Here is a 111,245-nt window from a genome sequence, read left to right as displayed (position 1 = left end):
GTGCCCAGCACGTGACCCCCGACGAATATGACGCCGCCCGCCGGGCCTCGCGGCGTGCGCGCCATGCGCTGGCCGATGCCGCGGCCGGGTTCGATGCCATCCTCACCTTCTCCGCCACCGGCGAGGCCCCGGCGGGACATGCCACGACCGGCTCACCCGTCTTCAACCGGCTGTGGACCCTGACCGGCGCGCCCTGCGTGAACGTGGCCGGCCTCACCGGCGCCAGCGGCCTGCCGATCGGCGTGCAGGTGGTGGGACGGTTCGGACGTGACAGGGCTACGCTCGGCGCCGCCCGCTTCCTGGAACGGGCGATCCATGACGGCCATTGACGCAAGGACCGCGGGCGCACCGGCTGTCTATGCGCCGGCGCGAATCTTGGGTTTCGCCTAAATACATTTAGTCAAAAAACGCAAGGGACCGTTACAGTTTATTAAGTCTAGAAATCTATGGTCAGCTCATCCTTCGGGGGAGCGTAATTCATGAGTATCAAAGCATTTCTTCTCGGCAGCGCGGCCGTCGTCGCGCTTGCAGTTCCGTCCTTCGCCGCCGACCTCGCCTATCCGGTGAAGGCAGCGCCGATGGTGTATGCTCCGGTCTTCACCTGGACCGGCTTCTATCTCGGTGGCAATTTCGGCTATGGCTGGGGCGAAAGCTCCGCGCCGTGGCGCGATTATCTCAACTACAAGTATCTGGGCTGGGACCAGAACGGCTATGGCGGGGCGGCTGATCCCGAGGGCTGGTTCGGCGGCTTCCAGTTCGGCTATAACTACCAGTTCGCCAACAATGTCGTGCTGGGCGCGGAAGCCGACTTCCAGTTCGGCTCGGTCAAGGGCAACCTTGATTACTTCGGCGTCCGCACCAGCCCGGGCAATTTCGACCAGCAGTTCGGCAGCATCCAGACCGAGATCGAGTCCTTCGGCACGGTCCGGGCGCGCATGGGCTATTCCATGGATCGCTTCCTTCCCTATGTCACCGGCGGTCTCGCCTGGGGCAACGTGAAGGTTTCCGAGGGCTGGAACAGCTATCTCAACGGCAACCTGCAGCCGCTCCTGGGCGGCAGCAACTCGGCCAGCGAGACGCTGTGGGGCTGGACCCTGGGCGGCGGTCTCGAATACGCCATCACCGACAACTGGACCGTCAAGGGCGAGTATCTCTACACGGATCTCGGCGATATCAGCTGGAACGGGTCTACCAATACCCGCGCCGACGTGAGCCTGCAGACGCTGAAGATGGGCGTGAACTACAAGTTCTGATCCGGCCTCCAGCGCCCGTCAGGACCGGATCGGCAAGCCCCGGACCCGCGCGTCCGGGGCTTCGTCGTTTTCAGGGATCGAGACTTCAGCCGGCCTTGCCGTCCCCGCGAACGCCATCCCCGGCTGCACACCGACGTCGCTAGTGCGGGCCGACCAGCCCGGCTACCGTGCTCCACACCGCATCCTTGATGCCGACCGCGGCCGGCGGGGCAATGACGGTGGGTGGATCGGGGTTCTTCTGTCCGTCCGGCATCAGATCGGCGAACCAGATCTCGCCATCGGTATAATAGGGATCGCCCCCGCCATTGCGCCCGAACAGGGTGGGGCCAAGCCCCGTCACCTGATAGACCTCGCGCACGACGCCCGCCTTCTTGAGATCGTCGACCAGCAGATCACGCACCGCGTCGACATCCGGGCCGATATGGTGGGTGACGGCGCCGGTATAATGGCTGAGGCCGACGCCGCGATCATAGGTCGCCGAGCCGAGCCACACCGCCCGTCCCTCCGTGCCGCGATCCAGCACCTTCCATAGCCGCACATGGTCGCGACGATCGGCGCTCTTGCCGACCTCCTTCTCGAAGGCGAGATCCTCGACGCGCCCGTCATAATAGAGCGGGCTGACCGGCGCCTGCGGGTCCGGGCGGTCCAGCAGCACCGAGCCGATGATGTCGACGCTCGACTTCAGCGTCACCGGGTCCGCCGCCGTCCAGCCCGCCGCGTAAAGGGCGCGGATCACGTCCTCGCGGGCGCCGACGAGACCCACATCGATCGGGTCGCCGGGAATGCCTTGGCTAGTCTGCGTGACCATCGGCATGTGCCGGATACCGGGCTGGTGCTCGTGATGCGTCCACAGCCGCGGCAGCAGGATATAGGCCAGCGCCGCCCAGACCAGCACACCGAGCAGCGCCCAATGCCACACCCGCCGTACATCCTTTTTCAGCGCCGCCATGGGTTCACTCGGCCGCGACGGACTTGTAGCTGACCGGATCGTAATTGAGCACCGGCGCCAGCCAGCGCTCGGCCTCCTCCACGCTCATGCCCTTGCGCGCTGCATAATCCTCGACCTGATCACGCTCGATCCGGCCGACGCCGAAATAGGCGGCCTCGGGATGAGCGAAATACAGGCCCGACACCGCCGCGCCCGGCCACATGGCGAAACTCTCCGTCAGTTCGACGCCAATGCGGGGCGTGACGTCGAGCAGACTGAACAGGGTGGCCTTCTCCGTGTGGTCGGGCTGGGCGGGATAGCCCGGCGCCGGACGGATGCCGCGATAGGCCTCCTGGATGAGCCCCTCATTCTCCAGCGCCTCGTCCGGCGCATAGGCCCAGAATTCGCGGCGCACCCGCTCATGCATGCGTTCGGCAAACGCCTCGGCGAGGCGGTCGGCCAGCGACTTCAGCAGGATCGACGAATAGTCGTCATTGGCGGCCTTAAACGCCTCGGAGCGCTCATGTTCGCCGAAGCCGGTGGAGACGCAGAAGCCGCCGACATAATCGGTCACGCCCGTCGTCGCCGGGGCGATGAAATCGGCCAGCGCGATATTGTGCCGGCCCTCGCGCTTACCCATCTGCTGGCGCAGCGTGTGGAGCCGCGCCAGCTCCGCCGCGCGGGTCTCGTCGGTATAGAGCACGATGTCGTCGCCCACCGTGCCAGCCGGCCAGAAGCCGACCACCGCGCGGGCGGTGAGCCATTTCTCGGTCACGATCCGCTCCAGCATCCGGCGCGCGTCGTCATAGAGCGCGCGCGCGGCGATGCCGACCTTCGGGTCGTCGAGAATGGCTGGGAACTGTCCGGCCAGTTCCCAGGACTGGAAGAAGGGCGACCAGTCGATATAGGGCACCAGTTCGCCCAGATCGTAGCTCTCGAACACCCGCGTGCCGATGAAGCCCGGCACCGGCGGCTGGTAGGCGTCGAAGTCGAGGACGAGGCGGTTGGCGCGCGCATCCCCCAGCTTCACCCGCACCTTGTTGCGGTCGGACTTGGCATGCGCGTCGGCCAGCTTGGCATATTCGGCGCGCACATTGGCGACATAGTCGGCGCGCGAATTGTCGTTCAGCAGGGCCGAGACAACGCCCACCGCGCGGCTGGCATCGGTGACATAGACCGCCTGCCCGCGCACATATTGCGGGGCGATCTTCACCGCCGTATGCACGCGCGAGGTCGTCGCCCCGCCGATCAGCAGCGGCAGGCTGAACCCCTCGCGCTCCATCTCGGAGGCGACATGCACCATCTCGTCGAGCGAAGGCGTGATGAGGCCGGACAGGCCGATGATATCGACCTTCTCCGCCCGCGCGACCTCCAGGATCTTCGCGGTCGGCACCATGACGCCGAGGTCGATCACCTCGTAATTGTTGCACTGCAGCACGACGCCGACGATGTTCTTGCCGATATCGTGCACATCGCCCTTCACGGTGGCCATCAGCACCTTTCCGGCCGAGGAATCCTCGGTGATGCCGTTATCCAGCTTCTCCTGCTCCATGAAGGGCATGAGATAGGCCACCGCCTGCTTCATCACGCGGGCGGACTTCACCACTTGCGGCAGAAACATCTTGCCGGCGCCGAACAGGTCGCCGACCACGTTCATGCCGGCCATCAGCGGGCCTTCGATGACATGCAGCGGACGCGCGACGCCCTGGCGCGCCTCTTCGGTATCGACCTCGACGAAATCGGTGATGCCGTTGATCAGCGCATGCGCGATGCGCTTCTCCACGGCCCATGTGCGCCAGGTGAGATCGGCCTCCCGCTTCTCCTTGCCGGGCCCGCCTTTGAAGTTCTCCGCCAGCGCCAGCAGGCGCTCGGTCGCGTCGTCGCGGCGGTTGAGCACCACGTCCTCGCAGGCCTCGCGCAGCGCCGGCTCGATCTCGGAATAGGGCGCGAGCTGGCCGGCATTGACGATGCCCATGTCCATGCCCGCCGCGATGGCGTGATACAGGAACACCGCGTGCATCGCCTCGCGCACCGGCTCGTTGCCGCGGAACGAGAAGGAGAGGTTGGACACGCCGCCGGAGATGTGGGCATGCGGCAATTGCTGGCGGATCGCCCGCACCGCCTCGATGAAAGCGACGCCATAGCCGGCGTGCTCCTCGATGCCGGTCGCCACCGCGAAGATGTTGGGATCGAAGATGATGTCCTCGGGCGGGAAGCCCACCTCGTCGACCAGGATGCGGTAGGCCCGCGCGCAGATCTCGACCTTGCGCTCATAGGTGTCGGCCTGGCCCTGCTCGTCGAACGCCATGACGACCACGGCGGCGCCATAGGCCCGCACCAGCCGGGCGTAATGACGGAAGGCGTCCTCGCCCTCCTTCATCGAGATGGAATTGACGATGCCCTTGCCCTGGATGCACTTCAGGCCCGCCTCGATCACGCTCCACTTGGAACTGTCGACCATGATCGGCACGCGGGCGATGTCCGGCTCCGCCGCCAGCAGGTTGAGAAACGTGACCATCGCCTGCTGCGAATCGAGCAGGCCCTCGTCCATGTTGATGTCGATGACCTGCGCGCCGTTCTCCACCTGGTCGCGCGCCACGGCCAGCGCGGCGGTGTAGTCGCCATTGGTGATCAGCTTGCGGAAGCGCGCCGAGCCGGTGACATTGGTGCGCTCGCCCACATTCACGAACGGAATGATGGGAGTCAGCTCGAACGGCTCAAGGCCCGAGAGCCGCAGCCGCGGCTCGATCTGCGGCACCACGCGGGGGGCATGCGGGGCCACCGCCTGCGCCAGCGCGCGGATATGGTCCGGCGTCGTGCCGCAGCAGCCGCCGACGATGTTCACGAGGCCGGAAGCGGCAAATTCGCCGACCAGCTTCGCCATCGCCTCCGGACTCTCGTCATAGAGGCCGAACTCGTTGGGCAGGCCGGCATTGGGATAGGCACAGACGAAGGTGTCGGCGAGGCGCGACAATTCGTCGATATGCGCGCGCATCTCCTTGGCGCCGAGCGCGCAGTTGAAGCCGATGGAAAACGGCTGGGCATGGCGCAGCGAATACCAGAACGCCGCCGCCGTCTGGCCCGACAGCGTGCGGCCGGACAGATCGGTGATGGTGCCGGAGATCATCACCGGCAGGCGGATGTCGCGTGCCTCGAACAGCCGCTCGATGGCGAAGACGGCGGCCTTGGCGTTCAGCGTGTCGAAGATGGTCTCGATCAGCAGCAGGTCCGCCCCGCCGTCGATCAGCGCCCCGGCCTGCTCGCCATAGGCGGTGGCCAGTTCGTCGAAGGAGGTCGCGCGGTAGCCGGGATCGTTCACGTCGGGCGAAATGGACGCGGTGCGGTTGGTCGGCCCGATGGCTCCGGCCACGAAGCGGCGGCGCCCATCCTTCGCCTGCGCGAGCTTGGCGGCTTCCTTGGCGAGCCTGGCGCCCTCGAAATTGATCTCGTAGACGAGGCTCTCCATGCCGTAATCGGCCATGGCGATGGTGGTGCCGGAGAACGTGTTGGTCTCGACGATATCCGCGCCGGCCAGGAAATAGGCAAGGTGGATGTCGCGCACCGCCTCCGGGGCGGTGAGGTTGAGCAGGTCGTTATTGCCCTTGAGGTCGCGGTTCCAGCCCTTGAACCGCTCGCCGCGATAGCCGGCCTCGTCCAGCCTGAGCTGCTGGATCATGGTGCCCATGGCGCCGTCGAGCACGAGGATGCGCTGCGCGGCAGCCTCGCGGAGGGCGGAGAAGGTGTCGGACGGCTCAACGGTCATGGTGCGGCTCCTGCTCCCTTTCCCCGTCGGGGAGAGGGTCGGGGTGAGGGGCATTCGCGCGCAGGGCGTCCTGGATCCGCACGAGTACTCCCGCGATATTATTGTTCACGTCGTTATTCCAGAACCGGATGATGAAATAGCCAAAGGCCTCGATCATCCGTGTTCTTTCGGCGTCCAGCTCGGCGGTGTGCTGGCCGCCGTCCAGTTCGATCACGAGCTTGGCGTCGGCGCAGAGGAAATCGACCGTAAAGCGATCGATCGGCTCCTGCCGCCGGAACTTCCAACCATCGAGCTGCCGGTCGCGAAGGCGGGACCAGAGGAGCTTTTCGACGTCCGCCCGGTTCTGGCGTAGCTGGCGTGCTCGAAATACCCTGCCGTCCATCCCCCTCGCCCGCCGCTTCGCGGCGACCTCTCCCCCTCGGGGAGAGGTAAAGATGCCGCTCTCTCTGTCTTGTATCAGGCCTTCTCCGTCAGATGGACCTGCCCCCTCTCCCCGACGTGACGAGGGGTGGGGTGAGGTTTTCGACGCCCCGCCCCTACGCCGCCGCCTGCCCGTTGCCCTGCCCCGCCGCGACCTCCTGCGGCGGACGAATGCCCAGCAGGTGACACACGGCATAGACGAGGTCGGCGCGGTTGAGCGTGTAGAAGTGGAATTCGGTCACGCCGCGATCGACGAGATCGAACACCTGCTCGGCCGCCACGGCGGCGGCGATCAGCTTGCGGGTCTCGAGGTCGGCGTCGAGCCCCTCGAAACGCCCGCTCAGCCAGTCCGGCACATGGGTGCCGGTCTTTTCGGCGAAGTTGCGCGCCTGCTTGAAATTCGACACCGGCAGGATGCCCGGCACGATAGGCACATCGATGCCGCGCGCGCGCACCTTGTCGAGGTAGCGGAAATACAGGTCGTTGTCGAAGAAGCACTGGGTGATGGCGCGGGTCGCCCCGGCATCCACCTTGGCGGCGAGAATGTCGAGATCGGTGTCGAACGAGGCACTCTCGGGATGCCTCTCCGGATAGGCCGAGACCGACACCTCGAAATTGGCGATGCGACGAATGCCGGCGACCAGTTCGGCGGTCGTCCGGTAGCCCTGCGGGTGCGGCTCATAGGCCTGTCCGACCCCGCCCGGCGGATCGCCGCGCAGCGCCACGATATGGCGCACGCCGGCATCCCAATAGCCCCGCACCACCTCATCCACCTCCGCCCGCGTGGCGGACACGCAGGTCAGGTGCGCCGCCGGCGCGAGGCGGGTTTCCTTGATGATGCGCTCGACCGTGGCGTGGGTGCGCTCGCGGGTGGAGCCACCGGCCCCGTATGTCACCGAGACGAATTTCGGCGCCAGCGGCGCGAGGCGCTGCACCGAGTTCCACAGCGTCGCCTCCATCTCCGCGCTCTTGGGCGGGAAGAATTCGAACGACACGGCAATGGGCCGCCCGCCGGAACGCCGGCTGCGGCGCTCGATATCCGACGACATCAGGCGACCTCCTGTTTTTCTGGAGCGGCATCGGCCAGCAGCATCCGCGGATCGCGCGCCAGCCAGAGAGAGACGGTGAGCCCGCCCGCGCCAGACCCTGCGCGGCTCTTCGGGGCGAGCAGACGATGGGATTGCGGGGTGAGCCCGGCCTGGGCGAGCCAGCTTTCCATAATCTCGGGCGCGAAGCCGAGACGGCGGTGGGCGTGCTGCTCGCGCAGGAATTCGAGATCGTGCGGATCGAAATCCACCACCAGCAGCCGCCCGCCGGGGCGCAGCACCCGCGCCGCCTCCTTGAGCGCGCGCGGCGCGTCCTCCAGGAAGTGCAGCACCTGGTGCACGATCACCACGTCGAATGCGTCGCGCGGCAAAGCGAGATTGTAGATGTCGCCCTGGCGGACGGTGGCGTTGCGCACGCCCACCCGCTCCAGATTGGCGCGGGCGACGCTCAGCATCTCGGCCGAGAGGTCGATGCCCACCCCGCGCTCCATGTCGCCGGCGAACAGTTCGAGAATGCGCCCCGTGCCGGTGCCGAGATCGAGCAGGCTGCCGATCCGCCCGCCGGCCAGCGCCGCGCGGATGGCGGCCTCCACCTCTTCCTCCGGCACGTGCAGGCGGCGGATGGCGTCCCATTCGTGGGCATGGGCGCGGAAATAATCCTGCGCATGGGCGGCGCGGGCGGCGCGCACCGCCTCCAGCCGCTCGCGGTCACGCAGCAGAACCGCGTCATCCGGAGCCATCAGGTCGAGCAGCGCATCGGTCAGCGCGGCGGCCGGCGCCTCTGTAGCCCGGCGGTAGAACACCCAGCTGGCCTCGCGGAACCGCTCCACCAGCCCGGCCTCCGCCAGTAGCTTGAGATGGCGCGAAATGCGCGGCTGCGACTGGCCGAGAATGTCGGTAAGCTCCGACACGGTCAGCTCTCCCTCGCCGATCAGCGCCAGAAGGCGCAGGCGCGTATCCTCGCCGGCCGCCTTGAGGCCGTCGAGCAGGAGCGCGAAATTCAGCGAGGAACCGGTCACGAGACCTCCAGGAAAGATATAAAGATATGTTTATGTCTTATTCCATCGATGCGCAAGAGGCGCGCGACCTTCAGGAGGCGCGCGACCTTTCCGGAGAGAGCGGGACATGAGCCACGAGACAAGCGGGCACCTGCCGCAGGCGGGCGAAGACGCGGTACAGGAGCGCGGGGCACCGCAAGGGACGGCGCAAGGGGTGGCGCAAGGGGCGGCGCCCGAGTTCGGCATCCGGCCCGGCGAGGTCGCGATCGACCTGCCGCCCAGCGCCGATGCCGGGGTGTATTTCATCGGCCGCATCCGAACGCCGTGGAAGAACCGTGCCGACTGCCCGAAGAACGGACGCGAATCGCAGGCGGTCTGCTCCGTGGAAATCGACCCCGCCTTCCGCCCCGCGCTCGAGGGGTTGGAAGGCACCACGCATCTGTGGCTGCTCTATTTCATGGACCGCGCGCCGCGAAACCTCGTCGTGCAGGTGCCCCGGCATTATGGGCGCGGCCGCGGCACCTTCGCGCTGCGGAGCCCCGCGCGGCCGAACCCGATCGCGCTGAGCGCGGTGCAACTGCTGGACATCCAGCACGGCACGCTGTCGGTGATCGGGCTGGACTGCCTTGACGGCACGCCGCTGATCGACATCAAACCCTATTTCGTCTCCACGGACTGCTTTCCCGAGGCGGTCGTGGGCTGGCATCGTGAACGCGAGCGGGAACGCTAGGCGGAAAGATCCGTCGGGGTCGTCGGAAAGAGTCTGCTAACCAAGATGTGGCATCCATGCATCGGGGATGCGTTATGCGCATGGCTCGGGGTCAAAGGGGCCTTCCAGGCTCTGGTCTGGTCTTGAACCTGCCTTGATCGTACGTCATTTCCTCACGGCAACGTATGAAGATGCATTCCGGCAGATCCAGTTAAGGCATGATGATGGTCGCTCGCCTTGGTTTCGTTCCCGCTGTCGCCTTTACCGTCCTGGCATCGGTAGGCAGCGCCGCAGCGCAATACAATTCAGCAGCCCCGCAGGCTGGTTCGGCCTATGAAGCCGCGACGGGCAATCCGGTGAACGAGGACGTGCAGGTTCCGGCCGCGTACGATCCCTATGCTGGCGCTAACGCGGCGGTCGCCCCGCAGGCGGCGCCCGGCACGCCCGCGCCCTATTACGCCCAGCCGGCTGCCGGTGTCGCTGCGCAGCCGCCCGGTGCTGTCCCCGGCGCTCCGGCCGATGCCCGCTATGCGAGCCCCGCGAGCCAGCCGGCCGGCTATCCGCCGGGCGCCTATTCCGGCCAGCAGCCGGTCGGCGCGCCTTCGCCCTATGGCGCCTCCGCTGCTGCGGCTCCCGTCAACAGCGCACCGCCGGCCTATGGCCAGTCGGCGGCGGCGCCGGCGTCGCGTCAGGACCTGAACAACAATTATGGCGCCAACGGCTCCAGCGTGGCCATGCTGCCGGCGGAAGACCAGCCCGAGCAGGGCCCGGCAAAGGAACTGCCGGCCAACCTCAAGCGCCAGGTGGTGGACTACCCGACCACTCAGGCACCCGGCACCATCATCATCGATACGTCCAACACCTATCTCTATCTGGTGATGGGCGGCGGCAAGGCCGAGCGCTACGGCATCGGCGTCGGCCGCGACGGCTTCACCTGGGCCGGCACCGAAAAGATCTCCCGCAAGGCCGAATGGGCCGACTGGCGTCCGCCGGCGGAAATGATCGAGCGCCAGCCCTACCTGCCGCGCTTCATGGCCGGGGGCCCGGGTAACCCGCTCGGCGCGCGCACCATGTATCTCGGCGGCACCATCTACCGCATCCACGGCACGAACCAGCCCTCCACCATCGGCCAGTTCATGTCCTCGGGCTGCATCCGCATGCTAAACGAGGATGTCGAGGCGCTCTACGACAAGGTGAAGGTCGGCACCAAGGTGGTGGTCCTGCCGGGCAGCTCGCCCAAGACCGCCGCCGCCGATGGCACGATGGCGCCGATGCCGGTCAGCGCTGCCGTCAGCGCCTCGAACGGGCTCGCCGTTCACTGATCCCTCGGTGTCGTCCCCTTAGCGCGTCCATGGCCGCTGGGCCGGGACGCGCACCTCGATCTCGGTGCCGGCGGCGAGTTCGCCGGCACGTTCGACCCAGGCCACCAGCCCGCGCAGTCCTTTCGCCCGCTGCACGAAGGCAAGGTCCAGCCCCGCGCTGCCGGGATGGAAAGCCGCGACCGCCGCCCCCGCGTGCCGGCAGGGCGCATTCTCCCCCTCCACCGCAAGCGTTGCCCCTCCCGCCGCGAAAAGTCGCGTGCCCGGTGGCAGCCGGGTGAGTTGCGCGATCCCCTCGATCACCAGATTGGCGCCGAGCCATTCCGGCTGCACGTCAACGATGCCGAGACGACGGGCAATCTCCGCCAGCTCGTCCATGGCGACGATCGAGACCTGCCGCGAATTGCGAATCGGCGTACCGCGCGGAAACCACGGCACGCGCGAATCAGCCGGGCGTGCCATGCCCATGTGCCGATCCCCCGGCACCCCCTCCAGCGTCACGCCGAGCGATGCCACCTCGCGAGTGGCGAATCCCGCGCCATCGGCAATCAGCGTGCGGGCAACCCGCGCGGTGAAGCGCTGGGCGGGAACCACCGTGGGGCCAAACAGATCGCCGTTTTCGTTCATGCACCGGTTTCCTAAAGACATCTCGGACATATAGGGCAAATGCGACTGCGCGCGTCGCCGGACGGCGTTAAAGTACCATGCTCCACGGCGCGGGCAGGAACCCCAGCGGGGCATGAGCGTTGTGCTCTGCCGGCCTGGCGCCAAGTCAGATCGAGGTCGAACCGATGTCCACTCCCAGCAACAGCCTTCCCCACTCCCCCACCGGCTCGCTTGCGGGCCATCTGAAGGAGCTGCGGGCCAAATGGGGGTGGTTTGTCGCCCTCGGCATCGTGATGATCCTCGCCGGGCTGATCGCCCTCGGCAGCTCCTACACGCTGGTGATCGGCACCCTGATCTCGGTCTACTACATCGGCGCGATGATGATCGTGGGCGGCGTCGCCCAGATCTTCCACGCGTTCGGCATGAAGGGCTGGGGCGGCTTCTTCTTCTGGCTGCTGGACGGCATCCTCTACCTCGCCGCGGGCGTGCTCGCCTTCACCCAGCCGGACCTCGCCGCCACGGTGCTGACCCTGCTGCTGGGCATCGCCCTGATCATCGGCGGCCTCTTCCGGGCGATCGCCGCCTTCCAGATGCGCCCGGCGCCGGGCTGGGGCTGGATCCTGTTTTCGGCCATCATCGCCATCATCCTCGGCGTCGAGATCACCGTGCAGTGGCCGATCAATTCGCTGTGGATCCTCGGACTGTTCCTCGGCATCGACCTTCTTTTCAACGGCTTCACCGTGCTCATGTTCGGCCTTGGACTGAAAAAATGAGCGAGGCGACGTGAGGCAGAGCGCCTTGGCCCGACCGATCGAGCGTGATGAGCCGGCGCGCCCTGCCCAGGCGGAGGCACCGCCGGCTCCTTCAGCGGATCGGGCCGGCAAGCCGCCTGCCTCCGGCCGGGATCTGCGGCTCGATCTGTTTCGCGGCCTGGCGCTGTGGTTCATCTTCCTCAACCACATTCCCAACAATGTCGCGAACTGGATCACCAACCGCAATTTCGGCTTCTCCGACGCCACGGAGATCTTCGTCTTCATCTCCGGCTATACCGGCGCGATGGTCTATGGCCGGCAGATGGCGGCCGATGGGATGATCGTCACGTCCGCCCGCATCCTGCGGCGGGCGTGGCAGCTCTACATCGCGTTCATCTTTCTGTTCGTCATCTACCTCGCCGAAATCTCCTATGTCGTCGGCAGCTTCTCCAACCCGCTCTACGTGGAGGAGATGGGCGCGCTGCAATTCCTCTCCGAGCCCGACGTCGCGCTGGTTCAGGCGCTGCTGCTGAAATTCCGCCCGGCCAACATGGATGTGCTGCCGCTCTATATCGTGCTGCTGGCGACCTTCCCGCCCGTGCTCTGGGCGCTGCGCCGCAAGCCCGATCTCACGCTCGCGGCCTCGGCGCTGATGTGGCTGGTGGCGACCAGCACGGGCTGGAACCTGCCCGCCTATCCCGACGACCGGACGTGGTTCTTCAATCCTTTCGCCTGGCAGTTGCTGTTCGTGTTCGGCGGCTGGTGCGGGCTGGGCGGCAGCGACCGGTTGTCGCGGGTGGTCCAGTCGCCGGCGGTGGTGGCCGCCTGCCTCGCCTATCTCCTCGTCTCGCTGCTGGTGGTGATCAGCTGGTGGTGGCCGCCGCTGGAAGGGCTGGTGCCGCCGGCCATCGGCGACGTCATCTATCCCATCAGCAAGACCGACCTGTCGCCGTTGCGGCTGGTCCATTTCCTGGCGCTGGCCATCGTCGTGGTACGCGCGGTGCCGGTGGACCTGCCGGTGCTCCGCTCGCCGCTGCTGGCGCCGATGATCCTGTGCGGGCAGAACTCGCTGCAGGTGTTCTGCCTCGGCGTGTTTCTTTCTTTTGCCGCACATTTCGTGCTGAATGAGATTTCGGGCACGCTTTTCATGCAGGTTGCGCTGAGCATGGTCGGCATCGTCCTGATGGTGGGTCTCTCTGCCTTGCTGTCGTGGTATGGTCGCGTCGAGCGCGAGATTGCCGCGCGAAAACATGGCTGATCGACGCGGTTCGCTGTGAAAAATTGGGTCTTGAGTTTTGTCGCCTCGGCTCTCGTCTTGGCGAGCGGGTTTTCCGCTCAGGCCGAGGGCACTCCCGTATGCGCCGCGCCCTCGGAGCTGACGCGCGCCGGCTTCACGCTGCCGCGGCTGGCAAAGTCGCTGGCCGCGAAGAAACCCACCACCGTTCTGGTGCTCAACAGTTCGTCGCTCGCCAAGAAGAGCGCGCTGAAGGGCGGGGCGGAAAAGGACGCGCCGCGCACCTTCCCGAGCTTTCTGGAGGAGACGCTGCGTACCCGCTATCCAGATGGCGGGGTGGTGGTGACAACCCATAACGAGCCGCGCGCCACGGCGGAGGCGATCCTTGCCGACCTGCCCGGCGTGCTGGCGCAGGCCCGGCCGGCTCTGGTCATCTGGCAGACCGGCACCTATGACGCCATCCTCGGCGCCGATACCTCTGCCTTCTCGGACGCGGTGAATACCGGCATCGGCTTCATTCACGACGCGGGTGCCGACGCGATCGTGGTGAGCCCGCAATTCAGCCCGCGCACCGCCATCGCCATCGATGTCGCGCCCTATGCCAACGCCCTCGCCTGGGCCGCACGCTCCAGCGGCATCCCGTTCTTTGACCGCTACGACATCATGCAATTCTGGGCGAGCGAAGGCATTTTCGATTTCGACACCGCCCGCCCCTCCCCGTCACAATTCGAGGACGTGCATCGCTGCATCGGTCGGCTTCTGGTCGGCATGATCGTGGATGGCGTCGATACACGCGCCCTGGGTTCACGCTGACATGCGCCTTCTCGCCCTCGCCATCGCCGCGACGCTCGTGCTTGCGCCGCTGACCGCTCGGCCTGCCACCGCCCAGAGTTCGTCCACCACGGCCGCGCCCATCCCGCAGGCGGCGCAGATCCTGCCGCCCAGCTGCCCGGCAACCAAGACCTCCACCCGCCTCAGCGCGCCCCTCGCCCGCACGGCGGCGCGGCTGCGCGCGGGACAGCCCGTCACCATTGTTGCGATCGGTTCCTCCTCCACCGCGGGCGCGGGCGCCACCTCGGCGGCGGCGAGCTATCCCAGCCGGCTGCAGGCGGCACTGCGCGAGCGTTTCCCGGGCGCCGACATCACGGTGATCAACCGCGGCGTCAACGGACAGGACGCCCCGGAAATGCTGGCGCGCTTCGACGCCGACGTGGCGGCGGCCAAGCCCACGCTGGTGATCTGGCAGGCCGGCGTGAACGCGCTGTTCCGCGCCAATGGCCTCGCCACCGCCGGGCCGGAACTGCGCGAGGCGATCGCGCGCATCCGCGCGCTCGACGCCGATCTGGTGCTGGTCGACCCGCAATATTCGCCGCGCGTCATCGCCGATGCCGATACCGGCGCGATGATCCGGCTGATCGACGCCGTGGCCAGCGAGGAGGGCGTCGACGTCTATCATCGCTACGCGCTGATGCGCGACTGGCACGAGGCCGGCCGCATGCCGTTCGAGTCCTTCCTCGCCAAGGACGGCTTCCACATGAACGACTGGGGCTATGACTGCTTCGCGCGCGACCTCGGCCGGTCGATGGCAGCCAATATCGATGCCCAGCAGCGCGCGGCCGACATCACGCCGTCCGCGTCCCGATCGTCCGCCAAGCCGTCCGCCTCCCCCGCGAAGAGCCTGTCCGCGCCTGTCTCCATCACACCCTGAGGCGCGTCGGCGACGGGGCGCAGAGCGGCGGGAGCGAGGCTGCGCCCTTTGTCATGTTGCGCGTCGCCGGCCAATGCGTTCACAACAGTCCGGTTCTCTCAACGATGGGCTGTGGGCTGATGCTGGATCCGGCTTCAAAGGCGCGCGAGCGCTCGATGCTGCTGGGCGCGATCTCCGATTTCGCGCTCGGGCTGCTCTTCCTCGCCGCTGCGCTATGGGCGAACTCGCTCATGATGATGGCGGAGGTGATCCGCGGCTACATCCTGCTGGCGCTGGAACTCGTGCTGCTCGTGCTGCTGCGGCGCATCCAGCGTGGCGCGTTCCATGATTTCGACTATGGCGCGGGCAAGCTGGAGCAGTTTGCCAATGCCGGGCTCGGCACGGCGATGGGGCTTGCCGGCGCCTCGGTGGCGGTGGCGGCGAGCTACCGCTGGTGGCATCCGCCCGAGCAGGTGGAACTCGGCCTGATCGCCGCGGTGGTCCTCAGCCTCGTCAACCTCGTGCAGAACGGGCTCGTGCTGCGCGCGCTGTGGAAGGCGGGAAGCGACGGCTCCTCCGTCATCATCACCGGGCAGGTGCGCACCCGGCTGGCCAAGCTGATTTCGTCCGGCATCGTGCTTCTGGCGCTGCTGGCCAACGCGCTGTTCGCCGGCTCACCCATCGGCCTGTTCGCGGAAGTTGCGGGCTCGGTCTTCGTGGCCGTGGTGATGGTGCAACTCGCGGTTTCCATGTGGAAGCAGGCCCTGCCCTCGCTGCTCGACCGCGCGCTGGAAGAGCGCCAGCAGGTGCAGATCAACCGCGCGCTCATCGCCCAGTTCGATGCCTATGACAGCCTCGGCGCGGTGCGCTCGCGCCTGTCCGGCAACACGGCCTATGTCGAGATCGAGCTCGGCTTCCTGCCGGAGCGGACCATGGCCGACATCCAGGCCGCCATGGACCGCATCACCACCGAGCTCGCCACCCTGCTGCCGGGCGCCAGCGTCACCGTGATCCCGCGGCTCGCCGCACCGGCCCATGCGGGGCCGGGCGCGAACGCATGGCGTGAGGACTGAGACGGCGCTCGCCCGGACCTCAGTCGTCCTTGTCGGAAAAGGCGCCGCCGAAGCGCTTCATCACTGCCTCCCGGGCGGCAATCACCCGACGCTCGTAATCCTCGGCCATCGGCTCGGTGAGCACGCTCTCCAGCCCGGCGAGCAGCGCCCAGAGAGCGGGAATCTCGGCCTCGTCCTCGATGAAATCCGTCAGCGCCTCGCCATCCGCGTCGTCCACGGTGCGCGAGAGAAACTCGAACAGCACCACCGCGACGGAGCGGTCGATGACAAGGGTGATTTCGTCGTCATTCGCCGGCTGGGCCATGCCTGATCCTCGCTGTTGAGCCGCCTCCATCCTATCGATCCATGACGCGCCGATTACAAGCGCCGGCCGTCCCGCCGGCCATCGCGCTCGGCCATCCCGCCCGGCAGCGCGGGCGGACGCTTGCTTTCCCGCGCGCGGCGTGCTGACCCTCAGGACCAGCAGGGAGGGACGACATGTCGGCAGCTGACGAACTCAGGACGGTGCGGGACTTCGTGCGCTACGCCGTGAGCCGGTTCAACGCGGCGCAGCTCGAATTCGGCCACGGCACGACCAGCGCGCTCGACGAGGCCGCCTTCATCGTGCTGGAGGCGCTGCAGCTGCCGGTCGACGACCTCTCCCCCTGGCTCGACGCCCGGCTGACCAGCGGCGAGCGGGTTCGCCTCGCCGAACTGATCGAACGGCGCTGTCTCACGCGCGAGCCGGCCGCCTACCTGCTGGGCCGCACCTATATTCGCGGCGTGCCGTTCCGCAGCGATTCGCGCGCCATCGTGCCGCGCTCCTTCATCGGCGAGCTGATGGCCGGCGACCTGTTCAGCGGTCAGGGCTTCTCGCTGATCGAGGATCCCGCCTCGGTCGGCCGGGCGCTGGACCTGTGCACCGGCTCGGGCTGCCTTGCTGTGCTGGCGGCGATGATGTTCCCCAACGCGCAGGTCGATGCGGTCGACATTTCGCCCGACGCGCTCGCGCTGGCGGCGGAAAATGTCCACGAGCACAATCTGGACGACCGGGTGAACCTGATTCAGGGCGACCTGTTCGATCCGCTCAAGGGCCGGCTCTACGATCTCATCATCACCAACCCGCCCTATGTCGACGCCGAGGCCATGGCACGCCTGCCGGCCGAATACCGCCACGAGCCGGCGCTGGCCTTCGACGGCGGGCCGGACGGGCTCAGCCTCGTGCGGCGCATCCTGGCGCAGGCGCCCGCCCAATTGACCGCGCGCGGCGGCATCATCTGCGAGATCGGCACCGGCAAGGACCTGCTGGAATTCGAATATCCCGAACTGCCTTTCCTGTGGCTCGACACCGAGGACAGCGAGGGCGAGGTGTTCTGGCTCTCCGCCCGCGACCTCGGCGCCGGCAAGGACCTGCGCGTGATCAGCCGCATGCCGCGGTGAGAGCGAGGCGGGGAGGCTCCACCCCTCACCCGCCGCGCTTCATGTGCTCCAGCACCTGCGCGTCCGGCCAGCAGTCCAGCGGCAGGCCGTTCGCCTTCTGGTAGGCGCCGAGCGCGGCGCGCGTCTTCATGCCGGCCTTGCCGTCGATCTTCTCGGCATAGAAGCCCTTGCGGGTGAGCACCTGCTGCATGAATTCGAGGTCGCGCGTCTTCACCAGCGCGATATCGGACCAGCCCTTCGCGAAGGGGCGGTCGTCCTCGATGCGGTCGGCGAGGTGGCCAACATAGAGCACGTAGAGATCGGCGAAGTTATAGTCCTTCAGCACGAAGTAGTTGGCCGGCGTCAGGAAGGCCGGGCCATAGGGGCCGGCCGGCAGTATGATGGAAGCCGGATCCTTCAGCGCCGCCGGGGGCAGGCGGCGGCCATCGGCAATTCTCACGCCGCGCTTCAGCCACTCACTGATGGGAAGCGTCGTTCCCGGCTCGGCCTGCGTGCAGTCGAAGCCGGCCGGCACGGTGATCTCATAGGCCCAGCGCTTGCCGGGTTGCCAGCCTTCTTCGCGCAGCAGGCTGGCCGTGGCGGCCAGCGCCTCCGGCACCGAGGTCCAGATATTGGCGGTGCCGTCGCCATCGAGATCGACACCATATTTCAGATAGCCGGTGGGCATGAACTGGGTGAGGCCGAGCGCGCCGGCCCAGGAGCTCTTCATCTGCGCGCGTGTGACATGGCCCTCGTCGAGGATCTTCAGCGCGGCGAGGAATTCGGCCTCGAACGTCTCCTTGCGGCGGCCGACATAGGCCTGCGTCGCCAGCACGCGCAGCGCGTCATAATTCAGCTTGGCGCCGCCAAAGGAGGTCTCGCGCGCCCAGATGGCGAGCAGGATGGAGGGCGGCACGCCGAACTGCCGCTCGATGGCGGCAAGCTCCCCGCGATACTGCCCGGCCAGCGTGCGCCCGCGCGCGGCATAGGTGCCGATCGCCTTGTCGGAGAGATAGGCGGCCGGCGTCTGCACGAACTCCGCCTGCACGCCGGGCTTCTGCGGCTTGCCGGGAATGGCCAGTTCGGGCAGCGAATAATCCGGCTCCAGCCCCTTCGTCTCGCGCTCGAACGTGGCGCGGGAAATTCCCATGGCCTGCGCCGCCGGCCATTGCGCCGCCAGCCAGCGGTCGAAGGCTGCATCGGCGCGGGCGGGCGTACCGGCACCGAACAGGGCCAGGGCGAGAGGGATCAAGGCGACGAGAAACGGAAACCGGAAGCGCATCTGTCCGACATAGCCGAAACGCGCCGCACCGTGAACCGCAGCCGGTTCCGCTGCGCAAGAGTTGACCGTCCGGCGCCCATCGGGTCTCGACGCGCCGCTTCCACGCGAACCGGCCTCCAAGAGAACCGGCTTCCACACCGCGCGAAACGCTCTACCGCACCGCGACGATGAACAGTCGCGGGAAGCGCAGCAGGACCTTGCCGTCGACGCGCATGGGATAGGCCTGGGCGAGCCGGGCGGTGTAGTCGGCGAGGAAGGCGGCGCGCTCCTCTGCGTCCAGCGGGGCGAGATAGGGGCGCAGGCCCGTCGAGGCGAACCACTCCGTGATGGCCGCCGGCCCGTCCAGCACGTGGTTGTAATAGATGTGCCAGATGTCGACGCGGCGGGCGAGCGGCTTGAGCCGGTCGTAATAGGCGCCGACGGAGGGCAGCACCTCGCGGCCGACGCTGGCATTCTTTGCCGCCCACGGCCCCTGCGCGGCGGTCTCCGCCATCAGCGCGTGCGAGGGTTCGGTGACATTGTCCGGCAATTGCACGGCGAGTACGCCGCCCTCGGGCAGCGCACCGAGCAGGCGCGCCAGCACGGCGGGATGCTCCGGCACCCACTGGAACACGGCATTGCCGAAGATGAGATCCGTACCCGGCGCCGGGTTCCAGGTGGCGACATCGGCAACCTCGAAGCGGGCGCCCGGCAGGTTTTCCGAGGCCTGCGCCACCATGGCGGGCGAGGAATCCAGGCCGAGAATCTCCGCCTCCGGCCAGCGCTCCGCCAGCAACTGCGTGGAATTGCCCGGCCCGCAGCCGATATCGACGACATGGCGCGCCGCCTCAAGCGGCACCTGCGCCAGCAGGTCGCGCGCCGCGCGGGTGCGCTCGTCACCGAATTTCAGGTAGAGGCCGGGATTCCAGTCTTCCGCTGTCCTGCGCATGACGCCCCCTGCCCCTGTCCCCTGCCCCTGCCCTCAGCGCGTGAGCTTCTTGTGCTTCATGCGGTGCGGGATGATGCTGTCGACGCCGAGCCGGCGCTTCTTGTCTTCCTCGTAGTCGTGGAAATTGCCCTCGAACCACTCGACATGACTGTTGTCCTCGAAAGCCAGCATGTGGGTGGCGATGCGATCGAGGAAGAAGCGGTCATGCGAGATGATGACCGCGCAGCCCGCGAAGTCTTCCAGCGCTTCCTCAAGCGCGCGCAGGGTCTCGACGTCGAGATCGTTGGTGGGTTCGTCGAGCAGCAGGACATTGGCGCCCTGTTGCAGGATGCGGGCGAGATGCACGCGGTTGCGCTCGCCGCCCGAGAGCATGCCGACCTTCTTCTGCTGGTCGCCGCCCTTGAAGTTGAAGGCGCCGCAATAGGCGCGCGAATTGATCTCGCGCTTGCCGAGATAGAGGATCTCGTTGCCGCCGGAGATTTCCTCCCACACGGTCTTCTTGTCGTCCAGCGCGTCGCGGTTCTGGTCGACATAGCCGAGCTGCACGCTGTCGCCGATGGTGATGGTGCCGGCATCGGGCTTCTCCAGCCCGTTGATCATGCGGAACAGCGTGGTCTTGCCCGCGCCGTTCGGCCCGATGACGCCGACGATGCCGCCCGGCGGCAGCTTGAAAGACAGGTTGTCGATCAAGAGCTTGTCGCCGAACGACTTCGACAGGCCATCAAAGGCGATGACGTTGTTGCCGAGCCGCTCCGACACCGGAATGACGATCTGCGCGGTGGTCGGCGCCTTCTCGGAGGCCTTCTTCACCAGTTCGTCATAGCGCTGGATACGCGCCTTGTTCTTGGCCTGACGGGCCTTGGGGGAGGCCGCCATCCACTCCTGCTCGGAGGCAAGGGCGCGCTGGCGGGCCTCGTCCTCGCGATTCTCCTGCTGCATGCGCTTGGTCTTCTGCGTCAGCCAGGAGGAATAGTTGCCCTCATAGGGGATGCCGCGGCCGCGATCGAGTTCGAGGATCCAGCCGGTCACGTTGTCGAGGAAGTAGCGGTCATGGGTGACGATCAGGATCGCGCCCGGATAATTGCGCAGATGGCCTTCGAGCCAGTTGGTGGTCTCGGCATCGAGATGGTTGGTCGGTTCGTCGAGCAGCAGCAGTTCCGGCTGCGAGAGGAGGAGCTGGCACAGCGCGACGCGGCGACGCTCGCCGCCCGAGAGCCGGGCGACATCCGACCCCTCCTCGGGGCAGCCGAGCGCATCCATCGCCTGGTCGATCTTGCTGTCGAGGTCCCACAGGCCCTGCGCCTCGATCTCGTCCTGGAGCGCGGTCATCTCGTCCGCGGTCTCGTCGGAATAGTTCATGGCGAGTTCGTTGTAGCGCTCGAGAATCGCCTGCTGCTTGGCGACGCCGAGCATGACGTTCCCGCGCACCGAGAGGGTGGGGTCGAGCAGCGGCTCCTGCGGCAGGTAGCCGACGCGCGCACCTTCCGCCACCCAGGCCTCGCCGGAATAATCCGTGTCGATGCCGGCCATGATCTTCAGCAGCGTCGACTTGCCCGAGCCGTTGGGGCCGAGAATGCCGATCTTGGCCGTCGGGTAGAAGGAGAGGTGCACGTTGTCGAGCACCTTCTTGCCACCCGGATAGGCCTTGGACATTCCGTGCATGTGGTAGACGTACTGATAGGAAGCCATGTGCCAGATCCTGAAGGAGCGCGTCGTCCGGGCGTTCGCGGCCGTGCCGACGAACCCTCGATGCCGGTGAAAAGGATTGCGCGCTATGTAAACCGCGCGCCCGCGAGCGGCAAGGGTTGAGCGGGCCCGCGAGCGCGCGGGCGTGACGCGGTACGACATCCAGAAACCTCTCGCACGCTCCGTTACGCCCCCCCCGCTCGCGGCAGCCGGGAGAAAAAGCCGCGCGGTAATGGAACGCCGGCGGTGCTGGCGGGTTATCCGGGGCGGACGACGGGTGTCGTGTTTCCGGTGCCCTCCTCCGTATTCAGCGCCACACCCGCACCGGCGGGAGACGTGACGGAAACAGGACACGGCATGCAACCTCTTCCACGCGCCGACTGGGCACTCTTCCTCGATATTGACGGTACCCTGATCGAGCACGCGGACCATCCGGAAGGAATCACCATCCCCGCGGACCTTCCGGATCTCCTCACGCGGCTGCAGCAGGTCTTGAACGGCGCGGTGGCGCTGGTGTCCGGGCGAACCATCGACTGGATGGACCAGCGCTTCGCGCCCGTGCGCCTGTCCGCCTCCGGCCAGCACGGCGCCGAAATCCGCCTCGCGCCCGATGCCCCGGCCGTGCCCATTCCCATCCCGAAATGGCGGCAACCGCTGGAAGAGGCCCTCGCGCGTGAGATGGAGCCGTGGCCGGGCGTGTTCATCGAGCACAAGCCGCTGTCGCTGGCGGTCCATTTCCGTGCGGTGTCCGACCATGGCGACGCCATCATGGCGCGGGTCATCGAACTCGGGCGCGGGCTGGACGGCAGCGTCGAGTTCCTCAAGGGCCGGTTCGTGATCGAGGTGCGTCAGGGCGGCCACCACAAGGGCACGGCGGTCAACACCTTCATGAACAGCGCCCTGTTCGCCGGACGACAGCCGGTCTTCGTCGGCGACGACGTGACCGACGAGGATGGCTTCCGCGCCGTGCGCGCCATGGGCGGGCTGGCGGTCGCCATCGGGCCGCGGGCGACCGAACAGGCCGATTTCCGCATCGATACGCCGGCCGAGGTGCGTCGCTGGCTCGCCAACATTCCTCCCATGCTGGAGCGCCTCGCCTCGTGAGCAGCAACCTCAATCTCGCCACCATCGGCAATGGAACCATCGCCGCGATGGTCGATCCGCGCGGCCGGATCAACTGGTGCTGCTGGCCGCGCATCGACGGCGACCCGATCTTCTCCGCCCTGCTGGGCGGCGAGGAGCCGCAGGCCGGCTTCTTCGACGTCGTGCTCGACGGTGAGGTGAAAGCCACGCGCCGCTACCAGACCAACACCGCCATCATCGAGACGATCCTCGAAAATGCGGACGGCGCCCGGCTGCGCATCACCGACTTCGCGCCGCGCTTCAAGCTCTATGACCGCATCTACCGGCCGGCCATGCTGGTGCGGCGGATCGAGCCGCTAGCCGGCACGTGCCGCGTCAGCATCCGGCTGCGCCCGCACTTCAAGTGGGGTGAGCAGCACCCTGCCCCGGTGCGCGGCAGCAACCACCTGCGCTTTGCCGGCGACGATTTCGCCCTGCGCGCCACCACCGACCTGCCCATTGTCTATGTCATGGAGGAGCGCCCCTTCGTCCTCGACAAGACGGCGACGATCGTGCTCGGTCCGGACGAGCCCTTCGCCGCCAGCCTCGCCGAGACTGCCCGCGCCTTCGAGGAGAAGACGCGCGACTACTGGTGGGAATGGGTGCGCTACCTCTCGATTCCCTTCGAGTGGCAGGATGCGGTGATCCGCGCCGCCATCTCGCTGAAGCTCTGCGCCTTCGAGGAGACCGGCGGCATCGTCGCCGCGCTCACCACCTCGATCCCCGAAGCGCCGCATTCCATCCGCAACTGGGACTACCGGCACTGCTGGCTGCGCGACAGCTATTTCACCGTGCGCGCGCTGAACCAGCTGGGCGCCACCCGGACGATGGAAGACTTCATCCGCTATCTCACCACGGTGATCGCCTCCGATCCCTCCGGGCGGCTGGCGCCGGTCTATTCCATCGTGCCCGGCACGCCGCTGGAGGAGCGTTTCGCCCCGGCGCTGGCCGGCTTTCACGGCATGGGGCCGGTGCGCGTGGGCAACCAGGCGGCCGAGCAGGTGCAGAATGACGGCTATGGCCATGTCGTGCTGGCGGCGGCGCAGATGTTCTTCGACCAGCGCCTGCCGAACCGGGGCGACCGGGCGCTGTTCGAGTTGCTCGAAGGCGTCGGCGCCAAGGCGGCGGAATTCGCCTTCGAGCCGGATGCCGGCCTGTGGGAACTGCGCGGCAAGCGCCGGGTGCACACCTTCTCGGCGGTGATGAGCTGGGCCGCCTGCTCGCGGCTCGCCAGAATCGCCCGCGTGCTGGAACTGCCGGAACGCGCGACCTACTGGAAGGAGCAGGCGGCCACGATCCGCACCCGCATCCTCTCCTTCGCGTGGAACGAGGAGATGAACAGTTTCGTGGATGCGGAGGAGGATGGGCAGATCGATGCCAGCCTGCTTCTGCTCGCCGATCTCGGCTTCGTGCGGCCCGACGATCCGCGCTTCATCGCCACCGTCGAACGGGTGGGGCGCGACCTGAAGCGCAACGGCTACCTCATGCGCTATGCCGGCGAGGATGATTTCGGCCTGCCGGAGACGTCCTTCACCATCTGCTCGTTCTGGTACGTGTGCGCGCTGGACATGATCGGGCGCCGCGACGAGGCGCGCGAGATGTTCGCCAGCCTGCTGGACCGGCGCAACGAGGCGGGGCTGCTGTCGGAGGACATCGACAACCAGACCCTCGAACTCTGGGGCAACATTCCCCAGACTTATTCGATGGTCGGCCTGATCGACACGGCCATGCGCCTGTCGAAGACATGGGAGGAAGCGTTCTGGCGAGGCTCGTAATCGTATCGAACCGGGTGGCCTCACCCAAGGAGCGCGCGGCCAAGGCGGGGGGGCTCGCCGTCGCGCTGCGCGAGGCCCTCGGCAAGCGCGGCGGGCTGTGGTTCGGCTGGAGCGGAGAAACCCGGCCCAACGCCCCGGCGGAACCCAAGGTCGTGCGCTCCGGCAAGGTCATGTACGCGCTGCAGGATCTCGATCCCGAAGACCAGCGCGCCCATTATGCCGGCTACGCCAATGGCACGCTGTGGCCGCTCTGCCATTACCGGCTCGGCGCGCTCTCCTTCCGCCGCACGGACTGGGAAGGCTACCGGCGGGTGAACGCGCATTTTGCCCGCGCGCTGCTGCCCCTGCTCAAGCCCGACGATATCGTGTGGGTGCACGACTATCACTTCATCCTGCTGGCGGCGGAACTGCGCAAGCTCGGCTTCGAGGGGCGTATCGGCTATTTCCACCATATCCCGTGGCCGACGCCCGAGGTCTTCCTCAGCCTGCCCTCGCACGCGGCGCTGGTGCGCGATCTCGCGCAGTACGACCTCGTCGGCCTGCAGACCGAGAACGACGTGCGTGCGCTGCTCACCTACCTCTCCACCGAGGCGCGCGCCTGGATCGCGCCGGGCGGCGTGGTCGGGCTCAACGAGCGGCGTTTCCGCGTCGCCGCCTATCCCATCGGCATCGATGCCGACGCCTTCGTGAAGGATGCCGCCGCCTCGGTCGGCAGCGAGGAGGAGGAGCGCCTGCAATCGAGCCTCGCGGGCCGTGTGCTGGCGGTCGGCGTGGACCGGCTGGACTATTCCAAGGGGCTGCCCAACAAGTTCGCCGCCTTTGGGGAGCTGCTGAACCACTATCCCCAGCACCGCTCCCGCGTGACCATGATGCAGATCGCCCCGCTGTCGCGCGGCGAGGTCGCCGAGTATCGCGCGCTGCGGCGGGAGCTGGAGGAGCTGGGCGGGGCCATCAACGGCGAATATGCCGAATTCGACTGGGTGCCGCTGCGCTACCTCAACCGCCCCTTCCCGCGCGCCACGCTCGCCGCCATCTACCGCGCTTCCAAACTCGGCCTGGTGACGCCACTGCGTGACGGCATGAATCTGGTGGCGAAGGAATATGTCGCCGCGCAGGACCCCGATGACCCCGGCGTGCTCATCCTTTCCCGCTTCGCCGGGGCGGCGGATGAGCTGACCGGCGCACTGCTGGTCAACCCCTATGACGTCGAGGGCATGGCGGAAACCTTCGATGCCGGGCTCACCATGTCGCGGGAGGAGCGCCGGGAGCGCTGGGGCGCCAACATGATCAAAGTTCAAACGAATACAATTCATAATTGGTGCGAACGGTTCATTGCGGACCTCTCGCAGATCGCCGATCATTTCGCGGAGGCGCCCGAACCCGGCCGCTGAATCAACCGGAACGTCGGCGCGGCGCGGAAAGGGCATGGATGTGGCAGATCCCCGAGCTACCGGCCAATGAGCCGGAGCGCCTCGCTGCTCTTTTCGCCTGCGATATCATGGATACCCCGCGCGAGGAGCGCTTCGATCGGCTGACCTGGCTGGCGCAGCGGTTCTATTGCGCGGATGTCGCGTTCCTGAGCTTCGTCGATGCGCAGATGCAGTGGATGAAGTCGGTGACATCCAGCGCCATCGGCAGCGCCGTCGAGCGCCGGCGCAGCGTCTGCCAGGTGATCATCTCCGATGGACGTCCGCTCGTCGTCGGCGACCTGCACAGCGACGCCCGCTTCGACGGACATCCCGTGGCACCGCAGCTCGCGCTGCGCTTCTATGCCGGCGTTCCCCTGCTGGTGCAGGACAGCCTGCCCATTGGCAGCCTGTGCATCCTGCGGGAAAAGCCGGGGATTCCCGAGGGCTTCGACATTGCCGCGCTGGAGAAGCTGGCCTCCATCGCCGCGGACGAACTGTCGCTGCGCAACCTCAACCGCGACCTGACCCGCCTCAGCCGCCGCGATGCGCTGACCGGTCTCGGCAACCGGCGCTGCTTTGACGAAGAACTGGAGCGCGCCCGGCTGCGCTGCCAGCGCCTGAACGTGCCGCTGACGCTGCTGATGATCGATATCGACCGCTTCAAGGACCTCAACGACCATGCCGGCCACCGCGCCGGCGACGAGGTGCTGCGCCGGCTGGGCGTCATCCTCTCGCAAGTGCCGCTGCGTGCCGACGATGTCGTCGCCCGCTATGGCGGCGAGGAATTCGCGCTCATTCTCAGCGGCGGCGGAAGCGCGGAGGCGCTGCCGCTGGCCGAGCGCATCCGCCACAGCGTGCGGCAGGCGCGGATGAGCCACCCGACGGCCGGCACGGTGACGCTGTCGATCGGCATCGCCTCCCAGCCCGCCGACGCCATCGACACGGACCGGCTGATCGTCGCGGCCGACCGCGCGCTCTACGCCGCCAAGCGCGCCGGGCGCGATGCGGTCATGAGCGCGCCCGCCGACGACCGGCCCGCGTCGCACGCGGCAGACCCCCGCGTGACCGTGCCGGGATGAGGATCGCCCCGGCACGCGCGTTTGCGCTGTGGCTCCCGCCAGCGCGGGCGTGCGTCAGCGCCCGGGCGCCGGCCCGATCTCGTCGCCCGAATCCGGCAGCCAGCGAACCGACATGCCAAAGCTGCGGCTCGTGCCCGGCGCGATGAGGGAGAGCCCCGGCTTGTCCGTGAACTCGGCCGACCCATCCGGCGGCGAAGCATAGCCGGACCACGGTTCGATGCACAGGAACGGCGCGCCCGGCTTCGACCAGAGGCCGAGCTGCGGCATGCCGGGAAACGCGACCTCCAGTCCCGGCTGGCGCGGCACACCGAAGCGGACATGGCGCGAGCGGGCATTGAGGAAGATCAGCGCGTCGCGCGCGAACATCTCGTCGGTCGGCGTCATGAGCGCATCGACCGCCGGGTTCGGCTCGGTACCGGCCGAGAGCAGCCCGCCTTCGGGACGGTGAACCGGCTCCACCTCGGCCTTCTCGAATACCAGCCGATGATCCGCCCGCGCGCCTTCATAGGGCAGCGGCCAGCGGAACGCGGGATGAAAGCCGAAGCTCGCCGGGAGCGGCTCGGCGCCCGGATTGCTCACCACCGCCTCGATGGTCAGTGTCGCATCGATGAGCGTGTAGGTGACGGCCAGAGCGAACTCGAACGGATACTGCTTGCGCGTCTCCTCGTCCGGCAGCAGCACGAAGCGCGCCGAGGACGGGCTCGACGCCTCCAGCGTGAAGACCCGCCGGCGCGCGAAGCCATGCTGCGCCATGGGATAGGCCACGCCCTTGTGCACCAGTTGGTCGCCCGGCAGCCGGCCGACAATGGGAAACAGCAGCGGCGCGCGCCCGCTCCAGAAGGCGGGATCGCCGTTCCACAAGAGGTCGTGGCCCTCGCGATCGACCAGACGCACCAGCTCCGCGCCCAGCGGCGCGACCTCTGCGCTGAGAAAATCCGACTTCAGCTTCACCGGCAGATCGCTCATGCCCTACCCCGTCTCGACATCGCCAAAGATCGCGGGTACCGGAACAACTATGATTCGGGCGGGCGCCCGAATCGGGATCCCACCATCGCTCCGTCCACCGCTGGTTCCATAATGGCCCAGACTCTCGGCCCTGTCGCCGCACTGCTGCTCGGCGTCTTCTTCCTCGTCACCGGTAGCGGCCTGCAGAACACGCTGCTGCCGCTGCGCGGCGCGTTCGAGGGCTTCAGCGCCATCAATCTCGGCATTTTGGGATCGAGCTACTATCTCGGCTTCGTCACCGGCTGCCTCGCCGTGCCGCATCTGGTGCGGCGCTCGGGCCATATCCGCGCTTTCGCCGCCCTCACCGCCGGCGTGGTGGCGACCATGCTGGCGCACCCGATTTTCGTCGAGCCGTATTTCTGGTTCGTGATGCGTGCCATCACCGGCTTCTGCTTCGCCGGGCTCTACCTGGTGATCGAGAGCTGGCTCAACGACCGCGCCACCAATCAGACGCGCGGCTTCGTCATGAGCGCCTATGTCATGGTGGACTACGCCGCGCTCACCGCCGGCCAGATGATGATCACGCTCTATCCGGTGCGCAGCTTCGAATTATTCGCGCTGGCCGCCATCCTGTTCTCGCTGGCGACGCTGCCGGTGGTGATCTCCAGCAGCGGGCAGCCGGCACCGATCGAGACCGCGCGCATCCGCCTGCCCCGGCTGTTCCGCGCCGCGCCAGTGGCGATGGTCGGCTGTTTCGTGATCGGCCTCACCAACGGCTCGCTATGGAGCCTTGGTCCCATTTTCGGCATCGGCAGCGGCCTGACCTCGGACGGCGCCGCCACCTTCATGAGCGCCATCGTGGTGGCCGGCGCAATCGCGCAATGGCCGATCGGCTTCTTCTCGGACCGCATGGACCGCCGGCGCATCCTCGGCGCGCTGATGGTGGGGGCGATGCTCGCCAGCCTCGCGCTGGGCGCGCTGCAATTCGGCCTCGTCGGCCTCAGCGTGCTCGGCCTGGTGTTCGGCGCTCTGGCCATGCCGGCCTATTCGCTGGCCGCCGCCCATGCTTATGACCTGACGCCGGCCAGCGATGCGGTGGAAACCGCCGCCGGCCTGCTGCTGCTCTATGGCATCGGCTCGGTGGTCGGCCCGGCCGCCGCCTCGTTCGGCATGCAGCATTACGGACCCGGCGCGCTCTTCTTCTTCATGGCCGGGTGCTACGCACTGCTGCTGCTGTTCGTCGTCTGGCGCATGTGCCTCACGGACCGGCGGCCCGCCCTCAAGCCGCCCGCCATGGTCATGGAGGAAGGTGCCGCCTGCGTGCCCACCGGCACCGTGCCCGCACCCGATGGCGAGGCGGAGGACGCCGCCCGTCAGCCCCCGCCGGTCAAGCTTTCCTCCCGCCTTTTCAAGGCCTCTGCCCGGCCGCGTGGCCCCGGCGAGCCGCCCTTTCCCGGCGATCAGGACGGACGCTCGGACGGAGCCTAGGATCGGCTCCGTCGGCGCTCCACCCGGCACCGGCGCCCTCGCCCGCCCGCACCACCGGAAGCCATTCATGCTGCGCTATGCCGTGATCTGCCTCGTCATCTCGCTGCTGGCCGGCGCGGTGGGCCTCACCAATGTCTCGGCACTGGCGCGCCGGATATCGATGGTGCTGTTCGCCCTGCTCTTCCTCGGCTTCCTCGTGCTGATCGGCATCGCCATGCTCGTCGACCACGCGATGTCGGTCCCCTGAACGCGCGCCGGCTTGATGTCCGGCGCGCGGCTGCCCCGCCTCGGTTTGACCTGGCGCAAGGCGCGCTTCTCCAGCGGATCTAGGCTTGGCGCACAAGAAAGGCCAAGGAGGACGCCATGCCCATCGAATCCGTGCTTTTTCTCGCCTTCACGATCATCGCCTTCGGCGGTTTCGCCGGCACGCTGGCCTATGTCGATTGCACCACGCGGGATGTGCGCCGCCGCAACCACCCCCTGCCGGGCGAGTGAACGCCCCGCGGGGTCACCGTTCGGTGAGGGCGAGCTTGGCACCGAGGGCGACGAAGGCCACCGCAAAGCTGCGCCGCAGCCACGCCATCGCCGCTGGCCGCCCGATCAGCCGGTCCCGCACCGCCGCCGCGAACAGGCCATAGAGCGCGAAGACCACGAAGGTCATCGCCATGAACACGCCGGACAGTTCCAGCATGCGCTGGAGCGGGTGCGCCTCATTCACCGCGATGAACTGCGGCAGGAAGGCCACGAAGAAGACCGACAGCTTCGGGTTCAACAGGTTGAGCAGGATGCCGTCGCCGATCACCCGCAGCGGTGCCCGGCGGCGGCTCACCGCGCCGACCTTCAGCGGGCCGTCCGCTTTCAGCGTCTGCCAGGCCATGAAGAGGAGGTAGGCGACGCCCGCATATTTCACGCTCTCATAGGCGAGGGCACTCGCATGGAGCAGCGCCGCGAGGCCGCACAGCGCCGCCGCGAGATGGGGCACGATACCCAGCGTGCAGGCAAAGGCCGCGAGCACGCTCGCCCGTGGGCCCTGCCCGAGGCCCGCCGCCAGCGTATAAAGCGCGCCGGTGCCGGGCGAGGCAACGACAAGCAGGGTGACGAGCAGGAATTCGAGCGACATGGCCGGCACTCTCATGAGGGAACACCGCGACGCTAGCGCGCGGCCCAGGGGCGGCCCACCCGGAAAGGACAAGACAGGACTGGCGCGGAACACGCGGCTCGGCTATGAATGCCGCGCCGGTGCGCGTCGCGCATCCGGCCGTAAGCGTCCGACGTCAGGCAACGCATCCAACCCGGTTCCGGCCGGCGGATGCACTTGCCATCCGGATTGCCGGGACCATCCAAACGAGGATGGCCCATGCCGTCTCCTTCGATGCCCTCTCCTTCTTCGCCTTCCCGCGCGTCCTTCAAGCTGCCGGCCCGCTATGCCGGCATCGTGCTGCCCTTCGTGCTCTCGGTGCTGATGACCTTCGTCGTCTCCGCCATCGCCACGCTGCGCAGCCTCGGGCCCGGCCCGGATTTCCTCACGACCTGGCCCACCGCCTGGGGATTGTCCTGGCTGGTGGCCTTCCCGACCCTGCTCCTGGTGCTGCCCCTGGTGCGGCGGATCGTCGGCCTGCTGGTGCACGCACCCACGCGTTGAGGCGTCATCCGATCAGGTGGCGACACCTGATCGGTCGCCCTCTAGCTCTTGCCGTCATCGTCCATGACATGGAAGACGTGCAGCACGTGATGGATGATCGGCGCCAGCACGACGCCGGTCGCCAGCACGATGACGAGGCCGGAAAAAATCGCGTAGGTGCCGGCGAAAGCCTTGCCGGCACGGCTGTGCAATTCGCCCACCGGCCCCATGCCGGACAGGATCATCGCGGCGTTGAGATAGGCGTCGATGAGGCTCATGCCTTCGAAATACATGTAGCCGGCGATGCCGACGGCGAGGCCGAACAGCATGATGGCGAGCCAGACGACGACCGACCACGCCATCCGCACGATGAAGACGCGACGGGTCGCCAGCGGCTGGCCGAGATGCTCGAACCAGAAGCGCCGCGCGGAATCATCCGGCTGAGACGGCCGCGCCGGCCCCCCGGTCGCGGCCCCGCGGGTGGGAGCCTTGCCGGGCGTCACCTTGCCGGTCATGGCCTTGCGCGCCATGACCTTGCGCGCCATGACCGCCCGATCCTCAATTGTCGAGGAAGGACCGCAGCTTGCGGCTGCGCGAGGGATGCTTGAGCTTGCGCAGCGCCTTCGCCTCGATCTGCCGGATACGCTCGCGCGTCACCGAGAACTGCTGGCCGACTTCCTCCAGCGTGTGATCGGTGTTCATGCCGATGCCGAAGCGCATGCGCAGCACGCGCTCCTCGCGCGGGGTGAGCGAGGCGAGCACGCGCGTGGTGGTCTCGCGCAGGTTCGACTGGATCGCCGCGTCGATCGGCAGGATGGCGTTCTTGTCCTCGATGAAGTCGCCGAGATGTGAATCTTCCTCGTCGCCGATCGGGGTCTCGAGCGAGATCGGCTCCTTGGCGATCTTCAGGACCTTGCGCACCTTCTCCAGCGGCATGCCGAGCTTCTCGGCCAGCTCTTCCGGGGTCGGCTCGCGGCCGATCTCGTGCAGCATCTGGCGCGAGGTGCGCACGATCTTGTTGATCGTCTCGATCATGTGCACCGGGATGCGGATGGTGCGGGCCTGATCGGCGATCGAACGGGTGATGGCCTGCCGGATCCACCACGTCGCATAGGTCGAGAACTTGTAGCCGCGGCGGTACTCGAACTTGTCGACCGCCTTCATCAGGCCGATATTGCCTTCCTGGATGAGATCGAGGAACTGCAGGCCGCGATTGGTGTATTTCTTGGCGATGGAGATGACGAGGCGCAGGTTGGCCTCCACCATTTCCTTCTTCGCCTGGCGTGCCTCGCGCTCGCCCTTCTGCACCATCTGGACGATCTTGCGGAATTCCTGGATCTCGAGCCCGGTCTCGGTGGCGAGGGCGTGGATCTCGGAACGCAGGTCCTTGATCGCCTCCAGCTCCTGGCCGACGAAGCCCTTCCAGCCGCGCGAGGTCAGGTTTTTCACGCGGGCGATCCACTTGGGATCGAGCTCGGAGCCCTGGTACTGCTTGAGGAAGTCCTCGCGCGACACGCCGAAGCTCTCGCCGAGGCGCATCAGGCGGCCCTCCAGCGAGACGAGGCGCTTGTTGATGTCGTAGAGCTGCTCGACGAGGTTGTCGATGCGCGCCTGGTTGAGCGACAGCGACTTCACGTCGAGGATCAGGTCGTCCTTGAGCTTCTTGTACTTGCGGTCCTGCGAGGGCGACAGGCTCTCGTTCTTGAGCTTGGACTCGACGTTCTGGTCCTGCAGGCGGCGCAGCTTCTTGTAGGCGTCGGCGATGTTGTCGAAGGTCTCCAGCACCTTCGGCTTGATCTCCGCCTCCATCGCGGCGAGCGACAGGGAATTCTCCATGTCCTCGTCGTCGTCGGCGGCGATGCTCTCGCCAATGGTCTGCTCGCGCTCCTCGTCGCCTTCCGGCGCCAGCGAGCCGCCCTCGACGATGGGGCCATTCTTCGCCTCGGGACCGGCATAGGTCGCCTCGAGGTCGATGATGTCGCGCAGCAGCACCTTGCCGTCGACGAGTTCGTCGCGCCAGATGATGATGGCCTGGAAGGTCAGCGGACTCTCGCACAGGCCGGCGATCATCGCCTCGCGGCCGGCCTCGATGCGCTTGGCGATGGCGATTTCGCCCTCGCGCGACAGCAATTCGACCGAGCCCATCTCGCGCAGATACATGCGCACCGGATCGTCCGTGCGCTCGCCCGGCTCGGACTTGGTCTCCGAGCGGATGACCGCGCGGGGCGCCGATTCGGCAATCTCGCCGCCGGACTCTTCCTCGTCGTCCGCCGCCTCGGCCTGCTCCTCGCCCTCGGCTTCCGCCTCGGCCTCTTCCGCCTCGACCACGTTGATGCCCATCTCGTTGAGCATCGCGTAGATGTCCTCGATCTGGTCCGAGGTGTTCTGCTCGGATGGCAGAACCTCGTTCAGCTCGTCATAAGTGACATAGCCACGCTTCTTGGCGAGCTTGATCATCTTCCGGACGGCGGCATCCGAAAGGTCCAGCAACGGGCTATCCGGGGTGTCGCCATCCTTCTCGGGGGCTTCCGTCGCGTCCGCTGCCTGCTTCGCCATGCGTGTGCTCCTCATCCGCCGAACGCAAAACCGCTCCGGCGTCCCACGACGACCGGACGACCCGGCACGCCGCTTCTCCGACCCTCGACCCCGACCCGCACCCGCGCAAGCGAATGCGACGCAATCCCAAACCGCATCCGCGAGGGCGAATGCGACGCAAACGGGGCCACACGCTCCACGGCGTTTGCAGCGCACGCGGGCGGGCGACCCATGGATCCACCTACATCGACCGCGCCGGGCGGCCAGACGCGGCGCCGAACCCCTCTACCAAAGCTTCGGTTCCGTCAAGTGCCGCCAACTGTCTTTGTATATCGAGAAAGCGTGCCCAATTCATATCCGTGGGCTCCTCCGCGAGGCGTTTTTCCGCTTCCTTCAAGTCCTTAGATAGGGCGTGCGTGCGCCGGTGCAAGACCAGCCGCTGGCCCCACCAAAGTTCGACATCCGCGCGCGCCGCGTCGGCGAAGGCCGGCCAGTCATGCCGGGCCACCGCCAATTGCCGCAGCCGCGCCGCCAGCGCGCCCAAGCCCGCCGTCTCCAGCCGGGCAACCAGCGCCTGCGCATCCTCGCCCTCGCCTTCCATGTGGATGTCGAGCAGCGCCCGGCGCAGTTGCGCGGCCTCCCGGTTCTGCAACGGCATGTCGGCCAGCTCCTCGGCGAACTGGTCGAGCAGCCAGGGATGGTTCATCACCGCGAAAAGCAGCAGCGCCTCGTTGCGCGGCAGTTCCGCCGCCGCGCCGCGCACAAGCGCCGAGCGACGCATGCCCTCCCCCGCCGCGCCCGGCGCCGGACGACCCGAGCCGCGACCGAAGGGCTGCCGCCGGCCACCGCGCGAGTCGAAGCGCCCATTGCCGCCCCCCGAATCGCGACGCGACTGCACGCCCTGCTGCGGGGCGGAGATGAACAGCCGGCGGAAGCGCTCCATCAGTTCCACCCGATAATGCTTGCGCACCGTCTCGTCACCGATCACCCGCACGATCTCGCCGATGCGGGCCTCCAGCGCCGCGCGGCGCTCGGGGGTGTCGACGCTGGCGCTCTCCAGCTCGCGCGCCCACAGCACGTCGGCCAGCGGCTGCGCCTGCGCCAGCACGGATTCCACCGCCTCGCGCCCGCCGGCGCGCACCAGGTCGTCCGGGTCCTGTCCCTCGGGCAGCATGCCGAAGGAAAGGCTCACGCCGGGCTTGAGATGCGGCAGGGCGAGATCGAGCGCGCGCCAGGCGGCGCGCCGTCCCGCCTTGTCGCCGTCGAACAGCAGCAGCGGCTCGGGCGCCATCTTCCACAGGAGCGCCAGCTGCTCCTCGGTGAGCGCGGTGCCGAGCGGGGCCACCGCGCCGGGAAATCCCGCCTCGACCAGCGCGATGACGTCGACATAGCCTTCGACCGCGATGACCGGCGCGCCCTTGTGGGCGCTCGCGCGGGCGTTGAAGCCGTTATAGAGCAGCGAACCCTTGTGAAAGAGTGAGGTCTCCGGCGAGTTGAGGTATTTGGCCGAGACGTCCTTTTCCAGCGCCCGCCCGCCAAACGCCACCACGCGCCCGCGCAGGTCGGTGATGGGAAACATCACGCGGTCGCGGAAACGGTCATAGGGGATGGATATGTCCTCGGCCGAGACCAGCAGGCCGGTCTCCACCATGTCCTCGATCGAGACGCCGCGCGCGCCGAGCGCCTCCTTCAGCGCGAAGCGCTCCGGCAGCGCGTAGCCCAGCCGGAAACGCTGCTGCGTCGCCGCGCCGAGGCCCCGGTCGGCCAGGTAGCCGCGCCCCTTGGCGCCGCCACGGCTCTGCAGCATCGCCTCGAAATATTTCGTCGCCAGGTCCATCACCTCGTAGAGCGACTTGCGCCGGCTCTCGCGCACCTCCTCCTCGCGCGACTGCACCGGCATGGGCAGGCCGGCCATCGAGGCCAGCCGCTCCACCGCCTCGGGGAAGGGCAGGCCCTCCGCCTCCATCAGGAAATCGAACTGGTCGCCGTGCTTGCCGGAGGAGAAGCAGTGATAGAAGCCCTTCTGGTCGTTGACATAGAAGGAGGGCGTCTTCTCGGGATTGAAGGGCGAGAGGCCGCGCCATTCGCGCCCCTGCTTCTTCAGCTGCACACGCTTGCCCACCACCTCCGACACGGGGAGGCGGGCACGGATCTCGTCGAGGAACGAGGGCGGGAAGCGCATGATGATTCGGGAGCCTTCCACGGGGAAATCGAACGTCTCACGTCCCAAGCATAGCCCCGAGCCGGAGCGTCGCTTATCCCCGTTGTTCACATGCCAGTATAGCGACGATAGAGCGCCGCCGCGAGCACGCCGATCGCCATGGCGAGAAGCGCGCGGCGCAGCAGCACCACCGACACGAGCGTGGCGCCGACCGCGACGAAAGCAGCGCCCTCGCCCCGCACCGTCGCCGGCACCACCAGCGCCACCAGAACCGAACCGGCGAGATAGCGCAGGAACGCCTCGAGCCGGGGCGACATCGGCATGAAGCCCACGACCCAGAGGCCCCCGGCACGGGTCGCATAGGTGACGAGCGCCATCGCGAAGATGACCAGCAGGGTATCGCTCGTGTTCACGTCCGCCGCCCATGCTGGACAAGGCCGGCCAGACCGCCGGCGAGACCGCCAACCAGCACATGCCAGTTGGTCGGCAGCCACCACACCGCGGCCAGCGCGGCGAGCCCCGCCACCAGCCACGGCAGATCGTCGATCCGCTTGCGGTACAGTCCCACCAGGGTGGTGGTGAAGAACACGACCAGAACCAGATCGAGGCCATAGCGCTGCAGGTCGGTCAGCGTGACGTCGCCCGCCTCCGCGCCGATCACGGTCGCCACCAGCCACACGACCCACATGGCCAGCCCGCCGCCGACCATATAGCCGAGATCGCGCTCGCCGCGCGCCTCGGCGGCGATCAGCGCGGCCCAGTTGAGATCGCTGAGCACGATCATCGCCGCGTAGCGCTTCCAGGCGGATAGTCCATGCGTCAGCATGCGCAGCGACGCCCCGAGCAGGAGGTGCCGCGCATTGATGGCGAAGGTGGCGAGAAGCAGCGGCACCCACGGCACCGGCGCATGCCACAGGTCCAGCGCCGCGAATTGCGAGGCGCCCGCGAAGACGAGCGCGCTCATCAGCGAGGCCGCCCATCCCTCCAGCCCGGCCCCGCGCGCGGCAATGCCGAAGGCGGCGCCGAACACGAAGACCGGAATGAGAACCGGCAGCATCGCCCGCGCGCCGCGCCACACGCCAGCCAGTGTCAGCGTGGCGCGTCCGCCGCCGGGATGAAAGGGGGTAGCCATGGCGCGAAGTGCTTCAGCCGGCCGTCAGCAATGTCTTGACCGTGCCGCTCGCCTTGCCGAAATCCATCACGCCGGTATAGCGCTCCTTCAGCGCGGCCATGGTGCGACCCATGTCCTTCAGCCCATGCGCCTCGATCTCGTCGATCACGGCGGCGATGGCGGCCTGCGCCTCCGCCTCGGTCATCTGCGTGGGCAGGAAGTGCTGGATGACGACGATTTCCTCGCGCTCCTGGGTGGCGAGATCGGCCCGGCCGGCCTCCTCGTACACCTTGGCCGATTCCTCGCGCTGCTTGATCATCTTGGCCAGCAGGCCGAGCAGCTCGTCATCGGACAGCGGGTCCTTGCCGTGGCCGCGCGCCTCGATGTCGCGATCCTTGATCGCGGCGTTGACCAGACGCAGCGTGCCGAGGCGCCGCTTGTCCTGCGCCTTGAGGGATTCTTTGAGGGCGGTATTGATAGCGTCGCGCAGCACGTTCGTTGAGCCTTCCTGCAAAATCACGATGGCGCGCGGCGGAACCTGCATTCCGCGCTGCAACGCACGTCGCGAGACGATGGATGATCCGCCCCGCCCCCCCGGGTGGGTCGCCGTTCCCCGTTGCGCCAGCCGGCGCCAGCCGCGGGTGACCCGCCCGGCGACACAGCCATCCGCTCATCGAGGACCAGATGCGCAGCAAGGAGGCTGGCATCCGGCGCGGCAACGGACTAATTAGGGCACACAACGACAGGGAACAAGATCAGATGAGCGGTAGCGCTGAACAGCTCTCGGGAGACGACGTGTGGGCCGAGCCCCGTCCGACCGCCCTCCTCGTGCTCGCCGACGGCACCGTGCTCGAAGGCTTCGGCCTCGGGGCGACCGGCCAGGCGGTGGGCGAAGTCTGCTTCAACACGGCCATGACCGGTTATCAGGAAGTGCTGACCGATCCGTCCTATGCCGGGCAGATCATCACCTTCACCTTCCCCCATATCGGCAATGTCGGTACCAATGAGGAAGACATCGAGACCATCTCGATGGCCGGCGCCTCCGGCGTGCGCGGCGTGGTGCTGCACTCGCCCATCACCGACCCATCGAACTACCGCGCCACCCGCCATTTCGACCTCTGGCTGAAGGCGCGCGGCATCATCGCCATCTCGGGCATCGACACCCGCGCCCTTACCGCGCGGATCCGCGACGGCGGCATGCCCAACGCGGTGATCGCCCATGCGCCGGACGGCAATTTCGACCTTCCCGCCCTGAAGCAGGAAGCCGCGGGCTGGCCCGGCCTTGTCGGCATGGACCTGGTGCCCATGGTCACCTCCGCCCAGCGCTTCAGCTGGGACGAGACGCCGTGGCAGTGGCCGGAAGGCTACGGCCAGCAGACCGCGCCCGCGCACCATGTCGTGGCGGTGGATTACGGCATCAAGCGCAACATCCTGCGCCTGCTCGCGCGGGCGGGTTGCAAGGTCACGGTGGTGCCCGCCACCACCTCGGCCGAGGAGATCCTCGCGCTGCAGCCGGACGGTGTGTTCCTCTCCAACGGCCCGGGCGACCCGGCGGCGACCGGCGAATATGCCGTGCCGGTGATCCGCGAGATCATCGAGGCCGGCGTGCCTACCTTCGGCATCTGCCTCGGCCACCAGATGATCGGCCTCGCGGTCGGCGGGCGCACGATGAAGATGCACCAGGGCCATCACGGCGCGAACCATCCGGTGAAGGACGTCACCACCGGCAAGGTCGAGATCACCTCGATGAATCACGGCTTCGCGGTCGATCGCGACAGCCTGCCGGCCACCGCGCAGGAGACGCATGTCTCGCTGTTCGACGGCTCCAATGCCGGTATCCAGCTGACCGACAAGCCGGTCTTCTCGGTGCAGTATCACCCGGAAGCCAGCCCCGGCCCGCAGGACAGCCACTATCTCTTCGACCGCTTCATCGAGTTGATCGAGAAGACCAGGAAGGCGGCCTGAGCGCCGTCTCTCGCCTGCGGGGCGGGCGCTCGTGACGGGTGCCCTTCCCCCGCGAGGGAATCTGGTTTAAGGGAAGCCCCCAATTGCGGGGTAGCCCTCGCCCAGAAAGTTCAATCCGGGTCCGCCCAAGGACGCGTTGCACAGCGCGTCCTTTTTCGTGCGCCCGGACAATTGCGCGAGCCGCACGGGATCCGATGCCGAAACGCACAGATATTTCCACCATCCTCATCATCGGCGCCGGGCCGATCGTCATCGGCCAGGCCTGCGAGTTCGATTACTCCGGCACCCAGGCGTGCAAGACCCTCAAGGCCGAGGGCTACCGCGTGGTGCTGGTGAATTCGAATCCGGCGACCATCATGACGGATCCGGATCTCGCCGACGCCACCTATATCGAGCCGATCACCCCGGAGATCGTCGCCAAGATCATCGCCAGGGAGCGCTACGCGGTGCCCGGCGGCTTCGCGCTGCTGCCCACCATGGGCGGCCAGACCGCGCTCAATTGCGCGCTGTCGCTGCGCAAGATGGGCGTGCTCGACGAATTCAATGTCGAGATGATCGGCGCCACGGCGGAAGCGATCGACAAGGCCGAGGACCGCGAGCTGTTCCGCGACGCGATGACCAAGATCGGTCTCGACACGCCGCGCTCGCGCCAGATCAAGACCCTGCCGCAGGCGCTGGAAGCGCTGGACGAGATCGGCCTGCCGGCCATCATCCGGCCGTCCTTCACCATGGGCGGCCAGGGCGGCGGCATCGCCTACAACAAGTCGGAATATATCGAGATCATCGAGCGCGGCATCGATGCCTCCCCCACCAATGAGGTTCTGGTCGAGGAGAGCGTGCTCGGCTGGAAGGAATACGAGATGGAGGTCGTCCGCGACAAGGCGGACAACTGCATCATCGTCTGCTCCATCGAGAACATCGACCCGATGGGCGTGCATACCGGCGATTCGATCACCGTGGCGCCGGCGCTGACGCTGACCGACAAGGAATACCAGATCATGCGCGACGCCTCGCTGGCGGTGCTGCGCGAGATCGGGGTGGAGACCGGCGGCTCCAACGTGCAGTTCGCCATCGACCCGGAAACGGGCCGGATGATCGTCATCGAGATGAACCCGCGCGTGTCGCGCTCCTCGGCGCTGGCCTCCAAGGCGACGGGCTTTCCCATCGCCAAGGTCGCCGCGCGCCTTGCCGTCGGCTACACGCTGGACGAGATCGCCAACGACATTACCGGCGGCGCTACCCCGGCCTCGTTCGAGCCGACCATCGACTATGTCGTCACCAAGATCCCCCGCTTCGCCTTCGAGAAGTTCCCCGGCGCCGACCCGGTGCTGACGACGTCAATGAAGTCGGTCGGCGAGGCCATGGCGATCGGCCGCACCTTCCAGGAAAGCCTGCAGAAGGCGCTGCGCTCGCTGGAAACCGGGCTCACCGGCCTCGACGAGATCGAGATCGAGGGTCTGGGCCTCGGCGACGACAAGAACGCCATTCGCGCCGCCATCGGCACGCCGACGCCGAACCGCCTGCTGCAGGTGGCGCAGGCCATGCGGCTCGGGCTGAGCAACGAGACCATTCACGCCGGCTGCAAGATCGACCCGTGGTTCCTCGACCAGATCCGCGAGATTGTCGACACCGAGGCCAAGGTACGCGCGCACGGCCTGCCCAGGACCGCCGGCGCCTTCCGCCGGCTGAAGGCCATGGGCTTTTCCGACCAGCGCCTCGCCGGCCTCGCCCGCCTCACCGAGGAAGACGTCTCGTCCCGCCGCCGCGCGCTCGACGTGCGCCCGGTCTACAAGCGCATCGACACCTGCGCCGCCGAGTTCGCCGCGCCGACCGCCTATATGTACTCGTCCTACGAGACGCCCTTCGCCGGCGTGCCCGCGGACGAATCGCGCCCCACCGATGCGAAGAAGATCGTCATCCTCGGCGGCGGGCCGAACCGCATCGGCCAGGGCATCGAGTTCGATTATTGCTGCTGCCATGCCGCCTTCGCGCTGAAGGATGCCGGGTACGAGACCATCATGGTCAACTGCAACCCGGAAACGGTGTCGACCGACTACGACACCTCGGACCGGCTCTATTTCGAGCCGCTGACCGCCGAGGACGTGCTGGAGATCCTGGAGCGCGAGAAGACCGCCGGCACTCTGCACGGCGTCATCGTGCAGTTCGGCGGCCAGACCCCGCTGAAGCTCGCCCGGGCGCTGGAAGAGGCCGAGATCCCGATCCTCGGCACCTCGCCCGATGCCATCGACCTCGCCGAGGACCGCGACCGCTTCAAGACGCTGCTCGACAAGCTGAAGCTGCGCCAGCCGGCCAACGGCATCGCCTATTCGGTGGAGCAGGCACGGCTCATCACCGCCGATCTCGGCTACCCCATGGTGGTGCGCCCCTCCTATGTGCTGGGCGGCCGCGCGATGCAGATCATCCGCGAGGAAAGCCAGCTCGGCGACTACCTGCTCGGCACTTTGCCCGAGCTGGTGCCGAACGACATCAAGGCGCGCTACCCCAACGACAAGACCGGCCAGATCAACACGCTGCTCGGCAAGAACCCGCTGCTGTTCGACCGCTATCTCTCGGACGCCATCGAGGTGGATGTCGACTGTCTCGCCGATGGCACGGACACGTTCGTCTGCGGCATCATGGAGCACATCGAGGAGGCCGGCATCCATTCGGGTGACAGCGCCTGCTCGCTGCCGCCCTATTCGCTGAGCCCGCAGATGATCGGCGAACTGGAGGCGCAGACCCGCAAGCTCGCGCTGGCGCTGCAGGTCGGCGGCCTGATGAACGTGCAATACGCCATCAAGGACGGCCGCATCTACGTGCTGGAGGTGAACCCCCGCGCGTCGCGCACCGTGCCCTTCGTCGCCAAGGTGGTCGGCCAGCCGATCGCCAAGATCGCCGCCCGAATCATGGCCGGCGAGAAGCTCGCGAGCTTCGGCCTCACCCCCTTCACCGGCGACCATGTGGCGGTGAAGGAGGCGGTGTTCCCCTTCGCCCGCTTCCCCGGCGTCGACACCGTGCTCGGCCCGGAAATGCGCTCCACCGGAGAGGTGATGGGCCTCGACAAGTCCTTCGCGGTCGCCTTCGCCAAGAGCCAGCTGGGCGGGGGCACCAAGGTGCCGACCTCGGGCACGGTGTTCATCTCGGTGCGCGACGAGGACAAGGCGCGCATTCTCGACACCGCGCGGCTGCTGGTCTCGCTGGGCTTCAAGGTGATGGCGACCTCGGGCACGCAGCGCTATCTCGCGGAGAACGGCGTCACGGCCGAGAAGATCAACAAGGTGCTGGAAGGCCGCCCGCATATCGTCGACGCGATCAAGAATGGCGGCGTGCAGCTGGTGTTCAACACCACGGAAGGCGCGCAGGCGCTCGCGGATTCGCGTTCGCTCCGCCGTGCCGCCCTCTTGCACAAAGTGCCGTATTACACCACGCTGTCCGGAGCCATCGCAGCGGCTCGGGGGATCAAGGCCTATATTGGCGGCGATCTGGAAGTGCGCGCGCTGCAGGACTACTTCAGCTCCGATCACCATTGATCGCGCCCACGGCGCGCTCCGGCGATCGGGAACGACAGAAAAATCAGCCTGTCGCGGACGGTTCTTCGAGGCTTAAAGGCCCGGAGCACCCCCGCGGGGGCTTCATTTGCTTTTGGGAGGTCAGATAAAGACCGATGGAAAAAGTTCCGATGACGGCCGGCGGCCATGCTGCGCTGGAGAGCGAGCTCAAGCAGCGCCAGCAAGTCGAGCGTCCGCGTATCATCGAGGCCATTTCAGAAGCCCGTGCGCATGGCGACCTCTCCGAGAACGCCGAATATCACGCGGCCAAGGAACAGCAGGCGCTCAATGAGGGGCGCATCGCCGAGCTTGAGGACAAGCTCTCGCGCGCCGAGATCATCGATGTGGGCAAGCTCACCGGCGATGTCGTCAAGTTCGGCGCCACGGTGACGCTGATCGACGAGGACACCGAGGAAGAGCGCGTGTGGCAGATCGTCGGCGACATGGAAGCCGACGCCAAGGCCGGCCGCATCTCCATCTCCTCGCCGCTGGCGCGCGCGCTGATCGGCAAGAAGAGCGGCACCTCGGTGGAAGTGGTCACGCCCAAGGGCGCCCGCTCCTATGAGATTGCCGGCGTCCGCTTCGCCTGAAATCCCGCCGCCCGCGCCGCCTGGAGCGGGCGGCGCTCTGCCCGCCCCCCTGTCCCTGCCCCCTCATCCGCCGAGCCGCCATGCACCCGGATAAAGGCCCTGCCTGGCCGGAAGGCATCGAGGCGGTGGCGCCCAGCTTCAAGCGGCGCTTTTCCGGCGTGGTCGCAACCGTGATCGGCGTCGTCCCGGCGCAGGCGAAGCACCTTGCCATTCGCGCGCTCGGCCCCCTGCCCGATCAGGTGCCGCAACTGGGCTGGCGCCAGTTCCGGCTGGGCAGCTGGCGGCGGCCGAACGGGCGGCGCTGGCGCATCTGGCACGCGCGGCGCGACACCGAAATGATGTTCGGCATCCTGCTGCGCGATGTGCTGCGCCAGCCGTGGAAGCTCATCTTCACCTCCGCCGCGCAGAAGCGCCATGGCCCGTTCCTGCGCTTTCTCATCGCCCGGATGGACCGGATCATCGCGACCTCGCCACAGGCGGCCTCCTATCTCGACGTGCCCGCCACCGTGGTCATGCACGGCGTCGACACGCAGCGCTACCACCCCGCGCCTGACCGCGCGCTGGCCTGGAAGGCCACGGGGCTGCCCGGCCGCTACGGCATCGGCGTGTTCGGCCGGGTGCGGCACCAGAAGGGGCAGGACCTGTTCGTCGAGGCCATGGCCGAATTGCTGCCGCGCTATCCCGACTGGACCGCGGTGGTCATCGGCCTGTCGACGCCGACGGAACAGCCCTTCCTCGCCGGCCTCAAGGCGCGCATCGCGCAGGCCGGGCTCTCCGAGCGCATCCTCATCCTCGGCGAACAGCCAATCGCCAAGATGCCGGACTGGTTTCGCTGCCTGTCCATCGGCGTCATTCCCGCGCGCTGGGAAGGCTTCGGGCTGGTGCCCATCGAGGCCATGGCCAGCGGCACGCCGGTGGTCGCCGCCCGCTCGGGCGCCGCGCCAGATCTGGTGAGGGAGGGCGTCACCGGCCATCTCGTGCCGGTCGACGATCAGGCCGCGCTCACCCGTGCGATCGATCGCCTGATGGGGCTGGATGAGGAGGCCCGCGAGGCGGTGGGTCGCGAGGCGCGCGCGCATGTGCTCGCCGAGTTCTCCATCGAGCGCGAGGCCGAGAAGATCAACGCGGTCTATGAGGAGATCTGGCGCGGCTGAGGCGGCTCGTCCTCGCTCCGCCCCCGTTCCTGCCGCGACAGCGCCGCCCGCGCGCCGTCCCGCCCGCGCTTCCAGTAATCGCGCACCCAGTCCACCGGTCCGAAGCCGGGCCGCATGCGCGTGCCCCAGGCGCCCGCCCCGTCCTCGGCCACTTCCAGCGGCTTGGGCGCGCCGTGGAACACCACCACGGCCGCTCGCGCCGGCTTGCGGATCCGCTTGAACAGCAGGTTGAGCGGGTAATGCGGCACGAGGTGGCGGCGGAACGAGACCGCGAAACCGGGCGGGAAATAATGCCGATCGCGCGCCTTGATGCCGATATAGAGCTGGTCGTTCTTCACCAGCGCATAGGCGGCGTCCGGGTTCGCCATGACATCGAGATACAGGTGATCCTGCTCGCCCGGCCGCCACGCGACCATGGAACTCTGCGCCCCGCGATCCGGCCGCATGGAGACGGGTAGCAGTTCCCACACATTGGGGTTCCATTCGCGCAGCACATGCAGGCCGGGGCGCGCGCGCACATGGGCGATGATCGGATCGAGCGAGCGCAGGATCACGATATCGAGGTCGAGATAGACGGCGAGGTCGACGCCCCGGAGGATACCCGGCGCGAACATGCCCAGCTTCGGCCAGCAGCCGCGCCAGCGCAGCGCGAGCGCGCCGGTGGCGGGCAGGTCCGCGACCTCCACCTCGGGGCGCAGCCCGTCCGGCCGGTCGGTCAGGCAGATGAAGCGGAACGGTTCGCTCACATGGTCGGCGACACCCTGGTAGAGGATGTTCACATCCTCCGCCGGGTAGGCCTCGCCCCATTTGATGCAGACGAAGGCGAGCGTCATGACGCGGTTTCCGGAAAGGTGAGGCCAAGCATCGGGGCAATGGCACGGGCAATCACGTCGCGCGCATTCTCGGGCGGCGGAACGAGCCGCGTGAGCGTCGCGGCGAAGAGATCGGGCGTGACGGTGGCCATCGGCAGAATGGCGAGGTGCGGACCGGCCATGCCGGCGATGACCTCATTGGCGTAGTGCTTGTGCACGACCCGCGACTTGAGGGCAATGACCGGCCGGCCGGCGGCCAGCCCCTCGGCCAGCATGCTCATGGAATCCTCGGTCACGACCACCGCGTCCGCCCCGAACAGATCCCGCACCGAGCCCGCGCCGGCATCGCGATAGTCGAGGAACTCCAGCGCACCCGCCAGCGCCAGCGCCTTCAAGCGATCGGAGACCGCGTCGGGCGTGCGGCGGGAATTGGCGATGCGCCAGCGCACGCCGTAGCGCGCCGCCAGCGCCGGCACGAAGGCCAGCAGCGCCTCCCACTCGTCCGCCGGGAATTCGCGCCGATAGGCCGAGCCGCCGATCAGCAGCGCGAGCGCGGCCCCCTTGAGGTCCTCCGGCCGGCGCAGCAGGCGCGGGGCACCATAGGCGTCGCGATCGATGGTGGAAGGGATCGGCGCATAGGCGGCGCCGGGATCACCCGCCTGCCGCGGCGAGGCGACGAGACTGAGTGTGAGCGGACCGGGCTCGTAGCCGTCGAGAGGCCCGGCAAAGATGAACGGCACGCGGAAATGGCGCGACAGCAGCAGGCCGGCGGCGATGGTGGGCCAGCCCGAGGCGACGATGACATCCGGCCGCGCCAGCGCGTCGAGATCGATGCCGTACATCCACCTCAGCCAGAAGCGCGCATCGCGGCCGAAACGGCGCATGACCAGCTTGCGCATGTCGCTGCTGGCGAAGCGCGCCGGGCGCACCTCAAGCCGCGCGACCTCGACCGGAGTGAGCCGGGCAATGGCGAGCGCCAGCCCCTCGGCCTGATGGAAATGGCCGGGCTTGGCATCGCGCAGGACCAAAACGCGTTTCATGTGGCGCCGCCCGGAATCCCTCAGGCCGCGGCAGGCGAAAACAGCCGGCGCACGCGCGCCACCAGCCGCTTGATCTTGCGCACCCGCTTCTCGATCTTGCGATCGAGCTTGCCCTTCATGGTCGCGCCGGCATAGGCCGTGTTCGTGCGGTGCGCGAGGAAGATGTCGCGCGCGGGGTGCAGCGAATCGGCGTGGTTCGGCTTGATCTGGCCGATATAGTGGATGATGCCCGCGCCCGCCCAATCGACCGGCGGGCCCTTGTAGTGCCCCTTCTCCAGCCGGCGGTGGAGGTTCCAGCGCTCGTCCAGCACCAGCCACTGGCCGCTCAGCGCGCCGTTCAGCGCATCCTGGTCCAGCACCGGCAGGTTCGGGTGCTCGGCGGCGAATTGCGAGGCCCGTTCGGTAAGCTTCTCCTCGCGCCATCTCACGAGGTCGATGAGAAGGATGCCGGCGTTGAAATAATTGGTGTCCGGCGGCAGGCCGATGGCGAGGTTGCGCTCGAAATGGCGGTTCTCGCGGCGGCGGGCATCGTCGTGAACGGCCCCGACGGCAAGGCCCTGCATGTCGATGTCGCGCAGCGGCCTGAGGCTGTCGTTCACGATGGCGTCGCAATCGATATAGAGCAGCCGCGTTTCGCCCGGATCGACCTTGAACGGCATGAGGAAGCGGGCATAGGTGGTGCGCGACACATGCAGGGAGATCGGCATGCCGGCGAGGTAGCGCATGTCCTCCTCCGTCAGGTCGATCATCACCAGATTGTCGAGAGGATAGCTCGCCCGCAGCGCCGCCTTCTCCGCCGCGGTGAGGCGGTCGCCGAAGACATAGACCTTCGTGTAGTCGTCCCGCGCATTCGCCGCGAGCGAAGCCAACATGACGGCCGTCAGCTCGACGTAGCCGGAATCGGTCGCGGTGGCCACGATCATGGGGAAACGCCCTCCATCGGCACCACGGCCGCATCCTTGGTCTGCTGGAGCGTGAGGGCGGTCTTCACGTTGCGCACGTTCGGCGCGCCTGTCAGTTCCAGCACGAAGTTCTGAAAGGTCCGCAGGTCCGGCGCAACACAGAGCAGGATGAAATCGGTTTCGCCCGACAGCATCCAGCAGGAGCGCACCAGCGGCCAGCGTCCGACCTGCGCGGCGAAGGCGTTGAGGTCGCCCTCGGCCTGGCTGACCAGATGCACCATGGCGAAGGCCATCAGGTCGAAGCCGAGCTTCTTCTCATCCAGCAGGCCGCGATAGCTCTTGATGATGCCTTCCTCTTCCAGCGAGCGCACGCGGCGCAGGCAGGGAGGCGCGGAAATGCCGACGCGCTGGGACAGCTCGACATTGGTGATACGCCCGTCATCCTGAAGCTCGCGAAGAATGTTCCAGTCGATCGCGTCAATTCGGCGGGGCACGCGACATCTCCGTTTGCGGCGGCCGAGACGGCGCGCCCTTCGCAGCTGCAAAATAGACGAGAAGCCGCGCAGAGCAATTATCTTGCGCGCGGCTCCTGCGCAATCTTCCCTCTGGAAAACTGGTCGGTCGAAACGTCATCTTCAGCAGTGCCCTTGCAGTGCAGCGTGGCAGCTCCTACATTTTCGCATGGCTGCCTTGGGCCCGCCTTGCGACGGGCGCATGAGTCACCATGTCGCGTTATCCCATCCGGGTCGCGTTATCCCATTCGGGCAACGGCCGCGCGCCGCTGCCGCCTTTAGAGCGAGAGCAGCATGTCGTCGGCCACCCGTCCGGCTTCCACCCCGGGCACCAACCATGTGAAGGTGTTGATCATCGGCTCCGGGCCCGCCGGCTACACGGCGGCGGTCTATGCCGCGCGCGCCATGCTGGAGCCGGTGCTGATCCAGGGCATCCAGCCGGGCGGCCAGCTCACCATCACCACCGATGTTGAGAACTATCCCGGCTTCGCCGATCCGATCCAGGGCCCGTGGCTGATGGAGCAGATGCAGGCCCAGGCGGAAAAGATGGGCACGCGCATCGTCTCCGACATCGTGACCAAGGCCGATTTCTCGCGCCGCCCCTTCCGTCTGGAGACCGATTCCGGGCAGGTGTGGATTGCCGAGACGGTCATTCTTTCCACCGGCGCGCAGGCCCGCTGGCTGGACCTGCCCTCCGAGCAGGCCTATCGCGGCCACGGCGTCTCCGCCTGCGCCACCTGCGACGGTTTCTTCTACCGCGGCCGGCAGGTGATCGTGGTCGGCGGCGGCAACACCGCCGTCGAGGAGGCGCTGTTCCTCACCAATTTCGCCTCCAAGGTCACGGTGGTGCACCGCCGCGACAGTTTCCGCGCCGAGCGCATCCTGCAGGAGCGGCTCTTCGCCCATCCCAAGGTGGAGGTGGTGTGGAACGCCGCTCTGCACGAGGTGAAGGGCGAGGACGAGCCGCCGCATGTGACCGGCGTGGTGCTGAAGGACGTCGTCACCGGCGCGCTGCACGAGCGGGCCGCGGACGGCGTGTTCATCGCCATCGGCCACGCCCCGGCCACCGACCTGGTGGCGGGCCAGCTCAAGCTCAAGCCGTCGGGCTATGTGTGGACGGCGCCCGATTCGACGCAGACCTCGGTCGAGGGCGTGTTCGCCGCCGGCGACGTGGCGGACGATGTGTTCCGACAGGCGGTGACGGCGGCGGGCATGGGCTGCATGGCGGCCCTCGAAGTCGAACGATTTCTCGCGGCGCGTGAGCCGCTGGCCGAAGCAGCCGAGTGAAGCGGGAACCCGGGCGGATGGAAAACAAGGCGAACCGGGCACGCGACATGGATTGGGACAAGCTCAAGGTTTTCCACGTGGCGGCGGAAGCCGGCTCCTTCACCCATGCGGGTGAAGCGCTCGGCCTCTCGCAATCGGCGGTGAGCCGGCAGGTTTCGGCGCTGGAGCAGGAACTCAACATCCCGCTATTCCACCGCCACGCGCGCGGGCTGATCCTGACCGAGCAGGGCGACCTGCTCTACCGCACCGCGCACGAAGTCTTCATGAAGCTGGAGGCCGCGCGCGCCAAGCTCACCGACTCGCGCGAGAAGCCGAATGGCGAGCTGCGCGTCACCACCACGATGGGCCTCGGCACCCACTGGCTGACGGCGCGCATCGGCGAGTTCCTCGAACTCTACCCCGATATCCGCATCACGCTGATCCTGACCGACGACGAACTGGACCTTGCCATGCGCGAGGCGGACGTCGCCATCCGCCTACGCCAGCCGGTGCAGCCGGACCTGATCCAGCGCAAGCTGTTCACCGTGCATTTCCACGCCTTCGCCTCGGCCGAATATCTCAAGCGCAACGGCCATCCGCGCACGCTGGACGAATTGGAAAAGCACCGCATCATCCTGCTCGGCGGCCCCATCCCCTCCTATTTCCAGGCGCTGAACTGGCTGGAGCGGGCGGGCATCGAGGACGGGCAGGAAGGCCGCATCCCGGCCCTGTCGGTCAACAACGTGCTCGGCCTCAAGCGCGCGGTGGAGCGCGGCGTCGGCATCGGCATCGTGCCGGACTATCTGCTGGAGGATTCCGCCACGCTGGTGCAACTCTTCGCCGAGCGCACCACGCCGACGCTGGAAGCCTATTTCGTCTATCCGCAGGAAATGCGCTCGGTGGCGCGCATCCAGGTATTCCGCGACTTCCTCGTCGCCAAGGCGCAGCGCTGGAATTTCTGAGCGCCCGCCCCTCCCCGCCGCCGACCGACCAAACCGCGAACGATCGATCCGACCCGAGCCGCGTCCCTCTTGGGATGCGGCCGGCGGCGCTTACGTCAGGCGCCGCGCGCTCGTGCCGACAGAGCGGAGCATGAATTTTAGGCATTCATCCGAATGCCCAAAGCCTGTTCCAGACACATGAAGCTTTGGATTCACGCTACATGCAAGCCGTATTGCAGCGGTCGCAGGATGGAAGCACGACATTTTAATTCTATTATTCTTTCCAGAACGACCGTTTCGGTCCGTATTGCGCGCCACTAGCCACTTCAATTGCGCATGCCTGGTATGCAGGCATAAATTATTGCAAGTTGCCCGCGCATTGAGCATATTCAGGACGACACCGATGCATCTGCTTCGGCTGTTCCCCTCTGGAAGGTTCGCCGCTCAGGCGGCGATACTTAGCCGGGCTCTTTCGAGCCCGGCTTTTTTTTGCCTTCTCCCCATTTTTCCCCCGCCGTCACCGCAAGCCGCCGACGCAGGCCGCCGACGCTCGCCGCATTCCGCCATTGGCATTGCATCCCATTGGCCTCACACTGCGCGGGGGATGGGCCATGCCGCTCGCAGAGTGGCAGGTCGGGGGGCTGGCATGATGCGGGCCGTGCACGACAAATACGCCGTCGCCCTGCTCATGGTGCTGTTCTGGGCCGGAGCGCTGTGGCAGGCGGATCTGCCCGGCCTCTACATGGACGGCATCAACCCGGATTATCTCGCCGCCCGATTCTTCAATCGCGCCCTGCCCAACGCCGTCTGGATCCTGCCGGCAAAGGGCCCGATCCTGCTCGGCTCGCTCTATCACGGGGTGCAGAACTATTATGTCGACCTGCCGGTATTCTGGCTGCTCGGCATTTCGCTCCTCTCGATCCGCATCGCCCAGTCACTGTTCGGCGCGGCGATCGTTCTGCTGTTATACTTCCTTGCCGTCCGGGTGACGCAGAACCGCCTTGTCGCGCTCCTCGCGGCGGCGCTGCTGGCCACCGACATCGCCTTCCTCGCCTCGTTCCGCACCCAGTTCTACATCGTGCTCGGCGGCGAAGCCTGGCTGTTCGCGAGCCTGCTGGCGCTCTGGTCGCGCCATCGGGCCGGGCCGCTGCTTTCCGGCCTGTTCTTCGGGCTGGCGCTCTACGGCTATTTCGTCCTCGCCTTCTTCCTGCCGGCGATGATCGTTCTGGTGCTGGCGCAGCCGCGGCGTCCTGTCCGGCTTTGGGCGGGCGGAGTGGCGCTCGGCCTCCTGCCCTATGTGCTGGGCTATGTCTTCCTGTTCCGCGCCATCGGCGGCGTCTCGTCGGGCATGCGGGACCTCACCAGCCGATTTAGCGGCGCCGCCCCGCTTTCCGCCCCGGAATCGCTTTGGGAGCGGATCGAGGGCGCGTTCGCCCTGACGCGCCTTGCCATCACCAATGGCGGCAACGAAGCGATGATCTTCAGCGAGGCCCTCGGCAGCCCATGGGGAGAGCTCAAATTCGCGCTCTTCGCGGGGATTCTCGTCCTCGCCCTGCTCCGCCTGCGCTGGACGCCGCCGCATCGGCTCATCGTGCTGCTGCCGGTCTCCTACCTCATCTGCGCCACCCTGCTCGGCAGCCGCCTGTGGGTGCACCATTACAGCGTGCTGGTGCCCCTGGGCTACCTGCTGCTGGCGGTCACGGTGGGCGACCTCGCCCGCGACCGGCGGTTCCTGGCGGTATCGGCCATGGCCGCGCTCGCGCTGCTTGCGGTGAATGTCGGCCAGTCCGTCGGCTTTCACCGGGAACTGGCGGAAACCGGCGGCGTGCGGAAACAGTCCGACGCGCTGACCCGGCTGGCACAGAATGCGCGCGAGCGGCCACCCACCCTCTATGTGTTTCCCGAATGGGGGTTCTTCATGTCGTTCGCGCTGCTCACCGAGAACCGCGTGCGCTATGTGCTCGACCCCGCGGAGATCACGCGCGAGGCCTGCGCCTGCGATCAGGTGGCGCTCGCCTATTGGAACGACGCCGATACTGCGGGCTACCGCTCGCTGCTGGAGGCGAAGAACCTCCGCAACATCGAGACGACCGCCTACGCGCAGCGCGACGGTCGCCCGGCCTTCCACCTCATGACGGGCACATTCTGAGGTGCCCGCCGCGCAGCGCAGCGCCGCGCCGGCGTTCACATGAACAGTTTCTCGTTGCCGAGGCCGGCATAGAGCCCGGCCACCTGCTCGCCATAGCCATTATAGATGAGCGTGGGCCGCCGCTCGCCGGTGCCGATGTCGCGCTCGGTGGCCTGGCTCCAACGGGGGTGCGGCACGGCCGGGTTCACATTGGCCCAGAAGCCGTATTCACGCCCCTGCACCTGTTCCCACAACCCGACGGGGCGCTCCGCCACGAAGGAGATGCGCACGATCGACTTCACCGACTTGAAGCCGTATTTCCACGGAACGGCGAGGCGCAGCGGCGCGCCGAACTGGTTCAGCGCCGGCTGGCCATAGGCGCCGGTGACGAAGAAGGCGAGATCGTTGGTCGCCTCCGCCATGGTCAACCCGTCCACATAGGGCCAGGGGTAGATGAAGCGGTTCTGAGCCGGCGCAACCTTCGGATTCACGAAGGTTTCCATGCGGATATATTTGGCGCCAGACAGAGGCTTGGCCCAGGCGACCAGTTCGCGCACCGGGAAGCCGGTCCACGGAATCACCATCGACCACGCCTCGACGCAGCGATGGCGATAGACGCGCTCTTCCAGCGGCATGGCGCGGATGATGTCGTCGATCCCGACCTCGCGCGGCTGCTCGACCAGCCCATCGATCTTCACCGTCCACGGCCGGCGCGGCATGCGGGAGGCGGCTTCCGCGCACTGGTAGTTGGTGCGGTCGGAGCCGAATTCGTAGAAATTATTGTAGTTCGCGGTGATGTCTTCCGGCGTGACCGGCCGGCCGCCGGAGGCGAAGGCGGGGTTGGCCTTGGCGGGATAGAGATCCCGGGTCGGGTCGTTCGCCGGATCGCCGGGCGCGGTGGCGGCTTGCGCGGGCGCAAGGGCACCGGCAGCACCAAGACCGGCCGCGGCCAGCAGGCCCACGCCCGCCCCCATCAGATGGCGACGGGACAGATAGACGGATTCGGGAGTTGCGGCGGATTCCGGCAACTCCCAGGACTGCCGGCGACGGATATGCATCGGGATCTCCCTCGGATGATCGATAGAGAGAATACGCGACGTCGCGCCGGATTATTTCATCGCCCGCGATCAACTGAGCGTGCGCGATGCAAAAAGGCCCGGCGCGAGGCCGGGCCTTTCGATGCCGTGGAGCCGCGTGCGGGCCGGGAAAACCGGCCGCGCCCGCTGCCTTGTCTGCACGCGCTCAGAAGCGCGAGCTCACTTGCACCCGCTCACTTGGAGGTGAGGCGCAGATCGCCCACGCCGACGGCGAGGTTCACGCCGGTCTGGCCTTCGACGCTGACGGGCTGCAGGGCGATGGTCTTGTTGGAACCGCCGACGAGCACGTTGCCCGCCACGCCCACGCCGAGGGCGACGCTGCCGGCCACGCCGACATAGGTGCCATCGAGGTCACGCCCGACCACGCCGCGCGACGGCGCCAGAACGCTCCACACCAGCGTGTTGCGGCCGGTCACGCCGATATCGAGGCCCCAGCGGCGGATGCTGCCCTCATAGCTGAACTTCTTGCCCTTGGGGGCACGGAAGGTGCATTCCAGCGTGCGCTTGGAACCGATGATGAAGCTCACCGACTTCGAGCCGTTGCACTCGAGCACGCCGACCTGAACGCGGCTCGGGCTCTGGGCCGAGGCCGGAGCCGCGACGAGACCGGTGAAGCCGGCAGCGAGGGAGGCCGCGAGAAGGCCGCGCGACAGAACAGTACGGATCATTGGTCAATCTCCACAATGCGCATGAACCGGCTCTCGGGAACCGGCGCCCCACCGCCATGCAGCGGCACCGACCGGGGCGCGCCGCCCGGTCGGCTGTCTCAGGTAAACTCAGCGCAGCGAGCCGCAGAAGCGTTGGATGCGCAGGCACGCCTCCTCCAGGTCCTTGGTGGCGGTCGCATAGGAAATGCGGAACGCCGGGCCAAGCCCGAAAGCGGAACCATGCACCACTGCAACGCCTTCCGCTTCCAGAAGTTCGCTGGCAAATGTCTCGTCGTTGTCGATCACCTTGCCCGAAGATGTCTTCTTTCCGATGACGCCGGCGCAGGAGGGGTACACATAGAACGCCCCTTCCGGCTTCGGGCAGGTCAGCCCGTTGGCCTGGTTGAGCATGGAGACCACGAGGTCGCGGCGCTCCTTGAACACCTTGTTGTTCGCGGCAATGAAGTCCTGCGGACCGTTCAGCGCCTCGACCGCCGCCCACTGGGCGATGGAGTTGGGGTTCGACGTCGACTGCGACTGCAGCGTGCCGATGGCCTTGATCAGCTCTTCCGGGCCCGCCGCATAGCCGATGCGCCAGCCGGTCATGCAATAGGCCTTGGAAACGCCGTTCATGGTCAGCGTGCGATCATACAAGGAGGGCTCGACCTGCGCCGGAGTGACGAACTCGAAATCGTCATAGACGAGATGCTCGTACATGTCGTCGGTGAGAATCCATACATGCGGATACTTCACCAGAACATCGGTGAGCGCCTTCATCTCCGTCCGGTTATAGGCCGAGCCGGTCGGGTTCGACGGCGAGTTGAAGATCAGCCACTTGGTCTTCGGGGTGATCGCCGCTTCCAGCGCTTCCGGCTTCAGCTTGAAATTGTCCTCGAGCCGGGTCTCGATCGCCACCGGGGTGCCGCCGGCGAACTGCACGATATCCGGGTAGGACACCCAGTAGGGCGCGGGGATGATGACCTCGTCGCCGGCGTCCAGGGTGGCGACCAGCGCGTTGAACAGCACCTGCTTGCCGCCCGTGCCGACCGTGATCTGGCTGGGCTTGTAGGTGAGGCCGTTCTCGCGCTTGAACTTGGCGACGATGGCCGCCTTCAGCTCGGGGATTCCATCCACCGCGGTATAGCGGGTCTGGCCATCGCGGATCGCCTTGATCGCGGCTTCCTTGATGTTGTCCGGGGTCTCGAAGTCGGGTTCGCCGGCCGCCAGCGCGATGACGTCACGCCCAGCCGCTTTCAGCTCCCGCGCCTTGTTGGAAATGGCGATGGTCTGCGACGGGTTGATGCGCTTCAGGGCGGCGGATATCAGGCTCATGGCCGAACTCCCTTGAGGTGTTTTGCGCGCGACAACTAGTCGAGCCCTTGCGTGCCGGCAAGCGTTTCCCCACCTGCGGGGTGGCAGAGCGACACGATAGGCTGCCGCCGATACTTCTTTTTGCGATTCTGCCGGGAATTTGCGCGTGCTGAAACTCCACTCCATGCAGAGTTCCGGCAATAGCTACAAGGTCCGGCTGCTGCTGGCGAAGCTGGGGCGCCCGTTCCAGCTTGTCGATGTCGACGTGCTGCGCGGGGAGAATCGCACCCCCGATTTCCTGATGAAGAATCCCGAAGGCCGCGTTCCCCTGCTGGAACTGCCGGGCGGGCGCTTCCTCGCCGAATCCAATGCCATCCTGTTCCATCTGGCGGAAGGCACGCCTCTCCTGCCGGCCGAGGCGTTCTCGCGCGCGGAAGTGCTGCGCTGGATGTTCTTCGAGCAGCACAGCCACGAGCCCGCCATCGCCGCCGCGCGATTCTGGCTGAAGCTGGTGCGCGGGGGTCGCGAATTGCGCACGCACGATGTCGACCGCTGGATGGAGGAAGGCTATGGCGCCCTGCGCATCATGGAGCGACACCTCGCGCGCCGGCCCTTCTTCGTCGACGATCGGCTGAGCATTGCCGACATCGCGCTGTACGCCCATACCCATGTGGCGGGCGAAGGCGAGTTCGATCTCGCCACCTTCCCCGCGCTCAACGCCTGGCTCGCCCGGGTCGCCGCCGCGCCGGGCCATGTCGATATCGGATGGCGACCCGCGACAGCCCGGCAAATGGTTAGCAACATTTAACTATTTGCCCCGAAATGGCCCCGAAATGATACCGGGACCAGCAAAGTCGCGCCGGAGCCGGGCCGGGTTCCGCGGCGAAGTTGGGTCCTGTCGGATGCACCACGCAGATACCGACGGGAAAGGGGTTCGCCATGACGCGCCGGATGACGACAGACATCGCCGCGACAACCGTCTCGGCTTCCGCCACCTCTGCCTTTGCCGCCCATCCGGGCAGCAAGCCGCGCCACACGGCCGGCCGCCGCGTCAGCCGCGCGCTGATGGAGGCGGGCGTGGTTCTCTCCCTCACCTTCGCCATTGTCGCTGTGCTGTGCATGTTCGGCCTGCAACGGGCCTCGGCGCTGGAGCTTTCCGGCCTGCCGAGCGATGATGGCCGCATCGCCATGGGCGCGGTTTTGCTCGCGCTGTTCGTGGGCCTGTGCGGCCTGACCAGCTTCATGCTGCGCAGCACGCTCAACGCCGCGGATGGGCCGCGCAGCCGTCAGGGGTGAGCGCGACGCCGGGCGCCGCTGTTGGTCAGCGCGCCGATCTGCTCTAACCATGCGCCCCGACATGATGAGCACGGAGCGCCACCGACGATGACGTTCAAGCCTCGCCTCGCCGACAGGTCCTTCGCCGCCCACAGGTCCTTCGCCGCCGACACGTCTTTCATCGCCGGGTGCATGATCGCGCTATGTCTGGTAGCGGAGCCGGCCGACGCCCAGGACGCGCTGAGTGTCCCTTCCTCCGCCGGCGCGCTTGCCGTGGAAACCGTCGCCACGGGACTTGAAAACCCCTGGAGCCTCGCCTTCCTGCCGGACGGGCGGATGCTGGTGAGCGAGCGGCCGGGCCGGTTGCGCATCGTCAGCCGCAACGGCACCGTCTCGGCACCGGTGGATGGCCTGCCGCCGGTCTTCGCGCGCGGCCAGGGCGGGCTGCTCGACATTGCGCTCGCGCCGGATTTCGAGAGCAGCCGCCTCGTCTTCTTCGCCTATGCCGAGCCGCGCGAAGGCATATCCGGCACCAATGTGGCGCGTGCGCGGCTGGTCGAGGAGGCTGGCACCGCGCGGCTCGACAAGGTCGACATCATCTTCCGCCAGCAGCCCTCGGCCGGCGGTGCGAGCCATTACGGCGCGCGCCTCGTGTTCGACCGCGACGGTGCACTGTTCGTGACGCTGGGCGACCGCTTCTCGCTACGCGACAAGGCGCAGGACCTCTCCACCCATCTTGGCAAGATCGTGCGCATCCTGCCGGACGGCACGGTGCCGGCGAACAATCCGTTCCGCGCGGCGGGCAGCGCCCGACCGGAAATCTGGAGCTACGGACATCGCAATATCCAGGGCGCGGCGCTGGATCCCGTGACCGGCCGGCTCTGGACCGTGGAGCACGGCGCGCGCGGCGGCGACGAACTCAACCATCCCGAAGCCGGCAAGAATTACGGCTGGCCGGTCATCTCCTACGGGCGCGACTACGGCGGAGCCGCCATCGGCGAGGACACCGCGAAGCCGGGCATGGAGCAGCCGGTGAAATACTGGGATCCGTCCATCGCCCCCTCGGGGCTGGCCCTCTATACCGGCGATCTCATGCCCGCCTGGAAGGGAAACCTGTTCGTCGGCGCGCTGGCCGGCGGGCGGCTGGTGCGGCTGAAGCTCGACGCCGCGGGCAGCGAGGTCGTCGAGGAGGAAGCCCTCCTCACCGAACTGAAGGAGCGCATCCGCGACGTTCGCCAGGGGCCGGACGGCGCGCTGTGGCTGCTGACCGACAGCGCGCAGGGCCGCCTGCTGCGCCTCGCCCCGCCCGAATGAGCTTCACCACTTCTGAAAAATAAACCACGCGCCGGCGACGATGAAGCTGAAGCCGATCAGGTGGTTCCAGCCGAGCGGCTCCTTCAGCCACAGCACCGAGAACCCGGCGAACACCGCGAGCGTGATCACCTCCTGGATGGTCTTCAGCTCCGCCGTCGAATAGGTGGCCGAGCCGATGCGATTGGCCGGCACGGCGAGGCAATATTCGAAGAACGCGATGCCCCAGCTCACCAGGATGGCGATGAGCAGCGGCGACGATTTGTGCTTGAGATGGCCGTACCAGGCGAACGTCATGAACACGTTCGAGGCCAGCAGCATGAGGATCGGCACCAGCGCCGGGGGAAGAAGGCCGGACATCGAAACTCCGTAGGAGGAAAAGCGGCGGGTCGATTCCGCCGCGCCGCGAGAGGAGCGACACCATGCCGAGCCGCCGGCTGCTTGTCACGGTCGCTCCACCACGACGAGCGCACCCGCCCGCCGCCGGCGGGCGCTCCCCACCGGTGCGATCATCCCTCGTTCCGCGCCCTCCCCCCCGCGCCCTCCCCCGCGCCGCGCCGCCCGCGCGCGCCGGGTGACGCTGCGCCCTAAAGCTCCGCCCAGTGGCGCAGGAGGTTGTGATAGACGTTGGCGAGCGAGAGCACCGACGGATCCTCGTCCGGCAGCTTGGCGCGCGTCGCCATGATCGCCATGTCGAGATCGTACAGCATCGCGCGCTTGTGATCGTCCTTGATCATGGATTGCGACCAGAAGAACGACCCCCAGCGGCTGCCCCGGGTGATCTCGTTCACGCTGTGCAGGCTGGAAGCCGGATAGACCACGGCGTGGCCCGCCGGCAGCTTCACCTCATGCGCGCCGAACGCGTCCTCGATGACGAGTTCGCCGCCCTCGTATTCCTCCGGCTCGGTGAGGAAGATGGTGGTCGAGACATCCGCGCGCAGGCGCTGCCCGGTCTGCGCAATGGTGCGGATCGAGCCGTCGACATGAGCGCCGAACTTCATACCGACATCGTAGCGGTTGAACATCGGCGGCAGCACCCGTAGCGGCAGCGCCGCCGCATTGAACAGCGGGTTGCGCCCGAGCGCGCGCAGGACAACGTCGCCGAGTTCGTTCGCCTCGCGCGATTCCACGGGAATCTGCAGGTTGAACTTGGCCTTGGCCGCCTGCTGGCCGGCGGTGACGCGCCCGTCCACCCAGGGCGAGGCCTCCAGCACGCGCCGGCAATGGGCCACTTCCTCGGGGGTCAGGATATTGGGGATCTGGATCAGCATGGCTCGCCCGGAAACAAAAAAGCGGGGGAGCCGGCAAGCCGGCATCCCCCTTCAAGTCGAGACGGTCAGTCAAGAGAACGGGCGCCCCGTCAGAAGGTCGCCCCCACCGTGACGGTGAAGGTGCGGCCCGAGGCGGGAATGGCGCGATTGCCCCAGCCGGCGGAATAGTTCAGCTCGTCGGTGAGGTTATAGGCGTTGAGCGCGATGCGGAAATTGCCCTGCGCGTAGGACACCAGCGCGTCCAGCGAGAACGTGTCGGGGATGATCGCGGTGTTGGCGCTGTTGGTGAAATATTCGTCGGCATAGGTGATGCCGCCACCGATCAGCAGCTTGCCGGGAATCTGGCTCCAGTGCTTGCTGAGCTCGTAGGTGGTCCACAGGCTGAAATTGTTGGGCGAGACGAACGGCACCTCGTTGCCGACATAGGAGGCGGTGGTCGAGGTCTGGATCTCGCTGCTGTAATAGGCGTAGTTCGCCTGGATGGTCCACGCGTCGGTGATGTTGCCGGTCATTCCCAGCTCGACGCCCTGCACCCGCTGGTTCTCGCCGGTCTCCACCGAGTCGCCCGTCACCGGGTCGGTGTAGAACGCGTTGCTCTTGTCGGTTTGGAACACCGCTCCGGTAAAGCCGAGCTTGCCGTTGAGGACGGAGATCTTGAAGCCGGCCTCGTAGGTCTCGTTATCCTCCGGCTCGAGGTTGTTCTGCACCGGATTGACCACGGTGATGTCGTTGGTCGGGAACGCGCCCTGCGGCGTGAACGACTTGGCCCAGGACACATAATAGGTCTGGAACGGCGTCGGCTCCCAGATCAGGCTGAGCTTCGGGCTCCAGAAATCGGTCTGGGAATCGGCGTCCACCCAGGCGCCGGTGCTGCCGGTGCAGGTGCCTGCCGTATTCACGCACCAGTAGCGATAATCCGACTGGTAATTGTCGTAGCGGGCGCCGGCGAGCACCGAAATCGCGTCGGTGAACCACACCCGATCGCTGACGAACAGGCCAACATCGGTCGCGCTCGAATTGCGCTCGCCATTATTGCCGAACGGATTCGAATAGAGGAAGTAACCGGTGGTATTCTCGAAGATCGGGTTGTAGATCGTCGACGTGCCCTTTGAGCCGTTCACCGAGACCAGCGTACGGTCGCTGCTCACCGTGTTGAGGTCGATGCCGGCCACCACTTCGTGGCGCAGCGCACCAGTCTCGAACTTGGCCGTGAGAGTGGTGACGTTCTGCGCGCTCCAGCTCTCCTGATAATAGCCGGGATTGCCGCCGCCGAAGGCGATGGCCGGGTCGAGCCCGTCGAAGAACTGACCGGTGCAGCTTGCATTATAGGCGGCGGCCGTCGTGCCGGTGGCGCAGCCCGGCACGGTGGTGGCGAAGTCGCGCGTGTAATAGCCGATACGGGTGTCGTTGCTCACCGTCAGCCAGTCATTGACTTCGCGCTTGAAGTTGACCGTCAGCATGTTGACGTCGGTGACGTCCTGATCCGTCACCTTGCCGTAGAAGGTGCTCCGCGGCACGCCCCATTCCGTCACCGGCTGGCCGAGCGAGCCGAAGCGCGCCACGTCGTTGAACGCCGGCGTGACGATGGGAACGCCGTAATCGGGCGTGCGCTCGCCGTGCTGGTAGAGGTAGTTGACGTGCAGCGTCTGGTCGGTGCCAAGACCGAAGCCGAGGTCGGCCATGAGGCCCCAGCGGTTCGACGAGACGTTGTCGCGATCGACGATGTCCTGGTCATTGACCATGCCGACGATGCGGATGGCCGAGGTGTTGTTGAACTGCTTGTTGACGTCGAACACACCGCGCGCGAGCGGCCCGTTGCCGAACTGGCCCTCGAAATCATACTTGTCGCCGAGATGCGCCTCCTTCAGCGTCATGTTGATGGCGCCGCCGGTGGTACCCAGGCCGAAGCCCTCGGAGGTCGAGCCCTTGAAGACCTCGACGCTCTCATAGGCGAAGCTGTCGCGGGTATAGACGCCGAAATCGCGCAGGCCGTTGATGAAGATGTCGCCCTTGGCCTGGAAGCCGCGGATGCGGAACTGGTCGCCGTTCATGCCGCCGCCGCCCTCGCCGATGCCGGCGGTGACGCCCGGCACGTTGCGAAGCGCCTGCTCCAGCGTGGTGACACCTTGCTGCTGCATCGTCTCCTGGGTGATGACCTGCACGGTCTGCGGCAGGTCCTGGATCGTGCCGGGAAAGCGGGTCAGCCCCGTCGTCGCTTCGAGCGTGTTGGCGGGAGAGCCCTCGCCTTCGACGGTGACGGTCGGCAGTTCTTCCTCCGCCGTCGTGGTGGCGGGCGGAGCCGTCACTTGCTGAGCCGCGGCACCGAACAGCGGAACCGCCGTCATGGTTGCCGCAACGCCCGCCGCAAGAGCAGCGCCCGGCGCAGTCGATCGAAGCGTCTTTAAGGTCTTCATATCCCCACAACCCCGTAATTTTACCGTAATCCGGCTCATATATTTGATTCCAAAGCCTTTCAAACATTATGTTTTTTATGAATTCTAGGGTGTTTACCCTGGAGATGATCAAAACTTCAGTTTTTAATTATTAAAAACAAAAGTTCACTCCGGCTTGTTGCCGATCCCCTCGCAGAAACCTTATGGAAACGCAGGAAAATAGCGGTACCTATCCGCAGGGGTAGCGGCCGCTGCATAGCCCGGAACAGCCATCGGCGATCGGCGAGACATGCGCGAACAGTGGATTTCCTATTCGGCCCTCGAAAAAATGGGCCCCGATGTGTTGCGCGCGCGCATCAGCGAGGGGCCCGCGCAGGCAGCCCGCTGGGTGGAGGCGGCCGCGCTCAACGGGCTGATCAACGCTCAACTCGCCTGGGGGCAGATGCTGGTCGACGGCCACGGCGTGCGCCGGGATCCGGCGGCTGGCCTGCGCTGGTTTTCCATCGCCGCCAAGGCCGGCAGCGCGGAGGGCGTCAACATGGTGGGGCGCTGCCATGAACTGGGATGGGGCGTGCCGCCGGACCCCACGGAGGCCGCCCGCCACTACCGCGCGGCGGCCGACAAGGGGCACACCTGGGCACAGTTCAACCTCGCAACGCTGCTGCTGGAAGGACGCGGCGTGCCGGCGGACCGCCGCGGCGCGCTCGCCTGGTATGTGCACTCCGCGCGCGGCGGCAATGCCAAGGCGATGACGATGGTCGGGCGCTATCTCGAACTGGGCTGGGATCGCCCGGCGCGCCCCGCCGCTGCCTTGCGCTGGTATCGCCGCGGCGCCGCCGGCGCGGATTATCGCGGCCAGTTCGACTATGCGCGCCTGCTGCTGGCGATGACCGGGCAACTCGACGCCGCGCTTCCCTGGTTCACGCGGGCGGTGGAGAACGGGGTTCCCGCCTTCTGTCGCAATGTCGGCGCCGGGCTGCGCGAGGCGGATGAACCTGAACTTCGGCGAATCGCGCACCAGGCGCTTGAGCGCGCCGCGACATCCGGCGAGGCTGCAGACCTGCGCGCCTACGCCATCGCACTGGCCGAGGGACTGGGCGGCGCGCCGGACCCGGAGGCGGCCCGCCATGCCTTCGTCGCCGCCCGCGTGGCGGAAGATGCCGCGCGGGCGCAAGCAGCGGCGCGCCCGGCTCCCGTGCCCCGGCGGCGCGGACCGCGCGTCGTCCGCCTGCTGGCCCGCGTGCTGGCAAAGCTGCGCGCCATAGGGCAGCCTCGCGTAGCGGAGCGGCGTTGAGCCGCCCGGTCAGTTGCGGCTGTTCGCCCAGGCACGGACCTCGCCGACAAAATGGCGGAAATCCCAGAAGGCCGCGGCGAGCAGTACCGCCGGCACCAGAGCCAGCAGCAGCGCCGCGCCCGCCGACCAATCGACCGGCCCACGCGCGAAATCATAGGCCGTATAGGCACCGAACAGGGTGACGAGAGCGGCGATGCCGAAATAGGCCAGGCGATCCAGTCGCGTCACGATGAGGCCGATCAGCGCCGCGATCGCGATCCCGATCAGTGCCGCCCACACCCAGCCCAGCGAGAACAGTGTCGCCATCCAGCGCCCGGCGCTGGCGGAAACGAAGACCAGCGCCACCAGCACCAATATGCCCGCGCGCAGGCGCAGTATCGATATCTTGCCCGTGGATATGGCCATGGTTGCCCCGCTCTGCCGCCACACTCCATCAAGAGCGTGTGCCGGACGATTGAGTGCACGATCCGGGCCCGCTTCGCAATCTGGCCCGGATCGCGCCATGATCGGCGCGCAATTGCCCGGCACCTGCTGTGCGACGCTGCGGAACCGGCCCGTATGGAACCGCGTTCGGCCTTACCGATTGCGGATACTCGATGCGCCACGTCCTCGTTCTCCTGAATGCCCGCGCCGGCACGCTGCTCGACCGCAATGCCGAGGAGGTGCGGACGCTCGTCGCGCACGCGCTGGGCGACGAGCGCCGCAAGGTGGAGGTCCATCTGCTGAGCGGAAAGAACCTCGTGCGCGCCATTCGCGAATCGGCACGCGGCCCGCATGACACGGTGATCGTCGGCGGCGGCGATGGCAGCGTGAACCTTGCCGCCCGCAGCCTGCACGACACCGACAAGGTGCTCGGCATCCTGCCGCTCGGCACGCTCAACCTGCTGGCCCACGATATCGGCATGCCGATGGAGCTGGAGGCCGCGCTCGCGGCGCTCGGCACGGCCAGGCCCGCCCGCGTGGATCTGGCCACGCTGAATGGCCGGCCTTTCCACACCATTTCGGGCATGGGTTTCTTCAGCCAGATGGCGCGGGCCCGCGAAGTGGCGCGCAAATGGCGGTTATGGCGCTTCCTCGCGGTCGCCATCGCCGCGATGCTGGCGCTGCGCCGCACCGGGCGGATGGAACTCGATGTCACGGTCGACGGCACCGCCCACAGTTTCCGCGCCTTCGCCGCGCTGGTGTCGGTGAACCGCTTCACCGGCCCGGGCTGGCGACGCGCCCGGCTGGACGAGGGCCTGCTGGAGATTCACATCGCCGAGGATCGCGGCGCGCGCTCGCTGCTGAAGGCCGGCGCCGACATGGTGACGGACAACTGGCGCGAGAATCCGGGCATTGTCAGCCTGTCGGGAACGTCCATCACGGTGGCCCGCCGCCGGCGCGCCCGCTCCTGGGTTTCGACCGATGGCGAACTCGATCGCGAGACGATGCCGCTGGAATACCGAGTCCTGCCCGCGACCCTGACACTCCTGATGCCCCCGCGACAGCCGGCCTGAGACCGGCCATCGCGGGGTTGCGCTCCGCGTCAGCGCGGCTCGATCTCGTACGTGATGGTGATGTTGGCGTTGATCTCGCTCTCACCCGCCTCGATCGGCACCGAATCGGCCTTGGCCGCCGGCATGGCCATCATCCGCATCATCGGGCGGGGGGCCGCGCCCTCGCCGCTGATGGCCAGCACGCGAACCAGACGCACGCCTCCGGCTTCCGCAATGACCTCCGCCTGGTGGCGGGCGTCCTTCACCGCCGCGACGCGGGCGGCCTCCTGCAGGGTGGAGGGGTCGGCAATGTCGAAGCTGATGCCGCCGATCTGGTTCGACCCCGACGTGACAATCTTGTCCAGAAGGTCGCCGAGGCCATCGAGCTTGCGCACCCGCACCGTGACGGCGTTGCGCACCTCGTAGCCGGCGATGCGCGGCGGCTCGTTGCTGTCCTTTTTCGGCACGGTGTATTGCGGCTGCACGCTGAAACCCGACGTTACGATGTCGCGCGGCTCGACGCCCGCCGACTTGATCGCCTCGACAAGCCCGGTGACCGAGCGGCTATTGGCGTCCAGCGCCTCACGCGCGGTCTTTGCCTCGCTCACCACGCCGGTGGAGAAGGTCGCCATGTCCGGCGCCGCCCGGGCCGTTCCCTCGCCGGTGACGGTGAGCGTGGGCCGGCGCACGGAGGGCACGGCTTCCTGCGCCGCAAGCGGCGACAGGCTCGCCAGCAGCGCCGTCGCACACAGAGTGGCACGCATGAACTTCATAATCGGCATTCCTCGCAAGCCGCCGTCGGATGACGAAGCGGCACGCGGCATGCCATCGCGCGAAGACGGCGGCATTGGGGCGGCCTGTGTATTCCCCCCCCGTTTCCCCCTGCGGGCGAGCGGACACGGCAAGTCGGGAGGCGGCCTCAGCCCGCCCTGACAGCGCCCCTCCCGCCCGCGCCAGGATCCGGTGACAGCCGTGCGGGCAGTTCCGGGCGCCTCATCGGGCGCCGAGGAGCCCACCACGGGTTCCACAAACCGGCAGGCAGGCTACGTCTGTCGCACACGCATGGAAGTCTTGGTGGCCCGGTAGGACGGAAACTTGATATAAAAAATTCATTAAAAACAAAAACTTACGTTTCAGAGACTATCGGAGATACCGACGATGATGCCGTCATAGCCTCATCGAACTCCTCCTCTCGACGAATGGTCTCGCTTATCGCATCACGAAGTATAACCAGTTGCTCTAATGCGGTGCCGCTGTTGAGGTTAGGTTTAAGTGTTCCAAGGATCAGTGCAGCTTCGTTCAGGGCATCGAGCGCTTCGCTGATCTTTTCAAACGCGCGAATTCGTTTTGAAATAGATGTCGGATATCGAAAACGGACACCGATTCCGTAACTTGGCGGACTCTCTGGATCGATAAATTCGATGCCGGCGGCCTCAATCGCTCGTCGGATCTTGCTGACAATTTCGTCACTCGTGCGAAGCATACCTTCGCCCGGCTCGATGCGCTTGACGGTCGGTCCGGAGACGCCAGCCGCCTTGGCAAGATCGTCCTGACTCCATCCCAAAAGTGCGCGGGCGGCTCTCACCTGTGAACGCTCCATCGTGAACCTTTCGTATCTCTCATATAAATTTTTATTGACGACATTTTGGTATATCCCATATACCTTAATCGACATTTAATGCCGATTGAAGGCACATGGAGAACTTGCATGAATAGGAAAGACACTCGCCCCTCGGCAGGGACAGAAGAGCCGCGACTGCTTCGCAAGCTCGCTCTAGCGCGCTACCTCGGCGTTTCCACCAAATGGTTGGATCGACAAGTAGCTGCGGGACAGTTCCCAAAGCCGATCCATCTCTCGCGCGTTACGGTGGTCTGGCGTCGCGAGGACATTGAGGCGTGGCTCGCCGCCAAGGCGGCGGCCCGCGACGCAGCCGCGTGAGGCGCGCATGACCTGGCGCCTCCAGCCCGAGATTTGGTCCGAAATCCGCGGTAGGACAAACCTGCTCCTGTCCGATGAGCGCAGCGTTCTCGTTCGATTCTTCCGTGGAGATGCTGAATGAGAACGTCTCGCACCAACACCCGGCGCGGTGAGCGGAACATCCAGGCCGACGGGGTCGCGTTCAGCGAGGTCGAACTCGGCTGTTTCGCGAAGAACTCGACGTCTCACATTCGCGTTCTACTGACCGAGTACAAGGGACACTCGCTCGTCGACATTCGTGAGTGGACGCGGGGCAGCCGGAGTTGGTTCCCCTCCAAATCCGGCACTTCGATACGGGTCGAACTGCTGCCCGAATTGTACGCCGCGATCGAGGAGGGGCTGCGCAAGGCGGTCGCGCTCGGACTGCTGGATCTGGACGACCCTCGAACCGAGGGTCGGGACATAGATCGGGGGGCATCATCATGAACGCCGATCGGGATGGCGACCTGCCGTTGTTCCGCTGGCGGCCACCGCCGCGCGTCCTCGTATTCCCCCCGGAACGCCGCCGCGATCTTGTGGAGCGGAACGCTCGGCGGATGATTGAGTTTCACCCAAGCAAGGCAGAGGCCCACCTGCAGCGCCTTCTCGCCTCGGTGGGAGAGCGTCTGCTGAGATTGGGATGTGAAGTCGAGCAAGTCCGCCAACATCTGGCGCGCCTGGAATGCGCTGTCCGGGCTCACTATGCGCGGCTCCGCGCGATCGACAGCTCAGGCGGCGCCGCATGACGGCGTTCCAGAGGACCGACGCCACGGGCCGCGCTACCGGCCGGATGAAGCGTCCCAAATGGCAGAAGCTTGAGGGCCCGTTCATCGCTGTTCCGACCGAGATGCTGCTCTCACCCGCCCACCGGGAGCTTTCGCGGGCGGCGCGTCAGGTGCTTGACCGACTCATGATCGAGCACTCCCAGCACGCGGGCAACGAGAATGGCGGGCTCATCTGTACGCATGCGGATTTCATGCGGCACGGGATAGACCGACACGCCATCAAGCCCGCGATTCGCGAGTTGGAAGCCCTCGGCTTCGTTCGTGTCAGACAGGGCGGAGCGGGCAATGGCGAGTTTCGGCAGCCCAACAGATTCCGCCTCACCTTCGCGTGGTCGAAGGATGGTCCGGCAACCAACGAGTGGCGGGAGATCGTCAGCGAGGAGAACGCGCGCGCTCTGGCGCGCTCTGCTCGGGCTGCGGTCGATCCGCCCAGGGCGGTTGAGCGTCGTGCCCGTCTGGCCTCATAGGTCCACGTTACCAGTGTGGTAAAGCGCACCAAAGTAGTGCGTTTTATGCACCAAAAGTGCCATCTCGGGGCCTGATCATGGTGCGTTTTACCCCACACCAGCGAAGTGCGTTTTACCCCACATCTCTATAGATCTTGGATGGGAGCGCGCATTTCTCCCGGGACGCTTGGCTAATAGGGCCGGCGCTTCGCGCCCCGGCTTGCACACCACGACCACCTAACCCCAAACCGGCAGCGCCCAGGCGCCCGCCCGACGAGCACATGTGAGGGAGGCACAGATGAGCGATATCTATGAGAGGGTCTACGGGTGCTGGGATGACAGCGCGCAGTATGAGCCGGCCGAGGTAGCGATTGCCGACGATCGCAACGCGATATGCGCGTTGGTCCGCGACTGGCAGAGGGCGGACCGCGCCAGCGCCCTTGTCGCCGCCGGACAGATCGGCCCGGACGAGTGCGAGCTGCTCGCCAAGCTTCGGGCGGTGCAACATCGGGTCGAAGACGCCGTCATGACGGTTGTGCCGACGTCGCCGGCAGGTTTAGGGGCGCTGGTCGAGCTCGGTGTCGCCAAGTTGCTCGAGGGCGTCGCCGACGCGGAAGAGAGCGCGCCTGAGGCGCTCGCCGTCCTGCGGCGCGTTGCGGCTCTCGCAGGCCGCGGATGAGGCTCGCCGGTCGCAGGAGAGCCGAGACGGATATGCCGCCTCGGCGCTGCCGGGACGGCATCACAGTCCGGACGCTCCCTCGAAACGGGGCTTGCCGCTGCCTGTGATGGGCGGTCGCGCGTAGGCTGAAATCCAGCCGGAACGGCTCGGGCAGCGAAACTCGTCAAGCCCCATCCACACTTTTTTAAGCGACCCGTAATTGAACGGCTCGACCTTCTGGGTAACGCCTTGGAAGAGCTCTGCAATGCGTTTAACGCGCTGGAGGTAATGGCGGCACCCAGAGGCACGTCCTCGGCCGTGCAGGCAGTTGACGGATGTCACTTTTCCGGGCTTCTCTTCGTGCGGCAACGGTGAGAGCTGCACTCAGTGCACGACTTAAGTCCCAGCGCTTCGGACTTAAGGGAGCGCGCCGCCAAGCGGCGCTCCCCAAGCACCACTTAAGATCCTGTCCAAGCACAAGACTCAGCTTTGGTTATTAGGGTGAGCAACCTCTTGCGTCACACTTTCGATAAGCTCTGTCACGAATAGGACGTGTGGTGTCACGCGTCGCCGCCGGTCCGGCGAGGCCAGATCGGCGCGGCAGCCTCGCCTTCAGAACATCGCAGAGGAGATGACATGACGACCAGCGTTGTCGTGAAGGCCAACCATGGCTGGCCGGTGGATGTCACGCGCAAGGATCCGAAGACGGGCGAGGCGCTCGCCGGGCCGGAACGCGTGGAGCCGAACACCGAGCGGACCTTCTACGTTCACAGCGGCATGGATCTCCATGTCCACGAGGTCCAGGAATACGCTAAGGCGCCGAGCGCCGGCTGAGTTTCCAGCGGCGGGCTTCGGCCCGCCATATCACTGGCGGGGGCGATCCCGCCTAGCGCGCTGCTCTTCCGGCTTGAGCGAGGGGGCGTTGCGAAACCACGAAGCCGGCGGGCGACGGCGCGTCTGATGACGGCTACAAGCCCGACAATTCGCCGCTCTCAAATCTCTTTCGAGTGCTTGAGAGTGGCAACGAGATGGCCCGCTAACGCCAGCGTGGGGAGCGGGGACGCGCCGGAAGCTCGGGAGAGCGGTCAACCCTATCCTGAAAACGGAACAGGGGGCACGGGATCAACGCGGTCGGAAGGCACGGCTGGCACTATTCCAGCGGGGAGAGCCGCGAGCGGCAGAACGGCGCATCAGCGTCGTGGCAAGCCCGAAGCCCCACCAGCAGCGCACATGCTGCCGGGAACAGCGGCACACTTCACTTTTCAGGCCGAAAGCGACGACACGCTTCGATCGCCTGACCACCTTTCCGGCACGCCCATGACCCTCGACGCGGAGCCAGACCCGTCGCGGCGAGGTGTGCCGGTCTTCCATCCACGCGCGAGGCGTCATGATCGAATTCAAGGTCGAGCGGTCGGGCCGCAAGGCCCTGGCCGAACTCGCGCTAGGTGCGTGAAAAGGTACCCCATCGCACATAGTACGGCGCCCCTGAGTTGGCATATAGGTTCGCTATAGAGTTCCCGGCCTGAACAGCCTCGGCTGAGGTGCTGAATTCATAAGAATATGACTGTCGAAGCACGGGAGGCGCCGCTGCGCCTCCGGGCCCCGTTGGGGGACGAGCCTCGAATACCGTAGCAATCAACACAATCCCCATTGTTCACCTATTTCGCTGGTGGCGGGGCTACGGTGGTGACGGTGAAGGCCCCGGTCCGGGTGAAGGACGCTTTCGGCGTCACTGTAATGGACCAAATAGGCGTCGAACCGCCAGCGGACGCCAGCACCTTGGCAACGATATCTGTTTGGCATTTGACGCTGCCAGCTCCTTCGGCCGCATCAAGGTAGGTCGCTTTCTGAGCGTTTAGGCACGCCAATATGCCAAGACCGCCAGGTACCCTATCTCTCTTATGGCAATTTCCTGCGGCATTGTCTGGGTGAATGTTATATGTGACGCCCTCGAGCGAGAGCGTATTCTCGACAGATCGATCTGTCTGCGCTCCGGTGTCCAGAAAGCTAAACAGTTTAACGAATGCGCTCGCTGATATCTCGGATTTACTCTTAGATATAATAGAAATTGATACTTTTAATTTTGCTGCGGTAAGATTCTTTGGATTTATCTGCTTTGCAAATTCACCAACTTCGCACTTTATGGTGTTGCTTATTGTTTGCGATGTGATTGGTATATTAGATGTTGTTGTCTGAGTGGGCCGAAATTGGGCGTTCGACGGGTAAGCCGATCCTGCTAATAAACTAATCGCAAGCGTAGCTGCTATCGCATAGCTGTTCATTGTTCCGCTCCCCAAGTAATCGGTGTGAGCGTAATTTAGCTCGAGACGCTGGGCAAGGTCATTTAGCTGTTGAGGCGAGCCGACTGCGCCGACCAAGGGATCTGGCCATGGTCAGTGTCTCGCTTGCCAGACGCGGAAGGTCCAAGGCGGAGTGGGTGCGCGCCCGCAGCCGAGGGACTGCGCGCGCGGCGTCGTCAGCCAGGAAACGACTCTTCGGTGTGCTCGGGGAGCTCTTTGAGCTGGTCCTTCGTCCAGCGAGTGACGCCATGGACCACACCGGATTCGTCCCTCATGAAATCGAGGTCTTGGATCGGCAGGGCGACCGGCTTTGCGCCGATGCTCAGGAACCCGCCGACGTCTACGACGACGCTTGAGTTCGGTCTGGCACCGTGGAGGTGAGATACATGCCCAATCTTCTCGTCCCCCGGACCGTAGATGGTGACGCCGCTGAGCGTGTCAGGCGTGAGTTCGGACGGCAGAAGTCGGACGTGGTTGGTGTGATCCATGACGTGGCACTCCTGTGAGGGGTACCAGGTCAATTCGTGTCGCCCGGCGCGGTTCCGGCCAGCGTGAAGAGATCCGCTGCCCGGAGTTTGCGTGATGTTGGTTCGCCCCCTTCCGCCGGACGATATGCTGGACGGTGTCGGCGACGACTTCCGCCCCTCGCGTGACCTGGCCGAATGGGCGCTCGCCTGCTTCGTGGAACCGGCCAGCGCCATCGCCAATCCGGATCACGCCCACCTCGAACATGCCTCGCTGGGCTTCCTGTGGACCAATGTCGCGAATGCCCGCGCCGGTCGCCGCATCGTCGGCCAGTGTGAGCTCGGCGAGCCGGCCGGCATGACAGGGCGATGGGCGAAGGCGCGTGCGAGAGCCCAGATCGCGGCATGGTTCGGCGACGTTCCGGATTTCATCGTGACAATAGATGCGGCGGCGGCGGTTGAAATGACCGATGCCGAGTTCTGCGCCCTGATCGAGCACGAGCTCTATCACGCGGGACAGGAGCGGGACCCATTTGGTGCGCCGAAGTTCCGGCAGACCGGAGCGCCGGCATTCGCCATTCGTGGGCACGACGTGGAGGAGTTCGTCGGTGTCGTCCGCCGCTATGGAGCGGGCGCCGCCGGTGTCGCCGCTCTCGTGGAAGCCGCGAGGATGCCGCCGCAAATCGCTTCCACCTCGATCGCAGGCATATGCGGCACATGCCATGCGCGAGCCGCATAGCCTGACCGGAGACTGACGCGGCCATGGCAAAGGGCAAACTGTCCGACGCGGTGAAAACCTTCATCGTGCAAAGCCTCGCGTGCTTCGACACGCCTTCCGTCGTTGTCGACGCAGTCAGGAAGGAATTCGGTGAGCAGATCACGCGCCAGTCGGTAGAGGGCTATGACCCGACCAAGCGCGCGGGCGCGTCGTTGGCGGAACGTTGGAAGGCGATCTTCGAGGCCACGCGGGCGGAGTTCCTCGAGGACACGTCGAAGATCGCCATCTCGCACCGCGCCGTGCGGCTGCGCGCGCTGCAACGCATGGCCGAGAAGGCCGAAAACATGGGCAACATGGCTTTGGCGGCCCAGCTGCACGAGCAGGCGGCTAAGGAGTGCGGCGATGCCTATTCGAACCGGCATCGCCATGAGCACGCCGGCAAGGATGGTGGTGCCATTCCCGTCGCGCTGGTGCCGGTGATCAACTTCAATGGCGGGAATGGCGGCGGCTGACGCGGAGCTGTATATCAGCCTGCACGCCAAGCAGCAGGTAGCCTTCGACAGCCTCGCGACCGAGATCCTGTATGGAGGCGCGGCAGGCGGCGGCAAGAGCCACCTGATGCGCATGGCGGCGATCATGTGGTGCGCCGAGATTCCGGGCCTGCAGATCTACCTGTTCCGGCGCATTCGCGACGACCTGGTGAAGAACCACATGGAAGGGCCGAGCGGCTTCCGCGAGCGCTTGGCGGGCTGGGTGCGGTGCGGGTTCGTGAGCATCGTCGAGGACGAGATCCGGTTCTGGAACGGCAGCAAGATCTATCTCTGCCACTGCAAGGATGAAAAGGACCGGTTCAAGTATCAGGGCGCGGAAATCCACGTCCTGCTGATTGATGAGCTGACGCACTTCACCGACAAGATCTATCGGTTCCTGCGAAACCGCGTCCGCATGGTCGGCATCACTGTGCCGGAGCGGTATCGGGAACGGTTTCCCCGCATCATCTGCGGCGCGAACCCCGGCGGCGTTGGGCATCAGTTCGTCAAGATGACCTTCATCGACCGCGCGCAGCCGCTGGAGATCTACCGCGCGCCGGACAGCGAGGGCGGGATGCTGCGCCAGTACATCCCGGCGCAGCTGAACGATAACCCGTCCATGATGCTCCAGGACCCCGGCTATGAACTCCGGCTGAGTGGCCTGGGCAGCGAAAGCCTGGTGCGCGCGATGCGCTATGGCGATTGGAACATTGTCGAGGGTGCTTTCTTCGACCTGATCCGCCCGGAGCGCCATTTCATCCGGCCGTTCGAGATCCCACGCCACTGGACGCGATTCCGCGCCGGCGACTGGGGGCGCGCCAGCCCTTTCTGTATCGGTTGGTACGCCGTCGCTACTGAGACGACGGTGACCGGCGACGGCGCGATCATCCCGCGCGGTGCGCTGGTGAAATACCGCGAGTGGTACGGCATTAAGACTGGCGCCGACGGCGTGTTCATTCCCAATGTCGGCCTGAAGATGGATGCAGAGACGGTTGCGAAAGGCATCAAGGAGCGCGAGAAGCCGGGCGAGAGCATCACTTATGGAGTGCTCGACCCAAGCGCCTTTCAGGTGACCAGTGGGCCGTCAATCGCCGAGCGCATGGCCGCCGAAGGCGTGGTGTTTGGCCCGGGTGACAACAAGCGGGTGCCGGGCCGCGGAGCGATGGGCGGTTGGGACCAGATGAGCGCACGGCTTCGCGGTGACGAAGATGGCCGACCGATGCTGTTCTTCTTCACGACCTGCATTCACTCGATCCGCACCATCCCGGCGCTGCAGCATGATCAGGATCGCCCCGAGGACCTCGACACCACAGCCGAGGATCACGCGGCCGATGAGACCCGATACGCCTGCATGTCGCGCCCCTGGGTGGGCAAGGTCCCGAATGACCCGCCGCCTGTGGCCCCGCCCGGCACGGTGCTGGCGCCCATGCCACACACCCGGCGCTCGGCCGGCCGGATAAGGATGTGACGATGGATGAACGGCAGGAGCAGGCTGCGCCGGCTGACGAGCAGTACGCTCCCGCGACCGGCGAATCGAAAGCCTGGCTGGAGATGATCGCCGAGGCAGAGCGAAAGTTCCGCCCGTATCAGGAGACGTGCGACGCGATCGACAAGCTCTATGCCGATCTGAAGAAACTCGCCGGGGACAGCCGCGACCGCGAATTCCAGATGTTCTGGGCGAATATCCAAGTGCTGGCGCCGGCGATCTATTCGCGTCCGCCTGTTCCGGTCGTGGTGCCGCGCTTCAAGGACGGCAATCCGACATATCGCGTGGCGTCCGAGCTTCTGGAGCGCGCCGCGGTCACGGCGTTTGACCTCGACGACATCAATTCCACGATGCTCCTGGCGCGCGACGATCTTGCTGTGACGGGCCGTGGCTGCCTCTGGGTCCGCTATGAAAGCGACGACGACGGCGAGCGGATCTGCATCGAGCATGTCGACCGGAAGGACTTCCTGAGCGAGCCGGCGCGGAAGTGGAAGGAGACCGGCTGGTCCGCCAGGCGCAGCTGGCTGGGGCCGGCGGAAATGAAGGGGCGCTTCGAGAAGACGTCGGGCGATGCCTATCTCGACGCGGCGCCCTTTGTCAGGCGCCCGGATGCCGAGCGCGGTGGCGCCACGCTGCAGCCAAAGGCGCCGGTATGGGAGCTTTGGTCGAAGACCGAGAGCAAGGTCGTCTGGGTCACGGAGGGCGTCGAGGTCACGCTCGACGAGGGCGAGCCGCACCTGAAGCTCGACGGCTTCTTCCCCTGCCCGCGCCCAGCCTATGCCACGGTTCAGCGTGGATCGCTGATCCCGGTGCCGGACGTGCTGTTCTACAAGGACCAGCTTGAGGAGATCAATCAGTGCACCCGCCGCATCCATGCACTGGCGGAAGCGATCAAGTTCCGCGTGTTCTACCCCGCCGGCGGCGAGATCGGATCGGCCGTCGAAGCCGCGCTGAATGACGCCGACGACGGCAGCGTGGCGATCCCGGTGGCCAACTGGGCGGCCATGGGCACGGGCGGCGGCGACAAGATCATCGTGCTGCCGCTGGAAAAGGTGGCGCAAACCATCCAGGGTCTGCTGGAACTGCGACGGGCGATGATCGACGACGTCTACCAGATCGTCGGCCTCTCCGACATCATGCGCGGATCGACCGACCCGAACGAGACGAAGGGGGCCCAGCAGCTGAAGGCGCAGTTCGGCTCGGTGCGCATTCGCGACAAGCAGGCCGAGCTGGTGCGCGTGGCGCGCGACGCGGCGCGGATCGGCGCCGAGATCATGGCCGAGAACTTTAAGGCCGCGACGCTGCTCGACATGTCTCAGATGGATATCCCGACCGATCGCGCTATTGCCGATCAGGTGAAGGGTATCGAGACCAAGGCGCAGGAGATCGCGGCGCAGATCGAGCGGGCGAAGGTCAGCCCGCAAATGGCGGCTGTGGCTCAGCAGAACCCGCAGGCGGTCGAGCAGTTGCAGCAGCAAGCGCAACAGCAGATCCAGGCGGGCGCTCAGCAGGTCGCGAAGCTCAAGGCAACGCCGACCATCGAGCAGGTGACGCGCCTGCTGCGCGACCAGCGGATGCGACCGTTCGTGCTCGACATCGAGACCGATTCCACGATCCAGCCGGACGAGCAGGCGGAGAAGGCCGCCCGCTCCGAATTCGTCACCGCGCTTGGCGGCCTGCTGGCGCAGTTCGGCCCGGTGGTGATGCAGTATCCCGCCCTGATGGGCATGGTGGGCGAGGTCATCAAGTTCGCGCTCGCCCCGTTCCGCGCCGGTCGCGAGCTTGAAGGCAAGATCGCCGAAGCGATCGACCAGATGGCATCGCAAGCATCCGCGGCAAAGCCGAACCCGGATGCCGAAAAGGCCAAGGCGGACGCTGAACGCCAGCGTGCCGATCAAGAGATGAAGGCGCAGGAGCTGCAGGCGAAGATGCAGATGGAAGCCCGCCGGCTCGACGCCGACATGCAGATGAAGGCGGCGGACGCCCAGCGCGCGCAGCAGGAAAGCGACGCGAAGCTCGCGCAGATCGGCGCCCAGATGCAGCGGGACGACCAGAAGGGCGCCATGGAAATGCGCAAGCTCGAACTGGAGATTGCCGCGCGCCAGCAGGACATGGTCATGCGGCAAGAGATGGCCCGCGAAGACGCTGCCCTGCGCCGGCAGTCGGCCGCCGCTGCTGCCGAGACCACCAAAACCATCACGGAGTAGCCAATATGGCCCAGACCACAGCGCAGAAGCTTGTTCAACTCGGCGTTCCCACGGAGGTAGCGAAGACCGTTGCGGCGGCTATCGCGTCGGACAGCCTCCAGATCGGCACGAGCAGCACGACGGCGATGGCTGGCAATCGCACGCCCACGACCACGATTCGCGGCGGGGTGCTCCAGCAGACGGCGACTGCCGATATCGGGGGCTCGCCGTCTCAGGCCGATTTCAACGCGCTGCTGGCCAAGCTCCGCAGCGCCGGCCTGCTGGCGTCGTCCTGATGAGCACGCGCTTCTGCAAGGCCTGCGCGGGATGGCATGACCTTGGCGAGCCATGGCCCGCCGCCTGCGTCCGCAGTGAACCGCCGGCGCGCTCCACCGCCGTGCCGGCACCCATGGTCATCAGCGACACCATGGACCCGACCGAGCATATCGACGGCAAGCGCTACACCTCGAAGTCCGCATTCCGGCGCGTGACGAAGCAGCACGGGTGCATCGAGGTCGGCGACGACCCGGCGCGGCTGCGGCCGATCCGCAAGCCCAAGCCTGACAGCAAGGCCATTGCCGAAGCCGTCGCGCGTGCGCAGCACATGGTCGAGAACGGCATTCCCGCCCGCGCGGCTTCCTGATCCTCATTTCCTCAGACGGGACTATCACCGCCATGTCCGATGTGATCGCCGGTGGGGCGCCCGCGCCCGCCGAAGGCTCCTCTGTTGTCCTGAGCGAACAGGCCAGCACGCCGAATCCCATTTCGGCGCAGCTGCCCGATACGCCGGAGCCGGCGGAAAAGAAGCCCGCCGCCCCGTCTGCCTCCGAAGCCGTTCGCATGGCGATGGAAAAGGTCGAGGCCAAGGAAAAGGCCGACAGTGCGGCTGCGGCCAAGGCCGCGTCGGATGCTGCGGCCAAGCCCCCCGCCAAGCCGGACGAGCCGCCGGGCAAGACACGGGGCGAGGACGGCAAGTTTGCGGCCCGTGAGCCGCAGAAGGACGCCAGCCCGCAAGCGCCGTCACAGGCACCGGCCGTCCCGGCTCCCGGTGCCACTGCCGAAGGCGGGAAGCCCGAGGCGCGCCCGAGCCTTGACGCTCCGGCCCGTTTTAACGAACAGGGCCGGGCCGACTGGGCGAACACGCCGGACAGCGTGAAGGCGGAAGTGCATCGGGCTTTCGAGAACCTTGAGGCCGGGCACGCCAAGTACCGCGAGAGCGCCGACAAATACGAGCGGCTGCGGGAATTTGACGACACCGCCACGCGCAACGGTCGCGACCTGCAGCACTCGCTGCGCCAGGTCGTGGAGTTCGAGCGCCTGATCGCCAGCAACCCGGTCGCCGCCATCGATCACGCTTTGCGGCAGGCCGGCCCGCGCAAGCAGGACGGCTCGCCGCTGACCTTCATGGACATCGCCGGGCACGTCATGCGGCAGCCGGTCGCCCAGCAGGTGCAGGCCATCCAGTCCGAGAACGCCCAGCTCCGCGCCGAGCTGACCCAGATGCAGCAGGCGCAGCAGATTCCCGATCAGGTGGCGGCGTTTGCCGCTGCGCATCCCCGCATGGATGAAATGGCGGAAGATATTGCGTTTTTGCTGCAATCCGGCATGATCCCTGCGAATATCCCGCATATGGCGCGTCTGGAACGCGCCTATGCTTTCGCCGAGCGTTTCCGTCCCGCCTCCGGTGCCTCATCGGCAACGGTTCCGGATGCCAAGGCCTCATCGGCCGCGGAAGCCCCCGCCTCACCGGCACAAACCCCGCCCAATCCCGCAGGCCAGAAGTCCGTTCGCGGCGCCCCGTCGTCGGGCGCTGCGCCGGGCGGGAAAAAGCGGACCCTCTCGTCCAGCGAGGCCGTGTCGCAAGCGATGGCGCAAGCCGGCCTCTGACATCAGGAACTGAACCATGGCGCTGACCACCGATCGGCAGTACCGCCAGGTCCTCTCCACCGCGCTGGCGCTGCGCCAGCCGGGCATTGAGGACCTCGTTTCCAACTCCAACCCCCTCTGGGCCACGCTGAAGCGCAAGGGGCTGCTGAAGCCCTATACCGGCCCGGAGATTCGCCAGTCCCTCCGCGTCGACAAGCAGAAAGCGCAGTGGTTCAAGGGCTACGACTTCCTGCGGAACCCGCCCATCGAGCTGTTCAACGATGCGGTGTGGACCCCGAAGCAGGTGGCCGTGCCGATCTCGCTGACCGGCGAGGAGATGCGCGCCAACACCGGCAAGACGCAGGTGCACAACCTCATCACCGGCTATCTCGACGGTGCCGAGGTCTCGCTCGCCGACGGCCTCGACGAGGGCATCCATTCGGATGGCACGGCCGATGACGGTAAGCAGATCACCGGTCTTGCCGCGAGCGTGCCGACCAACCCGGCAACGGCAGGGCTCTATGCCGGCATCAGCCGCACCGACAATGCCCAGTGGCGGACCGGCGCTTATGACGTGCAGACCGCGTTCTCGGACATCGGCACGCAGGTCTCCTCGGTCACGATCCGGCCGATGCTGAACCGCATCATGGGCCAGCGCTCGCGCAACACGCGCGGTGCCGACCTGCTGATCATGTCGCAGGAGCACTACGAGGCCTACGATTCCGCGACCGTGGCCATCCAGCGCATTGCACGCGAAGGCAGTCTCGCAGGCATGGGCTTCTCGTCGCTGGAATATGTCGGCTCCGGCCGTCGCGCCGAAATCGTGCTGGCGTCCGGCTTCAACAACAACATGGCTTCGAACACCACTTATGGTCTCGAAACCAACTCGATCGAAATCCGCTACCACGAGGATGCGAACTTCACGCCGATGTTCGAGGGCGACGGCCAGCGGCCGATCAACCAGGACGCGGTCGCTCAGTTCATCCTGTGGCAGGGCGAGATGATCCTGAAGAACCCGCTGTTCACCTGGCGGATGTTCGACAGCAACCCGGCCGCGTGAGGAGGATGAGGCAATGACCTACACGATCGTCAATCCCTCGCTCGGCGCGCCGAGCATCACCGACATCGCCAATACGGCGAACGACTACTATCGCCCCTGGAAGCTCGGTGCCCGTGTCCGCGCGGTCGACGAGACCTATGGCGAAGGCGAGTTCATCTATCTGAAGGGCGTTGCGAACACCGTGCGCGGCTCGGTGGTCGTCTTCAACCCGGACGACTGGTCAACCGTGCTTGCCGTCGCCAATGCGGTCGGCCCGATCGCCGTCGCGATGGGCGCCACGGTGGCGAGCACCTATGGCTGGTATCAGATCTTTGGCAAGGGCGTGGCGTCGGTACTGACCGGCTTCGTCGACAACGCCGACTGCTATCTGACGGCCACCGACGGCTCGATCGACGACACCGACGTCGCCGGCGACTATATCCGCGGGATGAAGGGCGCCTCAGCGATCGGCACTCCGGCGGCCGGGCTCGCGGAAGTCGAGCTCTGGTATCCGCAGGTCGCGGACGGCAAGGACAACTGATCCTTCCCAACACAGCAACAGAGGGGCGCTTCGGCGCCCCTTTCCTTTTGAACGGCATTCCCTGCCTCAGACAGGATTCCTCTCCATGGCCGAACAGAACACCCAAATCGTGCCGTTCTTCCGCACGGTTGCCGAGCACGATCCGGCGGCCAGCAAGCGCGAGGGGCGCCCGATCTACCGGGACGTCGAAATCGTCGAGGTGCGCATTGCCGGCGACCGCAATTTCGCGCCCGTCTTCCATGCGCACCAGATGTGGAAGCGTGTCGACGGCGTCGAATACACCTATGCCGAGCGTTGGCCCGAGCAGTATCGCCGGTTCAAGGACGACCTGGTGCAAACCGCCGAAGGGACGCCGCTGGAGGAACTGCCGTTCCTGACCAATGCCAAGCGGTCGGAGCTGCGCGCGCTGAAGATCTACACGGCCGAGGCGCTGGCGGGGCTTGAAGGGCGAAACCTCAAGACGCTCGGGCTGGGCGGCACCGAGCTCAAGCTGCAGGCGCAGACCTATCTGCAGAATGCCCGTGGATCGGCCGATGTCGTCGGCTTGGCGGCGCAGATCGCGGCGCTGCAGCAGCAGATCGAGGACATGCGTGCCGCCGGCATGGGCATTCCGCCCGCACCTCCCGCCTATTCCGAACCGCCGGCATTCGGCCCGGTCGCCGACGGCTATGAGGATCTCGACGACGAGACCCTCAAGGTGATGATTGCCGACATCGCCGGGGCGCGCCCGCGCGGCAATCCGAGCCACGACACGCTGGTGCGCACCCTGCGCGAGCTTCGATCCAGCGAGGCCGGTGCTGCGAACGAGGCGGCGTGATGAGCTTCCTCGACGCCGCCCGCGCCGCCGCCGTGCTGCTGATCGGCCGAAAGCCGTCGAATTTCTTCAGCTCGACTGAGCAGTTCGAGATGGAGCTGTGCGAACTGGCGCGGGACGCCGTCGAGGATCTCGCCACCGATCACGAATGGCGGGCACTCACCGTCCTCCACACGATCACCGGCAACGGCACGGCGGCAGGCTTCGACCTTCCGGCCGACTTCGATCGCCTGCCTGTCGAGATGGACGTGACCCGGCCCGGCTGGACGTCCAATGCATGGCAGCCGGCGCGGGACCTCGCGGAATGGCAGGCGCTGGTGAATCGCGGGTCGGTGTCGTCACCCGGCAGCTGGATCCTCCTGAACGGCCAGATCCAGTTCTACCCGGTGCTCGGCGCCGGCGAGCAGGCGCAGTTCTATTACCTCTCGCGCCACGCGGTGATGGATGCCAACGCGGTCGACACCAAGCCGGGCTTCACCCAGGACGGTGACACCTTCAGGTTGAACGAGCGTCTTCTGACGCTGTCGCTGATCTGGCGCCACAAGAAGCTGAAGCGCCTCGCCTATGACGATGAGCTGTCCGAATACCAGAAGATGGCGATGAAGGCGGCCGGCACCGATCGCGGCGCTCGCAAGCTCGCCATTGGCGGCCGGCGCTTTGCCGCCAATGCCGGCCCCTCCTATCCGTACAGGCTTGGCAACTGATGGCCCGCAAGCAGACGACCGCGCGCCCGGCGACGTTCGCTGCGCCGACTGGTAGGCGCGTCTCCAACACCAATCTGGCCGCTCCAACGCGGGATGGCCCGCCTGGGGCATTCGTCCTGCGCAATTTCTGGCCGGGAGCCGATACCTGCCTCCTGCGGCGCGGATCGAAGCGTCACGCCACGCTTGGCGACGGCTCGCTCCCCGTCGTGAAGCTGATGACCTATGCCAACGGCAACAACCAGCACCTTTTTGCCGCCACGGCAGATGCGATCTACGATGTCACAACGGTTGCTGATCCGATGGTTGGCCTGTCGCCCGTGGTGTCCGGATTCGCCAACGGCGCCTGGTCGTGGGAGCAGATGATGACGTCGGGCGGGGACGTGTTCCTTGTCTGCGTCAACGGCGCCGACGACATGCAGATTTTCGATGGCACCCATTGGTGGGGCATCGACGACAAGAACATCGACAAGCTCACTTTCAATACAAAGACGGGCACGTTCATTGTCGGCGCGACGCTCACCGGCGCCACATCGGGGGCGCATGGGACGATCGTGCGTGTGGTCGGCAGCGGGGCGACCGGAACCATTTATGTGCGTGGGGTGACGGGAGGCCCGTTCCAGGCGGCCGAGACGATCACGGGGGCCGGCGGCGGCTCCGCGAAGGCCGACGGCGCCGAGCAACCTTACCTGATCGGCATCACCGCCGGCGGCACGACGCCGATCGCCACGGACCAGCTTGCCTATGTCTGGTCCTACCAGAAGCGGCTGTTCTTCATCCAGAAGGACAGCCTGAAGGTCTGGTACCTGCCCATCGACCAGATCGGCGGGGCCGCGAACGTGCTGCAGCTGGGCGGAGAGGTGCCGCTCGGCGGCGCTCTGCTGTTCGGCTCGGCCTGGTCGCTCGAAAGCAGCGGTTCGGGCGGACTGTCCGAGCAATGCGCCATTGTCACGACCAAGGGCGAGGTCGCCGTCTACGCCGGCAATAACCCGGCGGGGGCCACCAGTTGGCAGAAGGTCGGTACGTACCGGATCGGCGATCCGCTCGGCGCCGATGCCTGGATCAAGGCCGGCGGCGATCTGGTGATCGCCACGACGATCGGGTTCATCCCGCTCTCTCAGGCTGTGAACCGCGACATGGCGGTCCTCGCGCCGGCGGCGGTGAGCTACCCGATCGAGCCCGACTGGAGCCGGGCGACCATGTCCATGGCTTTCGGATGGTCCTGCCTCACATGGACCGAGCGCCAGATGGTCATCGTGGCGCCGCCGCCGCCCTCCTCGGGAGACCCGATCTTCTGGGTGGCCAATGCGCGCACGGGCGCCTGGGGCGAATATACCAACTGGGCCGCGCATTGCCTTGGCACCTTCGGCGGGCGTCTTTTCTTCGGGACGTCCGATGGGCAGGTGATCGAGGCGAACACCGGCGGTTCGGATCAAGGGGCGCCCTATACCGGCCAGATCATGCCGCTTTACGACACGAGGCGGTCGAGCGCGGCGAAGAAGTACCCGCTGCAGGCCAAGGTGACGACGCGCGGACCCTACAAGCAGGCCCGGCCGTCGGTCAGCATGATGTTCGATTACAGCGAGAAGCTGCCCGCCGTGCCGTCGGCTGTCATGGTCGACGCCGCCACGCTGTGGGGAACGGCGGTCTGGGGCGATGCCACATGGGGCGCCGACCGGGTGCGGGAAGTGGCGTCGCACTGGTCGAGCGTCGGCGGCGAAGGCTATGCGATGACGCCGCTCGTGCAGGTCACCAGCGGCTCCGACATCCCCATCGATGTCGAGGTCATTCAGGTCGACCTCACCTATGACCTGGCCGGCATCGTCACGTGATGCGCACGGTTCTCGACGATCCGCGCGTGACGGTTTTCGTCGGCGAGCAACTGAGAGTGCTGTTCTGGCCGCCGTTCCGGAGCCTCGGCATCGAGCGGCGCGGGTCGATCACGGCGGGCGTGGTGTTCAACCATTTCGAGGGCGTCGACTGCCATGCCTCGGTTGTGGGCAGCGGCTTCACGCGGGCGTTCCTTGCCGATGTCGGCGATTTCGCCTTTCGCGGGATGGGTCGCAGACGGATCACCGTGAAAACCGAACAGCCGCGAATTGTTCGCATTGCCGAGCGCCTCGGTGGGCGGATCGAGGGCTGTCTGCGCGATCATTTCGGCGAGGGGCGCGACGCGTTTCTCGTCGGCATCCTCCGCCACGAATACAGGTTCTGAACCATGGTCAGCGCTCCTTCCTATCCGGACCCCGCGCAAACCGCCGCGACGCAGGGGCAGATGAATCGCGAGACCGCGATCACCCAGCAGCAGCTGAACATGGTCAACCAGCAGACCCCCTATGGCTCGCTGACCTATAGCCAGACCGGGCAGAACTTCACGCCCTCGGATAGCGGCCAAACCTATTACTACAACCCGAGCACGGGCGAATATCGCACCGACGCACCGGTCGTGGCTGGAACTGCCAGTTCGACTGGCGTTGCCACACCGTCTCTCTCCACCCAGCGGCGTACCCGCGACGGCGAGATGATCAGCCTCGGCCCCACCCAGGCCGTGGGAGGCGCCGCCACGGCCTCGTCGCAGCTGCAAGATGGGTGGCAGCAAGTTCAGGGCTTGCTCACGCCGAGCTACACGGCGACGCAGACGCTGTCGCCGGAGCAGCAGGCCATTCTCGGCCAGACGCAAGGCGCCCAGCTCAACCTCGCCACGCTGGCGAATGAGCGGTCGAACTTCCTGCGCGATTATCTCGGGCAGAGCATGGACACCAGCGGCGCGCCGGAGCTGGTGTCGAGCTTCAATCGCGACTGGTCCGGCGATCGTCAGAGGGTCGAGCAAGCCCTTCTGGATCGCATGCAGCCCCAGCAGGAGCAGGACCAGACGGCGCTGCGGAGCACGCTTATCGCCCAAGGCATCCGGCCGGGCACCGAGGCGTGGGACGCGGAGTGGAATCGCAACCAGCAGGGCGTGAACGACGCGCGCATGAGCGCCATTCTCGCCGGCGGCCAGGAGCAGTCACGGCTTGCCGGGCTCGACCAGGCCGCCGGCACGTTCCAGAATCAGGCGCGGAGCCAGTATCTGAACGAGGCCTATGCCGAGCGTAGCCAGCCGATCAACGAGATCGCGGCGCTCTTGGGCGGGTCGCAGGTGACGAACCCCAACTTCGTCAGCACGCCGCAGACCAGCGTCGGAGGCGTCGACTATACTGGGCTGGTGGGCGACAAATACGCGGCCGAGCAGCAGGCCTATGGCGCCACCATGGGCGGATTGTTCGGCCTCGCTGCCGCGCCGTTCAGCATGTTCTCCATTCCCAAGATCACATCGGATCGCAGGCTGAAACGCGATATCGAGCGGATCGGCGCCATCGGCCGGCTGCCCTGGTATCGCTTCAGCTATGTCTGGGACGACCCGATGGCGGCGCCGCGCTTCGGCTTCATGGCGGACGAGGTCGCGCGCATCGCTCCGCACGCCGTCGCCACCGACGCGGCCGGCTATGAATCCGTCGACTATGTCCTCGCCATGGAGGCCGCGTGATGGCTGCCCCGAACACGCGCGCCGCCTTTGTCTGGGGCCCGAACGGCGAGGCTCTCACCTATGACGAGCTGGAGCGGCAGCGCGCGCTCGAAGCGCGCCGGGCAGCAGGCGGTATCGACACCTCGCCAGTCGGGTCGTGGACGCAGGGCCTTGCCCGTGTCGCCGACGCGCTGGCAGGATCCGTGCGCCGTGGCCAGCTCGACAGCGCTGCCGCCGATAACAGGGCCTGGGAAGGCCGTCTTTTTGGTGACGTGCTCGGAGGCGGCGCGCAGCCTCAAGCGGAAGCTGCCCCCGCCGCCCAGCCGCAGGGCGCCGCGCCGGCTGGCGACATGGGCGCATACCAGCGCGCGATCTCCTCGATCGAGAGCGGGGGCGACTATGGCGCGGTAGGGCCGACGCATGACAGGCTCGGGCGGGCTCTCGGCAAATACCAGGTCATGGAGGCCAATGTCGGCCCGTGGTCGCAGGAAGCGCTCGGGCGCGCCGTCACGCCGGATGAATTCCTGGCGAATCCTGAACTGCAGGACCAGGTTTTCAACCACCGATTCGGCCAGTACGTGGCGCAGTTCGGCCCCGAGAAGGCGGCGCAGGCGTGGTTCGCCGGTCCGGGCGGCATCGGCACGAACCGGCAGGACAGCCTCGGTACGAGCGTGTCGCAGTATGCCAACAAGTTCAGCGCAGCGCTCGGCAGCGCGCCGGCCCCCGGCCAGCCGCAGGCTGCGGCTCCCACCGCGCCCCCGCCTCCTGTCCGGGTGGCGAGCGCCGACAATTCCGATCCGAACCCGGTGCTGATGGCGCTGGCACAACGTGGCGGCGCGGTTCAGGCATCGCCTGGCGTCCAGGGCATCACGGCGGCGCTGCAGGGCGGCGCAGGCGGCGGCGCTCAGTCTGCCGGCCCGATGGGTGCCGGCGCGCCAACCCCGGCGCCTGCGGCGTCCCCAGCGGCTCCCCAGCAGGTCGCCCAGGCTCCGCTCACGCCGGGCCGTCAGACCGTCACCGGCGCGCTGATGGGTGTGGACCCGCGCCTGCTGCAGGGCATGGCGTCCGGCCGGCTCAGTCCGCAGGGGCAGGCGATTGCGCAGATGCTGGTGCAGCAGCAGATGCAGCAGTACCAGCAGGCCAACGATCCCATGCGGCGCATGCAGGCGGAGAAGACGCAGATCGAGTTGAACAATCTGCGCAATCCGCCGGAGCCCGACGCGGTGCGCGGACTGCGCGCGCGCGCCGACGCCGCGGGCCTGACGCCTGGGACGCCGGAATACAACCAGCTCATGATTTCGGGCGGGCGCGGCCCGCTGGTGCAGGTCAATACCGGCGAAAACAACTCGAAATTCGTCGAGAAGAGCGACGAGGCGGCAGCCAAACGCCTCAATGAGATTGTCGAGGGCGGCAACAGCGCCGGGCAGATGCTCAGCGATGTACAGCAGCTTGCTGAACTCGGCACACAGATAGGCACCGGCAAGGGCGCGCAGGTCATGGCGGTCATCGGCCCCTATGCTCAGGCGCTCGGCGTTGACGTGAAGGGGCTGGATGAGAGCCAAGCCTACAATGCCATCATCGCCCGCGTCGCGCCGCAGATGCGGCCGGCCGGGTCCGGAGCGTCCTCGGACTTCGACGCGCGCCAGTTCCTTTCCAGCCTGCCCAGCATCGGCAACACGCCGGAAGGCAACCGGATCATCACCGACACTTTCCAGGCGATGCAGCAGAACAAGATCGCCGCGGCCGACATCGCGTCCAAGGCCTATCTGCCCAAGGATCAGGGCGGCCTGACATGGCAGGAGGCCGAGAAGCAGATCCGCGCGCTACCCAATCCCTACCAGGCCTTCAAGGCGTTCCGGGAAGGAAAGTCCGGCACGCTGGCACCGTCGCCGGCGGCGCAGCCCGCTCCCGCGGCCGATGGCTGGACGACGCTGCCGAACGGCGTCCGTATCCGTGAAAAGGCGCAGTGATGCCCACTTTCGAGATGCAAGGGCCTGACGGCAAGACCTATGAGGTCGAGGCGCCCGACATGCGCGCCGCCGCGTCCGCCTTCGGCGCTATGTCCGGCCCCAGCGTCGGCGACCTGTCCGTGCGCAATGTCGCCACGGCGGCGGCGCGCGGCGTCCCGGTGCTTGGCGGTCTCGTCGACAACGCCATTGCCGGCGGTCAGGCGCTGTTCGGCAATGGCTCCTATGGGGAGAACCTGAAGGCCGAGCAGGACCGCAATGCGGCCTTCGATCGCGACCACCCGTGGGTGTCCGGTGCCGCGCAACTGGCCGGCGGTGTCGCCGGCACGATCCCGATGGTGATGGCGGCGCCAGCGGCCTTCGGTGCCGGTGCGGGTTCTTTGGCGGCACGGGCTGGCATTTCGCTGCTGTCAGGCGCGGGCATCGGAGGCGCCGACAGCGCCGTGCGCTCGGGCGGTGATCTGGCGGAGACCGCTAAGGGTGCCGGGATAGGAGGCTTCGCCGGTGGCGTAGCGCCGCTTGCCGGCCGCTACGCCGGTGAGGCTGCCAACGCCGCCATGGACTATCTCGGGCGCCCCACGAACGCGATCACCGGCATCTCGCAGAAGGCCGCCGACTATGCGGCGGACACGCTCGGCACGCCGATCAAGCAGCAGGCCGTGGGCGCGAAGCTTCAGGCCCTCGGCCCGGACGGCATGCTGGCCGACGCGTCCCCTGAATGGATGGCTGTGGCGCGCGGCGCCGCCGCCCGCCCAGGCCAGCGCGATCTGATCGTCAATGCGCTACTGAACCGCGATGCCGGCAAGAACGCCCGTCTCGGAGCGAACCTTGACGCATCGCTCGGGCGCCCCGTGGTGCCGAGCCAGATCGGCGCCCAGATCGAAGAGGGTCAGAAGGCGCTCGGGCCGGCCTATGGCGAGGCATTCCGCGACGCGGTTGCGGTCGATACGCAGCATATCGCCGATCGTCTCGATGGCGTCGCCTCGATCCTGCGCGGCCCCGCGCAGAAGGCCGTCAATCAGGTGCGCGGCATGCTGAACGTGCCCGGCACCGATGCGCTTGACCCACATCCAGGCGCCCTGTTCCAGACACGTCAGGCCATTGACGGTCTGATTGCATCCGAAGCGAACCCGAAGGTGATCCAGCAACTGGAAATCGCGCGGCAGGAAGTGGACGGAGCGCTGGCCCAGGCCGTTCCGGGCATCAAGGACATCGACGCTCAGTTCGCCGAACTCGCCCGGCAGCGCGAGGCGCTCCAGCGTGGCTCCCAGGTGCTCGACAGTGGCAAGACGGCAGTTCGGCCACAGGAACTGGCGACAGAGTTTCCGGCCGGCGCGCTGCCCCAGGGCACGCAGGTTGGGCCTTCGGCAGTGCCGTTCCGCATGCAGCAGGGAACGCGGGCGGAGATCGATCGGCTGGTTGGACAAGCGGCCAACGATCCGGCCAAGCTGCAGCAGGTGGTGAGGCAGGAGGGCGACTGGAACCGAGAAAAGCTTCGGACGGTCTTCGGCCAGCAGCCGGCGGATGACGCTCTTTCGGCCATCGACCGCGAGACGGCATTCTACCGGACCAAGAACCGGGTGGAGAATGGTTCCGATACCGGCATGACCAATGGGTTCCGGCAGTTCCTCGATGCCGCAGCGACGCCGAATACGATCCCGGTCGAATCGACGGCGACCGGCCTTCTGCTGCGCGGTGCGCAGAAAGCCTTCGGCGCCGCCACGCAGGCGGCGGCCGACAAGCGCGCCGAACGGTTCGCGGGAGAGCTGGGTCGGCTGGCGGTGGCTCAGGGCGGCGAGCGCGACGCGCTGGTGCAGGCTCTGCTCGATATGGTCTCGCGCCAGCAGGGGCGGCTACCGGCTACAAAGGGCACGGAGATGGTGGTCAACGCGCTCTTGCGGTCGGGTGGCCTACAGGTCGCGCAGTAGCTCCTCGCGCTGCTTGGCAAGCTGGTCCTTCATCTCGACGTGCATGCCGAGGACAGCGATCACACCGGCGAGCAAGCCCCCGACCAAGAAGCCCCAGCCGAAATCGTCGCTGACGCCGTAAACCATGAACTTGATGAACGCGAACAGCCCGGCGAGCAGGGCCGTCACGACGATCATTCGGATGATGGCGCGCGTCATCGCCAAAGGTTCCACGTGATAAGAGCCAGAAACGTCACGATAATGGCACCAAAAATGGTGATGCGCTGCGCAATTAGTTCAATACGCTGGTTTAAAATAATGCTGATGGACACGGCATGCGCCGCATCTTGTCGAGCGTGCGCTATAAGTCTGTCTCGTTGATCATCTGTCAGAGAGTATACCGGCCTAGGATCAGAGAAGTTTTCAAGGTCTGCATCAAGTTGATGTCGACCATTGATCATTGCTATTTTTTCTCCACTGACCTTTCCGCTAATCGCCTTCTCAAAAGCCATAGCTGCGGCAAGGTCGGCCGATGAACTCCATCGACCGCGGTCGTCCAAGGCGTTCGGGTCGTGCTCGATCTGTTTCATCTAATATTGCACCCGTCACCATCGCACGCACGGGTATAGGTCGACTGTCTATCCGGCGACTGGTAGGTGCAGGACAACAGGTATCCATCTTTCTTGACGTGGTCGATCAGGCGCCAATCCTGCCCGTCTTTCTCGTCGCACCAAGCCAGATAATGAGGTGGCGCGCTATCACACCCCGCCACACCCAAGGCCATCAAGGCCATGACGACAACCTGTTTCATGTCCCCTCCCGTTTCTCGCAAAGGTAGCAGGGGGAGGGACAGTGTCGAGCCCCCCCCCAACATCACGTCCAGAGGTCGCCAGCCACGGCGGCCTTTTTCTTTGAGGTGATCCATGACTTACGACGCGAACGGCATCTACAGCCTGCCGGTGGGCTACAGAGTCACGGTCGGCGACGATGTGCTGCCGTCCCAACACAACCCGCCGTTCGAGGACGTTGAGGCCGCGCTGTCGCTGCTGCTGCTGCGCGACGGTCGCGCGGCCATGACCGGCGCCCTGGAGATGGGAGCCAACAAGATCACCCACGTGGCCGACGGCACCAATCCTCAGGACGCGGTGACGTTCGGCCAGCTTTCCGATCCGGCCATCATGCGCAAGCTTGGCGAGGCTTCGGTCACCAGCGTGGGCGCCGCTGTCATCGATCTCACCGAGTACATCGCGGATGGATACCGGCGTTTCTGGTTGCGAGTGACGGACTGGCTCGCGGCGACCGATGGCGCTGATGCGTGGCTGGAAGTGTCGACCAGCAGCGGCGCATCCTGGCTGGATGACGGCTATCAAGGCACCGTAATTGCCGCGTCCGGCGAAGATATTATCGCCTCCGGATCGGGTGTCGACATCGCCGGAACGGTGATCGTCGCTCGTGGTGTCAACAACGTGTCCGGTCTCCGCGGCGAACTGCGGTTCGAACCCAGCGGGCCCGGCTTCTCAATGGAAGGCATCCTTCGCGGCGGCTTCCAGGGCGCCGGCGAAGGCATGACCGTGATCGGGGCAGCGAACCAGGCGACGGGGGTCAATGCCATTCGCATGCGCTTCAGCACTGGCAACGTCGCGTCGTTCGTCGGCGAACTATACGGAGCATCCTGATGACCATCACCGATTGCGTCGTGATGCCTCGCAAGAGGGTGATCGCGCTGACGCCAGAGCAGGCCGCAGCGCGGCAAGCCCAATGGGCGGAAGCCGCTGTGCCGAAGTTGCGATCCTATGAGCGAGCCATTCAGGACCTGCTCGACCGGACGGCCCGGCACCGCGGCTATGAGAGCATCCAGACCGCCGTCACCTATCGCGATGACCCGAACCCGACCTTCGCGGCAGAGGGCACGGCCCTGTTCGGCTGGCGCTCGGCGGTCTGGACGGCTGCCTATGCCGAACTGGCGCGCGTGACGGCGGGCGAAACCCCGGCTCCGGCGCTCGACGTCTTCATCGCGTCCCTGCCGGCGTTCAGCTGGCCTTCCTGACAAACTGCGAGGACCCCATGGGAACCCCTGTAACGCCCGTCGGTGCCGACGGACGATCGCCCGCGCTTGTCGCTTCCGGCATCGTCGACAGCACCGGTGCTGTCATCAACCCCGACAGCTACGCCACGACGGCGATCACCCGCGACGCCAACGGCAACCTGCTGACCCAGACGATTTCGGACGGCACGAACTCCTGGGTGCAGACGATCACGCGCGATGGCGACGGCTACGTCGCGACGGTCTCGAAATGGGTGCGGCAATGACGAGCGAGACCGATATCGAACTCGCGAACGGCGTCACCCGCCCGATGCTGCGGTCACGCGCCGCGTCCATTGTCGAGTACGGACAGAGCCATGCCAGCTGGAAGTCGGACCCCACGGCCGGCTATGACGTGGACCTCACGAACGACCGGGCGGCTGCTTACGGTATCAAGTTCAAGTCCGTCGCGGAGTTCTTGAGCGCGACCGGCGGCAAGGTGCTCTCGGGAACCGGCGCGAGCCGTGTCCTGGAGCTTCCGTGGACCGACAATTCGGCCTATGTCGTTGCCGAGTTCACGAACCCCCCCGAGGCATGGGCGGCTGGCTCCAAGGTCGCACTGTCGATCGGCTCCAGTTCGACACACTACGTGCAGGCTAGCCGCAACACGTCCGGGATGTGGACGGTCGCGGGCTACACGGCCGGCACGCTCTTCTTCCTGCCCGTGGGCTTCGGCCCAATCGGCGGGCCGATCGTCCGCGTGGCCTTTTCCTTCGGGAGCACCTTGCGCGGCGCATATAATGGGGCCGACACGCAGGTCTCGACCAATTACCCCGGCACCGCGCCGACCGTCACCAAGATCACCATTGGCGGAGACCGCGACGGCGCCAATTACGGGTCGGCTTTCCGGCGCTTCACCGTTTACCCGACGCCGACCACGGACAACGCCGTCGTCAAGGCGGCCTCGCTGCCGGCCTATGACATCCGCGTCGACGGTGACAGCGGCGCTGGTGGTGGTGGCGTGCCCGAGGTGGGCCTTGCCCGATCGCTGGCGCTGCTCGGCTGGACGCCCTACACGACGGCCATTGGCGGCTCGCCGCTCTCCAGCGGCACCAACAACATCAAGGATCGCATGCTGGCAGCCCCCGCATGGGCCAAGGCGCTGCTGGCTGTCTGGTGGGACTACGACAACAACAACTACGCGGCCAACGCCACCGACCTCGCCAGTCATCAGGCCATCGTCGATTCGCTCGGGCACACGCGCTATCTCATCATCCCGAGCGCCAAGCGCGAGGGGCAGATCGCCGGCCAGCAGACGGCTGTCACCACGCTGACCGCCTCTCTGCTCGCGACCTTCCCGGCGCATGTGCTGCCGTGCATGCCGTACCTGCTCAGCCTCGGGAACGGCAGCACGGACAACACCGCCGTCGGCAATGGCAACGTGCCGCCCTCCGCGATGATCGGCGACGGCGTCCACTTGACCGACGCGGCGATGACCGGATTCGCCGCGCTGGTCGACAGCGCGATGCGCGGCATGGCCTGGGGCATGGCGGCGTGATGCCGCCTAGCCCGCGCGGATGCGGCTCCCCGCCCGTGTGACCTGACACCAGATAATCCAGGACCACGTACGCCAGAGGCTATATTGGCACCACTTAGTGCAACAGCGGCAACCCTATGCGCGGCGGAGCCAATGCAAAAAACCAAAAATTACGTAAAGTAATTTTGCAGATCTGCAATTACAAAAATAAGTAAGCATTATTAACGTAAGCGATTGCGGATAAGTATCATAAACAGTTTCGATTGAAGAGAAACCGTCCGGATGTAAGATACAACTTCAAGCATATATTGCTTGTTTTTGAAAACATACAGGGGACGGAAATGGGTTACGATCAAGTCGTATGGGACGCCACATCGCAGCACCAAATTGTAATGCCTATTCGAATGACAGATAAATTGAAGTTTTCATTAGGTAATATAGACTTTATATATGATGGAGGGAGAGGAGTACAAACATATATATCTGGATTAATTATAGAAATAGTAAAAGACGTAGAGTTTAAAACTCATGTTGACGTTTATGGGGGGCATATTTTCGCGGAAGGTTCGAATTATGCATGGATTGGGAACGGTGTCCTGCCGCTTACCTTAAGGGCCCGCGATGGCGCGCCGCTTGGCCGAATATCCATCCCATGGGCAGCCTCCGGAAAAGGGGGCAACGGCGCTATGGTTCCCCATGGACAATGGCTTATAAACGATGATCCAAAAGGTTATCTCGATGTCGGATTAGAGTTAATTTCCGACATTTACCTTGGTGAAACGCGCGTACAATTTAGATTCAACGACAGCTCTCATTCATGACTATTTTATGCGGTGTGATATGAATTTTAGTTATCAAGTATAAGTTCCATAAATGTAAATGAAGTGATTACGCCGCCGTTTTCGGCGGCTTTCTTTTGTCCACGAATCCGGAGATCCTCATGACGTGGCCCACTCAGGCCGGCGTGCGCCAGTTCTATGGCGAGCCCGGTTCCCCCGCCTGCACCACCGGCATGGTGGATCTCGCCTATCCCATGCGCATCGCCTGGGACAAGAGCCAGGTGATCCGGCGCTTCCGCTGCCACGAGAAGGTGGCGTCTGCGTTTCAGGCCGTGTTCGCGCAGACGCTTGACGCCTACGGTATCGACGCTATCCAGCGGCTCGGCCTCGACCTGTTCGGCGGCTGCTACAACTACCGGCCGATGCGCGGCAGCAATGCGTGGTCGATGCATGCCTGGGGCATCGCTGTCGATCTCGACCCCGAGCGCAATCAGCTCAAATGGGGCCGCGACCGCGCTGTCTTCGCGAAGCCGGACTATGAGCGGTTCTGGCAGATCGTCGAGGGGCAGGGCCTGCTCTCGCTTGGCCGGGCGCGGAACTACGACTGGATGCACTTCCAGGCGGCGCTGCTGTGAGGCGCCGCCCGGCTCCGGGCGAACCGAGCTGGCGCTGGCGGCGGCTCGCCATCTTCCCCGTCATCGCATTCTGCTGCTGGCAGCTCCATCTGTTGCGCGATGCTCCGGACACCCGCGTGAATGACACGATGGCCTTCGGCTACATGGTGCTGATCGCGGTGCTGATCCTCGGCTATTCCGGCTTCGCGACCGCGCAGGACGTCGCCGCGATCTGGGCGACGCGCAGCGGACTGCCCTATGCGCCGACGGCCTATCCGCCGACCGCAGTCGGCGTCCCCGGCATGTCCCCGCCCCAGCCCGCGCGTTCCGATCCTACGCCACCTCCGGGGTACGCATCATGAATCTCGGCACCATTTCGGAATGGATCCCTTTCGCGCTCCCGGCGCTCAGCGCCGGCGGGCTCGCTATCCTCGGCTGGGCGCTGCTGATCTATGCGGTGTTGCCGGGCTCCCGGGCGTCCGGCCTCGCGCAGATCGCCGGCGTCGGCTGCCTGATCGGCGCCGCCTACCTCGCCGCACAGGCTTGGGGCGAAAGTCGCTACCTCGCTGGCGTCGCCGCCGAGCGCGCGGTCTGGACGCAGCAGCAGGCGATCACGCTGGCGCGCGAGGATGCGGCCCTTTCGGCCATCCAGTCCGTGGGCGACCAGATCGCCAGCCGCGTCACCGACACTATCGCCGCCCTGCCGGCATCCCTCGCCAAGGAGATCATCGATGCCGCGCGCACCGAGGACGACAAGCCGGTGCCTGACAATTGCCGGGATGTGTATCGCGGCCTTCCTCCTGCCGTCCTGCGCGGCCTCGACGCGATACGCTGATCCCGGCCGTCCGGCGACGGTTCCGGTCGAGTTGATGCAGCCGGCGGAGGGCCCGGCACCGGGCTACGCGGAAGCCGTAGGCTCCGTCTCGAAACAGGCGGCCATTGCCGGCCATGACCGGCGCGAACTCGCCGTGTGCCGGGCGCGGCTGGACGGGCTGCAGGAGTTCGTGCGCACCGAGCGCGCGGTGCTGGAGCAGATCCGCGGGGGCGCCCGTGAGCGATAGCGACCCCATGCTCCTCAAGATCATGGAGACCCTCGGCGCCCTGCGCGCCGACGTGCAGAATCTCAAGGATGATCAGACTATCGAGCGCCAGACCGGCGCGGATTTCCGCCGGGAGGTACGTGTCGAGATCAGCGGCCTCAAGGAGGATATTACCGAGATCAACCACGCCATCCAGCCGGTGGCCGCCGCAGTCGAGCAGCACGGCGCGACGCTAAAGGATCATACCACGCTGATCACCGGATTCTCGCTGTTCCAGAACCGGCTTGGCGCCATTGTCGCGCTGGGCGGGTCGAGCATCTCGATCGTTTTCGGCGGTGCCTATTGGTTTGTTAGCACCTATTCGGCCGAGATCTGGGCCTTCATCCGCAGCATTTTCAGCAAAGCCTGAACCACGTCCCCGACGACCACGTGGGAGGGGCGACAGCCCCGCTACATCCTCTCTGGGACACCTGCCCCGCCCCTCCTTCGGGAGGCGGCGGGGCTCTTTTTTCGTTCCGGGCTTGGGGCGCGGCGATGCCCACCCGGTTGGCCGCCGCCTCGCCGCTTGTTCTTTTTTCGTTCTCATGGAATCTATCTCCTATCAACAGGAGAGCCGACCATGACGAGCGAGCAGCCGCCCGCCGAACGGGAGACTATTGCCGTTTCCGAGGCCGACATTGACGAGGCGATCGAGGCCTGCGACGGCGACCTCAGGGCGACGATCAAGGCCCTGCTCGTCGGCCAGCAGTATCTCGAGATCGCGCTGGAGATGTCCCGCCAGGAGGCCTCGTGGGGCTATGTGCGCGGCCGGCCAAGCCGCCGGCTTCGAGCGCTGGAGGGCTGATCATGGTTCAGCGAACCAAGCGACACTTCCCCCCCTTCGATGCATAGAGCATGAAGTGGGATGCCCGCGCCCTTCATCATCTCGATCTCGCTCAGCCGGCGCGTCGGCGCCGCAGTTCTGACAGGCGGGGATCGGCTCTGGTTTCGGGCGCCTCGGCGAGGACATCGATAATTTCCTCGATTTTGTACGGCCAGAGCGTCGTATCCTCGGCGAGGATCGCCCAGAGAAGGTTGAGCATGGCGGAGGGATAGATCAGCGCCGGATGATTTTCGGCCTCCGAGCGCAGCTTGGAACCGCGCAGCATTCCGCCCCGGACCGGCACCAGCCGCGGCAGGACTACATGCACAACCTGAGGGAACAGGTCGCCGCTCGCCAAGGCGAGGTTGATCAGGCGGGTCGACATTTCTGGGGTCCGCACCGACCGGTGGTTCGGCCAGACGTCTGTGAGGAATGGCATCAGGCGCGCGCGCCACCTGGCTTTAGCATCCGCCAACCAATGCTCCAGATGCCAAAGAATCTGCCCGCGTAGATCGTCGTCGCTCTCGACGAGTATCTCGCGAAGCTCGATGCTCGTGATGAACTGCTCGGGCGAATCGCTCTCGGGATCCCCGCCCCAGCCGATCAGCAGGAAGCCGCCTATGACATTGCCTTCGGCGCGGCGGCGCGTGGGCGACATGGCTCGCGCGAGAAGTCCCGGCTTCAGGTGCTGGTACAGCGCCCGGCTCGGTGCCCGCGCTGCCCAGAGGATGCCGTCCCACAACGCGTCGCCATCGTCGCCTTGTTCATCCACCACGGTCAGTAGGTTTGTCGTGGTCCAATACGGGGCGATGGCGAACAGCCAGTTGATTTGGAAACCCAGCATCACGAGCGCGTGGCGCCGCATGTCGCCTGGCAGCGCAAGCAGTTGCTCGTGACGGCGCGTCCAGTCTTCGCGGAAGCCCTCGCCCGGCTCGCGATCCTTGATCGACGGGTCCTTCATGAGCAGGCTGGCGAGCTTGCCGACGGGCGCATTCAACGCGTCATTCGCCCAGCTGCTATCGACGCGGTGCTTGCGGTTGTCGTCGCGCAAAGGCAGCGCGGCCATCAGCGGGTCCCACAGCCGATCCAGCACAGTTACGAGCTCGCTGAAAAGGCGCTCACCCAAGCCATACAGCCATTCGGCCGCCGGGTAGGCGATGGTGCTGAGCGCGGGGGGCGGCAAAGATACGAGGCGACCACCGATCGCCCGTGCGAGACGCGCGGGATCGGTCTTGCGCCTTTCGGCGTTGAGGAACGCCGACCAGAAAGAGGGCGGGATGTCGCCCCTGCGCGCGGCATCGGTGAGGGCCGCGAGCGCACGGGCAGGCTTTTCTTCAGCGAGGCCAATGAATGGTCGACGCTCGACATATTCGAAGAAGTCAGATCGACCCGCCCGCCGGGAGCGATCGAGGATCTCGCCGATCGGCACTTGGTCGAGAACGCTCGGATCGGCGTCGGTGTCGACACTGCGAACGACCGGAGCCTGCGACTCCGCGGCTTCCTCCCCAGAGCGCTCCGACCACTCTTCTGCGATCAGGCGAAGTACCGCCATTTCCGCCTCGACGTCGAACGAGAAGGACAGGCCGTGGTGGGACAGCCAATGCAGGCGATCGAGCCGATAATGCGCCTCCGCGCGTGCCCTCCCGCCGCGAATACTGTCCGACCAAGGGTAGGTAGTGGTGAGGATACGCTGCTCGAATCGAGTTCGATCCTCGGGCGAGAAGTCGGGCCAACGGTCGCGGATAGCGTAGAGAATGTCACGCTGATGCACGGAATCCCAGAATATATCATCGGGGAAGCCGAGCAGGATGTCGGCAGCCTGTCCCGGTGGGATGATCGGCTTGCTCGCGGCCCAAATGCGCAGGCGTCCGAAAATATAGTTGTCGCTTGCCGGCCACTGGGCGATCTCGCCGCGCGCGCGTTCAGGCGCCACCTCGACGAGCCGGTCCATCAGTTGCAGGAACAACGCAATCGGACCGGTGAGCCCGTAGCTATCATAGTCGATCGAAGGCGCGCCATCGTCTGGCCTCGTCGTTTCCATGTAGACATGGTCGTTTCCGGAGATCTCGGCTTCAAGTGATCGGGCGAGGTCGAGATTCTCGCGAAAGCGCGTGACCGCATAAGCGAGTTGCTCGTCAGGAATGGGCAGCAGCTCGTAGGGATGCGGATAGTCAATACGGTAGGAGATCAGCGGGTTAGGGCGGTCGCCGTCGGTCCAGGACAGCGGGTGCGGCGCGCCGAACATCCTGTCGACCGTCAGCTGGGGCCGGAACAGGGCGGCATAGTCGCGAACGCGCGCTTCCGACCAGCCTTCGCGTGCGATCCGCTGATTTAGTTCGAAATAGCCCTGGTCGGGACTCGCCCCACGATCGGACCAACTCGCGATCAGGAGGCTCCAACCGCGACGGATGTCGTCGGCCCAGAGATCCGGGTGCTGGAGAAGCCAGCCTTCGATCATCTCGACGATACGCGGATGAAGGGGGCCGCGAGCCGCCGCCCACCACAGAGCGACTGGCTGATGAGCGACGCGGTTGAACCAGACGCCTAGGTGGCCTAGGCGCGCGCTGAGCGGGCCGGTAAGGTTCGCTCGGTCACCGCAGAAGTCGCCGAAGCTCGCTTCCTGCCTATCCTCCTGATCGAATCGGGTTGGCGCGAAGGCGCTCCATGAGCCTTCGGGCACCTTGCGGTCTCTAGTGGCATCGTCCTCGTCGACCGGCATTGGCGGGATGTCGAAGTCGAGCGACAGGCTTTCATAGGGATCGATCCGCTCGCTGGATTCGCCGTAGGGATCGATCGGGCCTGGTTTGTCGAAGCGCTGGCGCGGGTCGAGCGCGAGCAGCCATGATGCCGGCAGCGGTGCGCCGGCGATGCTGACACGTCGGGCACCCTCTCGGGTGGAGAGCACATGGGCGATCTGGCCGCGCACATGCGGGTCCAACGCTGTGGGTCCTGCGGAAGCAGTCTCGAGGAGCTTGGCATACCAGCCATCGACATCGCGCGCGCGCTCGGCCCAGATGGCAAGACTATCCCACAGGGGATCATAGCCCCGACTGTTGTCGAACGGGATCGCTCGCACACCGCGATGCTCCCAAAGTGCGGCGTCGTCGGCGTCGCTGCCCGGCTGGAAGGCGAACAACCGGCTGCGATTTCCGGCGTGGAGATTGAGCGCTTCGAGCAGATACTGGACGGGTGGATCGTCGGCGCCGTAGCCGATAAAGACGATCTGGAAACGGGCAAGCAGCGACTGCATGAAGCGGGTCGCCCAGCCATCGGACAGGTAGGCGCGACCGAAGTCGGCGCTGGACACGATGAACTCGTCGTCGCCCGGTCCGGAATAATCGGAATCCACACGCCCATGAAGATGCACAATCCCGCCGAAGCCGGTGCTGCGGGGATCGGGCAGGACCGGCGGTCCAAAGCAGGCCAGATCAGGGGCTGCCGCTTCGAACAGCAGATCGAAATTGGTGGTGACCAGGCGAACCGTGCCGTCGCGACCGCGACACAGGTCGATCAAGGTCCGGTGGGCGCTGAGGTCGGGAGCGCCGACGGGCTTGATGGCGCGCGCGACGGCGTTCCGGACATCACGCTGCTCGAACTCACGTTCGAGGAGGCTAAAGATACGATCGGTGGCAATGAGCCCGCCGACGCCATTGATCGGGTCGATCTCCTTGATCCGATGGAACAGCTTGCGGGCGAGGCTTTTCCGGCCGGCTCCAAGGAGATCGATGACGTCGCCACCCAGCTTGAGAAAGTCGGGCAAGCCCGCGCGGTGGCGGGAAACGCCTGCTCCGCAGAAGAAGATGACATCACCCGCGTCGCGCGCGATCAAAAGATCATCTGGGATCGACGGTCCGTTGGCGAGGAAGCGCATAGACGACTGTCTAACCCGGATAGCTTTGGCTTGCATCGCCTTATCGATCGCCATCGCCGCCCCATGGCTTAACCTTCTTTCGAAAGCCTCACCCCCGGCCCACGCTCGACCATCTCGCCGTCGCCCAGCATTGATGCGGGCGGGAGGAATGCATTGCAGTTGATGCCTGCGGCATGCAGATTCTGCAGCGTGATCTGATTACGAAATCGACCGCTTCTGGTGCTGATCGACGCTCCTATCTGGCGAGGGACTTCGATGCTTGAACAGGATGAGACGTGCGCGCCCAGCGCCACGGCGAATGCGCGAACCCTCCTCGGGAAAATCCGGAAGATGCTGCGTGAAGAGCAGGTGATCGAGCGCGAGGAACTGCGCGCCAGGTTGCGCGCGAGCCGCAAGATCGCCGGGGACGGCTTCGGCGGGCGTCGCGTCTATGACCTGATTCACTACCTCCGCCGGCGCGGTGAGGTTGTCACCACTCCCACCCACGTCACGGCGGTATGGCTCCTGCCGGCACCCAAGAGGAAGCGAAACCCGGAACGCCTGGCCAATGGTCCGCGTATTGACCGTTGGAAGATGGCGGAGAAGCGGGCGCGGGCCGTAGAGCGCCGCGCCCGCAGAGCGCAATGAGCGAACATGCGCGCGGGGGACGTTCAGCGCTTCGGGCCCGCGATGATGGCCGACAGCGTCGCCTGCCCGTCCAGCAGGAGATCCGCCCATTCCTGCAGAAGCTCCCGACGCCGGTCGAGATAGAGCGCGCGATTATAGGCCGCGGCGACCTTGTTTTCAGGTACATGCGCCAGGATGGCTTCGATCACCTGCCGGTCGGCGGGATGACGCTCGTTCATGATCGTCGAGAACGTCGCGCGCCAGCCGTGCGGTACGTGCCGGCGGTGATAGCCGGCACGATTGAGCAAGTAGCCAATTGCGTTCTCGGACATTTGCTCATGATGCAGGTGCACGTGCGGGAAGAGATACGGCGACCGGCCGCTGAGGCCACGTAAGACGGCGAGTAGCTCCATCGCCTGCTCTGACAGCGGAACGAGATGATCGCGCGCCACATCGCCCTTGTGCTGGACGCGAAGCTTCATGCGCGAAGCCGGAATGCGCCAAATCGGCGCCGTTGGGTCTATTCGCTCGAATTCGGACCAAAGCGCGCCGGTGATTACGCCAGGGCGCACGACGGTGAGCGCAAGGAAGCGATGCGCGAGCTTGGTGATGGGATGCGCCCTTTGGGCTTCGGCCTGCTCTAGGAGCTCCCGCGCCTCTTCGATCGTCACTATGGCCGGCTGCCGGCGGCGAACCTTCGGCGCCATGGCCTTGATGACCACCAATGCCGGGTTGTTCTCCACCAGATCCATGCCTGCAGCGAAGTCGAAGACGGCCGCGATCCTCTGGCGGACACGCCGGGCGGTCTCAACGGCCGGCCGCTTCTCAATCCGCCGAAGGAGCGCCAGCACGTCGCGGGCTTTGATGTCTTCAATCGACGCCAGGCCGACATAGGGGAAGACGCCGCGCTCGAGGCTCTCGATCACATCGGCGGCATGGCGCTCGGACCAGGCTCGCTTGTTCACCTTGTGCCACTCTCTGGCCAACACCTCGAACGAACGATCGACAGGATCCTGCTGCCGCTGCTGCCAGAGAAATTTCGGGTCCTTCTTGGCCTTCAGTGCCTTCTTGGCGGCGTCGCGCTCGCGGCGTGCCGCGGCAAGGCTCACTTTGGGATAGTGACCGAGGGAGAGGGCGCGCTCCTTTCCCAGGAAGCGATACTTGATTCGCCAGATCTTCGTCCCGCTCGGCGAAATGAAGAGGTAGAGGCCGCCGGCGTCCGCAAGCTTGTAGGGCTTTGCGGCAGGTTCGGCGGCTCGGATGATCGCGTCCGTGAGCTTCTCGTTCATTGAGATGCGACGAAGTTGGCCCAGGCGGCCAGCATTTCCCGCCGGCCGCTGAGGTACTGTGCGCTGTTGTAGGCGCCGCGCACTTCGTTCCGCTCGTCGTGCGCGAGTTGCCTTTCGATCCAGTCAGCGGGATATCCGGCTTCGTTTAGCCAGGTTGACGCCATTCCGCGGAATCCGTGGACGGTGGCGCGGCCGTGGTAGCCCATGCGATACATCGCAAAAAGCATCGTGTTGTTGGACATGAAGCCCTCCTTGCCGGGAGAGGGGAAAACGTGCGGGCTCCGGCCCGCGAGCTGTCTGAGGGCCCCGATGACTTCTACCGCCCGAGGCGCCAACGGTACGAGGTGTTCGAAGCGCATCTTCATCCTGGGTGCGGGAATGCGCCACAGCGGCTCAGGTCCCTTTAGGTCCTCGAATTCCGACCACTCCGCGGCGCGCAATTCTGTGGTTCGGACGAATGTCAGAAGCATCAGCTCCAGCGCATGCCGGGTCATCTGATCCCCGTCGTAGGCGATGAGCTTCTTTCGGAACTCAGGGAGCTCTTTCAGAGGCAACGCGCGGTGATGCTTCTGGCGCCCGGGTGACTGGAGTGCGCCACGCAGGTCTTGCGTCGGGTCCCGTTTGGCGCGGCCCGTGGCGATGGCATAGCGGAAGATCTGTCCGACGACCTGCATTTCGCGCTTGGCCAGCTCAACGGCGCCGCGCTTCTCGACCTTCCGAATCACGTCGAGAATTTCCGGCGGCTCGATACCCGCGATTGGGCGTCGGCCGAGGGGAGGGAATATATCGGCTTCGAGCCGGCTCATGAGACGGTCGGAATAGGATGGCACCCATCCCGCCAACTTCGCGGCAAACCATTCGCGCGCGATCGGCTCGAACGTGTTTTTCCCCCGTTCGACCGCATCGTGCTTTGCCTTGCGGCGAGCTTCTGCTGGATCTTGATCGGCGAGGAGCTGCCGCTTCAACTCATCTCTGCCCTTTCGGGCTTCGGCCAGACTGACCAGGGGGTACGTGCCAAAGCTAGCCGTTCGACGCTTGCCGTGCAGGCGGTAGTCGCATCGCCACGACTTGGTTCCCGTGGTTGCAACGAAGAGATACAGGCCTCCGCTGTCGGCGAGCTTAAGCGGCTTCTCGGCGATCTTCGCTGATCTGCAGGCAGCATCTGTGAGCATGACGGTATTTTGAGCCTGTCGGTATCGAATGATGCCGCTACAGATACCGCCAAATTTCCGTCCTTAAAAGGTTGGGGATGTCCTCAAACATCGCGGTCTATCGAGCTAAAACCGTTGATACATCTATCTTTTTGTCACTGGCTGGGGCGGATTGTCGCTGAAATTTGGTGGGCCCGGTAGGACTCGAACCTACAACCAGACCGTTATGAGCGGTCGGCTCTAACCATTGAGCTACAGGCCCTTCCGGTGCAGCCCGGGCGCGGATGCGCGGGCGGAAGCTAGCAAATGCGAACGCGTGCGCCAACCGGTCGCTCAGCACGGCCCACACCTCTCGGCCGCGAGTCGGCGATCCGCGCGGCGCGGGCTCGTCCGCGGACGGCACCATGGTTGGTCGGCGTTAGGCCAGGGAGGGGTCGGCGCCCGTTGGAAACTCTTCCAGCCGCGTCATCCCGGCATGGCCGCAGGCCATATCCGGGATCGCGGCGGCAACCGGATGGATGGCCCGGCTCTCCGCCGGCGGCGGCGGCCGGGATGAAGGTCTTCAAAGGGCGTTCAAACAGACCACCTGGGGATTTCACACAGGCACTTGATAGCTTTTCGTCGACAGGCGGGTGCTCGGCGCGCATATCGCGCCGAGCCGGATGAGCGACGCCTCACCCACTTCACCGACTTAACGTCGTGGAAGAATTATGGGCAGGACGCAGCCGCTGCAGATGGGTGTGTCATTCGGCAAGAAGGCGCAGCAGAACGATGTTCTTGCTCTTGTCCTTGTCTTCGGTGCTACCGGCGACAACGATCAGCTTCGAGCCATCGATCAGCAGGCCGTTCGCCACATCGTCGCCCGCGCCAAGCGAAATGCCGAAGACGCCATCGGGTGTGCCGTCACTGTTGCCGTCGGCGCCGAAGGCCGCATCCAGATTTCCATTGTCGAGATAGCGGGCAACGACGATGTTCTTGCTGCCGCCGTCCGTGTGGTAGCCGGCCACGACGATCTTGCCATCGGGCTGGATACCCATCGAGGCGGCGGCATCATCGCCCTTGCCAAGATCGAGGCTCACGAAACCATCGGGCGTGCCGTCGCTGCCACCATCCGCGCCAAAGGCCGCATCCAGCTTTCCATCCCGCAGGAAACGGGCGAGCAGGATGTTCGAACTGCCACCCGTGGACGTGTTCGTGCCGGCGATCACGATCCGGCCCTTCTCATCCAGCGCCACCGCGCGGGCCACGTCATCGCCCGCGCCGAGCGACTGGCTGACGACGCCGTCGGGCGTGCCGTCGCTGTTGCCATCAGCACCGAAGCCCTTGTCCAGCGTGCCATCCTTGCTGAAGCGCGCCACGATGATGTTGTTGCTGCCATTGTCCTTGTGCGAGCCGGCAACGATGATCTTGCCGTCGCCGTCAATGGCGAGCCCATTGGCGAGGTCGTCGCCGGCGCCGAGGTCGAGGCTGACGAAACCGTCCGGTGTTCCATCGCTGCCGGCATCGGCACCGAAGGCCTTATCCAGCGTGCCATCCTTGTTGAAGCGCGCCACGAGGATGTTGGAGCTGCTGCCCTTCACCGTGTCGCCCGCCACGACGATCTTGCCATCGGGCTGCAACGCCACCGCACGGGCCACATCATCGCCATCGCCCAGCGACACGTTGACCACGCCATCGGGTGCCCCATCGGCATTGCCATCGGCGCCGAAACCCTTGTCGAGGCTGCCATTTTCGTTGAAGCGCGCCACGAAGATATTCTTGCTCTTGCCATCGAGGTGATAGCCGGCGACCACGACCTTGCTGTCGGGCTGCACGACAACGGACGTCGCCACGTCATCCCCATCCCCCAGCGAGACATCCACGACACCATCGGGCGTGCCGTCGCTGTTGCCGTCGGCCCCGAACGTCTTGTCCAGCTTGCCGGCATGGGTATACCGAGCCACGATGATGTCGGACGAGCCCTTTGCGAAATGGCTGCCGGCGATGACGATTTCCCCGTTCGGCGCGCGGGCGACGGCATTGGCCACATCGTCGCCGCTGCCCAGCGAGGTCGAGACCACGCCGTCGGGTGTGCCGTCGGTATTTCCGTCTGCCCCGAAGGTTTTATCCAGTATGCCAGCCCCCGCGGCGAAGGCGGCGGGCGTGGCGGCTGCGAGCGCCACTACAGAAATGCTTGCAAACAAACATTTCCGCAACATGTCTCGCGAATGAAGCATAGCAGTCATATTCTCGTCGCCCCTCAATGCATCGAATGTGCAGCGCACAATGAGAACTTCGTGCGCAAATGGGTTTACTCTCTTGCACTGTGAATCCGCTAGCGCGAACGAAACTTTGGGAGTAACGAAAATATACGCTCGTATACGCGGTGGAAATGTTCGAGAATTCCATGACTGAGTTCGACATCGGCAAGAAGCTCAAGCTGTGGCGCCGCACGAACGGCATCAAGCAGGACGTGATGGCAGCCGCGCTTGGCGTTTCACAAGCAACCGTGTCGCGGTGGGAAAACGGCCTGGACCTGCCGTCGATCGAGATTTCGCGCCGGATAACGGATCTGATTGCAAAGCAGATCCGCGACGAACTCGCCATCGAAAGCAGGTTTATCGAGAAACTCTCGTCGGTTCAGGCGATCTTCGACATTGACGGAATTCGCCTTCAGGCAACATCCCTGGGATGCACACGTGCCTGGCCTCTGTTTTCGAGGCTCGTCGGCCGCGCATTCGAGCCGCGGATGGTCGGAGAAAGCCGCATCGTCATTGACGACATCGTGTCGCGAGACGCGATCATCAAAGGCGACATTGCCATGATTGTCGGCGTCAGCACTCGACATCTGGATCTGGAAGTCGACTCGCCCTTCCGGCATCGATGGATTTCGCGTTTCTGGTTTCACGGCCATCGGGTGTTCACCACCTTGGCCTATGAACCCTGCGACGCGCAGACGCCCATCGGCATCGAGCAGATCTTTCGCCTGGAGGATATCTCCAAGAGGTAGCCAGGAACGGGTGTACAATACGCTAAAGCGCCGGATCCGCTGATTTGGCACCCGATCCGTGTCGCCTTATCGTCCCCCTCGCGCGCCCCCTCCCCGCGGCATCGGGATACGACCAATATTTGTCGCGGATGATGACGGGCACCGCCTTGCGGCGTCGCGCGCTTTTCAATCAACTTGCTGCGTCGAACCTGAACGTGTTTCGAACAAGCTACGGGATCGATCGGGCCGGCTGCCCCCCCCCGGGGCCGGCCCGCCTGCCCTCACCTTGCGCCGGAAAGCCGCCAGACCCCGAGGGGTCGCGCAGTTCGGTTCGGGGCGACCCACGTCCGTCCTGCCGCACCCACCTCGCCTGCGGCCCATGCGCGATTCAACCACGGGGCACCTGTCCGGCCTGCGCGGGGGGGAACGCATCTGTCGGAATGTGGACACTGGGGCCCACACTGGGTAGCAGCCTCATTCCGCTTGCAACCCGGCCGGCGCGCCATCCAATATGCGGCGCAGGTAAGGGGGAGTGCATGCGGGTGTGGGTGCGGGGAATCGCGCGGCTTGTCGGGTTCTGGGCGATTCCGATCTTTTTGGTGTTGGGATCATCGCTGTTACTTTCATTCATAAACCCAATACTTATTTTCACAACGATTTCCGATTCAGCTTCAGGCGACTACAAGGGCATCAGCACGCCTGATTTCGCCTATGCGCTGGCCGGCTCCCTGTTCGTCTTCGCGATGGGCCTGTGCCTCGCCTTTTTTCTCTTCCACATAGTGCCGGTATTGCGCGCGGTGGGGCAGGCGAGACGGCAGATCACCGCCAACGTCACCAAAAGTGAAAATCGCGCCGAGATTCGAAGAGTCTTCGCCGCCAATTTTGAAACCATCGGGCAGAAGCTCTCGGCCAATTGGCTCATCGGCGACGCCTGGAGAGAGTTCGACGATAGCCTCGTCGACACCGACAGCGATCGCGCCATCGGCAACACGGTCCGCCCGCATGTCTTCTTCAACCCCGGCGTCGCCCGCGAGCGATTGAGCGGGCTGAAGATGATGAGCGCCGTGCCCGGTTATTTCGTCGGCATCGGACTGCTGCTGACCTTTATCGGGCTCGTCTTCGCGCTCCACAAGGCCGGCGCGGCCGCCAGCGCGGGCGACGCGAAAAAAATGGCCGCGCAGATGGGGGAACTGCTCCAGATCGCGACCTTCAAGTTCTCGACGTCGATCGCCGGGCTGCTGGCCTCGATTGTTCTGTCCATCGTCTTCCGCTGGTTCTCCGTGCTGCTGGAGGGGTCCTTTGACCGCTTCAATGCCGATCTGGAGCGCAGGCTGCGCTATCACGCGCCGCAGTCGATCTCGCTGGAGATCCGCCGCACGATGGAGGACCAGCTCGCGCAGCTCAAGGACATCACCCAGGGCGACTTCTTCGCCCGCATGGGAACCGAAATCGCGCCGCGCCTGCATTGGGCGGTGGCCGATGCCATGGCGCCGGTCACCGAGCAGATAAGCCACGCCGTCGGCAATCTCGCCGCCAACAGCCAGGACGGCGTGCAGCAGATGCTGCACGACTTCACCGCTTCGCTGCAGCACGGCGCCGGCACCGAAATGCGGGAACTCGCCGCCACGCTCAAGCAATTGCAGATGTCGATCGCGGACATGCAGGGCGGCCTGCGCGGCACGGGCGAGGATTTCTCCGCACGGCTGGGCGAAGCGGCGGACAACCTGAACCGCATGGTGGAGCGCGCGGGACAGACCTTCGAGCACAGTTCCGGGCAGAGCCGCGACGCGCTGGCCAGCGTGGTCGAGAGCCTGCGAAAGACCCTGGAAAAGGCCAATGCCGAAGTCGATTCCGCCCTCGGCCAGGCTGCGGGCGGCGCCTCCGCCAAGCTGGAGGCGGCCATGGGTGTCGTCATGGAAAAGCTCGACCGGCAGATCAGCCAGATGGGGGACAATGTCGGCGCCATGCAGCGCGCCATGGGCGAACAGGGCGAGCAGACGCGCCGGCAGATCGACGCCTCGGTGCATCATTCGGCGGAGGTCCAGAAGCAGGTGCTGAACGACCTGCACGCGGCGGCGCAGGACCTTTCCGAGCGGCTGCGCATGGCGGTGGAACTGGCCTTGACCGCCGTCGGGCAGCGTTTCAGCGATCTGTCGGTCTCGATGCGGGCGATCGAGGGCGCGCTGGCGAGCCAGAAGGTGGCGCTGGAGGCAACCTCGGGCGAAGCGCGCAAGACCGCCCAGGCCTTCGGCGAAACCGCCAGCAGCGTGCGGGCGGCAACCACTCCGCTGATCACGGTCGGAACCAGCCTGTCCGGCGCCACGGAACAGCTCGCCTCCAGCGTCGGCACCACGCTGCAGGCACTACAGGCCGCCAGGGAGCAGATCGCGACGCTGGCGGCCGGGCTGGCCGATACCAATGAGCGCAGCGGCGCCTTCTGGAACAATTTCGCCGCCAAGTTCGACGATGTCGACACCGCGCTCGGCAAGGCTGTGGAAGCGCTCTCGCGCTCGACCGCCGACCAGCAGGACCGGCTGCGCACCCATGTCCAGTCGGTCGATCTCGGCCTGTCGCAGGCCATCGAGAAACTCAACCCGCTGCTGGCCTCGATGTCGGACAGCGCCGAGGACATCGCCGCTGGCCTGAAGGCCGCGACGGCGGCGCGCTTCGGCGGCTCCGACATCCGGGCGCACGGAGAGGCGCGATGATCACCGCCGAGGCCAATGCCTCCTCCGGCAGCCATGCCGAGGAGGATGAAAACTATTTCGTCTCCATGACCGACATGATGGTCGGCATCCTCTTCATCTTCATCATCATGCTCATGGTCTTCGCGCTGAACTTCCAGCAGCAGACCGACCAGACCCGGACCCTGACGGCGCAGCAGGAGGAGCAGTTGCGCCGGGCCAACGAGCTGGCCGACCAGATCGCGGCGCTGCGCCGGCAGATCGCCGATCAGATCACCGAACTCGACAAGGCCAACCAGGCGCGCGGCGACCTTCTCGAAACCATCCAGAAGCGTCTGGAAGGCGTCGGGCTGAAAGTCACCATCGACAAGGATACCGGCGTGTTGCGGCTGACCGAGGATGCCATCCGCTTCGACAGGAATGTGTCGCTGCTGAACGAGACGGCCGCACGCAATGTCGACGCCCTCGCGCGCGTGCTGCTGGATGTGCTGCCGCGCTACACTGCCTGCGGCGATGCGGCCGGCTGCCCGCCCGGATCGGGCTTCGTGGTGGAAACCCTGTTCATCGAAGGGCACACCGACACGGTGGGCGGGCCAGACCGCAACTGGCAGCTTTCCACCGAGCGCGCGGTTAATACCTATCGGCGGATCGTCGGCGGCTTCCCGCGCCTGCGCACGCTGATGAACTCGCAGGGACAGGAAGTCCTCTCGGTGTCGGCCTATGCCCATACGCGCCCCGCCACCAAGGGCGAGGATGAGGACGCCCACCGCATCAACCGGCGGATCGATCTGCGCTTCCTGATGGAAGCGGATCGGCGTGAGCGACTGACCAGCGTGCTGCGCCTTCTCGACGAGATGGAGACGAAGGTGAACGCGCTGCAGACTCCCGCGCTGCCGGGTCCCCCGCCCTCGCCCGAACCGTCGCCGGCGCTCGGAGCGACCCCGTGAGCAGCCTTCTCAAGGACGCGATCAGGGACCTGATGCTGCGCCACGCGCCGACGCCACGCCGGCCGGAGCCGGAAGCCGCCGTGCTGCGCGCGGCGCGCAAACTGCCGGAGGGGGCCGGCGACGCGACGCGCGCGAAGGATTACGACGCGTTAGCGGTCAGCATCGCGCAGACGCTCTCCCGGCAGGAGACGCTCACCGTCCGGGAGGCGCGCGACGGCGCCTGGTGCCTGTGGACCACGAAGCTGGCCCTGGCCGCTCGTCCGCAGACGCTGGACCCCTTTCTCGCGCAACTGCGCGACCACAATAACAAAGGGGCCTCGCGGGCACTCGCCCTCTCCTACCTCGTCAGCTTCCACGATGACCGGCCCGGCCTTTCCGCCGTGGCGGGCGCCCTGCGCGATCTCGTTTCCGTCATGGGCCCTCCCTTCGATGCCCTGCATGACAGGTTTCGCATCTTCGACGCGGCGGAGGGGCCACGGCGCATCGGCGATGCCGCCCTTATCGCGCGCCTGTCCCCGCGCCGCATTCTGGAGGAAAACGGGTTGCGTATGGAACTGGCGCTGGCGGGCGGCTATGTCGAACCCTGCACCCGCCGCGTGCTGCAGCGCGCCGCCGAGGACAGGCGGCTGCCGCCGGCGGAGCGGCTGGATTTCCTCCCCCTCATCGCGCTGCAAGGCGACCCGCGACGGCTGACCTTTCCCACTCACAAGAGCCTATTGGCCGATGCGCTGCTCCTGCCCTACCGGGCGCAGCCGCCGGAAAAGGCGATCAAGGATCGCACGCTCGATCTCCTGACATCGCTGGACGAACTCGGCGATCCCCGGACGAAAAGCGCGAACTGGGTCGGCATGCCCGAGGCGCGCGAGATTGCCATCTCATGGCTGACGGAACAGGCGCTGCGGCAGTTCCTGGACGTGGTCGAAGCGGTCAATCCCAACCCGAACTGGAAGTACCGGCGCACGTTCTGGGAGGCGATGTACGAAAGAGGGCTCATCCGGGAAGCCTGGGTGGTTCTGGACCGGGTCGGCGCCAACGAGGCTTTTCGCAGCTTTGGCCATAATGCGCGGTTTGCTCGATTCACGGCGGGCGGAGGCATCCAGTCCGGCCACGCCGTTCTGCTGCTCCGGATCGGCCGTGGCATCTGCGCGGAATGGAGCTTCAACGGCAAGTGCCGGTTCTGGGTCGATGCCGATCGCGCCGGAGCGCCCAAACTCTACGAACCGCAATATGACGGAGACTTCCTGCGCAGCGGCCAGCGCTACGCACCGGTCGAGGAGATCGAGCATATTCCACACACCGGCGAGAATGCCTGGCAGCATAAGGCGGCGCGGCGCATCGCATCAATGACGGGAGCGCGGCTGTCGGCCCGCGAGTACATGCTGTGAAGGTCGCCTTCCGTCACGAGGCGCTGCCCGAAGGCGTTCAACTCACTCTGGAGCGCCGCCGGCTTCTCGGATCGCAGGTCCTACCGCTCGACGGCTGGAGCGCAGCGGCCGGCCGCGAGGGAGCCGCCGCGCGCTATCTGCTCGGCCGGATAGAGGCGGGAGACGGCGTCGCGATGGACAGCGGCCTGCTCCTGACGCACGCCGCCATCGCCGCCCTGCCGGCAAGCGTCGCCGAGGCGGCCGGCCTGCCGCCGCTCGGCACCCTGTCGATCACCCTCGCCTTCGACGGCATCATGACGGATGCGCGGGCCCGGATTCGTGCCAGCTGGTATGACGTCGGGGATCGGCGGATCCGCGTCGAGCGCAAGGGAGCCCTGCTGCAATGGGGCGCGCACGAGGGTCGGCTCTCAACGGCGCTTCATTCACTCGTGGAGGCGATCGACGCCTACAACGATACGCAGGGGCAGGCAGCGGAGCCCCGCATCGCGGCCTGGGCACCGGTACAGGCGGCGCTGAAACAGGTGGGCGGCGAAGAGGTTCGCACGCAGGATCGTTTCCTCACCAGCCTCACTGTCTATCAGGCCGGCGCCGTCGCGCTGGATGTGTTCGAGACCGCCCACGGGCCGGATTTCCTGCCCGTCGTGATGGGGCGCGAGACGATCGCCAGCCTGGAAGATGATGCCGGCGCACCGGACGGCATGGATGCCAGCGAGGCGGCTCCCGTGCAGCGCGATCTCGTCGCCGATGCCCTTCTGCCGCCCAGGCTGCAGGAGCGCTTCGCACGCGGGATTTTCGCCGCGGAATCCCATAGCCGCGATGCCTATGTGCTCGACAAGAACACCTATCTGGTGGTTGACCCCTCTCTCAAGACAGCCCTCGACCTCATCCGTCGAAAGCGCGCCGCGCCAAAGGCCGAACGGCTCGCCTTCCTGAAGAACCCGCGCGCGGCGATTTCCGAGGCGCTCGGCGACGGCCAGAGCGGCGAGGCGGCGCCCTCGCTGCTGGTGGAAACCTGGCAATATTCCGATCGCGTTCTCGGGCTCGGCATCTGGGAACCGCCGCCCATGCCGTGGCTGAAGAACAAGGCCGGCCAATGGTTGCCCGAGCACTTTCCCCTGCGCATCGGCACGGACATCGTCGAACTGAATCAGCCGCTTTTCCAGAAGCTCAAGGAAGACGTCGTCCGCGCCCGCGAGGAAAACCGCCCCGAGGTGGTGGTCGACGATCTCCGGCTACGGGTGGAGGATGTGCAGGAGGCGTTCGGGCGGCTCGGGCTGGATGATTTCGGCAATCCTCCCGCCGCATCGGACAACGAAGAGGCGGCCCCCCAGGACGCAGCGCTGGCGGGCGCGGCTCCGGAGACCGCCGACGACGCCGGCGACCAGCGTCTGGTCATTCACCAGAACCTCGAGGGCGAGGAATTTTCCATCACCTATCAGCCGCGCGAGATCGCCATCGAGCCGCGCTTTCCCGGCCAGCCGCTGGTTGCCACCCCACCCAAGCCGCATCAGGTCATCGGCTTCGACTGGCTGGTCGCCTGCTATCGCAGCGGCTGGCCCGGCGCGCTGCTCGCCGACGACATGGGCCTTGGGAAAACCTTTCAGGCGCTGGCTTTCCTCGCCTGGGTGCGCCGCAACCGGGAGGCGCTCGGCCTCGCGCGGGGCGCGCGCAACCGACCCATTCTCATCGTCGCGCCCACCGCCCTCCTGCGCAACTGGGCGGAGGAGGCCGAACGGCATCTGGCGCCCGGAGCGCTTGGCACGCGCGTCGACGCCTTCGGCTCCGCCCTGCGCAAGCTCAAGCTGGCGCGGGACGAGCATTGGTCGCCCGACACCGCCCTTGATGTGGTGCGCCTGCGCGCGGCGGATTGGGTGTTGACCACCTATGAGACGCTTGCGGACAATCACCGCGCCTTTGCCCGCGTCGCCTTCAGCGTCGCCATCTTCGACGAGGCGCAGAAGATCAAGTCGCCGGGCGCCATCAACACCCAGTCGGCAAAGGCCATGAATGCCGATTTCGTGCTCGGCCTGACCGGCACGCCGATCGAAAACCGGCTCGCCGATCTCTGGTGCATCATGGATCGCGTGGTGCCGGGCTATCTGGGAGACCTCAAGGCCTTCACCCGAACCTATGAGGATGGCGGCGAGGAGGAGTTGAAGCGCCTCAAGTCCCAGCTCGATGCCCCTCGAAACGACCAATCGCCCCCTGTCCTGCTGCGCCGCATGAAAAGCGAGATTCTCGAAGGCCTGCCCGCTCGCGAGATCCGTCGCGAGCGCGTCACCATGCCGGCGGAGCAGGCGGAGGCCTATCATCAGGCGGTGCTGGGCGCTCAGATGGGCGGCCTTGGGCAGGCCGACAT

Annotated in this window: 110 protein-coding genes and 1 tRNA gene (2 of these 111 running past the window's edge); 69 read left to right on the top strand and 42 right to left on the bottom strand. The window is 66.2% G+C overall.

All coding sequences use genetic code 11. The annotated features are described in order from the left end of the window. Positions 1–329, top strand: partial view of an amidase family protein gene (locus tag FHS55_RS13415; protein ID WP_425485814.1) — the end only. It extends 934 nt beyond the left edge of the window; 329 of the gene's 1,263 nt are visible here — the last part of the coding sequence; its start codon lies off the left edge, out of view; it ends in the stop codon at positions 327–329. 150 nt (positions 330–479) lie between these two features. Further along, a complete protein-coding gene (locus tag FHS55_RS13410) occupies positions 480–1,253 on the top strand; it encodes an outer membrane protein (protein ID WP_183190235.1) in 774 nt (257 codons plus the stop codon). A 139-nt stretch (positions 1,254–1,392) separates the two neighbouring features. On the opposite strand, the gene FHS55_RS13405 is transcribed toward FHS55_RS13410, so the two are convergent. The 6 genes from FHS55_RS13405 to FHS55_RS23935 form a co-directional block, all read right to left on the bottom strand. Further along, a complete protein-coding gene (locus FHS55_RS13405; RefSeq protein WP_183190234.1) occupies positions 1,393–2,202 on the bottom strand; it encodes an LssY C-terminal domain-containing protein in 810 nt (269 codons plus the stop codon). Between the two features lie 4 nt (positions 2,203–2,206). Next, the gene (gene metH / locus FHS55_RS13400) at positions 2,207–5,944 is read right to left on the bottom strand and encodes a methionine synthase (protein ID WP_183190233.1); all 3,738 of its coding nucleotides are present in this window, start codon (positions 5,942–5,944) and stop codon (positions 2,207–2,209) included. Next, entirely contained in the window at positions 5,934–6,326 is a 393-nt protein-coding gene (locus FHS55_RS13395; protein ID WP_183190232.1) for an endonuclease domain-containing protein, read from the bottom strand. The genes metH and FHS55_RS13395 overlap by 11 nt, the downstream gene beginning before the upstream one ends. 154 nt (positions 6,327–6,480) lie before the next feature. Then, on the bottom strand, positions 6,481–7,413 hold the full coding sequence (metF, locus tag FHS55_RS13390) for a methylenetetrahydrofolate reductase [NAD(P)H] (RefSeq protein WP_183190231.1): 933 nt from the start codon (positions 7,411–7,413) through the stop codon (positions 6,481–6,483). Then, positions 7,413–8,429 carry a metalloregulator ArsR/SmtB family transcription factor gene (locus tag FHS55_RS13385; protein WP_183190230.1) on the bottom strand — a complete coding sequence of 339 codons (1,017 nt, stop codon included), beginning with the start codon at positions 8,427–8,429 and terminating at the stop codon, positions 7,413–7,415. The genes metF and FHS55_RS13385 overlap by 1 nt, the downstream gene beginning before the upstream one ends. Positions 8,430–8,459: 30 nt before the next feature. Continuing rightward, positions 8,460–8,654 (bottom strand): hypothetical protein, encoded by a 195-nt coding sequence (locus FHS55_RS23935; RefSeq protein ID WP_425485813.1) that lies wholly within the window; start codon positions 8,652–8,654, stop codon positions 8,460–8,462. Between FHS55_RS23935 and tsaA the strand changes: the two genes are divergently transcribed. Beyond that, positions 8,623–9,138: a tRNA (N6-threonylcarbamoyladenosine(37)-N6)-methyltransferase TrmO gene (gene tsaA, locus FHS55_RS13380; protein WP_425485812.1), complete on the top strand. Its 516-nt coding sequence runs from the start codon at positions 8,623–8,625 to the stop codon at positions 9,136–9,138. The genes FHS55_RS23935 and tsaA overlap by 32 nt on opposite strands. Positions 9,139–9,335: 197 nt before the next feature. Beyond that, on the top strand, positions 9,336–10,439 hold the full coding sequence (locus FHS55_RS13375; RefSeq protein ID WP_425485811.1) for a L,D-transpeptidase: 1,104 nt from the start codon (positions 9,336–9,338) through the stop codon (positions 10,437–10,439). An 18-nt stretch (positions 10,440–10,457) separates the two neighbouring features. Here the strand turns inward: FHS55_RS13375 and FHS55_RS13370 are convergent, their stop codons facing one another. Continuing rightward, on the bottom strand, positions 10,458–11,063 hold the full coding sequence (locus FHS55_RS13370) for an MOSC domain-containing protein (protein ID WP_246340115.1): 606 nt from the start codon (positions 11,061–11,063) through the stop codon (positions 10,458–10,460). Positions 11,064–11,227: 164 nt separating this feature from the next. Here FHS55_RS13370 and FHS55_RS13365 point away from each other — a divergent pair, with 164 nt between their 5' ends. The 5 genes from FHS55_RS13365 (at position 11,228) to FHS55_RS13345 (ending at position 15,788) form a co-directional block, all read left to right on the top strand. After that, positions 11,228–11,815 carry an HdeD family acid-resistance protein gene (locus FHS55_RS13365; protein WP_183190227.1) on the top strand — a complete coding sequence of 196 codons (588 nt, stop codon included), beginning with the start codon at positions 11,228–11,230 and terminating at the stop codon, positions 11,813–11,815. Positions 11,816–11,840: 25 nt separating this feature from the next. Next, positions 11,841–13,052 (top strand): OpgC family protein, encoded by a 1,212-nt coding sequence (locus FHS55_RS13360; protein ID WP_210286967.1) that lies wholly within the window; start codon positions 11,841–11,843, stop codon positions 13,050–13,052. 30 nt (positions 13,053–13,082) lie between these two features. Beyond that, positions 13,083–13,841: an SGNH/GDSL hydrolase family protein gene (locus tag FHS55_RS13355; RefSeq protein WP_246340113.1), complete on the top strand. Its 759-nt coding sequence runs from the start codon at positions 13,083–13,085 to the stop codon at positions 13,839–13,841. A 1-nt stretch (position 13,842) separates the two neighbouring features. Continuing rightward, a complete protein-coding gene (locus FHS55_RS13350; RefSeq protein WP_183190226.1) occupies positions 13,843–14,736 on the top strand; it encodes an SGNH/GDSL hydrolase family protein in 894 nt (297 codons plus the stop codon). A 119-nt stretch (positions 14,737–14,855) separates the two neighbouring features. Next, on the top strand, positions 14,856–15,788 hold the full coding sequence (locus FHS55_RS13345) for a cation efflux transmembrane domain-containing protein (RefSeq protein ID WP_183190225.1): 933 nt from the start codon (positions 14,856–14,858) through the stop codon (positions 15,786–15,788). Between the two features lie 19 nt (positions 15,789–15,807). Here FHS55_RS13345 and FHS55_RS13340 read toward each other — a convergent pair whose 3' ends face one another. Further along, complete coding sequence (locus tag FHS55_RS13340; RefSeq protein ID WP_183190224.1) at positions 15,808–16,092, bottom strand: hypothetical protein; 285 nt, start codon at positions 16,090–16,092, stop codon at positions 15,808–15,810. 173 nt (positions 16,093–16,265) lie between these two features. Between FHS55_RS13340 and prmB the strand changes: the two genes are divergently transcribed. Beyond that, the gene (gene prmB / locus FHS55_RS13335; RefSeq protein WP_183190223.1) at positions 16,266–17,207 is read left to right on the top strand and encodes a 50S ribosomal protein L3 N(5)-glutamine methyltransferase; all 942 of its coding nucleotides are present in this window, start codon (positions 16,266–16,268) and stop codon (positions 17,205–17,207) included. A gap of 25 nt (positions 17,208–17,232) precedes the next feature. Here prmB and FHS55_RS13330 read toward each other — a convergent pair whose 3' ends face one another. From FHS55_RS13330 to ettA, 3 genes are all read right to left on the bottom strand, one after another. Continuing rightward, positions 17,233–18,468, bottom strand: a complete 1,236-nt coding sequence (locus FHS55_RS13330) for a lytic murein transglycosylase (protein ID WP_183190222.1) — start codon at positions 18,466–18,468, stop codon at positions 17,233–17,235. A gap of 151 nt (positions 18,469–18,619) precedes the next feature. Beyond that, on the bottom strand, positions 18,620–19,396 hold the full coding sequence (tam, locus tag FHS55_RS13325) for a trans-aconitate 2-methyltransferase (RefSeq protein WP_183190221.1): 777 nt from the start codon (positions 19,394–19,396) through the stop codon (positions 18,620–18,622). A gap of 33 nt (positions 19,397–19,429) precedes the next feature. Beyond that, positions 19,430–21,085 (bottom strand): energy-dependent translational throttle protein EttA, encoded by a 1,656-nt coding sequence (ettA, locus tag FHS55_RS13320; protein ID WP_183190220.1) that lies wholly within the window; start codon positions 21,083–21,085, stop codon positions 19,430–19,432. 354 nt (positions 21,086–21,439) lie between these two features. Here ettA and otsB point away from each other — a divergent pair, with 354 nt between their 5' ends. Genes otsB through FHS55_RS13300 form a run of 4 tightly spaced genes read left to right on the top strand, consistent with a single transcriptional unit; the run spans position 21,440 to position 26,467 of the window. Next, on the top strand, positions 21,440–22,186 hold the full coding sequence (gene otsB / locus FHS55_RS13315; protein ID WP_183190219.1) for a trehalose-phosphatase: 747 nt from the start codon (positions 21,440–21,442) through the stop codon (positions 22,184–22,186). Then, positions 22,183–23,979 carry a glycoside hydrolase family 15 protein gene (locus FHS55_RS13310; protein ID WP_183190218.1) on the top strand — a complete coding sequence of 599 codons (1,797 nt, stop codon included), beginning with the start codon at positions 22,183–22,185 and terminating at the stop codon, positions 23,977–23,979. The genes otsB and FHS55_RS13310 overlap by 4 nt, the downstream gene beginning before the upstream one ends. Then, positions 23,964–25,370, top strand: coding sequence for an alpha,alpha-trehalose-phosphate synthase (UDP-forming) (locus FHS55_RS13305; RefSeq protein WP_183190315.1), 1,407 nt, complete (start codon positions 23,964–23,966; stop codon positions 25,368–25,370). The genes FHS55_RS13310 and FHS55_RS13305 overlap by 16 nt, the downstream gene beginning before the upstream one ends. A gap of 38 nt (positions 25,371–25,408) precedes the next feature. After that, positions 25,409–26,467: a GGDEF domain-containing protein gene (locus tag FHS55_RS13300; protein ID WP_183190217.1), complete on the top strand. Its 1,059-nt coding sequence runs from the start codon at positions 25,409–25,411 to the stop codon at positions 26,465–26,467. Between the two features lie 54 nt (positions 26,468–26,521). Here FHS55_RS13300 and FHS55_RS13295 read toward each other — a convergent pair whose 3' ends face one another. Then, the gene (locus FHS55_RS13295) at positions 26,522–27,433 is read right to left on the bottom strand and encodes an aldose 1-epimerase family protein (protein WP_183190216.1); all 912 of its coding nucleotides are present in this window, start codon (positions 27,431–27,433) and stop codon (positions 26,522–26,524) included. Positions 27,434–27,544: 111 nt separating this feature from the next. On the opposite strand from FHS55_RS13295, the gene FHS55_RS13290 reads away from it, so the two are divergent. The 3 genes from FHS55_RS13290 to FHS55_RS23730 all read left to right on the top strand — a co-directional run bounded on the left by FHS55_RS13290 (position 27,545) and on the right by FHS55_RS23730 (position 29,395). After that, on the top strand, positions 27,545–28,900 hold the full coding sequence (locus FHS55_RS13290) for an MFS transporter (RefSeq protein WP_246340111.1): 1,356 nt from the start codon (positions 27,545–27,547) through the stop codon (positions 28,898–28,900). Between the two features lie 67 nt (positions 28,901–28,967). Next, positions 28,968–29,147: a DUF1328 family protein gene (locus tag FHS55_RS13285; protein ID WP_183190215.1), complete on the top strand. Its 180-nt coding sequence runs from the start codon at positions 28,968–28,970 to the stop codon at positions 29,145–29,147. 116 nt (positions 29,148–29,263) lie between these two features. Continuing rightward, positions 29,264–29,395 carry a hypothetical protein gene (locus FHS55_RS23730; RefSeq protein ID WP_281379601.1) on the top strand — a complete coding sequence of 44 codons (132 nt, stop codon included), beginning with the start codon at positions 29,264–29,266 and terminating at the stop codon, positions 29,393–29,395. A 13-nt stretch (positions 29,396–29,408) separates the two neighbouring features. On the opposite strand, the gene FHS55_RS13280 is transcribed toward FHS55_RS23730, so the two are convergent. Next, entirely contained in the window at positions 29,409–30,020 is a 612-nt protein-coding gene (locus FHS55_RS13280) for a LysE family translocator (protein WP_183190214.1), read from the bottom strand. Between the two features lie 237 nt (positions 30,021–30,257). On the opposite strand from FHS55_RS13280, the gene FHS55_RS13275 reads away from it, so the two are divergent. Further along, positions 30,258–30,542 carry a DUF2798 domain-containing protein gene (locus FHS55_RS13275; protein ID WP_183190213.1) on the top strand — a complete coding sequence of 95 codons (285 nt, stop codon included), beginning with the start codon at positions 30,258–30,260 and terminating at the stop codon, positions 30,540–30,542. 41 nt (positions 30,543–30,583) lie between these two features. Here the strand turns inward: FHS55_RS13275 and FHS55_RS13270 are convergent, their stop codons facing one another. The 6 genes from FHS55_RS13270 to FHS55_RS13245 all read right to left on the bottom strand — a co-directional run bounded on the left by FHS55_RS13270 (position 30,584) and on the right by FHS55_RS13245 (position 36,821). Next, positions 30,584–31,066 (bottom strand): hypothetical protein, encoded by a 483-nt coding sequence (locus tag FHS55_RS13270; RefSeq protein ID WP_246340109.1) that lies wholly within the window; start codon positions 31,064–31,066, stop codon positions 30,584–30,586. Positions 31,067–31,079: 13 nt separating this feature from the next. Further along, complete coding sequence (gene rpoD, locus FHS55_RS13265) at positions 31,080–33,077, bottom strand: RNA polymerase sigma factor RpoD (protein WP_183190212.1); 1,998 nt, start codon at positions 33,075–33,077, stop codon at positions 31,080–31,082. 220 nt (positions 33,078–33,297) lie between these two features. Further along, positions 33,298–35,238: a DNA primase gene (dnaG, locus tag FHS55_RS13260; protein WP_183190313.1), complete on the bottom strand. Its 1,941-nt coding sequence runs from the start codon at positions 35,236–35,238 to the stop codon at positions 33,298–33,300. Between the two features lie 86 nt (positions 35,239–35,324). Next, positions 35,325–35,630, bottom strand: a complete 306-nt coding sequence (locus FHS55_RS13255) for an AzlD domain-containing protein (protein WP_183190211.1) — start codon at positions 35,628–35,630, stop codon at positions 35,325–35,327. Further along, on the bottom strand, positions 35,627–36,349 hold the full coding sequence (locus FHS55_RS13250) for an AzlC family ABC transporter permease (protein WP_183190210.1): 723 nt from the start codon (positions 36,347–36,349) through the stop codon (positions 35,627–35,629). Before FHS55_RS13250 ends, FHS55_RS13255 begins: the two co-directional genes overlap by 4 nt. Before the next feature lie 13 nt (positions 36,350–36,362). Beyond that, on the bottom strand, positions 36,363–36,821 hold the full coding sequence (locus FHS55_RS13245) for a GatB/YqeY domain-containing protein (protein WP_183190209.1): 459 nt from the start codon (positions 36,819–36,821) through the stop codon (positions 36,363–36,365). A 266-nt stretch (positions 36,822–37,087) separates the two neighbouring features. Between FHS55_RS13245 and carA the strand changes: the two genes are divergently transcribed. The 4 genes from carA (at position 37,088) to FHS55_RS13225 (ending at position 43,585) form a co-directional block, all read left to right on the top strand. Next, positions 37,088–38,293 carry a glutamine-hydrolyzing carbamoyl-phosphate synthase small subunit gene (gene carA, locus FHS55_RS13240; RefSeq protein ID WP_183190208.1) on the top strand — a complete coding sequence of 402 codons (1,206 nt, stop codon included), beginning with the start codon at positions 37,088–37,090 and terminating at the stop codon, positions 38,291–38,293. Positions 38,294–38,487: 194 nt separating this feature from the next. Then, positions 38,488–41,823, top strand: coding sequence for a carbamoyl-phosphate synthase large subunit (gene carB, locus FHS55_RS13235; protein ID WP_183190207.1), 3,336 nt, complete (start codon positions 38,488–38,490; stop codon positions 41,821–41,823). A gap of 134 nt (positions 41,824–41,957) precedes the next feature. Further along, positions 41,958–42,431 carry a transcription elongation factor GreA gene (gene greA / locus FHS55_RS13230; protein WP_183190206.1) on the top strand — a complete coding sequence of 158 codons (474 nt, stop codon included), beginning with the start codon at positions 41,958–41,960 and terminating at the stop codon, positions 42,429–42,431. Positions 42,432–42,511: 80 nt separating this feature from the next. Further along, a complete protein-coding gene (locus FHS55_RS13225; RefSeq protein ID WP_183190205.1) occupies positions 42,512–43,585 on the top strand; it encodes a glycosyltransferase family 4 protein in 1,074 nt (357 codons plus the stop codon). Here FHS55_RS13225 and FHS55_RS13220 read toward each other — a convergent pair. The 4 genes from FHS55_RS13220 to FHS55_RS13205 are packed head-to-tail and all read right to left on the bottom strand — an operon-like array spanning position 43,561 to position 46,833. After that, positions 43,561–44,418, bottom strand: coding sequence for a glycosyltransferase (locus FHS55_RS13220; protein WP_183190204.1), 858 nt, complete (start codon positions 44,416–44,418; stop codon positions 43,561–43,563). The two genes, FHS55_RS13225 and FHS55_RS13220, sit on opposite strands and share 25 nt — an antisense overlap. Continuing rightward, positions 44,415–45,437, bottom strand: a complete 1,023-nt coding sequence (locus tag FHS55_RS13215; protein WP_183190203.1) for an ELM1/GtrOC1 family putative glycosyltransferase — start codon at positions 45,435–45,437, stop codon at positions 44,415–44,417. Before FHS55_RS13215 ends, FHS55_RS13220 begins: the two co-directional genes overlap by 4 nt. Positions 45,438–45,457: 20 nt before the next feature. Beyond that, entirely contained in the window at positions 45,458–46,360 is a 903-nt protein-coding gene (locus FHS55_RS13210) for a glycosyltransferase family 8 protein (protein WP_183190202.1), read from the bottom strand. After that, entirely contained in the window at positions 46,357–46,833 is a 477-nt protein-coding gene (locus tag FHS55_RS13205) for a winged helix-turn-helix transcriptional regulator (protein ID WP_183190201.1), read from the bottom strand. The genes FHS55_RS13210 and FHS55_RS13205 overlap by 4 nt, the downstream gene beginning before the upstream one ends. A 312-nt stretch (positions 46,834–47,145) precedes the next feature. Here FHS55_RS13205 and trxB point away from each other — a divergent pair, with 312 nt between their 5' ends. The 3 genes from trxB (at position 47,146) to FHS55_RS13190 (ending at position 51,207) form a co-directional block, all read left to right on the top strand. After that, positions 47,146–48,138, top strand: a complete 993-nt coding sequence (trxB, locus tag FHS55_RS13200; RefSeq protein WP_183190200.1) for a thioredoxin-disulfide reductase — start codon at positions 47,146–47,148, stop codon at positions 48,136–48,138. Positions 48,139–48,185: 47 nt separating this feature from the next. Further along, positions 48,186–49,079, top strand: coding sequence for a LysR family transcriptional regulator (locus FHS55_RS13195; RefSeq protein ID WP_183190312.1), 894 nt, complete (start codon positions 48,186–48,188; stop codon positions 49,077–49,079). 625 nt (positions 49,080–49,704) lie between these two features. Next, a complete protein-coding gene (locus tag FHS55_RS13190; protein ID WP_183190199.1) occupies positions 49,705–51,207 on the top strand; it encodes a glycosyltransferase family 39 protein in 1,503 nt (500 codons plus the stop codon). A gap of 35 nt (positions 51,208–51,242) precedes the next feature. Here the strand turns inward: FHS55_RS13190 and msrP are convergent, their stop codons facing one another. From msrP to FHS55_RS13175, 3 genes are all read right to left on the bottom strand, one after another. Continuing rightward, entirely contained in the window at positions 51,243–52,244 is a 1,002-nt protein-coding gene (gene msrP / locus FHS55_RS13185) for a protein-methionine-sulfoxide reductase catalytic subunit MsrP (RefSeq protein WP_183190198.1), read from the bottom strand. Between the two features lie 212 nt (positions 52,245–52,456). Next, positions 52,457–52,951, bottom strand: a complete 495-nt coding sequence (locus FHS55_RS13180; RefSeq protein ID WP_183190197.1) for a DUF992 domain-containing protein — start codon at positions 52,949–52,951, stop codon at positions 52,457–52,459. Positions 52,952–53,059: 108 nt separating this feature from the next. Next, positions 53,060–54,262, bottom strand: a complete 1,203-nt coding sequence (locus FHS55_RS13175; protein ID WP_183190196.1) for a pyridoxal phosphate-dependent aminotransferase — start codon at positions 54,260–54,262, stop codon at positions 53,060–53,062. A 145-nt stretch (positions 54,263–54,407) separates the two neighbouring features. Here FHS55_RS13175 and FHS55_RS13170 point away from each other — a divergent pair, with 145 nt between their 5' ends. The 3 genes from FHS55_RS13170 (at position 54,408) to FHS55_RS13160 (ending at position 56,830) form a co-directional block, all read left to right on the top strand. Next, a complete protein-coding gene (locus tag FHS55_RS13170) occupies positions 54,408–55,049 on the top strand; it encodes a glutathione S-transferase N-terminal domain-containing protein (RefSeq protein ID WP_183190195.1) in 642 nt (213 codons plus the stop codon). Positions 55,050–55,192: 143 nt separating this feature from the next. Next, the gene (locus tag FHS55_RS13165; protein WP_246340107.1) at positions 55,193–55,537 is read left to right on the top strand and encodes a hypothetical protein; all 345 of its coding nucleotides are present in this window, start codon (positions 55,193–55,195) and stop codon (positions 55,535–55,537) included. Positions 55,538–55,708: 171 nt separating this feature from the next. Further along, entirely contained in the window at positions 55,709–56,830 is a 1,122-nt protein-coding gene (locus tag FHS55_RS13160; RefSeq protein WP_183190311.1) for a PQQ-dependent sugar dehydrogenase, read from the top strand. A 3-nt stretch (positions 56,831–56,833) separates the two neighbouring features. Here the strand turns inward: FHS55_RS13160 and FHS55_RS13155 are convergent, their stop codons facing one another. The 3 genes from FHS55_RS13155 to FHS55_RS13145 all read right to left on the bottom strand — a co-directional run bounded on the left by FHS55_RS13155 (position 56,834) and on the right by FHS55_RS13145 (position 60,443). Continuing rightward, a complete protein-coding gene (locus FHS55_RS13155) occupies positions 56,834–57,187 on the bottom strand; it encodes a DMT family protein (protein WP_183190194.1) in 354 nt (117 codons plus the stop codon). A gap of 227 nt (positions 57,188–57,414) precedes the next feature. After that, the gene (locus FHS55_RS13150; protein WP_183190193.1) at positions 57,415–58,098 is read right to left on the bottom strand and encodes a Fe2+-dependent dioxygenase; all 684 of its coding nucleotides are present in this window, start codon (positions 58,096–58,098) and stop codon (positions 57,415–57,417) included. An 89-nt stretch (positions 58,099–58,187) separates the two neighbouring features. After that, entirely contained in the window at positions 58,188–60,443 is a 2,256-nt protein-coding gene (locus tag FHS55_RS13145) for a TonB-dependent receptor (protein WP_246340105.1), read from the bottom strand. Positions 60,444–60,780: 337 nt separating this feature from the next. Between FHS55_RS13145 and FHS55_RS13140 the strand changes: the two genes are divergently transcribed. Next, complete coding sequence (locus tag FHS55_RS13140) at positions 60,781–61,785, top strand: tetratricopeptide repeat protein (RefSeq protein WP_183190191.1); 1,005 nt, start codon at positions 60,781–60,783, stop codon at positions 61,783–61,785. A gap of 9 nt (positions 61,786–61,794) precedes the next feature. Here FHS55_RS13140 and FHS55_RS13135 read toward each other — a convergent pair whose 3' ends face one another. After that, positions 61,795–62,190, bottom strand: a complete 396-nt coding sequence (locus tag FHS55_RS13135; protein ID WP_210286965.1) for a hypothetical protein — start codon at positions 62,188–62,190, stop codon at positions 61,795–61,797. 191 nt (positions 62,191–62,381) lie between these two features. Here FHS55_RS13135 and FHS55_RS13130 point away from each other — a divergent pair, with 191 nt between their 5' ends. Further along, entirely contained in the window at positions 62,382–63,281 is a 900-nt protein-coding gene (locus FHS55_RS13130; protein ID WP_183190190.1) for a diacylglycerol/lipid kinase family protein, read from the top strand. Between the two features lie 29 nt (positions 63,282–63,310). Here the strand turns inward: FHS55_RS13130 and FHS55_RS13125 are convergent, their stop codons facing one another. Beyond that, positions 63,311–64,033: an SIMPL domain-containing protein gene (locus FHS55_RS13125; protein ID WP_183190189.1), complete on the bottom strand. Its 723-nt coding sequence runs from the start codon at positions 64,031–64,033 to the stop codon at positions 63,311–63,313. 353 nt (positions 64,034–64,386) lie between these two features. Then, complete coding sequence (locus FHS55_RS23830) at positions 64,387–64,860, bottom strand: helix-turn-helix domain-containing protein (RefSeq protein ID WP_183190188.1); 474 nt, start codon at positions 64,858–64,860, stop codon at positions 64,387–64,389. 78 nt (positions 64,861–64,938) lie between these two features. On the opposite strand from FHS55_RS23830, the gene FHS55_RS23930 reads away from it, so the two are divergent. From FHS55_RS23930 to FHS55_RS13095, 6 genes are all read left to right on the top strand, one after another. Next, positions 64,939–65,199 carry a helix-turn-helix transcriptional regulator gene (locus FHS55_RS23930; protein WP_425485810.1) on the top strand — a complete coding sequence of 87 codons (261 nt, stop codon included), beginning with the start codon at positions 64,939–64,941 and terminating at the stop codon, positions 65,197–65,199. 117 nt (positions 65,200–65,316) lie between these two features. Further along, positions 65,317–65,664, top strand: a complete 348-nt coding sequence (locus FHS55_RS13110; RefSeq protein WP_183190186.1) for a transcriptional coactivator p15/PC4 family protein — start codon at positions 65,317–65,319, stop codon at positions 65,662–65,664. Beyond that, positions 65,661–65,963 (top strand): DUF6074 family protein, encoded by a 303-nt coding sequence (locus FHS55_RS23925; RefSeq protein WP_425485809.1) that lies wholly within the window; start codon positions 65,661–65,663, stop codon positions 65,961–65,963. The genes FHS55_RS13110 and FHS55_RS23925 overlap by 4 nt, the downstream gene beginning before the upstream one ends. Continuing rightward, positions 65,960–66,469 (top strand): hypothetical protein, encoded by a 510-nt coding sequence (locus FHS55_RS13105; RefSeq protein WP_183190185.1) that lies wholly within the window; start codon positions 65,960–65,962, stop codon positions 66,467–66,469. Before FHS55_RS23925 ends, FHS55_RS13105 begins: the two co-directional genes overlap by 4 nt. 277 nt (positions 66,470–66,746) lie before the next feature. After that, positions 66,747–67,127 (top strand): hypothetical protein, encoded by a 381-nt coding sequence (locus FHS55_RS13100; RefSeq protein ID WP_183190184.1) that lies wholly within the window; start codon positions 66,747–66,749, stop codon positions 67,125–67,127. A 615-nt stretch (positions 67,128–67,742) separates the two neighbouring features. Continuing rightward, positions 67,743–67,940 carry a hypothetical protein gene (locus tag FHS55_RS13095; RefSeq protein WP_183190183.1) on the top strand — a complete coding sequence of 66 codons (198 nt, stop codon included), beginning with the start codon at positions 67,743–67,745 and terminating at the stop codon, positions 67,938–67,940. Positions 67,941–68,764: 824 nt separating this feature from the next. Here FHS55_RS13095 and FHS55_RS13090 read toward each other — a convergent pair. Further along, a complete protein-coding gene (locus FHS55_RS13090; RefSeq protein WP_183190182.1) occupies positions 68,765–69,388 on the bottom strand; it encodes a hypothetical protein in 624 nt (207 codons plus the stop codon). Between the two features lie 194 nt (positions 69,389–69,582). Continuing rightward, entirely contained in the window at positions 69,583–69,894 is a 312-nt protein-coding gene (locus tag FHS55_RS13085) for a PRC-barrel domain-containing protein (protein WP_183190181.1), read from the bottom strand. Positions 69,895–70,018: 124 nt separating this feature from the next. On the opposite strand from FHS55_RS13085, the gene FHS55_RS13080 reads away from it, so the two are divergent. The 16 genes from FHS55_RS13080 (at position 70,019) to FHS55_RS13005 (ending at position 87,151) form a co-directional block, all read left to right on the top strand. Then, positions 70,019–70,609, top strand: a complete 591-nt coding sequence (locus FHS55_RS13080) for a putative metallopeptidase (RefSeq protein ID WP_183190180.1) — start codon at positions 70,019–70,021, stop codon at positions 70,607–70,609. Positions 70,610–70,632: 23 nt separating this feature from the next. Continuing rightward, positions 70,633–71,100 (top strand): DUF2280 domain-containing protein, encoded by a 468-nt coding sequence (locus FHS55_RS13075; protein WP_183190179.1) that lies wholly within the window; start codon positions 70,633–70,635, stop codon positions 71,098–71,100. Then, positions 71,087–72,586, top strand: coding sequence for a terminase large subunit domain-containing protein (locus tag FHS55_RS13070; protein ID WP_246340103.1), 1,500 nt, complete (start codon positions 71,087–71,089; stop codon positions 72,584–72,586). Before FHS55_RS13075 ends, FHS55_RS13070 begins: the two co-directional genes overlap by 14 nt. A gap of 2 nt (positions 72,587–72,588) precedes the next feature. Next, the gene (locus tag FHS55_RS13065) at positions 72,589–74,811 is read left to right on the top strand and encodes a hypothetical protein (RefSeq protein WP_183190177.1); all 2,223 of its coding nucleotides are present in this window, start codon (positions 72,589–72,591) and stop codon (positions 74,809–74,811) included. A 5-nt stretch (positions 74,812–74,816) separates the two neighbouring features. Continuing rightward, on the top strand, positions 74,817–75,086 hold the full coding sequence (locus FHS55_RS13060) for a hypothetical protein (protein WP_183190176.1): 270 nt from the start codon (positions 74,817–74,819) through the stop codon (positions 75,084–75,086). Further along, complete coding sequence (locus FHS55_RS13055) at positions 75,086–75,433, top strand: hypothetical protein (RefSeq protein WP_183190175.1); 348 nt, start codon at positions 75,086–75,088, stop codon at positions 75,431–75,433. The genes FHS55_RS13060 and FHS55_RS13055 overlap by 1 nt, the downstream gene beginning before the upstream one ends. A 32-nt stretch (positions 75,434–75,465) precedes the next feature. Then, on the top strand, positions 75,466–76,677 hold the full coding sequence (locus tag FHS55_RS13050) for a hypothetical protein (RefSeq protein WP_183190174.1): 1,212 nt from the start codon (positions 75,466–75,468) through the stop codon (positions 76,675–76,677). A 16-nt stretch (positions 76,678–76,693) separates the two neighbouring features. Beyond that, entirely contained in the window at positions 76,694–77,716 is a 1,023-nt protein-coding gene (locus tag FHS55_RS13045) for a phage major capsid protein (protein ID WP_183190173.1), read from the top strand. Positions 77,717–77,729: 13 nt separating this feature from the next. After that, the gene (locus FHS55_RS13040; RefSeq protein ID WP_183190172.1) at positions 77,730–78,236 is read left to right on the top strand and encodes a hypothetical protein; all 507 of its coding nucleotides are present in this window, start codon (positions 77,730–77,732) and stop codon (positions 78,234–78,236) included. A gap of 85 nt (positions 78,237–78,321) precedes the next feature. Continuing rightward, positions 78,322–79,053 (top strand): hypothetical protein, encoded by a 732-nt coding sequence (locus FHS55_RS13035; protein WP_183190171.1) that lies wholly within the window; start codon positions 78,322–78,324, stop codon positions 79,051–79,053. Continuing rightward, complete coding sequence (locus tag FHS55_RS13030) at positions 79,053–79,754, top strand: phage adaptor protein (protein WP_183190170.1); 702 nt, start codon at positions 79,053–79,055, stop codon at positions 79,752–79,754. Before FHS55_RS13035 ends, FHS55_RS13030 begins: the two co-directional genes overlap by 1 nt. After that, complete coding sequence (locus tag FHS55_RS13025; RefSeq protein ID WP_183190169.1) at positions 79,754–81,583, top strand: hypothetical protein; 1,830 nt, start codon at positions 79,754–79,756, stop codon at positions 81,581–81,583. Before FHS55_RS13030 ends, FHS55_RS13025 begins: the two co-directional genes overlap by 1 nt. Next, entirely contained in the window at positions 81,583–81,966 is a 384-nt protein-coding gene (locus FHS55_RS13020; RefSeq protein WP_210286982.1) for a GNAT family N-acetyltransferase, read from the top strand. The genes FHS55_RS13025 and FHS55_RS13020 overlap by 1 nt, the downstream gene beginning before the upstream one ends. A 3-nt stretch (positions 81,967–81,969) precedes the next feature. Continuing rightward, complete coding sequence (locus FHS55_RS13015) at positions 81,970–83,277, top strand: tail fiber domain-containing protein (protein WP_183190167.1); 1,308 nt, start codon at positions 81,970–81,972, stop codon at positions 83,275–83,277. After that, entirely contained in the window at positions 83,277–85,226 is a 1,950-nt protein-coding gene (locus tag FHS55_RS13010) for a hypothetical protein (protein WP_183190166.1), read from the top strand. The genes FHS55_RS13015 and FHS55_RS13010 overlap by 1 nt, the downstream gene beginning before the upstream one ends. After that, positions 85,226–87,151 (top strand): hypothetical protein, encoded by a 1,926-nt coding sequence (locus tag FHS55_RS13005; RefSeq protein ID WP_183190165.1) that lies wholly within the window; start codon positions 85,226–85,228, stop codon positions 87,149–87,151. Before FHS55_RS13010 ends, FHS55_RS13005 begins: the two co-directional genes overlap by 1 nt. Here FHS55_RS13005 and FHS55_RS13000 read toward each other — a convergent pair. The 3 genes from FHS55_RS13000 to FHS55_RS12990 are packed head-to-tail and all read right to left on the bottom strand — an operon-like array spanning position 87,134 to position 87,941. Continuing rightward, positions 87,134–87,349 (bottom strand): hypothetical protein, encoded by a 216-nt coding sequence (locus FHS55_RS13000; RefSeq protein ID WP_183190164.1) that lies wholly within the window; start codon positions 87,347–87,349, stop codon positions 87,134–87,136. The genes FHS55_RS13005 and FHS55_RS13000 overlap by 18 nt on opposite strands. Beyond that, a complete protein-coding gene (locus FHS55_RS12995) occupies positions 87,346–87,720 on the bottom strand; it encodes a hypothetical protein (RefSeq protein ID WP_183190163.1) in 375 nt (124 codons plus the stop codon). Before FHS55_RS12995 ends, FHS55_RS13000 begins: the two co-directional genes overlap by 4 nt. Next, positions 87,717–87,941 carry a hypothetical protein gene (locus FHS55_RS12990; protein ID WP_183190162.1) on the bottom strand — a complete coding sequence of 75 codons (225 nt, stop codon included), beginning with the start codon at positions 87,939–87,941 and terminating at the stop codon, positions 87,717–87,719. Before FHS55_RS12990 ends, FHS55_RS12995 begins: the two co-directional genes overlap by 4 nt. 112 nt (positions 87,942–88,053) lie before the next feature. On the opposite strand from FHS55_RS12990, the gene FHS55_RS12985 reads away from it, so the two are divergent. The 11 genes from FHS55_RS12985 to FHS55_RS12935 all read left to right on the top strand — a co-directional run bounded on the left by FHS55_RS12985 (position 88,054) and on the right by FHS55_RS12935 (position 93,967). Continuing rightward, the gene (locus FHS55_RS12985; RefSeq protein ID WP_183190161.1) at positions 88,054–88,806 is read left to right on the top strand and encodes a hypothetical protein; all 753 of its coding nucleotides are present in this window, start codon (positions 88,054–88,056) and stop codon (positions 88,804–88,806) included. Beyond that, on the top strand, positions 88,806–89,177 hold the full coding sequence (locus FHS55_RS12980; protein ID WP_183190160.1) for a hypothetical protein: 372 nt from the start codon (positions 88,806–88,808) through the stop codon (positions 89,175–89,177). The genes FHS55_RS12985 and FHS55_RS12980 overlap by 1 nt, the downstream gene beginning before the upstream one ends. Positions 89,178–89,194: 17 nt before the next feature. Beyond that, positions 89,195–89,440, top strand: coding sequence for a hypothetical protein (locus FHS55_RS12975; RefSeq protein ID WP_183190159.1), 246 nt, complete (start codon positions 89,195–89,197; stop codon positions 89,438–89,440). Next, entirely contained in the window at positions 89,437–90,711 is a 1,275-nt protein-coding gene (locus tag FHS55_RS12970) for a hypothetical protein (RefSeq protein WP_183190158.1), read from the top strand. Before FHS55_RS12975 ends, FHS55_RS12970 begins: the two co-directional genes overlap by 4 nt. Positions 90,712–91,031: 320 nt before the next feature. Further along, entirely contained in the window at positions 91,032–91,511 is a 480-nt protein-coding gene (locus tag FHS55_RS12965) for a hypothetical protein (RefSeq protein WP_183190157.1), read from the top strand. 119 nt (positions 91,512–91,630) lie between these two features. Next, positions 91,631–92,104, top strand: a complete 474-nt coding sequence (locus FHS55_RS12960; protein ID WP_183190156.1) for a M15 family metallopeptidase — start codon at positions 91,631–91,633, stop codon at positions 92,102–92,104. Positions 92,105–92,220: 116 nt separating this feature from the next. Beyond that, positions 92,221–92,445 carry a hypothetical protein gene (locus FHS55_RS23475; protein WP_246340101.1) on the top strand — a complete coding sequence of 75 codons (225 nt, stop codon included), beginning with the start codon at positions 92,221–92,223 and terminating at the stop codon, positions 92,443–92,445. After that, entirely contained in the window at positions 92,442–92,918 is a 477-nt protein-coding gene (locus FHS55_RS12950) for a hypothetical protein (RefSeq protein ID WP_183190154.1), read from the top strand. The genes FHS55_RS23475 and FHS55_RS12950 overlap by 4 nt, the downstream gene beginning before the upstream one ends. 34 nt (positions 92,919–92,952) lie before the next feature. After that, positions 92,953–93,144 (top strand): hypothetical protein, encoded by a 192-nt coding sequence (locus FHS55_RS12945; protein ID WP_183190153.1) that lies wholly within the window; start codon positions 92,953–92,955, stop codon positions 93,142–93,144. Then, positions 93,134–93,532, top strand: a complete 399-nt coding sequence (locus FHS55_RS12940) for a hypothetical protein (protein ID WP_183190152.1) — start codon at positions 93,134–93,136, stop codon at positions 93,530–93,532. The genes FHS55_RS12945 and FHS55_RS12940 overlap by 11 nt, the downstream gene beginning before the upstream one ends. A 210-nt stretch (positions 93,533–93,742) precedes the next feature. Next, entirely contained in the window at positions 93,743–93,967 is a 225-nt protein-coding gene (locus FHS55_RS12935) for a hypothetical protein (protein WP_183190151.1), read from the top strand. 91 nt (positions 93,968–94,058) lie between these two features. On the opposite strand, the gene FHS55_RS12930 is transcribed toward FHS55_RS12935, so the two are convergent. Next, positions 94,059–97,910, bottom strand: a complete 3,852-nt coding sequence (locus tag FHS55_RS12930) for an SIR2 family protein (RefSeq protein ID WP_183190150.1) — start codon at positions 97,908–97,910, stop codon at positions 94,059–94,061. A gap of 201 nt (positions 97,911–98,111) precedes the next feature. Here FHS55_RS12930 and FHS55_RS12925 point away from each other — a divergent pair, with 201 nt between their 5' ends. After that, a complete protein-coding gene (locus FHS55_RS12925) occupies positions 98,112–98,483 on the top strand; it encodes a hypothetical protein (RefSeq protein ID WP_183190149.1) in 372 nt (123 codons plus the stop codon). A gap of 23 nt (positions 98,484–98,506) precedes the next feature. Here the strand turns inward: FHS55_RS12925 and FHS55_RS12920 are convergent, their stop codons facing one another. The 4 genes from FHS55_RS12920 to FHS55_RS12905 form a co-directional block, all read right to left on the bottom strand. Beyond that, complete coding sequence (locus FHS55_RS12920) at positions 98,507–99,751, bottom strand: tyrosine-type recombinase/integrase (protein ID WP_183190148.1); 1,245 nt, start codon at positions 99,749–99,751, stop codon at positions 98,507–98,509. Then, complete coding sequence (locus tag FHS55_RS12915) at positions 99,748–100,923, bottom strand: tyrosine-type recombinase/integrase (protein WP_183190147.1); 1,176 nt, start codon at positions 100,921–100,923, stop codon at positions 99,748–99,750. Before FHS55_RS12915 ends, FHS55_RS12920 begins: the two co-directional genes overlap by 4 nt. 165 nt (positions 100,924–101,088) lie before the next feature. Next, a tRNA-Ile gene (locus FHS55_RS12910) sits at positions 101,089–101,164 on the bottom strand. A 481-nt stretch (positions 101,165–101,645) separates the two neighbouring features. Beyond that, positions 101,646–103,064 carry an NHL repeat-containing protein gene (locus FHS55_RS12905; protein ID WP_343056143.1) on the bottom strand — a complete coding sequence of 473 codons (1,419 nt, stop codon included), beginning with the start codon at positions 103,062–103,064 and terminating at the stop codon, positions 101,646–101,648. Between the two features lie 224 nt (positions 103,065–103,288). Here FHS55_RS12905 and FHS55_RS12900 point away from each other — a divergent pair, with 224 nt between their 5' ends. The 5 genes from FHS55_RS12900 to FHS55_RS23825 form a co-directional block, all read left to right on the top strand. Next, positions 103,289–103,891: a helix-turn-helix domain-containing protein gene (locus FHS55_RS12900; RefSeq protein WP_183190146.1), complete on the top strand. Its 603-nt coding sequence runs from the start codon at positions 103,289–103,291 to the stop codon at positions 103,889–103,891. Positions 103,892–104,469: 578 nt separating this feature from the next. Continuing rightward, a complete protein-coding gene (zorA, locus tag FHS55_RS12895) occupies positions 104,470–106,578 on the top strand; it encodes an anti-phage ZorAB system protein ZorA (protein ID WP_210286963.1) in 2,109 nt (702 codons plus the stop codon). After that, on the top strand, positions 106,575–107,501 hold the full coding sequence (locus FHS55_RS12890; RefSeq protein WP_183190144.1) for an OmpA family protein: 927 nt from the start codon (positions 106,575–106,577) through the stop codon (positions 107,499–107,501). Before zorA ends, FHS55_RS12890 begins: the two co-directional genes overlap by 4 nt. Then, positions 107,498–108,886 (top strand): EH signature domain-containing protein, encoded by a 1,389-nt coding sequence (locus FHS55_RS12885; RefSeq protein ID WP_183190143.1) that lies wholly within the window; start codon positions 107,498–107,500, stop codon positions 108,884–108,886. The genes FHS55_RS12890 and FHS55_RS12885 overlap by 4 nt, the downstream gene beginning before the upstream one ends. Next, positions 108,883–111,245 carry the 5' portion of an SNF2-related protein gene (locus tag FHS55_RS23825; protein ID WP_183190142.1) on the top strand. 655 nt of this gene lie beyond the right edge of the window, so only the first 2,363 of its 3,018 coding nucleotides appear in the window; it begins with the start codon at positions 108,883–108,885; its stop codon lies off the right edge, out of view. The genes FHS55_RS12885 and FHS55_RS23825 overlap by 4 nt, the downstream gene beginning before the upstream one ends.

The organism is Ancylobacter tetraedralis (genome assembly GCF_014195655.1).
Lineage (GTDB): Bacteria > Pseudomonadota > Alphaproteobacteria > Rhizobiales > Xanthobacteraceae > Ancylobacter > Ancylobacter tetraedralis.
This window is presented reverse-complemented; position numbering and strand designations above follow the sequence as displayed.

What these genes read in the sequence shown, in the direction of transcription:
- FHS55_RS13410 (WP_183190235.1), top strand. Translation starts at nt 480, where the DNA reads ATGAGTATCAAAGCATTTCTTCTCGGCAGCGCGGCCGTCGTCGCGCTT.
- FHS55_RS13405 (WP_183190234.1), bottom strand. Translation starts at nt 2,202, where the DNA reads ATGGCGGCGCTGAAAAAGGATGTACGGCGGGTGTGGCATTGGGCGCTG.
- metH (WP_183190233.1), bottom strand. Translation starts at nt 5,944, where the DNA reads ATGACCGTTGAGCCGTCCGACACCTTCTCCGCCCTCCGCGAGGCTGCC.
- FHS55_RS13395 (WP_183190232.1), bottom strand. Translation starts at nt 6,326, where the DNA reads ATGGACGGCAGGGTATTTCGAGCACGCCAGCTACGCCAGAACCGGGCG.
- metF (WP_183190231.1), bottom strand. Translation starts at nt 7,413, where the DNA reads ATGTCGTCGGATATCGAGCGCCGCAGCCGGCGTTCCGGCGGGCGGCCC.
- FHS55_RS23935 (WP_425485813.1), bottom strand. Translation starts at nt 8,654, where the DNA reads ATGCCGAACTCGGGCGCCGCCCCTTGCGCCACCCCTTGCGCCGTCCCT.
- FHS55_RS13375 (WP_425485811.1), top strand. Translation starts at nt 9,336, where the DNA reads ATGATGATGGTCGCTCGCCTTGGTTTCGTTCCCGCTGTCGCCTTTACC.
- FHS55_RS13370 (WP_246340115.1), bottom strand. Translation starts at nt 11,063, where the DNA reads ATGAACGAAAACGGCGATCTGTTTGGCCCCACGGTGGTTCCCGCCCAG.
- FHS55_RS13365 (WP_183190227.1), top strand. Translation starts at nt 11,228, where the DNA reads ATGTCCACTCCCAGCAACAGCCTTCCCCACTCCCCCACCGGCTCGCTT.
- FHS55_RS13350 (WP_183190226.1), top strand. Translation starts at nt 13,843, where the DNA reads ATGCGCCTTCTCGCCCTCGCCATCGCCGCGACGCTCGTGCTTGCGCCG.
- FHS55_RS13345 (WP_183190225.1), top strand. Translation starts at nt 14,856, where the DNA reads ATGCTGGATCCGGCTTCAAAGGCGCGCGAGCGCTCGATGCTGCTGGGC.
- FHS55_RS13340 (WP_183190224.1), bottom strand. Translation starts at nt 16,092, where the DNA reads ATGGCCCAGCCGGCGAATGACGACGAAATCACCCTTGTCATCGACCGC.
- prmB (WP_183190223.1), top strand. Translation starts at nt 16,266, where the DNA reads ATGTCGGCAGCTGACGAACTCAGGACGGTGCGGGACTTCGTGCGCTAC.
- FHS55_RS13330 (WP_183190222.1), bottom strand. Translation starts at nt 18,468, where the DNA reads ATGCGCTTCCGGTTTCCGTTTCTCGTCGCCTTGATCCCTCTCGCCCTG.
- tam (WP_183190221.1), bottom strand. Translation starts at nt 19,396, where the DNA reads ATGCGCAGGACAGCGGAAGACTGGAATCCCGGCCTCTACCTGAAATTC.
- ettA (WP_183190220.1), bottom strand. Translation starts at nt 21,085, where the DNA reads ATGGCTTCCTATCAGTACGTCTACCACATGCACGGAATGTCCAAGGCC.
- otsB (WP_183190219.1), top strand. Translation starts at nt 21,440, where the DNA reads ATGCAACCTCTTCCACGCGCCGACTGGGCACTCTTCCTCGATATTGAC.
- FHS55_RS13300 (WP_183190217.1), top strand. Translation starts at nt 25,409, where the DNA reads ATGTGGCAGATCCCCGAGCTACCGGCCAATGAGCCGGAGCGCCTCGCT.
- FHS55_RS13295 (WP_183190216.1), bottom strand. Translation starts at nt 27,433, where the DNA reads ATGAGCGATCTGCCGGTGAAGCTGAAGTCGGATTTTCTCAGCGCAGAG.
- FHS55_RS13290 (WP_246340111.1), top strand. Translation starts at nt 27,545, where the DNA reads ATGGCCCAGACTCTCGGCCCTGTCGCCGCACTGCTGCTCGGCGTCTTC.
- FHS55_RS13285 (WP_183190215.1), top strand. Translation starts at nt 28,968, where the DNA reads ATGCTGCGCTATGCCGTGATCTGCCTCGTCATCTCGCTGCTGGCCGGC.
- FHS55_RS23730 (WP_281379601.1), top strand. Translation starts at nt 29,264, where the DNA reads ATGCCCATCGAATCCGTGCTTTTTCTCGCCTTCACGATCATCGCCTTC.
- FHS55_RS13280 (WP_183190214.1), bottom strand. Translation starts at nt 30,020, where the DNA reads ATGTCGCTCGAATTCCTGCTCGTCACCCTGCTTGTCGTTGCCTCGCCC.
- FHS55_RS13275 (WP_183190213.1), top strand. Translation starts at nt 30,258, where the DNA reads ATGCCGTCTCCTTCGATGCCCTCTCCTTCTTCGCCTTCCCGCGCGTCC.
- FHS55_RS13270 (WP_246340109.1), bottom strand. Translation starts at nt 31,066, where the DNA reads ATGGCGCGCAAGGTCATGGCGCGCAAGGCCATGACCGGCAAGGTGACG.
- rpoD (WP_183190212.1), bottom strand. Translation starts at nt 33,077, where the DNA reads ATGGCGAAGCAGGCAGCGGACGCGACGGAAGCCCCCGAGAAGGATGGC.
- dnaG (WP_183190313.1), bottom strand. Translation starts at nt 35,238, where the DNA reads ATGCGCTTCCCGCCCTCGTTCCTCGACGAGATCCGTGCCCGCCTCCCC.
- FHS55_RS13250 (WP_183190210.1), bottom strand. Translation starts at nt 36,349, where the DNA reads ATGGCTACCCCCTTTCATCCCGGCGGCGGACGCGCCACGCTGACACTG.
- carA (WP_183190208.1), top strand. Translation starts at nt 37,088, where the DNA reads ATGAGCGGTAGCGCTGAACAGCTCTCGGGAGACGACGTGTGGGCCGAG.
- carB (WP_183190207.1), top strand. Translation starts at nt 38,488, where the DNA reads ATGCCGAAACGCACAGATATTTCCACCATCCTCATCATCGGCGCCGGG.
- greA (WP_183190206.1), top strand. Translation starts at nt 41,958, where the DNA reads ATGGAAAAAGTTCCGATGACGGCCGGCGGCCATGCTGCGCTGGAGAGC.
- FHS55_RS13225 (WP_183190205.1), top strand. Translation starts at nt 42,512, where the DNA reads ATGCACCCGGATAAAGGCCCTGCCTGGCCGGAAGGCATCGAGGCGGTG.
- FHS55_RS13220 (WP_183190204.1), bottom strand. Translation starts at nt 44,418, where the DNA reads ATGACGCTCGCCTTCGTCTGCATCAAATGGGGCGAGGCCTACCCGGCG.
- FHS55_RS13215 (WP_183190203.1), bottom strand. Translation starts at nt 45,437, where the DNA reads ATGAAACGCGTTTTGGTCCTGCGCGATGCCAAGCCCGGCCATTTCCAT.
- FHS55_RS13210 (WP_183190202.1), bottom strand. Translation starts at nt 46,360, where the DNA reads ATGATCGTGGCCACCGCGACCGATTCCGGCTACGTCGAGCTGACGGCC.
- trxB (WP_183190200.1), top strand. Translation starts at nt 47,146, where the DNA reads ATGTCGTCGGCCACCCGTCCGGCTTCCACCCCGGGCACCAACCATGTG.
- FHS55_RS13195 (WP_183190312.1), top strand. Translation starts at nt 48,186, where the DNA reads ATGGATTGGGACAAGCTCAAGGTTTTCCACGTGGCGGCGGAAGCCGGC.
- FHS55_RS13190 (WP_183190199.1), top strand. Translation starts at nt 49,705, where the DNA reads ATGATGCGGGCCGTGCACGACAAATACGCCGTCGCCCTGCTCATGGTG.
- msrP (WP_183190198.1), bottom strand. Translation starts at nt 52,244, where the DNA reads ATGCATATCCGTCGCCGGCAGTCCTGGGAGTTGCCGGAATCCGCCGCA.
- FHS55_RS13180 (WP_183190197.1), bottom strand. Translation starts at nt 52,951, where the DNA reads ATGATCCGTACTGTTCTGTCGCGCGGCCTTCTCGCGGCCTCCCTCGCT.
- FHS55_RS13175 (WP_183190196.1), bottom strand. Translation starts at nt 54,262, where the DNA reads ATGAGCCTGATATCCGCCGCCCTGAAGCGCATCAACCCGTCGCAGACC.
- FHS55_RS13165 (WP_246340107.1), top strand. Translation starts at nt 55,193, where the DNA reads ATGACGACAGACATCGCCGCGACAACCGTCTCGGCTTCCGCCACCTCT.
- FHS55_RS13160 (WP_183190311.1), top strand. Translation starts at nt 55,709, where the DNA reads ATGATCGCGCTATGTCTGGTAGCGGAGCCGGCCGACGCCCAGGACGCG.
- FHS55_RS13155 (WP_183190194.1), bottom strand. Translation starts at nt 57,187, where the DNA reads ATGTCCGGCCTTCTTCCCCCGGCGCTGGTGCCGATCCTCATGCTGCTG.
- FHS55_RS13150 (WP_183190193.1), bottom strand. Translation starts at nt 58,098, where the DNA reads ATGCTGATCCAGATCCCCAATATCCTGACCCCCGAGGAAGTGGCCCAT.
- FHS55_RS13145 (WP_246340105.1), bottom strand. Translation starts at nt 60,443, where the DNA reads ATGACGGCGGTTCCGCTGTTCGGTGCCGCGGCTCAGCAAGTGACGGCT.
- FHS55_RS13140 (WP_183190191.1), top strand. Translation starts at nt 60,781, where the DNA reads ATGCGCGAACAGTGGATTTCCTATTCGGCCCTCGAAAAAATGGGCCCC.
- FHS55_RS13135 (WP_210286965.1), bottom strand. Translation starts at nt 62,190, where the DNA reads ATGGCCATATCCACGGGCAAGATATCGATACTGCGCCTGCGCGCGGGC.
- FHS55_RS13130 (WP_183190190.1), top strand. Translation starts at nt 62,382, where the DNA reads ATGCGCCACGTCCTCGTTCTCCTGAATGCCCGCGCCGGCACGCTGCTC.
- FHS55_RS13125 (WP_183190189.1), bottom strand. Translation starts at nt 64,033, where the DNA reads ATGAAGTTCATGCGTGCCACTCTGTGTGCGACGGCGCTGCTGGCGAGC.
- FHS55_RS23830 (WP_183190188.1), bottom strand. Translation starts at nt 64,860, where the DNA reads ATGGAGCGTTCACAGGTGAGAGCCGCCCGCGCACTTTTGGGATGGAGT.
- FHS55_RS23930 (WP_425485810.1), top strand. Translation starts at nt 64,939, where the DNA reads ATGCCGATTGAAGGCACATGGAGAACTTGCATGAATAGGAAAGACACT.
- FHS55_RS13110 (WP_183190186.1), top strand. Translation starts at nt 65,317, where the DNA reads ATGAGAACGTCTCGCACCAACACCCGGCGCGGTGAGCGGAACATCCAG.
- FHS55_RS23925 (WP_425485809.1), top strand. Translation starts at nt 65,661, where the DNA reads ATGAACGCCGATCGGGATGGCGACCTGCCGTTGTTCCGCTGGCGGCCA.
- FHS55_RS13105 (WP_183190185.1), top strand. Translation starts at nt 65,960, where the DNA reads ATGACGGCGTTCCAGAGGACCGACGCCACGGGCCGCGCTACCGGCCGG.
- FHS55_RS13100 (WP_183190184.1), top strand. Translation starts at nt 66,747, where the DNA reads ATGAGCGATATCTATGAGAGGGTCTACGGGTGCTGGGATGACAGCGCG.
- FHS55_RS13095 (WP_183190183.1), top strand. Translation starts at nt 67,743, where the DNA reads ATGACGACCAGCGTTGTCGTGAAGGCCAACCATGGCTGGCCGGTGGAT.
- FHS55_RS13090 (WP_183190182.1), bottom strand. Translation starts at nt 69,388, where the DNA reads ATGAACAGCTATGCGATAGCAGCTACGCTTGCGATTAGTTTATTAGCA.
- FHS55_RS13085 (WP_183190181.1), bottom strand. Translation starts at nt 69,894, where the DNA reads ATGGATCACACCAACCACGTCCGACTTCTGCCGTCCGAACTCACGCCT.
- FHS55_RS13080 (WP_183190180.1), top strand. Translation starts at nt 70,019, where the DNA reads ATGCTGGACGGTGTCGGCGACGACTTCCGCCCCTCGCGTGACCTGGCC.
- FHS55_RS13075 (WP_183190179.1), top strand. Translation starts at nt 70,633, where the DNA reads ATGGCAAAGGGCAAACTGTCCGACGCGGTGAAAACCTTCATCGTGCAA.
- FHS55_RS13070 (WP_246340103.1), top strand. Translation starts at nt 71,087, where the DNA reads ATGGCGGCGGCTGACGCGGAGCTGTATATCAGCCTGCACGCCAAGCAG.
- FHS55_RS13065 (WP_183190177.1), top strand. Translation starts at nt 72,589, where the DNA reads ATGGATGAACGGCAGGAGCAGGCTGCGCCGGCTGACGAGCAGTACGCT.
- FHS55_RS13060 (WP_183190176.1), top strand. Translation starts at nt 74,817, where the DNA reads ATGGCCCAGACCACAGCGCAGAAGCTTGTTCAACTCGGCGTTCCCACG.
- FHS55_RS13055 (WP_183190175.1), top strand. Translation starts at nt 75,086, where the DNA reads ATGAGCACGCGCTTCTGCAAGGCCTGCGCGGGATGGCATGACCTTGGC.
- FHS55_RS13050 (WP_183190174.1), top strand. Translation starts at nt 75,466, where the DNA reads ATGTCCGATGTGATCGCCGGTGGGGCGCCCGCGCCCGCCGAAGGCTCC.
- FHS55_RS13045 (WP_183190173.1), top strand. Translation starts at nt 76,694, where the DNA reads ATGGCGCTGACCACCGATCGGCAGTACCGCCAGGTCCTCTCCACCGCG.
- FHS55_RS13040 (WP_183190172.1), top strand. Translation starts at nt 77,730, where the DNA reads ATGACCTACACGATCGTCAATCCCTCGCTCGGCGCGCCGAGCATCACC.
- FHS55_RS13035 (WP_183190171.1), top strand. Translation starts at nt 78,322, where the DNA reads ATGGCCGAACAGAACACCCAAATCGTGCCGTTCTTCCGCACGGTTGCC.
- FHS55_RS13030 (WP_183190170.1), top strand. Translation starts at nt 79,053, where the DNA reads ATGAGCTTCCTCGACGCCGCCCGCGCCGCCGCCGTGCTGCTGATCGGC.
- FHS55_RS13025 (WP_183190169.1), top strand. Translation starts at nt 79,754, where the DNA reads ATGGCCCGCAAGCAGACGACCGCGCGCCCGGCGACGTTCGCTGCGCCG.
- FHS55_RS13020 (WP_210286982.1), top strand. Translation starts at nt 81,583, where the DNA reads ATGCGCACGGTTCTCGACGATCCGCGCGTGACGGTTTTCGTCGGCGAG.
- FHS55_RS13015 (WP_183190167.1), top strand. Translation starts at nt 81,970, where the DNA reads ATGGTCAGCGCTCCTTCCTATCCGGACCCCGCGCAAACCGCCGCGACG.
- FHS55_RS13010 (WP_183190166.1), top strand. Translation starts at nt 83,277, where the DNA reads ATGGCTGCCCCGAACACGCGCGCCGCCTTTGTCTGGGGCCCGAACGGC.
- FHS55_RS13005 (WP_183190165.1), top strand. Translation starts at nt 85,226, where the DNA reads ATGCCCACTTTCGAGATGCAAGGGCCTGACGGCAAGACCTATGAGGTC.
- FHS55_RS13000 (WP_183190164.1), bottom strand. Translation starts at nt 87,349, where the DNA reads ATGACGCGCGCCATCATCCGAATGATCGTCGTGACGGCCCTGCTCGCC.
- FHS55_RS12995 (WP_183190163.1), bottom strand. Translation starts at nt 87,720, where the DNA reads ATGAAACAGATCGAGCACGACCCGAACGCCTTGGACGACCGCGGTCGA.
- FHS55_RS12990 (WP_183190162.1), bottom strand. Translation starts at nt 87,941, where the DNA reads ATGAAACAGGTTGTCGTCATGGCCTTGATGGCCTTGGGTGTGGCGGGG.
- FHS55_RS12985 (WP_183190161.1), top strand. Translation starts at nt 88,054, where the DNA reads ATGACTTACGACGCGAACGGCATCTACAGCCTGCCGGTGGGCTACAGA.
- FHS55_RS12980 (WP_183190160.1), top strand. Translation starts at nt 88,806, where the DNA reads ATGACCATCACCGATTGCGTCGTGATGCCTCGCAAGAGGGTGATCGCG.
- FHS55_RS12975 (WP_183190159.1), top strand. Translation starts at nt 89,195, where the DNA reads ATGGGAACCCCTGTAACGCCCGTCGGTGCCGACGGACGATCGCCCGCG.
- FHS55_RS12970 (WP_183190158.1), top strand. Translation starts at nt 89,437, where the DNA reads ATGACGAGCGAGACCGATATCGAACTCGCGAACGGCGTCACCCGCCCG.
- FHS55_RS12965 (WP_183190157.1), top strand. Translation starts at nt 91,032, where the DNA reads ATGGGTTACGATCAAGTCGTATGGGACGCCACATCGCAGCACCAAATT.
- FHS55_RS12960 (WP_183190156.1), top strand. Translation starts at nt 91,631, where the DNA reads ATGACGTGGCCCACTCAGGCCGGCGTGCGCCAGTTCTATGGCGAGCCC.
- FHS55_RS12950 (WP_183190154.1), top strand. Translation starts at nt 92,442, where the DNA reads ATGAATCTCGGCACCATTTCGGAATGGATCCCTTTCGCGCTCCCGGCG.
- FHS55_RS12945 (WP_183190153.1), top strand. Translation starts at nt 92,953, where the DNA reads ATGCAGCCGGCGGAGGGCCCGGCACCGGGCTACGCGGAAGCCGTAGGC.
- FHS55_RS12935 (WP_183190151.1), top strand. Translation starts at nt 93,743, where the DNA reads ATGACGAGCGAGCAGCCGCCCGCCGAACGGGAGACTATTGCCGTTTCC.
- FHS55_RS12930 (WP_183190150.1), bottom strand. Translation starts at nt 97,910, where the DNA reads ATGGCGATCGATAAGGCGATGCAAGCCAAAGCTATCCGGGTTAGACAG.
- FHS55_RS12925 (WP_183190149.1), top strand. Translation starts at nt 98,112, where the DNA reads ATGCTTGAACAGGATGAGACGTGCGCGCCCAGCGCCACGGCGAATGCG.
- FHS55_RS12920 (WP_183190148.1), bottom strand. Translation starts at nt 99,751, where the DNA reads ATGAACGAGAAGCTCACGGACGCGATCATCCGAGCCGCCGAACCTGCC.
- FHS55_RS12915 (WP_183190147.1), bottom strand. Translation starts at nt 100,923, where the DNA reads ATGCTCACAGATGCTGCCTGCAGATCAGCGAAGATCGCCGAGAAGCCG.
- FHS55_RS12900 (WP_183190146.1), top strand. Translation starts at nt 103,289, where the DNA reads ATGACTGAGTTCGACATCGGCAAGAAGCTCAAGCTGTGGCGCCGCACG.
- FHS55_RS12890 (WP_183190144.1), top strand. Translation starts at nt 106,575, where the DNA reads ATGATCACCGCCGAGGCCAATGCCTCCTCCGGCAGCCATGCCGAGGAG.